This window comes from Anaerobacillus sp., assembly GCF_046314235.1.
Taxonomy (GTDB): Bacteria; Bacillota; Bacilli; order Bacillales; family Anaerobacillaceae; genus Anaerobacillus.
This window is the reverse complement of the sequence record NZ_JBKBWN010000008.1, coordinates 57,672-173,014: the sequence shown is the minus strand read 5'-3', so window position 1 is coordinate 173,014 and position 115,343 is coordinate 57,672. Positions and strand designations below refer to the sequence as shown.

The window sequence follows — 115,343 nt, the reverse complement described above, 5'->3', positions numbered from 1 at the left end:
TTATTTTCTCTCTCACACGTAATTTCCTGTTCAAATGTCGCTCCGTTTTCATAGCCAAAAGTAGTTCCATCATCTTCATATAATCGATAAGAAGCAGCGTTCTTTTCCCCAAGATATATGTGATAGGTTAGCTCAGTCTCTGGAATAGCTGTCGATTGTTTAACAGTGCCATGGGGTATGATCGATCCTTCTTTAATAAAAATTGGTAAAATGTCTAGTGGTGCTTCAACTAGATGATGCTTATTTCCAACTAGAACTTCTTCTGTCCAGTAATTAATCCAACGACCTTCTGGAAAATAAACAACACGGTGACTCGTCGTTGGTGTCATGATTGGAGCAACAAGCACATTATCGCCAATCATAAATTGATCAGAGAGATTAACTGTATTTTCATCAGTAGGATACTCTAAAACGAGTGGTCTCATGACCGGTACACCTGTTTGATTCGCTTCTCGGAATAACGTATATAAATGTGGCATCCAAACATAGCGCTGTTCAATATATTTCTTTGTTAATTTCTCAACATTTTCGCCAAAGGACCATGGTTCTTGACGAACGGTATTAATCGCACTATGATTTCGGAAATATGGAGTGAATGTTCCAAATTGAGTCCAACGAACTAGCAATTCTCCAGAACTATCATGTGCAAAACCACCGACGTCAGGTCCACAAAAAGCAACCCCTGACATTCCCAAATTCATACACATTGGCAATGCCAATTGCAAATGCTCCCAAAAGCTACGATTGTCCCCTGTCCAAACTGAAGCATATCTCTGTACACCAGCATAACCAGCTCGCGTTAGTAAGAATGTTCGCTTTCCATTTAACTGCTTTTTCATTCCTTCATAAGTTGCTTCACCCATTAAGAAACCATATACGTTATGAAGCTGCCGATGTGTTTTAGGGTCACCATCATTTTCGTGCATAACTTTTACATCCATCGTTTTTGTGTCATTAAAAATAGCTGGCTCATTCATATCGTTCCATATACCTTCAATTCCTAAATCGGTATAATATTTATGCTTTTCACCCCACCATTTTCGTGCTTTTGTACTTGTAAAGTCAGGGAAAGCGCTATTGCCAGGCCAAACGTCGCCAAAGTATATATTTCCTTCAACATATTTACAAAAGTGACTTTCACGAACACCTTCTTGATAAATATCGTATTCAGGATCCTCTTTTACCCCAGGATCGACAATGGGTACAATTTTCATTCCAACTTTTTTTAAGTCTTCAATTAAACCTTTCGGATCGGGAAAGCGGTCTCGATCAAATGTGAATACACGATAGCCATCCATATAATGAATATCCAAATAAATCGCATCAACTGGTATTTCCTTCTTTAGAAAATCATTTACTAACTGCCTAACTTCTTCATCTGTTTCATAACTATAGCGCGATTGATGGTAACCTAAAGCCCATTTAGGCGGAATTGGCATCGTTCCAGTCAATTGTGTGTATTGTCCTAACACATCTTTCATTGTAGGACCAGTAAACACATAATAATCCATTTGCCCACTTTCAGCTTTAAATGAGTACGTATTACTTTCTGACTTTAGATCAAAATGACTTTTCCCAGTATTATCAAAGAAAACACCATGAGCATGACCATCTCTTAGTGTGATAAAAAAAGGAATTGATTGATAAAGAGCGTCTGTCTCTGGATTATGTGGTGCATAAACGTCTGTATTCCACATTTCCATCTTTTCACCACGTTTATCAAGAAAACCCGTTTTTTCACCAAATCCATAGAAATGATCGTTGTCCTCCATCTTTTTAAAACAAATGACTTCACCATTCTCATTAAATGCCAACCCTTTATTAATTTCTTGAATAATTGTTTTACCACTGCTGTCAGTTACCGTGAGCCGAAATGGCGTTTTCATCACATTGACAATTAATTCTGTTGTTTTGATTTGAACGACATTCTCATTATCGCTAACTATCGGCGTGACTCTCAAACGTTCTTCGACCACTGCAAAACTTGTTGTTAAGGTCGGTTCATGTTTCGGATTCATTGTAACTCGAACGGTTCGATTGCTATGAAATAATATTCTTACATAGCCATTTTCAGTTTTAAAATTTACCATACCTTCATTAACTTTGTATGACGTTACTGCACCTATATCCTTAAGATTTTCACCTACTAGTTGCTTTTTCGTACCTGGATGTATCGCAAAGCTCGTATCTTGCATCCTTTTTCCTCCTAAAACAGTAAAGATATTTCTCCTAGTTTTTGATAAGAATAGAAAAAGATACGGATTAAGGAAAACTTGCAAGCCTCCTTAGCCGTACCTTTTAGTCCACGAATGGAATGATTATCCTTTTGTTGCACCAGAGGTTAAGCCAGAAACTAAATATCGTTGTAACGCTAAGAAAATAAGCGCAATTGGAATTGCAACTAGCATTGCTCCAGCGGCGAACCTTGTAAAGTTATTAGCGAATTGATCATTTACGAAATTGAACAATCCTAATGCAAGGGTAAATTTATCCGGACTTCTTAAGATAATTCTTGGAAGAATAAAGTCCATAAATGGTCCCATAAAATTAAAGAGCGCAACAACTGCTAAAATCGGTTTTGCTAGTGGTAGCATGATTTGGAAAAAGATCCTAAAATGCCCCGCTCCATCAATTTTTGCACTCTCATCAAGCTCCCTTGGGATCGTATCAAAATAACCTTTAACTAAGAAAGCATTCATTGGAATTGAACCACCTACGTAAATTAGGATTAAACCTAGTAGATTGTCAAGTAAACCAACAATATTTAGGATGATGTATAAAGCAACCATCGCCATTAAACCAGGGAACATTTGCAGTAATAAAAACGTGTATAAACCGTTTTTACGCCCTGTAAAGCGGTACCTTGAAAATGCATATGCAACAAGAGATACGAAAAACGTCGATGCAATTGATGTAGTAAAGGCAACAATAAGTGTATTCTTGTACCAAGTGACATAGTTACTTCTCGGATCAAAGAACAACCATTCATAATGCACAAACGACCAATTATCTGGGATCATCTTTGCTCCATAAAGGCTCGTTCCAGGGTTTAAAGAAAGACCAAACGCCCATAGCAGTGGATAAAATATAACCACAAACATTACCGCGATTATTGCGTATATCGCAGTTAATTCAACAATATTTTTTGTCTTTTTTGTCATAGCCATTAGTAATTACCCTCCTCTTTAAAGGACTTTGTTTTTCTGAATTGGAAGAAGGCAAATGTTGCAACAATTAAACCTAGGATAATTGAGATCGCAGCAGCCATATTAAAGTTGCTTGTCTCGAATGTTAATTTGTAAACCCAGGAAATTAAAATATCTGTTCCACCGGCGTTTTGACCACGTACTGCCGGTCCACCCTGATTGAATAAGTAGATAATATTAAAGTTATTAAAGTTACCAGCATACTGCATGATTAAAAGTGGTGCTGTAGCGAACATTAAGTGTGGAAACGTAATGTTGCTAAACTTCTGCCAACGGTTTGCGCCATCAATGTCAGCTGCTTCATACCAATCAGAAGAGATACTTTGTAGTACTCCAGTAAACAAAGCAAAGACGAATGGGAAACCTAACCAAGTTTGAATTGCGATTAGTGCAGTTTTCGTCCAGAACGGATCTGTTAACCAAGGAATAGCTGTACCAAACAATGGAATAATGATTTCTCTATTAATTGCTCCGAAATTATCATTAAACAAAGCTGTAAAAATAATAATGGTAACGAAAGCAGGTACTGCCCAAGGTAAAATTAAAACTGTACGAATAAGTCGTTTAAACTTTACTCGTGGATCGTTTACTAATACTGCTAAAAACATTGCTAAGCCAATTTGCAACGTTGTCGCAACGGCTGTCCAAATGACTGTCCATGAAAGAACAGTAAAGAACGTTTTACGCCAAAGATCCAATGTTACTAGAGCTTTAAAGTTATCAAAGCCAACCCAACTTAATAAGTTTTTAGGTGGTGCATTATATAAACTGTAGTTTGTAAAAGCAATAAACACCATGTAAAGTAATGGGAAAATTACGACGAAAATTAATAAGAAAAGACCTGGTGTAATAAGTAAATAAGGGAATGATCTATCCCAAGCATCACGGAACGCCTCTCTCATTGATGGGATCGTCCAACCTTCTTGTATTCTCTTTGCGTCCTTACGTGCATCAATGATGTTTCCAACATAGAACGTTAAAGCAAAGACAGTCAAAATAAGTGAAATAATACCCCGACTTAATAAAACCCTTGAGTCATCTATACGGGGAGTTTCCCCTAATGTAACCAATCCCCAATAACCGTGTGTTACAAAGTCATAAAAGGCAATTATGAAAGCAGCAAAGAGAATAAAAAGGATTGAACCTTTAATGTATCTTCGGTTATATAGCTGACCTATTCCAGGTACAATTGATAACAGGGTAGCTAAAGTCGGATTATGACTATTAGACTTTTTACTTGTTTGATTTTGCTGTGCGTTTTTTGACGACATGTCAGCTTCCTCCTGCTTGAATAAGTTGGGCGAAAAAGGTATCCCTTTCCCGCCCTTGATGATTATTAATTAGTTACCAGCAGTTAGTGCAATTTGTTCTTTAATTTGTTCTACTGCTTCTTCTAATACTTCAGCTACATTTTCACCAGCTGAAATGAATTGTAGTGCGTCGCCCATTGGAGTCCAAACTTGGGACATTTCTGCTACGTTTGGCATTGGCTCAGCAAATTCAGCTTGAGCTAAGATACCATTTCTTAATTCATCATCAATTGTTACGTCAGTACGTGCAGGGATTTCACCAGCAACGTTGAAGTAATGTTCGCCGTTAGTAGCGTTTGTGATAAACAATGCTAAATCAGTTGCCCAATATTTGTGGTCACTGTATTCAGATACGAACCAACCTTTAACTCCTGAGAAAGAGCTTAAGTTTTTGCCATCAATTTTTGGTAATGTAGTAACCTTTAATTTGTCACCTAAGTCAGCAACATAGTCAGGAATACTCCAAGGACCAGTAACAACAGCTCCTACTTTACCATCACGGAATAAACCATTCATTACGTCACCACTGATTCCTTGAGGAATTAAGCCATCAGTGAACCAAGATTGAATTAATTCTCCACCTTGAACTGCACCTGCATTACCTAAGCCGATATCTTCGATGTCATATCCACCTTCAGCATCACGACCAAATACGTAACCACCAGGACCAGCTAAGAATGGGTATGTGAAATAGAAGTTTGTTGCTTCCATTAAGAAACCATACTCATCTTTTGATGCATCTGTTAATTCTTTTGCAATTGCAAGAAGGTCATCCATTGTTTCTGGAGCTTCTGGAATTAAATCAGTGTTGTAAAATAATCCATAAGTTTCGATTACAGCAGGAATACCATATTGAGTTCCTTCAAAGCTAAGTGCTTGAACAGCTCCTTCTGGGTATCCAGCTAATTGCTCTTCAGTTACTTCTAACTCAGCTGCAAGACCTTGCAAGAAGATCGATCCCATTCTGTCATGTGGATGGAAGAATAAATCTGGACCAAGACCAGCAGGACCATCTAAAGAAAGAGCATCAACTTGATCTAACATAGAGAAAGGAGTGATATTAACTGTAATCCCTCTTTCTTCTTCATACTTAGCAGCAATGTCTTTGTATGCTTGTAATTGCATTTCTTCGTCATTTACCCACATTGTTAAGCTGTCAGGCTTAGCAGGCTCATCTGTTGCTGGTTCTTCTTCTGTTGCCGGTGTTTCTGCTGCTGGTGTTTCTGGAGCAGGCTCTTTAGTCTCTTCCTTACCACCACAAGCTGCTAATGCTAAAGTAAGCATTAACATTAAAACTAGCGTAAGTAATGTTGATTTTTTAAACATTTTCTTTTTCCCCCTTTAATTTTGTAAGGATTTTAAGTATGTGAAATGAACGGCTTACTAATTTGTCATTACTAAACGATCCACCTCCACAAAATTTGTAGCATAGCATTAATTTGTGACAAATTAATTTTCCTATACTCATTTTTTTGAGGTTTATCATTTAAAACTAGAGCATTAAGTATTTCTTTTTTGATGCTAAGACAATTATGTAAGGCGTTTCATTTTACATCAAACAATAAAGACAAACGGTTGCGCAATCTTTCAAAAAATTAATGCAAGCTAGTTAAACCCTATGAAATCGCTTGCATTGCTTATCTTTAATTTTATTATACTATGCCCATTTTAGATTACAAGCATTTTTTCTTAACTAAGTTAATTTTTTCTTTACTGTTGTCACCGATTTTTCAATAATGCGATCGTTAGCATTAAATCATTAGCAGTCGCTTGGAGTTTTTGAACTAAAACATCCATTTCATTTGTATTTACATCTTGTATCGAGATATCTTGCAAAATAGATTCAGTCTGACTAGATAATGTCGACGTCGTTTCTGCAAGCTCACAAATTGAGTGTGCTACTTCATTTATTCCACCAGAAATCCCTTCAATTGCACTTGTTATTTCAACATTTTGTTTATTCAAGTTTTGAGAGTCTGTTGAAATACCATTAAAGGTGATTGTAATAGAATTCGCCACTTTTTCGGCTTCAGAAAAGAGCTGGTGAAATGCTTGGAACTTTTGAGCAACATTACTAGTATCTTCCTGGATTAATTGAATGACATTTTTCGTTCTTTCCGAGAATTCATTTGTTTGGGTTGATAGCTTTCTAATTTCATTAGCAACTACAGCAAAACCTTTTCCTTTTTCTCCAGCACGAGCAGCTTCGATCGAGGCATTTAGTGCTAATAAATTTGTTTGACTTGTTATTTCATCAATGCCTGATAGAAAATTAGAAATATGGTCTAGCCTATCGACAACCGTATTCACAATTGGAATAAGGGCTTCCATTTCTTCAGATACTTCATTTACTGATTCGTTTAACTTAGAAACGATTTGCATGCCATCGTTTGCATCTTGATTCATTTTCCCCATGTTAGTTTGGATGATTTCTGCCGCTACAGTAATTTCATCCGAACTTGCGGAAACTTCTTCGGTTACAGATGAAATCGAATTTGTATGATCAACTTGTCCTGTGACCTGTGTATGAATATCGCTTATAAAATTTTTAATATTTGTTGATGCTGTTACATTGCTTTGGGAGTAGACCATTAATTCTTTTGTCGAATTCAATACTTGGTCTGCGATTTCAACGTTCTTTTCGATCGTGTTATGAATATTTGTACCTAATTCTACTAAACCTTGATCAATATATGAAAATTCATCTTGACGCTTCGTTTTACGGTGATATAAGTAATCGCCATTTTTATAGGCTTCAATTCTTTGAACAATCATGTTGACACCACTGCTGATATTTCTACCAAATAGGATTACTGATAAGATTGAAAATACAATTGTTATTAGAAGGCTAGTAAATAATGTCGCATTACTTTGATCTAAAGCTTGAAATAGTTGCTCCTCTGAAGCTAATTTTTCTTTATTAAAGTAAGGGATCATTCGCTCATTTACAATTTTAGTCGTTTGTTCATTTCTTGTGACGATTGGGGTTATTCTGTTTTTAATTCTCTCTATTTCCTCACCAACAAACATCTTCGAAAAGTATGTTTCGGCAATATCATTATAAGAAACGAGAGCTTCCTCTAACCTTATAAGATAATTATTTAACTCTTCATCTTCTTTAAAATATGGAGACATTTTTTCAAACTGTTCATTCGCTTCTAGTAATCTTTCATTAAGAATGTTCACATTCGCTTTCGAATAGCCCGTTGTTATTAATTGGTAATTGGTAATCGCAATTGAGCTCATTAAGTTAATATACAGATTATACTCTTCCTGGACGGAGTCAATTTTCTTTAACTCATTAAATTGTGTACTTACTTTAGCATTAAAAAAATAGATAAATCCACCAGAACCAACAATAACAAATGTTAAGAGAATGACTAATAAGAACAATTTATGTATTACTTTAAACGGACTTCGTCTTTGTTTCATTCTTTCTCCTCCTAAATATTACCTAGTGCAAACGCTTGCTTCCCCTCATTACTATTTTACTAGAAAAGAGTTGGAGTTCCAATATGTTTTTCGAAAAACATAAAAAAAGATCATATTTTGTCGTATATATTCCATTATTTACCTTTACGGTTTGTTGCTCTTCTATATTCAATTGGAGTTATCCCCTCTATCTTTTTGAAAAGCCTAGAAAAATACGTACGGTCGTGAATACCAACCTGTTTTGCAATCGATTCTAGTTTTTCATTTGTTGTAGAAAGAAGTTGCTTGGCTACCTGGAGTCGGTATGACGAAACATATTGCATGGGTGTTATGCCAATGGTCTTTTGCATGCAACGGGTAATATAGTCGGGATGAAAAAGTAGTTCTTTAGAAATATGATCCATTTTTAGGGTTTCTCGTTGATAATGTTGTTGAATGTAGGTAATCGCTTTTTTTGCCACCTGTTCAGCACTCGTAGGAATACTTATTGCATCCGATTGAAGTTGTAGGATCAAATCTTGAAAAATAATTTGCTCCTTCAAGCGAGCCAGGGGAGTATTAGTATCATTTAATGAAAGAAGTCTCCCTAATTCTTGGTATATAAATTCTTCGTTTGTAAATTTTCCGTGTTTTGGAATGTGCAACGTCTGTTTGGCTGGTTCTGTATAGGTTCGTTCTTGCTTTACAATCATTCCCCAGTAGATCTCATTGACTCTTTTCAATTCATAAGGTCTTTCAAGTGTAAAATGGAGCCAATAGTAATCAGTGTCTACCTCACATGGTTTAAAACTATAATGTTCTAGCCCTGGAGATAGAATTAAATAATTGCCTTTTTCGACATTGTAATTAAATCCACCTTCACACATAAAAATGGTTCCTGTTTTTACAATTAATAGATCAAAAACAGAAAACGTTCGTTTTATGTGCTTCCTTCCTGCTTTAAAACAATCCTCAGCGCCTGTTATATAAGTTGGAAACGGGGGTACGTCGAATGATATTGTATTCAAATTTTCCCACTCCTCAAAAGTCGTAAAAGTCCATTTTTTATCGTTATTATGTCTTTTAATACACTATAAAAACCTTTACAATTAGAATACTGTATATTTCGCTTTTGTCCAAATTTTTAATTATTTTTTTGTAAGGAGGAAGAACATTTTGAATAATTCAAAAGAAAAAAAAGCTGTTAAGTTAACACTCTTTGCGTTAACTTGGCCGATATTTATAGAGATCTTTTTGCACATGTTAATGGGGAACGCCGATACACTAATGCTTAGTCAATACGATGACAATGCGGTAGCCTCTGTAGGGGTTGCTAACCAACTTTTAAACCTCATTATTGTAATGTTCGGTTTTATTGCTACAGGTACTAGTATCTTAATCGCACAATATATTGGTGCAAAACAAAAACAAGAAGCAAATAAAATTTCGGTTGTATCGATCCTTGCTAATTTGTTCTTTGGTTTAGTGTTGAGCCTTGTTTTGTTTATATTCGCTCCAGCAATTTTAAATGCAATGAATCTACCCCCAGAATTAATGGAATCTTCTCTGCTATATTTGCGAATTGTTGGTGGCTTTGCGTTTATACAAGCATTAATTATGACAGTTGCCGCTATTGTTCGTAGCCACGGATTTACAAAAGATGCTATGTACGTAACGGTAGGTATGAATTTAATTAATGTTATTGGGAACTATTTCTTTATCTTTGGACCATTTGGGTTTCCGATCTTAGGCGTAACAGGGGTTGCTATTTCAACAACGGTGAGCCGTTTTATTGGATTAATTGCCATGTTTGCGATTTTACGATACCGCATTAAAGGCAACTTGCCTATCTCGTTTTTAAGAAAATTCCCAAAGCGAGAGATGAAAATGTTATTAAAAATAGGTATTCCATCTGCCGGAGAGCATTTATCGTATAACACCTCACAAGTGGCGATTACTTTCTTTATCGTCTCTATGGGAACTGTTGCATTAACAACAAAGGTCTATACGCAAAATTTAATGATGTTTATCTTGCTGTTCTCGATAGCTATCGGACAAGGAACACAAATTTTAATTGGTCAATACGTAGGTGCAGAAAAGTTGCACGAGGCTTATAAACGTTGTTTAAAAAGTTTAAAGATTGCCATTTTTGTTTCAATAGGTATGGCCCTTATTATTTATGTATTTAGTAAACCACTTCTTGGTATTTTTACTGATAATCCGGATATTATTACCCTTGGTAGTACTCTAATTTTATTAACGATCATTCTTGAACCAGGAAGGGCATTTAATCTTGTCGTGATTAATTCATTGCGTGCTGCGGGAGATGTTAAGTTCCCTGTTTATGTAGGGATTATGTCTATGTGGGGTATAGCTGTTACTTTATCTTATCTCCTTGGTGTTGTTTTTGGTTTAGGTTTAATTGGTGTTTGGATTGCCTTTATTGTTGATGAATGGCTTCGCGGTTTATTAATGCTTAAAAGATGGAAGTCAAAGAAATGGGAAACGATGTCCTTTGTAGATAATAAGACTGAGGCTTCATGATGCTGAATCGACTTCGATTCATGCATTGTTTTAAACCAACTTTATTCTAGGCTTAATACTAAATAGCAATTCCTTTATAAAGAGGCTGTTTTTAGAACAGCCTCTTTAAATGTCTAAACTAGGCGTTGTACTTTTAGTGATTTTTTTCCTTAAGCATAATAAAACCTAGTTAATTACCCCATTTTTAACCTAAATTGGATTCTATTTGCTATAATTAACTAGGACAAATTTTCACATAGAGGAGTTGGTCAAATGGCAATGCCTAAATATATCACTGATATTGATAAAATTAAGGGTATTCCAAAAGCTGAAAAAGAAAAGTTAAAAAAAATTACTGAAAAATATGTTTTTCGAGTTAATGACTATTATTTAAGTCTCATTGATTGGAATGATCCAAACGATCCAATTCGTAAACTTGTGATCCCAAACGAAGGGGAACTTGCCGAATACGGACGATGGGATGCGTCAGATGAGGATACAAACTATGTTGTTGCTGGATGTCAACATAAGTATGGAACAACTGCGTTACTAATTGTCTCTGAAGTTTGTGGGGCTTATTGTCGTTATTGTTTTAGAAAGCGGTTATTTCGAAATGATGTGAAAGAAGCAATGAGCGATGTCAATCCAGGTATCGAGTATATTTCCAAAACACCAGAGATTAATAATGTTTTACTTACAGGTGGAGATTCTTTAATTCTAGCCACAAAAAAGTTACAACAAATTATCGAACGACTACGCTCCATTGAACATGTTAAGATTATTCGTTTAGGCTCTAAGATGCCTGTTTTTAATCCAATGCGAATTTATGAAGATGAACATCTTCTTCAAGTCATTCGTCAATATTCTACACCTGAAAAACGAATTTACGTTATGGCCCACATTAATCATCCACGAGAAATTACTCCACAAGCAAGAAAAGGGTTCAAAGCTCTCCATGACGCTGGTGCAATTGTTGTAAATCAAACCCCTGTGTTAAAAGGAATAAATGACGATCCTAATGTTTTAGCTGAACTCCTAGATCGCTTAAGTTGGGCAGGTGTAACTCCTTATTACTTCTTTATAAATCGTCCTGTTGCAGGTAACAATGATTTCGTGTTAACACTAGAGGAAGCCTACAATATAGTTGAGAAGGCAAAAGCACGGACATCAGGTCTAGGCAAGCGTGTCCGCTTATCAATGAGTCATACGTCGGGTAAAATTGAAATACTAGCCATTGAAAATGGTAAAGCTTATTTAAAGTATCATCAATCTAGAGACAATCAATATGGCAAATTTATGATACTCGACTGTCCTAAACATGCCGCCTGGTTCGATGATCTTCCGGGTCATGAAGAACACTGGCAAAAACCAACTAAGCAATTGGAAACCGCCGTATCTGCTAATGAACTAATTATGGAAAAAGAACTCGAAAATGCCCTAGCAAATAACAAATAAAAAAATAAGATAGGACGCTTTTGAACAGCTCCTATCTTATTTTCTTTATTGCATTTTATTAATTTAGTTGATAAGTCTCTTCGGTTACTTCAATAACGTTTCTTTCACATTACTCAATTAGTACTTCGGATTCCAATTCATCTGTAACTCTTCTAAATCATCATCAAAATGCGCAAGACTTTGTTGCTGTCCCATATGCTGAGGCATCGTTCCTGATTGACCAATTCCCATATGTGGAGGTTCAATCATTCCAGGTTGACCACTCTCCATCTCTGGTTGCTGCATTCCCATATGTTGGGGCATCATTCCCGGTTGCTGCATTCCCATATGTTGGGGTAACATTCCCGGTTGCTGCATTCCCATATGCTGAGGCATCATTCCTGGTTGCTGCATTCCCATATGTTGGGGCATCATTCCCGGTTGCTGCATTCCCATATGTTGGGGCATCATTCCCGGTTGCTGCATTCCCATATGCTGAGGCATCATTCCTGGTTGCTGCATTCCCATATGTTGGGGCAACATTCCCGGTTGCTGCATTCCCATATGTTGGGGCATCATTCCTGGTTGCTGCATTCCCATATGTTGGGGCATCATTCCCGGTTGCTGCATTCCCATATGTTGAGGCATCATTCCTGGTTGCTGAATTCCCATATGCTGAGGCATCATTCCAGTCTGCCCAACTTCCATTTCCTCTGACAACATTCCTGAAGGTATTTTATTACTGTTACATCCGCAAGACATTCGTTTACCCCTTCCTCAATTTAGCCTAGGTACGTGTTTCATTGACACTATCAATCTTATGAATTGGGGGAATGTCCTGTGATAAAAACAAAGATTTTTTTAGGGTATTCGCACAAAATAGGCGTATCCCCAAATCTTTCTACTTTCTATTAAGTAGCACTCTCCATTTAATTTTCATATTATGCTATAGATTATTATGAAATGAGTGGTTACAATGGGGATGATTATTCCATACGATTTTACTTCTCGAGATGGAACTAGAATTTTACTACGTTCAGCAGAACCTAGAGATGTTAGAGCTGTTTTGCAACTAAGTTATGATGTCATAAAAGAAAATGACACACTTGTTACTTCAACTGAAGAGTTTTTCATTACTGAAGACCAACAACGAGATTTTATTCATCTATACAAAGCCGACCCGGGAAATGTAATGATTGTAGCTGAACATAATCGCAATATTATCGGCATCCTAACATTTCAACGAGGGGCTTTACTTAAATATGCACACCATGGCTCAGTTGGAATGATTGTAGACATTAATTGGCGCGGAAAAGGAATTGGGAAAGCATTGCTAGCAACTTTAATTCAGTGGGCAGACTACAACCCTATGCTTGAGAAGCTTTGCTTGGAAGTTTTGGCGTCAAATAAAAACGCAATTACGCTATATAAATCATTCGGGTTTATTGAAGAAGGACGGCAAATAAATCAGGTGAAAAGAAATGATGGAAGGTATGAAGATTTGATTATTATGGGGAAGTTTTTAAATTTTGAGGTTTAATGAAATCCCCCAAAAAAAACATAAAGTCGCTAGAATTCACTTCCCATCACTTTCAAACCCTAACGAATTTGACCAGCTTGTTCAACGAATTCTAGCGACATCTTCAAGAAATTTGGTTTAATGTCACCGGAGATTAAACCAACTATTCAACTATTACTGCAGTACCATAAGCAACAATTTCTGCAGCACCGTTCATGACACTTGATGTTTGTAGCCGTACAGCAACGATTGCATTGGCCCCCATATCCTCTGCATCCTTTACCATTCGGCTAACCGCTATTTTTCTTGCTTTATCCATCATATCAGAGTATTCTTTAATTTCGCCTCCAACAATGTTTTTCAACCCTGCTAAAAAATCACTTCCGATATGCTTTGCTTGAATCGTACTCCCCTTTACAAATCCTTTATAAGCTAAAGTACTCTTCCCTGGAACATTCTCAGTAGTTGCGATAATCATCGTCATCTTCCTCTCTTTTTTCCTTAATTCTTTCCATGATTACTATAACCATTAATAAAATAAAACATAAAACATTAAAAGCAATTAAATAGATAGCAGTTACAATGTTAATGAAAAAATAAATGAAGGCAAAAATTTGAAACAAGACCATTAACAATAATAAAAATGATTTTATTTGTTTCATAACAATACTCTCCTACAGATTGTCTTTACTTTATTAATTCAACCAATTTTTAGTAAATCCTTTTTTGTTAACACCTCCCAATCATGGATATGATGATATTAGACAAATAATTATTACTTTTATGTTAAAATACGATAGTGCTAAAATAAATGAATTGAGGGATTATTTTTGAAAATCGTACTAACAACATTAAACGCTAAATTTATTCATACTGCCCTTTCCCTTCGGCTCTTAAAGGCGTACACAGAGGCTGAATACGACGTAGAAATTAGAGAGTATACGATTAAAGATCCATCTCTTAATATCGTTACCGACCTTTATGATAAAAATGCTGATGTAATCGGCTTTAGTTGCTACATTTGGAACATCGAAAAAACGATTGAAATAATTAAAATGCTTAAAAAAGTAAAACCAGAACTAAAAATTGTTTTAGGTGGTCCTGAAGTTTCTTTCGATATCGCTCATTGGATGAAACAAGTCCCAGAAGTTGATTTTATTGTATTTAATGAAGGTGAAGAAACATTTAAACACTTGTTAGACGAGATTACTGGCTCACAGAAATATCATCTTGTGTTCGGAGCTAGCTATCGTAAAGATGAGGAGATCATCGTAAATCCACCAAGACCTAATATAAAACTAAATACGATTCCAACAGCGTATAGGTTTCAAGAAGATATCGATAATTTAAATAAAAGGATCGTTTATTTTGAAACAAGCCGTGGTTGCCCATTTAGCTGTTCGTTTTGTTTGTCATCTGTTGAAGTTGGTGTCCGTTATTTTGACATTGAGAGAGTGAAATCAGATTTACTTTTCTTAATCGAGAATGGTGCCAAATTAATTAAGTTTATAGACCGCACCTTTAATATTAGACGTAATTACGCTTTAGAAATTTTTCAATTTTTAATTGATAACCATCAAGGCTGTGTTTTCCAATTTGAGATTACCGCAGATATTATGCGCCCTGAAGTGTTAGAATTTCTTAACACTCATGCGCCTCCGGGTGTTTTTAGATTTGAAATCGGTGTTCAATCTACAAATGATGCTACAAATGAGCTTGTTAAACGCAAACAAAACTTTGAAAAACTTTCCCGAACAGTACGAATGATTAAAGAAGGCGGTAAAATCGATCAGCACCTTGACTTAATTGCGGGACTTCCAGAGGAAAATTATGAATCGTTTAAAAAGACGTTTAACGATGTATTTGAGATGCGTCCAGAAGAACTACAGTTAGGCTTTTTGAAAATGCTACGTGGTACAGGTCTACGTAGTCAAGCAGCTGAGTATGGCTATGTATATATGGACCAATCACCGTATGAAATCTTAAAAAATGACATCCTATCGTTCTCTGAGATCATTCGCATCAAACGTGTTGAAGATATTTTAGAAAAATATTGGAATGATCACCGCATGGACAATACCATTGAATTTTTAATCGAAACCGAATTTGAAACCGCTTTTGATTTTTTCCAACAGTTTGGTGATTTTTGGGACGAGCAAGGTTGGTCGAAGATCGGGCATCAGCTTGAAGATTTATTTCTTCGTCTCGAACAATTTTTACAAACTCGTTCAACTCCAAATCTCGATACGATCAAAGGGTTTATGATTTACGACTTTTTCCTAAATCATAAACATAAACCTCGAAAAACGTGGTGGGACTTTACGTTAACAAAAGAAAAGCAAACAAAGTTACTAGAATTTGTTGCAGAAAATGGGCAGTTGGTTTCAGGAGATTTTGATGAGTTGCAATTCACAGTTAAAGATTTATTTAAGCACACGATGGTTGAAGTAATTCCTTTTGATATCGAACATTACTTTGCTTCGAAAGAAATTAACCAACGACCTTCGTTACTTATCACATATTTCGACCCTAAGGAACTTCAGAGTCGGCCATTTATTCTTAAAGAAATTAGTCAGATTTTAGCTTAAAACACTTATTAAAAACAGATCAATTTCGGTCTGTTTTTTTCGTTTTTATGATAAAGTAGCACTAAGAGGTGAAAAATGGAAAAGTTAGCATACCTTTTTATTGTTGTTGGGGCTGCATTATGGGGGACAATAGGCATCTTCGTGCAAGGTTTATATGAATATGGTTTTTCTCCATTACAAGTCGTTGCAATTAGAGTTACATTTGCAGCGGTCATTTTATTAGTCATACTATTAATTAGAAATCCTACCGCATTAAAAATCAAAAGGGGCGATTATAAGTATTTTGTTGGGACTGGAATTTTTTCCATCGTTTTTTTTAATTGGTGCTTTTTTACTGCGATTCAAGAGACGTCTCTTTCTATCGCTGCTGTTTTATTGTATACTGGACCGGCTTATGTAACGATCTTTTCAAGAATTTTATTTAAAGAATTGCTTACCAAAAGAAAATTATTTGCACTAAGCTTAACTTTGGGTGGCTGTGTTCTCGTTATCGGGTTATTTCCTTTGGCTCAAACAAAAATTAGTCCTTTGGGGATTGCCGTCGGTTTGGGTTCGGGTCTTGGTTATGCTTTATATAGTATCTTTGGCAAATACGCACTAGCAAAATATAGTTCGGAAACCGTCACTACCTACACCTTTATTTTTGCTAGCGTAGCACTTTTACCAGTAACTGGCCTTTGGAAAGTTGAAGGTTTATTGACAGTCGTCCCATTCTGGAGCAATGGAATTGGTCTAGGATTTTTCCCAACTGTATTAGCATACTTACTTTACACAAAAGGATTAGAAAAAGTTGAAACAAGTAGGGCGTCTATAACGGCAACAATCGAACCGATTGTTGCTGCTTGTATCGGTGTTTTTATGTTTGGTGATTTGTTAACTATGTGGCAGTACATTGGTATATTTAGTATCTTAATTGCTTTACTATTCGTTCAGGAAAACTCCAATAAGATGAACAAGAACGAAAAAAGGTGTCAAGCTCTCTCGTGAACTTGCACCTTTTTTCTTCTTTTCTAAAGTAAGTTCACTCATCTTGCTTTTCACTTAATTCGCGGATATGTGTAATTCTTTCAACTATCGGCGGGTGAGTGTATCGAAATAGCTTTACAAGTTTAGGTGGGTTTACATCAGCTAAGCCTTCAACTGACAGCTTTTGGAAAGTTTTCACCGCAGCATCAGCATCATTAGTAAGTTGTAACGCATAACGGTCTGACTGATATTCATAAGCTCTTGAGACGCCATTGGTTATTGGGCTAACCGCAAAACTGAGCATAGATAAAATCAAAAAAATGATTGGCAATGCTGCTAGATCATCTCGCTTTAAACGTAATTGTCGACCGAAGTTATTTATTGTTAGTTGATAGAGCTTACTCGTGATAAATAACCCTACAAAAGACATCGCAATCGTTCCAAGCAGTAACTGCTTTAAATGCTTCAAATCATAATGCCCCATCTCATGAGCCATTACAAATAATACTTCGTCTTTACTTAACCGTTCAAGAGTCGTATCCCATAATACAATTCTTAAATTACTACCGATCCCTGTAACATAAGCATTAAGTGCATTCGTTTTCTCAGACATTTTCACTTCGTAGACATGCTCAGCAGGAATATTTGACTGTTGAGCTAATTGTAAAATCTCACGTTCTAAATCCTTATCTTGAATACGGTAAAAATCATTGTAAAGAGGATCAATAACTACAGGTTGGATAAACATTAAAAATAACGTAAATGGTATCGACAGAAACCATGTATATAGCCACCATCTCTTCGGACTATTAGAAACTAATAACATAATTACGTACACAACAATTGTTAACATAACCGCTTCAATCCAAAAACCAATTAAGTTATCCTTCATCCAACTATTAAAAGACTGAATATTAACTCCATACTGTTTACTTATAGAAAAAGAAAAATATCTTATTGGAAATACAATGATATAGCAGAATGTCGACATCAAAACAACATATAAAGCCGTCTGAAAAAAACGGTACTTACTTATTTGCTGTGACCACCGAGCAAAAAGTTGGCTAAACCCAAAACATAATATAAATATATAAATAATCCATTCAAGCGGCGCATAAATAAAATAAATGACATTTCCCCATTTTGAAAATTCCTTTGAAAGATTAAGTTGCTCCTCATTCATAAACGTTTTCGGATCAGCTTCTGTTCCTATATACTCAGGAGCCAGTTGTGTATCGGCAAAAAATAAATAAGACGATATAACTACCGCATAAAGCAAATAAATCATCAGCACACCAAAAAAAACTTTTTTCATCTCTTCCCCCCAACTAAACAACGCATGAAGCTCCTAGTAATGTAATTATAAACTTCAACGCTTTTTTATTATTTTAAACCGTTCCTATATAAGTTTAGATAGAAAAGATAAAATTAGAACCCAAATTTACTTTGTAGTGTAATAGATTAGGTCAGTCATCGCTTTTTCAACGACACCAATTAAATGCTCCATTTCCAACAGCGAGCTCGTTTGTTCTTGAATAATCGCAGTATTCGTCCCAACTTGCTCCTGAATTGTTCGGAAAACCCCCTGAATTTCGGTTAAAATGCCACTAACGTGGCTAATCGAGCTCTCACTCTGGGTAGCGAGTTTACTAATTTCCTTGGCTACGACAGCAAATCCGAGGCCTGCTTGTCCAGCTCTCGCAGCCTCGATCCCTGCATTTAATCCTAGTATCTTACTTTGACTACTGATTTGTTTAATTATATATATAACTTCTGCCATACTTTCTACCTTTTCAATTGAAGCCTCTGTTGTCGCTTGAGTTTTCGTCGTAGAACTTTCCACTTCCTTTGCACCTGTAGTAACTTCCTCTGTTTTTTCTAACATCTCTTTTAAATTACCATTAATAGATTCAATTGTAGTTGTCATGTAATCAAGCGTTTCTTTATTCTCTAAATAAAGAGAAATGGTTCTTCTCGTTAATCCAAGTATTGGACGAATAGCATCAGGATCTCCACCAACACCAAGATTTGCTAAACGAAGTCCTTTATAAATAACAGGTAGATTAATGCCAGGACGTGGCGCACGTTCCCCCATTTCCTCTTTTAGCTTTTCTGCTTCCTCTTTTGTTACAACGCCTTCATCAATATCGCCATCCATGACTTTCTTCCCTACTGAATGATAATCACCAATCCGTTCACGGTCATAAGCCGCGAAAATCGTACCTTCTTTATTGACGAAAATTAACCGATATCCTGTTTCCTCACTAACAATCTGGCAAATATGTTGGGCAAATTCATCTGTTAATAAATTATTCAAAATTAATCCTCCATTAAAACGGTAAATTTTTTTACTATTTTGAATATCCTTACCGAAGTTGTATTCTACATTACGAAACATAAAGCGTTTACATCTATTAGGAAAAAACACTTATCTGATCACCATACACCCTATTATTTTATCAACTCTTTCGAAATATTCTATGTGATTTGTCACATTTTTCTCACATATTTTTAATAAATAGAAAGACCCAATAATGAAACAACCTTAATAAATTGTTGAGTAGCCTTTGCAAGAGAAATACTCTAAACAAGATACCATTGGTAGACATTACCTGAGTCTTATTGTATGAATTATATAACCATCCCACCATCTACGTGGAGGACAGAACCGTTAATAAAACTTGCTTCGTCTGAAGCTAAAAAAAGATAGGCATTTGCAACATCCTCTGGCTTACCCAATCGTTGAAGAGGTATCATTTCTGCCATTTTTTTAGCGACTTTCTCTGGTAAGGAACTAAGCATCTTCGTTTCAATAACACCTGGTGCTACTGCATTTACAGTTATATTGTTTCTACCTAATTCTTTAGCCCAAGTTTTTGTCATCCCGATTACCCCGGCCTTTGTAGCTGCGTAATTTGTTTGACCAATATTCCCATATACCCCTGCAATCGAAGATGCATTAACAATTCTTCCACCGCCTTGTTCAATCATATGTGGTAATACAGCTTGTGTACAAAATAAGACTCCTGTCAAATTAACATCAACGACACTATACCAATCTTTTGTCGTCATTGCCCCTAGCATTTTATCATTTGTTGCACCTGCGTTATTAATTAAAATATCAACTTTCCCAAAAACATTGATTGCGGTATTAACCATGTCTTCAACACTTTGCCGCCTAGAGACTTCTACCTGCTGAAATAAAGCGTCACCACCTCTTGCCTCAACAATTGCAAGAGTTTCCTCCCCTGCAATATAATCTACATCTGCGATCATCACTTTTGCGCCCTCACTTATAAATCTAAGCACCGTTTCTCTACCAATGCCACTACCGCCCCCAGTAACAATCGCTACTTTCTCAGCTAATCTCATCAAAATCTCCCCTTTCATTATTGTTGATCAGCGTGATAGCCTTTCATCCACTCCACTTGTTTCGGCCCTTCAGCAATAATCGCGAATTCACTAAATTCAATTGTTTCTCCTTCAACTGTAACTGTTACGTTCGCATACCATTCACCAGCCATTGCCAAAGGCAGTTCAAGTTCGTATAATCCAATATCAACTCTTTTCATAGTTCCTTCAATAGGATGATTCATCATTTTCATATTTAAATATAAATATACTTTTTCAGCGTCTATAGCATCCCCCTTATTATTAACTAGTTTGACCGAATAAGTATTGAAGGATTCTGTAGACAATACTTGTCCTTCATTTAAAAATTTGACTTCTACATTTTTGGAATTTGAACTCGAGCTAGCACACCCAATTACTAACATAGCGATAATGAAAAATGTCATAAATAAGTTAAACTTTTTCACCAATGTATCCCCCTCGTTTTAGTATGATTGATTATGTATAATGATTATGCTATCGTTGTTAAGTCTTAACGGCAATAATATTTTATCATTTTAACCTACAGAGGTATAGGAGGTATGTATATGGTTAACAAAATATCTATCATTCTAATTTTATTCATTATTGGTGGCATTGGTTATACCCTCTATGGTTTTTTTGCTGTAAATGAAAATCCTGATATTATAACAGTTGAACGCTTTAATGATGAGGAGCCAATTTTACTAGATCAATACATTGGTAAAAAGAAGACAATTCTACAATTTGTAGCCGTACCTTGTGAATGCTGTAGTTTTTCAATGCCTTTTATTCAGCAGTTTGCTAGAGAACAAGATGAATACGAAGTGATTACGATCATTTTTTATGGAAAACGAAAAGAAATCCAAGATAAGTTTGAAAATGAGTACAAAGCGACCCATTTGTACGGCCTAGATTTAGACCGCAGTATTGCAAATCACTATGGAGCAAGCGTTTCTCCAACGTATGTTTTCTTTGATGAAGAAGGAAACAATTTAGGATCATACCCCTTCATTATTTTAGACGCAGAAGAACTTTTAAAGCGTTACGAAGATGCTTTCAATAAGTTCCACACTCGAGGAGAGTAACGATGGATTATATTCTCGCTTTTACTGCAGGGATTTTGTCGTTTACGTCAGCGTGTATTTTACCTTTAATTCCAAGTTATTTAGCGGTAATAACCGGACTTTCCATCACTGAGCTAAATGATAATCGCCATCATCGGACACGAATTCTTGTTCGAATTAGCATGTTTATTATTGGTTTAATTATTCCGTTAATTTTATTAGGAATGACCGCCTCAACGATTGGTTCCGTTGCAATTAGTTATTCACAAAATTTCTCAAGACTATTTGGATTTATCGTTATTTTGTTCGGACTCCATTTATTAGGGTTGTTAAAGGTGCAATTTTTAAATAAAGAACTTCGTTTAGACTTCTTATTTAAGAAGAAGAACAGCCTTTGGAGCGTTGCCTTAATGGGGTTAGCTTTTGGCTTTGGGTGGACACCATGTATCGGACCAATGCTTAGCTCGATCTTACTAATGGCAGCGGAATCAGATACAATGTGGAGAGGTGGTAGACTACTTTTCATCTACGGTTTAGGGTTAGGCCTACCATTTTTATTAATAGGTATTTTGAGTACGCTAGGTTTTCAATTCCTAAATTCTTTAAAAAAACATATGCGCATCATCTCGATCATCAGTGGTATTCTCTTAATTATCCTTGGTTTATTACTAATTACCGGCAATATGGCCTACATTACACCTACGTTCTAATATGAAAAGCAAAAACATCCTTATCGGAAGTCGCTGGTCTTCCCTTTCTCTTCGCTGTAAAATTCTAACGAATTTTGAGGCTCGTTCAAGGAAAGCCAGCGACATATTCTACAAAGCTGCATTAATGTCCTTATGTGTTATGTGAATTGGGTGATAATAGTATATTTAGTTAATACTCAAAAACAAGCAGCATCGCTTTGCCGATGCTGCTTGTTTGTCTACGTCTTATGAGCTCTTAAAAATTGGAAAATGTTTTTTATTATTTTTCTCGTATATTCTTAGACTAACAAACACCATTGGTGCAAAAAGTAAGCCCCATACACCAATGAAACCGTAACGAATGAAATCGAAAATGTTTTGCTCAGGAAAAACTCCCTTCAAGCCTACTTGGATAGCAAACATACCTACAATCCCAATCGTAAATGCAGCTACTTTTCTAATAAGGCTACTGCTAATTTTCATGTTCACTAATTTTCCTTCGAGTAAATAACCAATTCCTGCCCCTAATAAAATTCCCGAAAACTTAAAGCCTTCTTCTTCTGGGAATAAAAGTAATAAAATGATGGGTGTAAGAATGACTAAAATCCAGTGAATGCCACTGCCTAAGCTCGATAAATATCTATCGACAAAGAATGAAGCGATAATAATTGCTAAACCGATACTAATGCCAGCAATAATATCGGTGGGCCAATGTAGACCTGAATATAATCTTGAAATAGATATAAGTAAAATTAGGACAGCTGCACTACTAAAAATTAGAGGAGATCGACTTTTTATGGCAAGATAACCCCAGAGTGTCGTAGAACCTTGCGCATGACCGCTTGGAAAAGAGTCGAATGGATAATGACTACCTACTTTAGCAGATTCTACAAACAAATTATTCACTCCATCTGCACCTATTGGTCTTTCAACGGCAAATAAAATTTTCAAATATGAATTAACATACATCGATAAAATAAAAATATAAAATAGTCGAAATCCAGTTGTTTTAGAAAAACACCAATAAACAAGTGGCAAAATTAAGAAATAAAATTCTTCATCTCCTAAAAAGGTCAGTACTCGTGCGAATTCAGTTAAAATTGGATGTTGTAGTTGTGTAAACCATTGTAAAATTTCTAGCTGACTCATTAAACCCCCCCTAAAAATAGATATTTAATCAATTGAGTGAATTTCATCATTACCTTAATCGAGCTATATGAATTAAAAGTTGTTGCGCATGGTTTCTATGCACCTACATTTAGAACTTAATAGCGAAATTAATGAATTATGAAATTCATTAATTATATATTCATTATTTATAGCTTAAATCCTTTATTCACGTCATTAATCGACTTTAATTACATACTTTCACAAACTATCACACTTTTTTAAGCAGATTTGATGATATCGTGAATTGTGAGATAAAATACATTTTCAATGCCACTTTCATTGTATAATAAAAAATATAAAATATTGATAGAAGAGAGGATGGACTTGATGGATAAAATATTCAAATACAAACCTTTAATTTTAGCAACTTTTCTCCTTCTAGTTTTGGTAGGCTGTAACAGTGCTACAGAAGATGCTAATCCATATAATTTTCCTGATTATGTCTTGAATGCCACATATCCTGGAGCAATGGCGGCTTACGAGTATGCTGTTGATGCTGAGGATGGGATATTAGAACATATTCCGTGCTATTGCAACTGTTATGTTGACCCTTTTAATCACATGGACGTTAAAGATTGCTTTATCTCTAATACCGAAAGTACTGACGAGCTCATCGTTTATGATCCGCATGGCGCTGGCTGAGGCATTTGTATCGAAATTGCACTGGATGTGCAAAAACTACACGAACAAGGTTTATCGCTAGTAGAAATTAGAAATTATATTGACGAAGAATATTCAAAATACGCTGAACCAACACCAACTCCTCATCCTGCTAACCATTAAAAAGTAAGAGGCTGTCCCATAAGTGTCAGAGCACCTCGAAGTCATACTATAGATAGAAGTGTATGCTTGTACAAAATCTATTTATAGTAGGCGAGGTAACTGATACTTTGCTTTTGGATCAGCCTCTTTTGAATGAAAACCAAAAGTCGCTGTCTTCCTTTTCTCTTCGCTGTAAAATTCTAACGATTTAAGAGGCTGGTTCAAGGAAATCCAGCGACATTTAGTTAATACTCATCCAACTTTTTAATCTCTGTAGCTCTAAGTCTATAATTGGTTGTTGCCGTGGTGGTGAAAAATAATAGCCTTGAGCTAATGGAATTCCAATTGTTTTACAGTATTGTGCTTCCTCTAGTCGTTCAATTCCTTCAGCAAGGAGGGTTATATTATAATCATTCGCAATTTCAACAATGCTTTTAATCTTTTCTTGTTTGTCGTTACTATGGTCACAATGATCAATTAGTGAGCGATCAATCTTCGCGAAATTAGGTTGTAACTCCTTTAGCACCTCAACTGTCGCATACCCTGCCCCTAAATCATCTAAAGCTACTCTCATCCCGTGCTTTTTATATACAGCAAAGATATTTTTCAGGTGAGCAATATCACTAATTTGTTCTGTTTCGACAACTTCAAAAATTAAGTCATTAGGATCTACGTCGTGTTTTTCTACGGCAGCAAAGGTGCTCCTTAGACAATGATGCGGGTCATAGATTGATGACGGTAAGAAGTTTATAAATCTTTTCATACCCTTTGGTAGTAATTCGGAACTTGTCTTTATTGAAGATATTCTAGCCCTTCCATCAAGCAATGATTGCAAACCAGCCCTCTTAGAATATGAAAATAATTCTCCTGGATTGAAAGCAATAGAGTTCTTGTTCGGACGCAACAAAAATTCATAACCATAAATTGTTAAATCTTCTAAAGATACGACAGGTTGAAGAAAACTTGTGAAATCCTGTTCATTAATAATCTTAAAATACTCTTGATTACTCATTCGCTCTAGCAATTGGTCAAGTGGAATAAGCATAGTCACATTATCTTCTTTAAATGAAAAAGATTGAATTTGACAAAGCAACTTACTTTGTGTGTCGTGATTTAAACTTTTAGCTATTTCTTGCAAAATGGATAGCAGGTCCTCTACTGTTGAGTACTTAAACCGTACTTGAATTTCATTTCCATCATAGCTTTTCTTTAGATAAGCTAACCTAGCTTTAAAGGCATGTATAATTGGCTCAATAGATTGCACCACTATTATACCCTTATCAAAAATTTGATTAGCTTTTGAACAATTTGAACAATTCCCCATAACTCCAACTCCAACCTTATCCTAGTAGTTATTGATTAAACAAATCAGCGCTACCGTTTCTGTTATTTAATTCGTCATTATAAACCAATGATATCTATATATTAATATGTTGTCTATTAAAAAATGAGACGATACTATAAGTGTCTGCTTATAACTACTACTAACATAGATATACTAAGTATCCATATTAACTGGTTTTAATGGCAGACACTTTCAGGCGCGCCTCACTTCATACTAATATTAAATTCATTTAATAATTTTTGGGCAGCTATAGTGACTGTGATCATCCCTTTTTCGATATCTTGTTTATATTCCGGCAAGCTTTGACGGATTTTCGGGTGTTCGTAGAAATTCGTCAATAGTTGTGATTGAACAGTATCATGGAGCCAAAGAAATAATTGTTCCTTTCTTCTTTCATGAAAAAGATTACTGTTTTTCGTATGTTCAACATATTTCCCTACTACATTCCACATCTCATCGATTCCTTCTCCATTTAAGGCTGAACAAGTATACGCCTTTGTTTGCCAGCCTTTAGTTGCAGGTTGTAGGAAATGTAGAATTTGATTAAATTCTTCTTTTGTCGCTAATGCTTTTAGCTTATTATTACCATCAGCTTTATTTATGAAAATCACATCTGCAATTTCTAAAATTCCTTTTTTCATTCCTTGAAGCTCATCACCAGCACCTGTTAGCATTAAAACAAGGAATAGGTCGACCATCGATCGAACGGTTGTTTCACTTTGGCCGACACCGACTGTTTCAACGATAATGACATCATAGCCAGCTGCTTCGCAAACAAGCATAGTTTCCCTACTTTTTCTCGCTACTCCACCAAGGGTTCCGCCTGCAGGAGTCGGGCGAACGAAAGCATTTTTATGTCTACCTAACTTCTCCATCCTCGTTTTATCACCAAGAATACTACCTTTAGAAATTTGGCTACTGGGATCAACAGCAAGAACGGCTACTTTATGTCCTAATTCACATAAATAAGTACCGAAAGCTTCAATTAACGTACTTTTACCTACTCCAGGAACACCTGTAATGCCAATCCGTATCGAATTACCCGTGTACGGTAATAACTCCCCAATTACTTTTTGTGCTAAATGAAAGTGCTTTTGGGCATTACTTTCCACAAGAGTAATGGTTTGCGCTAAAACGGCTCTGTTGTTCTCTAAAACGCCTTTAACATAGTCTTCAACATCTAACTGCCTTTTTCGTCGAGGAGCATTCTTTTCTTTCGCCATATTCTTCTCCCCTTAGAACTGTATTTAAGTTTCCTTTAAAGCTACGATCCAACATTTTTATCTCTACATTAATTGTTCGCTTATTTTTTCTAACACCTCTAGAGCTGCAATTGGAATGACTGTTCCGGGACCGAAAATAGCAGCTGCCCCTTGATCATATAAGAATGGATAGTCTTGGGAAGGGATTACGCCACCGATGATCACAAGGATATCCTCACGGCCAAGTCTTTTTAGCTCGCTTACGATTTCAGGAAGGAGTGTTTTATGCCCAGCTGCAAGTGAACTCATCCCAATCACATGAACATCATTCTCGACAGCCTGAATGGCTGCTTCTTCAGGAGTTTGAAAAAGTGGACCAATATCAACATCAAATCCTAAATCAGCAAAAGCGGTTGCGATTACTTTTGCGCCGCGATCGTGACCATCTTGACCAAGTTTCGTAACCATAATCCGTGGCCGTCTACCTTCGCTTTCTGCAAATTCGTCTGCTTTTTTTCTAACTAAATTTATTTGTTCTTCTTCAGCAAATTCAGCCATATATACCCCACTAATCGAACGAATGACTGCCTTATGTCTTCCAACAACTTTTTCATAGGCGTCAGAGATTTCTCCAAGACTTGCTCTGGCTCGAGCCGCTTCAATGGCAAGAGCTAATAAGTTTCCTTCTCCTGATTCAGCCGCTGTCGTAATCGCTTGAAGTGTTTTAGTAACCCTCTTTTCATCACGGTTGTTTCTAAGTTCCTCAAGTCTTTTTATTTGTGCTTCTCTAACAGCAGTATTATCAATATCTAGTATTTCGATTGGATCTTCTTTCTCTAGCCGATATTTATTCACACCAATAATTGTTTCTTTTTTCGAATCGATATGAGCTTGCCTTCTGGCTGCCGCTTCTTCTATGCGCATTTTTGGTAGCCCTGTTTCAATCGCCAAAGCCATTCCACCAAGTTTTTCTACTTCTTGAATATGTCCCCATGCCTTTTCTGCTAATTCTTTTGTAAGTGTTTCTACGTAATATGAGCCACCCCAAGGGTCTAAAACATTACAAATTCCTGTCTCATCTTGTAAAAACAACTGCGTATTTCGAGCGATACGCGCCGAAAAGTCCGTCGGTAACGCTATTGCTTCATCTAGGGCATTGGTGTGTAACGATTGGGTGTGGCCTAAACTTGCAGCAAGTGCTTCAAGGCATGTTCTAGCCACATTATTATATGGGTCTTGCTCGGTTAAACTCCATCCTGAAGTTTGGGAATGGGTTCTTAACGCTAGTGATTTCTCATTTTTGGGATTAAATTGCTTCATTAGTTTTGCCCATAATAGTCTAGCCGCTCGCATTTTGGCAACTTCCATAAAATAATTCATACCTATGGCCCAAAAGAAAGATAATCTTGGTGCAAACGCATCTACATCAAGTCCTGCCTCAATTCCTGTACGCACATACTCAAGACCATCTGCCAATGTGTAGCCTAGTTCAATATCAGCGGTTGCCCCAGCTTCTTGCATATGATACCCAGAAATACTGATACTATTAAACTTAGGCATATGCTTTGATGTATATTCAAAAATGTCTGCAATTACTTTCATTGATGGCTTCGGAGGATAAATATACGTATTTCTTACCATATATTCTTTTAAAATATCATTTTGAATTGTTCCAGTAAGTTGGTCCTGGCTTACGCCCTGTTCTTCAGCGGCAACAATATAGAAAGCCATTATTGGTAAGACCGCACCATTCATTGTCATGGAAACGCTCATTTGCTCTAATGGTATACCGTCAAATAATATTTTCATATCTAAGATAGAATCAACGGCAACACCTGCTTTGCCGACATCGCCGACAACACGGGGATGATCAGAGTCATAGCCTCGATGTGTTGCTAAATCAAAGGCAATCGAAAGTCCTTTTTGTCCGGCAGCTAAATTGCGACGGTAAAAGGCATTGCTATCCTCTGCTGTCGAAAAACCGGCATATTGTCTAATTGTCCAAGGTCTTGACTTATACATAGCTGGATAAGGTCCACGTAAAAATGGCGGAATGCCTGAGACATAATCTAAATGTTCCATTCCTTCGATATCTTCATTTGAATAAAAAGGCTTCACAAAAATTTGCTCAAGGGTACGGTATGGTTGTTGTTCTGAAATAGTAGATTTTAATTTCTCTGTCTTCCATTCTTTCTTAAAATCTATCTTTGTAAAATCAGGATTATTCATCCCATTTCCCCCCTTCACCTTGTAGCTCATTTAGCAGTTGATAGCAATTGGTCCCGATGTGGATAAATCCATCTAAACCCGCTTCAATTAATTGCTTTTGAAGTTCTGCTTCTTGCTTTCCCGCAACAAATAAGCGAATGTCAGGTCGATCCCGCTTAACATTCGTGACAATTTCAAAGCTAAGTTCATGATATCTTTCATTTTTCCCACAAATGACAGCTATTGTTGCTCCTGAATGAATCGTTGCTTTAATTGCCTCTTCACTAGTCTCAAAGCCATTACTTTTAATGACTTGATAACCCCCAGTTTCAAAAAAGCTGGCAATAAAGTCAGAACGCTGTTTGTGGTGTGAGAGCGGACCAATACTTGTCAAAAAGACTTTCATTGGTTTCCCAGTTAGTTTTTTCTGATCATTTCTTTGACGTAACTTTTCAAACGCCTCGGTTGCCCGATATGTTTCTAGTTTTTCAACAGAAATCTCCTGACCGTTTCCTAATGAAGCAATGATCTCAGCTACGGTGGCACCTTCTGCAAAAGCAGAAACCATATCATTCATCATGTTCTGAGTGCTAATCGAAGTGACAACAGCCTGCTTTTGTTTCAAGCTTTGCATCCTCTGCTCAATCACATTCTTCAATGCATCATTAGGAGATTCTTTAAATGTTTCACGATTATTCGGATACATTGTCGCTCCAACAAAGCTCAATTTCCGTTTTTCGATATCCTCTTTTTTTTGCTTTGATACTTGTTTAACTAACTGTTGAGGAACACCTTTGATGATAGCTTCATAAATACCGCCTATTTCTTCAACTTCTTGAAATAATGTCCAGCTTTTCGTAGCAATTTCATTCGTCAAATGTTCAACATACCAAGAGCCACCAGCTGGATCAGCTGTAATTGTGATAAGAGCTTCCTCTTGGATAATCAATTGTATATTTCTAGCTGCCCTTCTCGAAAGATCACTAGGTAGCATATATGCTTCGTCAAAAGGACTAACATGTAAACTATCAATACCGCTAACTGCTGCTGTAAAAGCTTCTACTGTACCTCTTAACATATTAACATGTGGATCGTAGACTGTTTTCGTCCACTTGGATGTTCTAGCATGAATGGTAAGTTTTTGAGTTTCTGCTTTTCCACCAAAAGCCTCGATAATGTTCGACCATAACATTCTTGCACTTCGAACCTTTGCAAGCTCCATAAAAAGATTTGAACCTATAGAAATAGAAAAACTAATAGATGAACCGATTTGGTCAATCGTAAGTCCACGATTTTGTAACTCGCGAATATAATAAACACCTGTCGCTAGCATAAAGGCAAGTTCCTGAACTCCACTTGCTCCACTATTATGATATGGACTGCCATCGATAAAAATCGTTTTCAAATCGAGGCCTTCTTCTTCTTTCCACCTAATTATCTCTGCCATTTGGTCTAGATAACTATTGATACCACTTCGTAAAGTCCCTGCATTCAATAGCATTGCTAGTGGATCAATGCCAATACACCCTCGCAATCTAGTTATAGGAAACTTCTTCTTCTTGAAATAGGAAACTATTAATGCAAGTATTGCAACATTCGTTCCGCACTGCATCATGAAGGGATAATGATCTAGCTCGATATCTTTAAAGATTGTTTCAATATCTTCTAAAGTGTAAATAGAAGTCCCTAAGGTACAAACGTTACCGTTAGTGCCTACCTTTATATCTTCGTTTAAGACTAGATTTATCGCATTAACACCTTTTTGCAAATCATTTTTTAGCCACTCGTTTACCGTTTCAGGTAGAGGATGATTTATTTCTTGGGCGACTAACCAACTTTTTTGATTGGCTAATGGCTCTGTTCCTCTAACATATGGAAATTCACCGGGTAAAGAATGTACAAACGAGAGATTTGCGATATCCCGCTTTTGATACATCGGCTGTAGGGTAATATCTTCGTACGTTTTTGTTGTAAGGGTTGCGAAAGGAACTCCTTTTAAAGATTTTTCTACAGCTATTTTCCATTGCTCGTAAGAAGGGATAGGAAAGTCACAAATGTCTGAAAAAAAGTTTTCGTTACGTTCTTTCGGGCACATATAAGTCACCTACCTTTATAGTGGGATATTGCCATGTTTTTTCTTTGGTAACTGCTTCTTCTTGTTCCTTAACATTTCTAGAGAATTTATAAGGCATTTTCTTGTATCACGCGGGTCAATGACATCGTCAATCATTCCATTAGATGCCGCAACATATGGATTTGCAAATTTGTCCCGGTATTCTTGTATTTTCGCTTGCCTTGTAGCTTCTGGATTCGCACTTTCAGCAATTTCCTTTGCAAAAATGATATTTGCTGCTCCTTCGGGTCCCATTACGGCAACTTCCGCGTTTGGCCAAGCAAATACCAGATCGGCACCAATTGCTTTACTGTTTAACGCTACATATGCTCCACCAAACGCTTTCCTAATAATAACCGTAATTTTCGGTACAGTCGCTTCTGAATAGGCATACAAGATTTTAGCTCCATGGCGAATAATTCCTCCATGTTCTTGATTAATTCCAGGAATAAAACCGCTTACATCTTCAAACGTAATTAACGGAATGTTGAAGCAATCGCAAAACCGAATAAACCTAGAACACTTGTCTGAAGAATTAATATCAAGTCCGCCTGCCATAAATTTCGGTTGGTTGGCAACAATCCCTACTGTTTCACCACTTATTCTCGCAAAGCCAATGACGATGTTCTTCGCAAAGGCTGGCTGAACTTCCATGAAATCTTCATCATCGATAATCGCCATAATGACTTTTCTAACATCATAAACTTTTGTTCCATCTATAGGTACGATATCAATTAGTTCATCAACGCGTTCATCTCGATGCTTTTGGGTTTTTGGTAGTTTGACTGGTGCTCTTACTTCGTTATTTCGTGGTAAGAAACTAATAAGTCTTCTTACTTCGTCTAGCACTTCTTCTTCTGTTGGTGCCGTAAAATGAGCATTTCCACTCACAGTTAAATGAACTTTTGCTCCACCCAAGTCTTCTGTTTCAATGTCCGCCCCCGTAACACTTTTAATCACCTTAGGACCAGTAATAAACATTTGACTCGTTTTTTCTACCATGAAAACAAAGTCTGTAATTGCTGGAGAATAAACAGCCCCACCAGCACAAGGGCCCATAATAACTGAGATTTGTGGAATAACTCCTGAAAAAATTGAGTTCCGATAAAAGATGTGACCATAACCATCTAGTGAGAGAACGCCTTCTTGGATTCTCGCACCACCTGAATCATTTAAACCGATTATCGGGGCACCATTCTCAGCTGCTAAGTCCATAATTTTTGCGATTTTCGCTGCATGCATTTCTCCAAGAGCCCCACCAAACACTGTGAAATCTTGTGAGAAAATAAAAATGATCCTGCCGTCGACTTTACCATAGCCAGTTACAACTCCTTCACCTGGGGCATCGGAATTTCCTGAGCTTAGAGCTAGGCCTCTATTTTCAATAAAGGGATTCAGTTCAACGAATGTTCCTTCATCAACAAGAAGTTCGATTCTTTCCCGTGCTGTTTTTTTCCCCCGGTTGTGTTGCGCCTCAATTCTCGCGTCGCCACCACCATTCTTAACTTTCCAACGTCGTTCTTCCATTTCTTCAATTTTATCAAACATATCCATTATCTTCGTCAACCTCCTTTAAATATGTTGAGTTTTGAGATGATACGTTGCTAGGAAGCTTCCAATCTTAAACTCTTACAAGGAACAATGGTTGACCGTACTCAACTAATTGACCATTTTCTACTAATATTTCGACTATTTCACCGTTTACTTCTGCTTCAAGCTCATTCATTAATTTCATTGCTTCTACGATACAGACGATCGTGTCACTTTTTACTTGATCACCTTTTTTTACATACTCAGGTGCATCAGGTGATGGCGCAGCATAAAACGTACCAACCATAGGTGAAGTAATTTTATGCAAGTTTTCATCGACTGCGACGACTGATGGTCCAGGCTCCTCTGTTTTAACTTCTTGAGGTGCTGGGGGCGTTGGTACTGATGGTGCACTTTGTACTACTGGTGCTGGTGCTGCAGCTTCTACTGTTTCATTTACAACTACAGTTGCCCCCTTTTTTCGAATAACGACTTTTTGATTGTTTTCGCCTCTTACGATTAACTCATCAATATTTGAGCGGTCAACAGCACGGATTAATTCTCTTAAATCATTAATTTTAAACATCTTATTTCCTCCTATGGTTTGTTTATTTTAATAAATGCTGATATGTTTGTTTTGCATCATTCGTTAAAATTGAGTGAAGGACAAAGTCGGCATAAATACTAGCGATTTCAGAAATGGAGTACTTACCATCTGTTTTATACCATTTATAAGTCCAGTTGATCATTCCAAAAATTGCCATCGAAGTGATAGGTACAGGGAGTTCTTTTCGAAATTCACCTCTAGATATCCCTTCTTGAACTACTTTAAACATCATTTCCTTATAATGATCCCGTTTTTGCTTTATTTCATCAACGTACTCAGGAGCTAAATATAAACTTTCTTGGTAAAAAACCGTAACGTGAGGGCGATACATATCAAACATCATGACAAATGATTTGATGATTTCATTAAGACGTTCAGTCGGTGTTTGCCACTTTTCATAAGCTTCAGTCGCTTTATCAAGAACATACGTTATAAAGTAATCGTGGACATTGTATAAGAGTTCATCCTTAGATTTAAAGTAATGATAAAAAGTTCCTTTACTCGTGCCACTTATCTTTACGATCTTATCAACTGTTACTGCATGATAACCATTTTGTTCAAAAAGCTGGAGCGCAACTTCTGTTATCTTCTCTTTCGTAGGTTTCTCTGTCACAACAACGCCTCCATTCTTTTCGCTGCTTTCCTTAAATAATTTTGTTATTCTCTAAAAATTTCGTATTAAAGTTTCCATTTATAAAATCTTCATGTTCTAATAACGCTATATGGAATGGGATTGTCGTTTCAACTCCAGAGATTAAAAATTCATTTAATGCCCGTTTCATTCTAGCAATTGCTTCTTCACGCGTTTTGCCATGGACGATTAATTTTGCGATCATTGAATCATAAAATGGCGGAATTGCATAACCATGATATGCTGCACTATCAATTCTAACACCTAGTCCACCTGGCGGATGATATGCTTCAATTTTACCTGGAGATGGCATAAAATTTTTGGCTGGATTTTCAGCATTAATCCGACATTCAATAGACCAGCCATTGATGACAATTTCTTCTTGAGTGATAGAAAGTGGATAGCCGGCAGCGACCATTATTTGTTCTTTGATTAAATCAACACCAGTTACCATTTCTGTAACAGGGTGTTCTACTTGAATTCGCGTATTCATCTCCATAAAATAAAAATTCCGATGTTTGTCTAGTAAGAATTCAACTGTACCAGCACCCGTGTAATTGACGGCTCTTGCAGCCTTTAAAGCTGCATCCCCCATCTTTTGACGGAGATCTTCATCTAAAGCAGGAGAAGGCGCTTCTTCAATCAACTTTTGATGACGTCTTTGTATTGAGCAATCACGTTCACCTAAATGAATCACATTTCCTTGGGTATCACCTAACACTTGTATTTCAATGTGACGCGGTTCTTCTACGTATTTTTCTAAATAGACGCCTGCATTTCCAAACGCAGTTTCTGCTTCTTGTTGCGCCATTGATACAGCTTTTTGTAATTCAGCTTCTGTTTGAGCTACCCGCATTCCTTTGCCGCCACCACCGGCAGTCGCTTTTATAATGACAGGAAAGCCTATTTCGTGTGCTGTAATAAGTGCTTTTTCTACATTATCGATAATGCCATCTGTTCCAGGAACAATCGGAACGCCCGCTGCCTTCATTGTTTCTCTTGCAACAGCTTTCGCCCCCATTTTTTGAATGGCTTCTGGAGATGGGCCAATAAAGGTTATATTCGATGCTCCGCATAGCTCAGCAAATTCAGCATTTTCTGCTAAAAATCCATAACCTGGATGAATAGCATCGACTCCAGTAATTGTTGCTACACTTAGTAAATTGACTTGCTTTAAGTAGCTTTCTTTTGAAAGGTGCGGCCCAATACAATAGGCTTCATCCGCTAATTGGACGTGTAATGCTTCTTTGTCTGCTTGAGAATAAACGGCAACTGTCGAAATTCCTAATTCCTGACAAGCTCTAATAATTCTTACAGCTATTTCGCCCCGATTGGCGATCAAGACTTTTTTAAACATCCTTTCACCTCTTCTCATAAACTGGATTACATTTAAAGGGTAAGAGCCTCACATTTTCTAGCTGAACAAGCCGACCGACTAGTCAGTCTATTACCTATCTGAATTTTACGAAAATAACGAATTGTTGTCAATAGCTTCCAAAAAATAGATAAAAAAAAGAAGCTTTCCAAAGTGTATCAGTCACCTCTGCTATAGATCGTGTACAAAAGATACACTCCTATTTATGAGGTGAGCGGCAACTTTAGAAAAGCCTCTTTTCAGTTACTTCCCTGTTTCCTTAAAAGTCTTAATTCGGTCTGCAATTTCATCACGAACTCGTTGGAAAAATGCCCATTTTTCTTCATCTGTTCCTTCTGCTTTCGCAGGATCGTCAAAGCCCCAATGAACTCTATCTTTATTTGGAGGTGTAGCTGGACAAACATCATTTGCGTGACCGCAAAGAGTGACAACTAAATCAGCCTTTGCTAGTATTTCTGGATCAATTGTATCAGAAGTTTGCTTTCTAATATCAACGCCAACCTCATCCATTGCTTTAACTGCATTTGGGTTTACGCCATGTGCTTCAATTCCTGCAGAATAAACGTCCCACTCGTCTCCTAAATAATGATGCCCAAAGCCTTCAGCTATTTGGCTGCGACAAGAGTTTCCTGTACATAAGAAATAAATTGTTTTTTTAGACATATGAAGTAAAATCTCCTTTTGTTTAAATATTTTTTATCAATATCGACATTACTTTGCAAGTTTTGTTTCAGGAAACCAATGTCGGGTATTGTTAGCAATTTTGACTAAATACAGCATTAATGGTACTTCTACAAGAACGCCTACAACTGTTACTAATGTCGCTCCAGAATTTAATCCAAATAAAGCAATTGCTACTGCAACGGCTAATTCAAAGAAATTGCTTGTACCGATCATCGCAGCTGGAGCTGCAACACTGTGACTAAGACGCCATTTTTTTGCCCAATAATAAGCAATAACAAAAATGAATAACGTTTGAATAATCAGCGGAATCGCAATCAAACCGATGTGGAATGGATTATTTAAAATAACTTCCCCTTGGAACGAAAAGATGATGATCAAAGTAAGTAACAGGCCAACCATTGTAAACTTACCAGCCCGCTTTAAATAGACTTGTTCAAACCACTCTTTGCCTTTATTTTTAATTAGGATGATACGAGAAAAATAGCCGGCTGCTAAAGGAACAACAATGAATAAGACGACTGATAAAATAACGGTCTCATATGGGACAACTACGTCATTGATCCGCAGTAAAAACATTACAATTGGCCCATAGGCAAAAATTAAGATTAAATCATTTACTGATACTTGAATAAGTGTATAGCTTGCGTCTCCTCTAGTTAAGTAACTCCAGACAAAGACCATCGCTGTACAAGGTGCAGCACCTAATAAAACCGCACCAGCAATATATTCGGTGGCAAGACCACTATCAATAAACGGTGAAAAAATCACTTTAAAAAATAACCAAGCAAAGAAGAACATTGTAAAAGGTTTTATGATCCAGTTAACAACAAGTGTAATCACTAACCCTTTTGGTTTTTTCCCCGCATTAACAATACTTGTGAAATCAATCTGCGCCATCATCGGGTAGATCATCAACCATATTAGTATGGCAACTGGAATTGATACTTGAGCATATTCAAATTGGCTTAACGTTTCTGGGACTACAGGTAACCACTGACCAATGGCCAAACCTACTAAAATACAAAGTGCAACCCATACTGTTAAGTACCGTTCGAAAAAGCCAATTCCTTGCTTTTCCTTTTTTTCACTCATTACTCTCACTCTCCTTATTAATCACAACTAATTTTTTTCCCTAGTTTCTCTAATTGAACAATTTTTTCTTGTTGAGGTGGCAAATGTTTAATTAATGAGAGGATTGCCTCGTAATATTGAGATTCCTTATTTAACGAATAAAAAATCCATTGTCCTTTACGTGCTTCCGTTACAACACCTGCATCTTTTAATTTACGAACATGTTGACTAATCGAAGGTTGACTCATATTGAAAAGTTCAACAAACTCACAAACACAGCAGTCACTCTCTTTTAGTAAAAGGACCATTGTTAACCTTGTTTGATCTCCTAACAACTTAAGCAACGTTGCCATTTTATCAATTTTAATTTTTTCCATATGAAAACCTCCCTCGTTCTTTTATTATATAAGCATATACTTATATGTCAATGGATATTATGTTAAACTAGGGTAAAGGGTTTTTCTTTACTATAAAAGTTAACTTAATTCAAAAGTAGCTAATAATATAAACAAAACCGAAGTTAACTGAACAAACCTATTATAAAATTTAAGGAGAGATGAAATTGAGTAGAAAAATTGAAATTTTTGATCCAGCTTTGTGCTGCCCAACAGGTATTTGTGGTACAGATGTAGACCCAGAATTAACGAGAATTGCAAGGGATGTAGCAACACTACAAAATAAAGGTTATGACATTGTAAGACATAATTTAGCTCAAAACGCTGAACCATATGTATTAAATCGAGAAATGGGCATGTTGTTGGAAGCCGAAGGTGTAGATGCTCTTCCAGCTACTGCTGTTGATGGCAAAATTCTAAAGACACATAACTATCCAACAAAAACAGAATTAGCTTCATGGCTTAATATTGATGTAAGTGAGCTAGAAGCAAAAAAACCTAAATTATCAATTGATTTAAAAACGAATTAGTTTTAAGTAAAGGAACTGTTAGTAACTTACCCGATACATTTAACAATTACCCTTTGAATACTCCGAAAAGGTGGTTAGATATCATGGAAGTATTTCACCCTTCAAAATTAACGAATACGAGGCATCTCTTCTTTACAGGTAAAGGTGGCGTTGGCAAAACATCAATTGCCTGTGCTACTGCTGTTGCCTTAGCTGATGCCGGAAAAAAGGTTTTAATCGTTAGTACTGATCCCGCTTCAAATCTTGAAGATGTTTTTGGGGTTCAGCTCGCCAATCAACCAACAGCGATTAGTGCCGTTCCTAATCTATCTGCTTCTAACCTGGATCCAGAGCAAGCAGCGAGAGATTATCGCGAGAAAGTCATTGGTCCATATCGTGGCAAGCTTCCAAAAGCGGCGATTGATAATATGGAAGAACAGTTATCAGGTGCATGCACTGTAGAAATTGCCGCATTTGATGAATTTACAAATTTGCTTTCTAACAAAGAGTTAACAGCAGCTTTTGACCATATTATTTTTGACACTGCTCCTACAGGCCACACTTTAAGACTATTGCAATTACCAAGCGCTTGGTCCGCGTTTTTAGAGGAAAATACGACAGGGGCATCTTGCCTTGGTCCACTTTCAGGACTTGGAGCGAAAAAAGAACTTTACAGTCTCACTGTAGGCGCACTGGCTAATAGTGAGGAAACATCGTTAATCCTTGTCTCAAGGCCTGACTATTCATCTTTACTTGAAGCTGAGCGGGCTTCAGTCGAGTTAAGTGAGTTACAAATTAATAATCAAACACTTATCATCAATGGTCTATTCAAACCATTTTCTAAAAATGATTTAGTAGCCAATCAATTAGAAGCAAGACAACAAGAAGCATTAACAAAAATGTCTACCTACCTGAAATCTATTCAGAAGTTTGAACTTCCTCTTGTTCCTTTTAACTTGACAGGTATAGAGGCGTTAAGAACGTTCTTTATCGTTAAGCTCAAACATTCAATAACGTTAGCTGATCATTTAAGTGCGAAAAAAATCTCAGGGCTTGAAACGATGGTAACAGATTTGGCTAAAAAAAATAATGGTGTGGTCATGACTATGGGTAAGGGTGGCGTAGGAAAAACAACGATTGCAGCCGCTATCGCTGTAGGTCTTGCCGAACAAGGCCACAAAGTTCATTTAACAACGACAGACCCTGCTGCTCATTTAGACGTTGTTTTAAATAATGAGAGTTATGAAGACCGAATAACTGTTAGTCGCATTGATCCGAAAAAAGAAGTGGCGATTTACAAAGAAGAAGTTTTAAACAAAGTAAGAACAAGTCTTGATGAGGATAGTTTCGCATTTCTAAAAGAGGAGCTTAACTCGCCTTGCACAGAGGAAATTGCAGTATTTCGGGCTTTTGCCAATATTGTCGATAAAGCTGAAGATGCCTTTGTTGTTATTGATACCGCACCTACTGGTCACACTGTGTTGCTTTTAGATGCGGCAGAATCCTATCACTTGGAAGTAACAAAACGTTCAAATGGCGATATTCCTGACTCAGTCAGAAAATTATTACCAAGACTCCGTAACAAAGATCTAACAAATGTTGTATTAGTTACATTGCCAGAAGCTACTCCAGTATTTGAAGCTAGCCGTCTCCAAGAAGATTTAAGACGTGCTGAAATTGAACCACAGTGGTGGGTAATAAATCAAAGCTTCCAAAAAACAGAGACAGCTGATCCTATTCTTCAAGGTCGAGCGAATTCTGAAGAACAGTGGATAAAAAAAGTGGATGAGCTAGCACCCCAGTGTGTAGTCATACCTTGGCAGGCAAATGAAATAACTGGGATTAATGGATTAAGAAAGCTATTACTATAACCAAAATATAAACCAAAAACTTCCACCTAATTCTGTTGGTGGAAGTTTTTTATCGTACCATAAGTTATTCATCAATTTCCATCGTATACTCAAAGCCTTGGGCAGATACGTGGATACCGTCTTTATACTTGTGTAATATTTCATTGTACTGTTGGGCTAATGTTGTAAAAAGGTTTTTATCGCCAGTTTTTAACGCAGTATCAATTTCGGTTTGGAGTTTAGCCTTTTGAAATTGAAAAATCGATAACTCTAGAACAATTTGTGCAAATAAAGAGTCAATTATTTCTAGAGAAGGCTCTCTATGGTTATTCATTAACGTTAATTTCCTAAGCATCTTTTTGTTGATTGCGAACTTTTCCATATTAAAACCCCCTTTTATTAATTATACTAAGTTTTCAGTTTATTTACAACTTTCAGATTTTAACATCGGTTTATTTTATAATACCCTAATAGCAGAAACTTCAAACACTTAGAAGAATTATCTATGAATTTTCCCTGTAAAAATCATACTTCTTTTGCTTCGCTGTTAATGTTCCTTTATCTAAGGCTTGTTCAAAATTCAACTAAAACTTTTCCTTGATAAAAAGCATTAGCGCTATTACCTCAATGAAACATCGCTGGATTTCCTTTCACTTCGCTGTAAAACTCTATCGATTTTTAGAGGCTCGCTCAAGGAAATCCAGCGGCATTTTTTATTAGGCCACTTTTAATTTTTTATAAAATAGGGTTAGTTATGCTCAAAAACGTTTTTCAACAAAAATGAGGCTGGGACATAACAAAGTGTCAGACACTTTGTTATGTCCCAGCCTCTTATAGCTATATTTTCAGCGATTTGATAATTGTTTTTAACGCTTTATATTGAGTTTCATAAGACATACTTGGAATTTGTGGCCTTTCAACAGTCATCTCAGGTATTGCCGGAAAATGAATAAACCCAGCTAATGCCTGATGATGGTTTATTCGAAAATAATTCAAAACGCCATAAAGGGTATTGTTACAAATATACGTTCCTGCCGTATTCGATATTTGAGCTGGTATCCCCTCTGCTAACAAATCATTTACAATCTTTCTAAGCGGTAGCGTTGAAAACAACCCATCAGGACCATCTGTAATTATTCTTTCATCCACTGGCTTATCTCCTTGATTATCTCCTTTAAGTCCCTCACCCGCAGTATCTTTCACATTAATCCCGATTCGTTCAACAGTTACACTCGATCTGCCAAAAGCAAGTCCGCAACAGATCACAGCATCAGGATTAACTTCGTTGATCTTTGTTAACAGCGTTTCTACACACTGATCATAAACAACCGGTAATGTTGAGGCATAAATCTCAAAACCATCAACCCCCTCTTCTTGAAGGTTTTCAACTAGCATAGAAGTAGGGTTTACTTTCATACCACCAAATGGCTCAAAACCTGTTACTAGAATTTTCATTTCAACTCTCCTTAGAATATAGTTACACTTTATGGTCATTTAAAAACTCAATTAGACCTTTTTCCACCCCGACTAAATGTTCCATCATTAGTTCTTGGGCTAATTTTTCATTATTTTCGGCAATCGCACAGTAGATAGCTTCGTGTTCCTCAATGAGTTCCAGTGCTGTTTTTTTATTCGAAAACAACCATAGTTTCCGTGAATCATACATTGTTGCTCTAATTGTACTAGAAATACTGTTTAACATGTCGACAATATAATTATTATTGGATGCTTTGGCAATTGCCATATGAAATTTCCAATCTGCTTCTTCGCCTACCTCTTTATCGTCGATTCCTTGTTTCATTTCTTCTAGAAGATTCTTTAACTGTAGTAAATCTTCTTCAGTTCGTTTTGTAGCGGCTACCCTGACTGCACCAAGTTCTAAAATCCGTCTTATTTCAAAAATTTTTCTAATTTGATCAATATTAACTAACCCCTGTAAGTTTAAAGAAGGGAGTGTAAATTCATCAGCTTTTGTTACGAATGTACCTAACCCCTGTTTTATCTCAATAAGGCCAACAGCCTTTAATGCACTAAGTGCCTCTCTAACAGCTGCTTTTCCTACTGAAAATTGAGTTGCCAAGTTAGGGACTGAATCGAGTTGCTGTCCATGTTGTAATTCTCCTGATTGAATCATTTGTCGAAGCTTTTCAGCAATTTCTTCGGATAGTTTCTTTTTTTCTATTTTAATAAATTTCAATGCATAGTCCCCCATGGTATTGTCCAAAAACATTATAGTTTCTTTTTATTATAATTGAGAATTACACAAATTGAAAATTCCCATTTTATCCACATCCTTTTTAACTTCTCTATGCTATTTTTATAGTAATTAAACTTTGAACGGCATTGCTAGTATGTTAGGAGGCTATTTCATGGATGGTGAAAAATTGGAAAGAGCAACATTTCTTGGAGAATTAACTCAAGAAGAATGTGAATTTCTTTTAGCGCAAGGAACAGAAATTTCCGTAAAGAAAGGAACTCCTCTGTTTTTAGAAGGGGATTTAGATACTCATATTTACTTAATCAAAAGTGGTAAAGTGCGACTTAGTAAGACAAATGTAGAGGGGAAAATATTATTTTTTCAACTAAAACAGAAGGATGATTTCGTAGGTGAGCTAAGTTTATTCAATAACCTCAAAGCTAGTTGCAATGCCTATGTAATAAGCGATGCACGATTAATTCGCTATGAGCGTGTAGTTCTTGAGGACATCTGTCGCCAAAATGGGGCCTTTTCTCTTGCATTTATGCGTTGGTTTTCAAAGCACAGTAATTCTCTCCTTGCCCAATTTCGCGATCTAATTTTTTGTGGAAAGAAAGGTGCACTATTTTCAATTTTAATCCGTTTAAGCAATGCTCATGGCAAAAAGGTCGATGACGGTATCTTAATAGATAAAAAACTAACGAACCAAGAATTAGCACATTATGTAGGGGCTACAAGAGAAAGCATTAGTAGACTTCTTAAAAGTTTAATTAACGAAGGCATTATTTCAATTAACGCTAAATATATCACTGTTCATAACATTGAATTTTTACAAGCTCAACTTCGTTGTGACCATTGTCCTTATGAGGAGTGTACAATATAGCTTTATACATTGAACAGATTTCACCGCGGAATTTGTTCTTTTCTTTTTTCTAGCAAGGTTACAATGACGTTTGTCTCTTAGTATTTCCTTACTAACGAATTCATTAACCCGCCACTTAATTTTCTAACGAAAATTTGAAGTGGGGGGTCTGATCAAAAAATGATAAAGTGGCTGTCCTATATATATCAGAGCACCTCGAAGCCATACTACTATAGATAGAATCTGTACAAAATCTATTTATAGATGCGAGGTGACTAATACTTTGCATTTTGGACAGCCACTTTTGATTTTATTAACTTATAACTGTTTCAGGTTTAACCTGGTTGCGATCTTGATTTAATAGGTAGGTTTGCCCTATTCCAAATATTCCACCGACTACCCAATAAAGAGACAGCGCGGATGGAAAATTTAACGCAAAAATCAATATCATAATTGGCATAATATTGTTTAAAATTGCTAATTGGTTATTAGCAGTTGTTTGCGTTGCCGCGGATACTTTTAATTGAATATATGTCATCAGCGCAGCTAAAATTGGTAAAATGTAAAAAGGATCAGGTGCACCTAAATTAAACCATAAAAAAGAATGTCTAGCTATCTCCTCAGTACGACTGATTGCGTAGTAAAAGGCTAGTAAAATCGGCATTTGTATTAACACCGGCAAACACCCACTGCCAATACTACCAAGTGGGTTTACACCTTCTACTTGGTATAACTTCATCATTTCTTCTTGAAGTTTTTTTTGCGTTTTTTCATCTTTAGCTGAATATTTTACTTGTAGTTCGTTTAATTTCGGTTGCATATCACGTAATGCTTTCATCCCTTTTGATTGCTTAATCATTAACGGGAGTAGCATTAAGCGAATAAAAATGGTTACAGCGATGATTGAAAGTCCAAAATTATGACCAAATAAAACAGCAGTTTTTAATAACAACCATGAAAAAGGATAAACAAGATAGTGATTAAAAAAACCTGGACTCTCCGACGTTATTGGTGAAACCTCAACTCCACAACCTGTTAAAGCAAAAATAGAAACAACGATTACAAAGAATACTACAACTTTTTTACGTATAACTGATGTGAGCAAATGATGAATTCCCATTAAAAATGTCCTCCTCTAAATTAAAAAAATAGTTACTTTTTGAGAAGGAAGAAGGTTGATCTTCATCTAAGGAATTACTTCCTAGTTCTTTTGTCGGTATTTTCCGAAACGCAGTGTGAAGTCTTTCAGTAAAAAAACTAACAGGGATGTCTTCTTTGATTACGCTTGTGGCTGATTTGTCTTTTCTATTTTGAGATTTTATAGATGGCATTACATTACATCGGATGATATATGCCATTAACAATAACATTGAAAGTATTAATGAAAGCCAAATAAGTGAAAGATCAAAAGGGAATTCCACCAGTGCTCACCTCCTTAATTGATAAATTTTGATTTCTACTACATAGTGGTCTTCTTTTATTAATTTCACGACTTAAACCTAACGAAAGGTCGCTACGTAAAAGAATGATATCATAAATATACTGCAAATTCCTAATAAAAATAAACTCGTATTTATCCACGTTAGATTTTTTTCTGTTTTACCACTATAAACAGCAACAATCATGTATACAACAAGTGCAATCAACATTAGAAGTATAGCATCAATTATAGGGCCAAAAACACTTAATTCAATGTTCGCTTTTCGATAAATATCAATATTCAGGAAAAGAGCTGCAAGCCAAGCTAAAAACAAAAAAGTCGCAATATATACAGACACACGTTTCATGGTCAATCCTCCCTTTAATATATTGTTGTTTCGTCTATTTTTTCCAACAAATTCAGTTAAATACAATAAACATCTATGAATGTCGTTGGTAACAAAAAATTGATAGTTTGACAATTTTGAAAATAAGTCTTTCTTTTTCACAAGTTTGTCAGAAAAAACTAATCCAACGAACTTCACTTCATAATAAACTACTTATAAGAACACATTGGAGGGGTGTATATGCAAATTAAGCTTCTAGTAACATCTTGTATTAATAGTAAGCTTTTTGAAAAAAGAGTAGTTGAAGCGGTCGAAGCGAAGGGAATTTATGCAAGTATCGAAAAAATTGACTCCCTACCAGACATAATGAAATACGGCGTAGTTTATACCCCTGCACTTGTTGTCGATGGAAAAGTCGTTTCAAGTGGGAAGATTTTAAGTAAAGAAGAAATAGCACGATTAATCCATTAATTTTATAAGTACCGCTACCCGAAAAAGATGTTTTATCCAATAATTATAGGGAATACTACCATAAAATATCTATGTTTAGGGAGATGAGCTAATGGAAACTACAAATTTTAATTCGCGTGACATTCAATCCTCAACGTACGACGACATAACCCATTCACTTTATATTCGTTTTACTAATGGTAACTATTATGTTTATTATGATGTAATGCCCATTGATTATGTAGGCTTTCTTTCTACAGAGGATCGGAATAAATTTGTTCATGATCGACTTGACGTTAAATATGATAAGCGCAAGCTCCATTAAAAACATAATATTAAGATATGTACCTAACTTCGAACTATTGATAAATCAAAAACCACAATCGTACGGTGATTGAACGTCAATTTTTTGCAAATTATAGGTACATTTTTTTTCGTCCCAGTTTTTTAATGCTTCTCTTATTTGGAACTGGATAACTGCCAAGCAAAAGAAGTCGGCCGTTGTTTCATTCAGGGCTTAGAGCGGAAAATCTTAAATGTCTTGTAAACAAATTACAACATTCGTATTAGGGAAAACTGATCAATATTTCCAAATGAATAAAATTTACCTTTTTTAATAGAAATTAATTGATTATCCTTAGGTAATCAAACTATACTAAAAAGGAGAAAAACTCTAAACTATAGGGGGATTTACAAATGATTATAGGTATTCCTAAAGAGATAAAAAATAATGAAAACCGCGTAGCTATAACACCAGCAGGGGTTATTTCCTTTGTTAACACTGGTCATAGTGTTTTAATTGAAGCGAACGCCGGAATTGGAAGCGGTTTCACAGACGAAGCTTACATAGAAGCTGGGGCACAAATTCTAGAGAATGCTTCAGATGTTTGGGCAAAGTCGGAAATGATTATGAAGGTTAAAGAACCACTACCTTCTGAATATGACTATTTCCGTGAAGGACTAATATTATTTACATACTTACACTTAGCTGCTGAGCTTGAGTTAGCACGTGCATTAACAAGTAAAGGTGTTATCGCTATCGCTTATGAAACAGTTGAAATTAATCGTACATTGCCGTTGTTAACGCCGATGAGCGAAGTTGCTGGACGAATGGCTTCTCAGATAGGTGCACAATTTTTAGAAAAACCAAAGGGTGGTAAAGGAATTTTACTTGCAGGAGTCCCAGGAGTAAAACGCGGAAAAGTAACCGTAATTGGCGGTGGTGTCGTTGGCACGAATGCTGCTAAAATTGCGATTGGACTTGGTGCAGACGTAACAATCATTGATTTAAGCCCTGAACGATTACGATATCTTGACGATATTTTTGGAAATACAATTAATACATTAATGTCAAATCCATTAAATATCGCTGAAGCTGTTCGTGAATCTGATCTTGTTATTGGTGCGGTTCTTATTCCAGGTGCCAAAGCACCTAAGCTTGTTTCAGAAGATATGATTAAAGCTATGTCACCTGGCTCTGTAATTGTAGACGTAGCTATCGACCAAGGTGGAATTTTTGAAACAGTTGATCGTATTACTACTCATAGTGAACCTACCTATGAAAAACATGGCGTCGTTCATTATGCAGTTGCTAATATGCCTGGTGCTGTTCCTCGTACATCGACAATTGCGCTGACGAATGTAACAATTCCATACGCACTACAAATCGCTAATAAAGGTGTTTATACTGCAGTTTCGGAAAACAAAGCATTAGAGCTTGGCGTTAACGTAGCGAACGGTTCAATTACCTATGAAGTGGTAGCTAGAGATTTAGGCTATGATTACGTTCCTGTTCAAGAAGCACTTCACATTAGAATATAATTTGCCGATATTATTTATCAAAACAAAAGAAGACCTTTTAATGGGTCTTCTTTTATTTTGGTAGCAATGAGCTTTTTAACTTAACTTGTTTTGTCGACTAAACTTTGTAGTTGTCTTGTTAATCCATCTAACTCCTCAAATGAGTTCATAATTTCTTCAATACGATGATGTTGCTCTTTCACATGAGCTAAAATTTCTTCTGTTTGTGCGCTCGATTCCTGAGTGACAGAAGAAACCGCGGTGATTTCTTCACCGATTGCTACAGATACTTCTTCAAGCCTCGTTAACATCTTTTGTACATTTTCTGACTCTTTGGCGACCTCCGATGTATTTGCTAGAATTACTTCAAAATTATTTTTTGTCTTCTCAGTAGCTAAAATACTAGCTGAAACCGTTTGTTCCCCTGCGACTATTTGTTTTGTAACTTGTGAAGTTTTTTCTTGAATATCAGTTAAAATTTCGCTTATTTTAATTGTCGAAGATTGAGAACCCTCTGCTAATTTACGAACTTCCGCAGCGACAACAGCAAAACCTTTGCCGTGTTCTCCGGCTCTAGCAGCTTCAATCGCGGCATTTAACGCTAAAAGATTCGTTTGGTTCGATATCTCACTGATCGATGAAAGAATTGCTCCAATTTGGTTCGTTTGGTTATTTAACTCTTTCATAAGTTGACTGGCCGCAGTTATTACTTCGTTCACCTCTGACATATGTGAAGTGAGCTGGCTAACATGGTGATTACCTTCATTGGTAATATCTCTTGTTTTGTTTGAGAGATTGCCCATTTGTTTAGAAATACTAGAAACGTTTGTGACAACTTCGCTTGTGTTATTCACTGATTCATTTATTTCTACAATACTCACTGCTTGCGCTTCAACACCTTTTGTTACTTCAACGAAAGCTGTTGTAATATCATCAGAAGTTTTAGCGGAAGCGACGATATTCCCTTTTAATGTCTCACTAAAATTTGATATCACTTTAACTGAGCGGTTTACTTCTGTTAATAGTTGATCCACTCTCTGTTTACCTTGCTTCATCTCTTCATGCTGTTTGTCCATTTGTTTTTGCATCTTCTCACCAATACGAGCCTGAGTGATTAGAACACTTGTGATGATTATATACATGACGTTCATTGATAGAAAAGTTCTGCCATCAATACCGATGAACATTTTATCCCCAAAAGTCATAAAAAAGTAGTTTGAAAGAATTAATCCAGAAACAGCAGCTGCAGCAATAGAACGATAATTATGATAAAGAGTCATAAAAGCTACAGCTACATAGATCATAAAATAATTTGATAGTTTTGGAGAGGTCGAGACCATCACAAAAATAAGGACACTGAAACAAACTACGACTACATATTGAACATACTGGACTGATAGTTTCTTATACGTCATAAAAGTGATTATACCAACCGCTAGTATCCCGGCAATACTGTATGCAATAATACCATTTGTTGGCACTTTTGATAAGAAGTTACTAGCTAGGCCAAGAAGAAACGCAAACCATAATAATTTTGTCAGCAACTTATTGCGATCTTGTATTACTTTTAGATGTTCATCCATAGATTTCTGCTCCTTAAACTAAGAAATTTTAGTTAACTGTTGTATGTATTATTTTTCTAATTCCTTAATTTAAAGTTAACATAAAATTCAAAAATAAAACATATATTATTTACAAATATATGAAAAATTCAACAACTTTCTACAAGTTTCTCTCCGTTTCATCAAACCATGCCGCCGGTAAGTCGCTGGATTACCTCTCTCTTCGCTGTAAAACTCTAACGAATTTTAGAGGCTCGTTCAAGGAAATCCACCGACTTCTTTTATAAATTTGTTTTGCTATCTTGATAAATACTATATTTAGATAGTTTCCGTATTAGATTAAAAGCACTCTCCTAAACTTCTGACAACCTTTAACTGTTTATGTGTAAGTTGGTTTTCTAGTGGGTCAATATAAATACCGTTCATCCCCATTAATAATGCTGGGGCTATTTCATTAATGAAATTATCTCCAACAGAAACCACTTCTTTTGGATCTACTTCGTATTGTTCAACTAGATGCTTAAATAGTTCTTCTGTTTTAGAAGGCTTTTTAGCAGAAGTAATGATATGTTCAAAAACTCCGTCTAAGTTTAGTTCCTTAAGTAAACGTCCAACATCATCAATATCACTATTTGTCACAAGAACGATTTTTTTTGTTGCTTTTAATTTCAATAAGCCTTCTCTTACACCTTTAATTGGCTCCAATCGAAATTGCTCTGTAACCATATATTCCTTTGTCTCTACATAGCGATCATGACAATTTTGGACTCCGTAATGCTTTGCTGCTACAAACGGTAGCCACCACCCATCGCCAATTGCAATCATTTTTTCAAAGTCGAAAGACAAATGTTCACTATACACCTCTAAAGACTGCTCGTCGGGCCATACTTCACCATGCCATGTTTCTACTTTTACAACTTTTAAAGTAAATGGATCTAAAGTTAATACGGTATCACGTATAACATCATATGCCTTCCCTATTTTGATCGGGTGATTACCGCTTTTCATCATTTCGTAATCTCGAAGAAATGCTTGTTTATTTTCTATAGCTACATCTAATAGAAGACGTTTTGCATAATAATCAAAATGATCAGTTCCTTCGTATAAAGTTCCATCTAAGTCAAAAATAAACAACTTTCCTTCTTTAAACATGAGCTCCATTATGTATTGCACTTCCTTTCTATATGTACTAAATAGCTTAGTATATATTATCTTAGAAAACAAATGATTAGAGAGTGATCACTTATATTCTTACCCTGGATAAACAAGTATTGCCGCAAACGTCTTGCTCTAGTATCTTCATTGAAAAGTCGCTTGAGCTCTCTCTTCGCTAGAAAACTCTAATGAATTTTAGAGGCTCGTTCAAGGAAATCCAGCGATTTCTTTTAGAAAGCTGTTTAAAATCTTTTGGATAATAGTAAATTATTACTGCTCAAAAACTATTTCATGCAAAAAGAGGCTACAAATTTGTCAGCCTCTTTAGTCATTTATAAGTCATTTATATATATTGTTTAATTGTCATCATCTGTTGTTTATTGTTCTCGAAAAGCTTTTCATTGAGTTGTGCTTGATAGGCACGTTCAAAATCAGCCTTCGAAAATTGACGCTTTGAAATGGTAATTGTTATAAAGAAAAGATTAAACACCATACAAAGACCCCTCCCTTCCTTTAAACATAGTTAGGTTAAGCCTTTCACCTTTTTGTACCAAGCTAAAACCGGAAAACATATCATCATTGACATTAGAAAAACCTCCTTTTAAAAGTTAGTGTAAAAATTATAAAAACATTATTTGTTGATCAATATGCTTTGTTTTTACAGCATCTAAATGTGACTCTACTTGTTCAATCTGGTACGCTTTAGAAATTTCTTCATTTGAAAATTTCCGTTTTGAAATAGTTACTGTAAAAAAGAATAAATTTAATAACATATACTCACCTCCTCACAAAAATTAATAATATATGAATGATCAGTCGCAATTATGCTTAGTTTTTTTGACTGAATATTCCTGTTTTCTCCAACTTAGTTTATCCATAAATTTACCAGTGTAAAACAGCCGATAGGCCAGATTTCTTTCCGCCTTAAGGCTGATTGTTACAAATACACATGAAAAAGCCACAAGAGAAACCTCCTGTGGCAGTAAATGACAATAATCATCCTACTAAAAAGTCTAAATTTCTAGTCAATAATTGGTCGACTAAAAGAAGTTTACTCTTCGTAGTACACAAAGAAAGCCACAGGATTGTACGGTCCTGTGGCTTAAATATACTCAAAAATGGATAGTTAGAGACTATTTATGCTTCAGATACCGAACGAAAATTATTTAATTTATTAACCTTGATTACATAGCCTTGCATCATTTCGTTCAGCTCCTTTTCCATAAATTTATCTTACATAGGAAATTATATCCAATAACAGATTAATTGTAAACATAATTTTTACTTTTTAGGCATTATTTTCTCGTATTCGTTTTTGCCAGCCTTTGCTTGCTTTAATGAAGTCATATCCTTAATTACCTCTATCAATTGTGTCTCTGCTTCTTGATGATAGTCAATTGTTCGAAAGCCGTCTGCTCCACCTCTCATAAAATATAAGGAGAGCTGACTAACTTTTTGCTTATATTCTTTTTCAAACGCCATTTTATATAGATAAAGCTGCGGAGTATAGTAGCTTATTAGTTGCTCATAATTCTGACTTTTGTTCGTTTTTAAATCAATCAGATGATAAAGACCATCCTTTTTAACAATTTTATCAATCTCACCAATTACTTGAACTCCTTCTATTTCAACGCTAAACGGCCATTCATTTGCAACTGTTCTACCGAGATTCAACTTTTCTAATACACGGTAGTTATTTATGAGTTCTTCCAGTGCCTTTTCATAACGCCCTTTCTCAAGCTCATCTTCAACCATTGCTAATGCTTCTTCTTTCGCGTCATCATAATCATATCCGTAATCAAGTAGCTCACAGGCACGATGAACAGCGGTTCCTAGAGTTGCACCAGAAAGTTGCTCATCGGAACGACCAATCTCAAGCTTATTAGATTTTTCTTCAAGCCAGTGGTCTTCGACTTTCACTATATATTTGTAGTAGTAGTTCAAAGGATCATTAATAAATGCCATGATTTCCGATACAGAGAAACTCTCGCTTGTTAACTCCCTTTCGATGAGCATAGCTGGCTCATATGGAACTCCGGTGTCTTCCCATTTTTGAAATTCTGGAACCTGTGGGATTTCCTGAATGTATGTTTGAATATGACCATTCTTTTCAATTGCTTGTAGCAGCATATCATACCAAGAATGACTCGTAGTCTTTTCAAGAGTTGATAAAACTAAATAATCTTTTGCTCGCGTAACAGCAACATAAAAAAGTCGTTTTGCTTCTTCGATTGCTTGATCCTTCGATCTTGTTTTAATCGCTTTAAAGGATGGCGATGACTTTTCCGCTGGAGTTTTTAACTGGTCTATTTCTTTTTTGTATTGGACTGCTAGGCGAACATCTTTATCAAAACGAATCGTTCCTGAATCTCCTTTTGGTCCTTTTGCCAAGTCTGGTAAAAAGACAATCGGAAATTCCAATCCTTTTGAAGCATGAACTGTCATAATGTGAACCATATTCCCTTCAGCAAGCTCTACTTCTGCTTCTCCTTCTTTTTCCGACAAAACGGCTAGCTGTTTTACTTGTTTCAGTAACTCGTCTAAAGAAGAAGTTTGAAACTCAGCCAATACATCGATTAGCTTTTCTACATTTCTTATTAACTGAATGTTATTTCTCTGTAATAGAAGCATCGCCTTTAAACCAGAAGTCAAGAGAAGATCTTCTAGATAATCTTTCATAGCTACTTGAGGTGTGTAAGGAACCCAATTCTCATAAAACTGTTTTAGTTTGGTTAAGGAACGCTTTAGCTCTTCATTAATACTCTGATCATTGGCAAAAATTCCTTCATAAATGTAAGAAGCTAAACTCGTCTCTTCTTCTAAACATTCATCAATCGTTAAAAAACCTTCTACAGAAACACCAAATAACGGGCTTCTAAGGAGAGAGAGAATGTAAAGTGGTTCCCATGGTCGATTGATCCACTCAAGAAGAGTAAGCATGTCCCTTACCTCCTGTTTCTCATAAAAACCAATGCCACCATAAACGACATAGGGAACTCCTTTGTCCTTTAAAGCTTTCTCTAATTTCGCTAACTTTGTTCGAGCCTGAATAAGAATAGCAAAATCACGCCACTCTGGTGCACGCCACGTATCCTTGTCTGAGACGATTTTGGGCTTTTCCTCGATTAAGCCAAGCATTCGGTTTGTGATAACTTCGTATTCAGTGAAAAGGCCTTCTTTTTCTTCTTCCAAATCTTCTGTTTCTTCACCAACTGGAACGGTAATTAGTTCAACGCGACGCTTTCGTTCTTCTTCACCATTACGATGGCTGTTTATCGTTGTGTAGTTAATTTTATAAGAGCGGTCTGAGACGGTTTCTTCACCACCCATAATCTCCCCAAAAGCCTGATTGACGAATTCAATAATGCTGTCGCAAGTTCGATAGTTAGTGCTCATGTTAATAAAATCACTCTTAGAGTCTTGTTTAGAATACTCAACAAGCTCCTTCATTAAGCTAACATCCGCACCTCTAAAGCGATATATGGATTGCTTCCCATCACCTACAACGAATTGGAAAGCAGGTTGAATAAATCTTAACATATTCATTTGTAATTGATTTGTATCTTGAAACTCGTCGATCATCATATGCTTAAATTTTTGTCGACAAGCTACTTGGACAGCTTCGTTTTCTAACAAAGCAATTGCCCTTTGTTGTAAGTCTGAGAAGTCAAGGGCAGCCCGCTCACGCTTTCTAGTATCATATTTTTCATGGAAGACCGCAAGCATATGGGCAAAAAGCTTAATAATCTCTTTTATCTCTTCAATCTCTTCTTCCGTTGGCCCTTTAAAATTTTTCCACGTTTCTTTTAACGGTTTGAAAAATTGTTCATACAGCTCATATAAAGGGGGATTTTTCTCTTTCCAACTGCTAACAATCCTTTTAGGCATAGCCTCTACTAGTTCAATATATAATCCTTCTGGATTTTCAAATGATGAAGTGCCAACTGTCGCAAAGTGGTTAACGATACTTTTCTGAACTTTTTCCTCTTCATCGAACTCCATAACAAATGATTTGGCATTCTCATAAAATTGCTCTAGCACCGCTTTACGAGCTGATTCAATTGTTGCTAATTGTATAGCAATAATTTCCTCGCAATTAAAAAAGGATTCAAGCGAAGATACTGATGTAATGATTTCCTTCATTTGACTGTAAACGGCTTTGATCGCTTCTTTTAGCTGGTTACGAGTATAATAATTGTATAGTGGTCGCCAAACTTGATGATACTCAGGAGACTCATACATTACTTCAAAAATATCAATCTGAATTAACTTGGACTGAACATCATCAAGGACAGTAAAGTTTGGGGTTACATCTGCTTCGAAAGCATATTCATGTAATAGCTTGTGACAGAAACTATGAAACGTTGTAATTAGAGCACCATCTAATGCTTCTTTTTGTTCCTGCCAGAACTCACGAGCCTTTTGCTGCTCAGCTTGTGGATAAGCCTTTTCAACAGTTAGACGCTTTGCTTCGATCCGTCCCCTGATACGATCCTTCATTTCACGAGCGGCTTTTTCCGTAAATGTGATTGCGACAATTTCTTCAACTGCTGCACCAATAGGGGAACAAGAATTACCTAATCTTTCTTGGAGCTTTTGTTCACAAAGGTGAACGTAACGCTCTGTCAAAACACGAGTTTTTCCTGATCCAGCTCCAGCTGAAATGACAACTAACGGTTTTTCACTAAAGATCGCTGTTTCTTGCTCTGGATTAAACTTCATTTCCATTCCCCCTCACCTGCTTCAATTTGATCTTGAGTAACGCGACAAACAGGTTTGTATAAGCAACTACTAATACACTTTAAAGGTTTTACTGAAAAGTCATGACTACTCCCTTCCCAAAGCTCACTTAACCGTTTCTTTAACTCATATTTCGCTAAGAAAGTTTCAGATTCAAGGGTTTCTTCTTTTGTCGCTCTAAAATTAACAGAAAATGGACTGTTTTTCTCGAAGTGTTCTTCACGCCAAACACTATTTCCAGCTCGTTTCACTGGATCTCTTAAGGAGATATACGAAGCACCGTGGGCGGTTATTTTCCCAGGTAAACTTTCGAATGAACTTGATAAATCTATTTCGTAATGACCATTTGCTAAGCGATTTTCCATCGCTACTAAATATAAAGGGAGCTGAAGCTTTAAGCCTGGACGAACTTCTCTATCAAAATTTAGCGACGCTAGTCCTGACTTATAGTCATAGATAACAAAACCTTGTTCATCAATATCAATGCGGTCAATTTTCCCTGTTAACGTGATCGTCGTTTCGTCATTAATTAATAAATCAAGCTCAATAGCCTCTTCTAAGCGGAAGAGATGCATCGTTTGAAGCTGCTTATTTTCCCAGAAATGCTTCTTTTCAGCGAGCCACCATTTACGGAGCTTTTTCTGCCATTCTTCTTTTTCAATTGAAAGCTGTAACTTTGAAAAATCGAGATGCCTAGACTCGACAACGGTCCATTCTTCTTCAAAAATATCCATTAATGTTGTTTCAGCTATTTCCGACATATCCGCAGTGAAAGTAGAGAAAGGCTGTCCAACTAAGTTCATCTGTTTATAAAACTTTTCAATAATCGTATGGAGCATCGATCCTGTGTCACGAAAGTCAATCGTTGCTCGCTTTTCCAGCGGTTCTTTTATATTTAAAATTCGCTCTAGAGCAAATTTAAAAGGACACATCGCATAGCTTTCAAGCATTGTTACTGATAATTTATCTTTTCGTAATTTCTGCTTCCACTCGAGGGAAACTTTCTCGTTGCCCTCCTCTAATTGTGCTAGCTTAGTCACCATCGTCTCGAGCTCGATCGGCAGTTCAGATACTTGTTTGCCTATTCCAACGTGATAAGCCATCTTTTCGACACGATCTTCTTTTGTAAGGCTTTCTGCCTTTGCAAAACGAGCTGCTGAACTATACTTTCGTTCTTCAGTTTGACTTTTCCAAGGTTCTAAGAAGCCTGAAGGTAGCAGTGGATTATGCGGATCAACACCAACTACGTAAGAAAACGAAAGCGAATTCGATACTAGAAATAACTGTCGAAAGAAAGCATCATCTTTTTTTCGAAATAATTTACTAGATGGGGCTGCAAACGGAACTGGGAGCTTCCGTAAATCACTTTCTTGAAAATACCCACCTAACTTATGTCCCTTTGGAAAAGTCCCTTCATTCATACCTAAAATGTATAGATCTGTCCCTTTAAATAAAGCAATGTCACGGAATGTATATAGCTGAATTCCATGTTTAGGGGTACGTTCTACATAGATAGCGCCCTTTTCAAGCCCCTCGCTTAACCACTCGACAAAAATATGGTAGTGAACTTGTAACTCTTTAAGACCTTGACTAGCTAACATGTCCAGCTTTTTTGTTAGGTGATCAATGATATACTCTAGCACCTTCCATTCATTGCGAATTTGTTGTAGTTTTTTTGTGCTAGATTCAGAAAGAAGTTGCATTTTCCACGTTTTCGTAAGCCGGCTACTTTCTAGTAAATTCTTTACATCCTTTATGTAAGAATATAAGCTCGCTTTTTTAGGTATGGTTTTGCGAAAAGCAACGTATACATCAGTCTCTTCTTTCATTTCTTCGTCTAAAAATCCCGTTTCTACGTAGGCTTTCTTCTTGGTCATATAATCGAAGCTTGTAAAAAATTGCAGCCTTAACAAAGAATCAATAAGGTCAAGGCTGTCCCAACGACTCGTAAATCTACCATTATGCTTTAAGATTGATTGATGAATGAATTGAAAAAGGAGCGAAGTTTTTAGTTCCTTCTTTTGCGGCCGCTTAATTGGGATATTTTGCAGCTTAGCTAGCTTCACAAACTTCTCAAGATAACTTCTTTCATCAGCAAGTAACACTCCTACTTTTGAAAGTGGAACTACTTCACTTTTTTCAGCAATTTCCTGAAGTATTCCGTAAATTTCTTCCTCCATTGTTGTAGCTGAGCTTACTTTAATGTCAGGTTCAGTTTGTTTTATTGGAAACTCAGCTTCAATTATTTCAAAACCGATCGTGCGAAGCTGAGCTTTCGTCTCCTCAATAATTTCAGCACCTTCAATAAAAGGTAAATAAATCGTGATATCAACGCCTAATGAGACGAAATAGTTAATAACCATATATTGCAGGGTACTAAAGTCCAAATAGCCATCAATGACGATTCCACCAAGATTTATATTATCAAGATGTTCCAATGAGACCGCTTGATGTATGCGATTTTCCGGATCCAGCAAACGTTGTTTTTCGACCCACTCAGTTTCATATTCAATAAAGACATCACTCATCTGCTTGAATTGTGGTGGTAAGTCGTTAATCGTCAATCCGATTCGTTTTAGTTGCCCATACGTCTCTGCATATGCTTTGGCTTTATGGCGCAGTTCTTCGGGGGTTTCTAGAAACCGACTTTTATCTCTTGTTATTAGCTCTTGAAAAAACAGAGTTCGCTCACTTTCAGATACAGGAAAAAAATTAATATTCGCCTTCTTTAAAATTAAATCTGCTAAATCATCGAAGGTTTTAAAAGCGATACCAACCTTTTGCTTACGAGCTTCTTGAAGATATTTATTTGAAGGCAAAATGTAATAAATCGGATTACCAATGTTTTTCTGTTTTTCAAAACTTTCCGTAAGCCGCGCAACATTTGCCACTTCAGTAATTGGTGAGGTCCTAACAACTAGCATTGTCTCACTCCTTATTTATTTAAATAAGTAATATTATACCGGTAATTTCCAATTGATTAAAGACTTGTTAAATATAGAATATATGTTCTTATCCATTTTAGCATTATTTGTGGAATTATCTCAATATGAACTTAAGTCTAATGAAAAAAGCTGACCATATACTAAGTGTCGCTCACCTCATTGACTAAACTTAGATGATTAATAACATCTATGCTTTGACAACCACGAGTGAGCAGGCACTTATAGGTCAGCTGCTACGTTTATATTTTCTCTGGAACTGTTATTAAGCCACGTTTCACGTAACTTCTTATCAAATTTAATTGCTGATCCAAATAAATAATTGCCACAAAAGGTTCGTCAATTCTTGACTGGTAGCGGAGATCAAACCAATGGACTTCATAACCATCCTTGATTTTGACTATTTTTGCATGTAAATATGGTGAATATTGAAGTAAATGATGGACGAAATGATTTTGCTTAGCCGCTTTAATGATTTGGTTTTCGTCGCTTGTTTTTTCGATTCTCTTTAACCAGGTGATTGTATCTTTCTCATACTTTCCAAGCCTGTAGTTTTCTTCACAACTAGCAATAACCGTCCAGGAGTTCATTGAGAAAGTAGGGATTAGCGTGTATGTCTCGCCATCTTTACTGTTTTGTTTTAAAGCAAATAATATGTTTCTAGCTTTGAGTATTCGAAGAAGAACATAACAACTAATCAACAGATAAATAAAGGCAAATGTAAGAGCTTGCGGAAAACCAATGCCCCAGGCTATGAAACCAATAATATGGAGGATCATAATCGTAGGATCAAAAATTGGCAAGACATTTAGTGCAAGCCACTTTTTCGTAAACGGTCGTAATGCTTGTGTCCCATAGATATTACATATATCAACTATGACGTGTAAGAAAACAGCAACTAAGCTCCAAGTAAAAAACGTGAAGAAATAGGAACCACTATAAAACAGCGTCATGATTGTTGCGATAATAGTAGCAAGAAGCATGATGACTGGTAACGAATGGCTCAGCCCACGATGATGTTGAACATAAGTTTCATTTCCTTTTAATTTATACAAGCAATCAATGTCTGGTGCATTCGAACCTATAATCGTACATGCTAAAATTCCCATTGTTAGTTCAGGGTTGCCAGCAACCGTAGGATCAAAAAATGACAGCCCTGCTAACCCAATACCGATTGTAACATGTGTCGTTGTGTCCATTTTGCTATTCCTCCTATTATCCTTTTAACCTCTGATAGGTGAACCGCCTCTGTTCATAGTCTCCTAATATATCATTTGCAACGGTTCTCGTTGCATTTGGAAAGTGCAGGTTTGCTAAGGAACGCTTCATTTTATTTAACTTTGCTTCATCACGAACAAGTTGTTTTGTTTGCAAGGCTAATTGCTCAACTTTTTCATTCCAAACTGCGGCTCCTTCGTTATGGAAGAAGCGAGCATTTTCACTTTCTTGTCCTGGTGTCGCTTTAGGTAAAAGAATAGGGGTGTTAGTTGCCATTGCCTCTGATAAAATAATTCCGCCTGGTTTTGTAATGACGCAGTTAGCTACTTTGAGTAATTTAGCCATCTCAGTTACATACCCAAGAACTTTGACGTTTCGATTGTTCGAATATGTTTCCCGTAAATTTTTATATAAATCTTCGTTTTTACCGCAGACAATGATTAGTTGTAATAAAGGATCTCCCTCAAGTAAATGACATATTTCTTTCATTTCTTTTGAAACCCCATACGCGCCAGCAACAATTAGAACAGTCTTCAGTGAAGGCCGAAGCTGATACTTTTGATACACGTCTTGGATGTTCATTTGCTTTTCGAAGTCATTATGAATAGGCATACCTGATAAAATAATATTTCTATTGTGAATGCCTAATTGCTGTAAATCAGATTGTAGCTTCGCTGAGGCAACATAATATTTATCAATGCTAGGATGGACCCAAGAGTGATGCAAGCAATAATCCGTAATGACATTATAAGTTGGAATGGCCGAATTCGTTTTCTTTCGATGAAACGGTACCGCAAATGAAGGGAATGTATTAATGATCAAATCTGGTTGCTCTTCCTCAACAATCTTGCAAAGTTTAGAGTAGCCATATGAGAGAATATTAATGTTCTTTCGCTTTGAAATTTCCTTACTACTATAGTAAAAAAGTCGATAAATCTGTCTACCACTTTTTGTATAGCTTTTCAAATAGATCTTTTTTGTCCATTCATGGATTAATGGACTAGTTTCGTAAAATAGATCCTTCATTATTACTGTCGTATCACTGTGAGATATAAATTCCTCTTTTAGTGAATGAGCAACTTGAAGGTGACCATTCCCGTAATTGGCTGTTAAGATTAATATTTTTGGCCCGCTCATATTGCAAACTCTCCTTTTAAAAGTTACTTTAAGCAGTAATTTGCTTTCTTTTTTGTAATACATCTGAGAAACTACCAACTAGCTGTGTAAAAATTTTCTCCCATGATTGGGACAACGCAAATTGGCGGGCATTTCTTCCAAAATGTCTTCGTAAATGGAGATCTTCTAAAAGGATCGTGCTCTTTTCAACAAACTCCTGTACATTTTTCGATTCACATAAAAATCCGTTTTCCGTATCACAAATCAAGTGTTGAACTCCACCAGCTTTTGCTCCTATTACTGGTAGACCTGAACTTTGAGCTTCCAAAACGACATTTCCAAACGTCTCCGTTGAGGAAGGGAATAGAAAAATATCACTAGAAGCATATACCAAAGCAAGTTCTTCTCCTTCCATAAATCCTGCCCAAGTAATTTGTGGATCCGCTTTTTCTGATAGTTGTTTGAGAAGTGGCCCATCACCAACAATAAATAAATGGGTATCGCGTTTCGTTTTCTCAGGTAAACGATGAAATGTGTCTAGAACAACTTGAATATCTTTTTCAGGAGCAATTCGACCAACATAAAGTAGGATTTTTCTTTCTTTTATCTTAAATCTATCCCGAATTGTATTTGTGCGTTTGATTGGGGAGAAAAACGTATGATTGACCCCTCTTCCCCAAACATCAATATCATGATGAACGTCTTGACTGAGTAGCTTTTGTTTCGTACTTAAGGACGGAACAAAAACCCTGTCAAAAGAACGGTGAAACCAAGTCATGTATTTCCAGATCCAATTTTTGAGAAAAGTGAGGTGATAATACTGTAAGTAATCATCAAAATGAGTATGGTAGGAAGCTACCATCGGTATGTTGTGTTTTTTTCCATAATGGAGACCGTATAGACCTAGATTAAAAGGGGTTGCAACATGAATGAGGGTTGGCTTAAAATCTTCTAACGCTTGTTTAACTTCTAAGGGGTTTGGAAGGGCAATTCGGCATTCTGGATATAAAAGAAACGGAATACTCGTAAAACGTTTTACTTGCGGCACAGCTGGAACCGGAGAACTACTATCAGGGACAAATAACTTATATTCAATCCCATTTCGCTCTAAAAAATTGGTATACCTCTTTAACGTGCGGGCAACCCCATTGATCTCCGGGGTGTAAGTATCAGAAAAAATCGCAATACGCATCTCAACCACTCCCATTCATTCGTTGATCACTTCTTATTCTCAATTTAACAAAAGATTATGAAAACAGTGTTGAGCTCATATTAAGTTTTCTAAAAAAAACTCAACAAAACGATAACGTTAGCTTAACAATTTCAGATTATGATAAAAGAAGTGAGAGAGCGCTGCTTTGAGGTAAATACGTTAGGGGGAATTGTCATGAACCGCATTGTAACGTGGATAACAACGAGTGACACACATGTATTTCATTATGTTAACCAACAGTTAAGGTGTAAACTATTCGATTTTCTTCTGCCGAGAATGACCCACATGGGTGGGGCAACGTTTACGATTAGTAGTTTGTTACTAGTGATGATCATCGCTAATCCTATTGGTCGATCTTGGGCGACTCAGGCACTACTTTCTCTTGTCTTAAGCCATATCGTTGTTCATTTCATTAAGAAAGCCTATTGTAGGCAACGCCCTTACACAAAGTTAGCTAATGTCAACTTGTCATCAAATCCACTTAAGGATTATTCATTTCCATCTGGGCATACTACAGCTGCTTTCGCTATTGCCGTCGCATTTTCGCTACACTCTTTATTATTAGCGATGTTTCTTTTACCTGTTGCTATCCTTATAGGTATATCTCGTATGTATCTTGGTTTACATTATCCGACGGATTGTCTAATTGGGGCATTACTGGGGACTATTAGTTCAATTATTGTAGTTTACGTTACTAATATTTAATTTTTTGAAAGACGTAAAAGAAACCAAAGCATTGGGTCACTTCGATGCTTTGGTTTTCTTTTATGTCTATGAACTATTTTTCTTAGTTATTATCCAAACAGCTACGTTTTTTAGCCGAACTAATTGATTTACTAGCTAAATTTAATCCATTTTTCCCAAAACACCATCTTCAATATCCAAGTTGATTTTTTGAGTTAAGGGTACAACTGATGGCCTTCCTATTGAATGGTACTCAACGTTGGCACGCTCAGCTTCAGGAAGAGAGTAGCAATTTCTTCCATCAAATATCATTGGGTTACTCATTAATGCTTTATATTGGTGTAAATTAAAATTCTTAATTTCTTCCCACTCCGTTAAAATTAGAACTGCATCAGCATCAGTTAAAGCAGTGCTAATACTTTTCGTATAAACGATTTCACCAGGCAAATATTTCTTTGCCTCGCAAATTGCGACTGGGTCATAAGCAATCACAGTTGCACCACTACTAATTAACTCTCTAATGACAACAAGTGAGGCTGCCTCTCTTATGTCGTCAGTCTTAGGCTTAAAGCTAAGGCCTAATACAGCAATATTTTTATGAATAAGAGAAGGTATCCGTTTCTTTAGTTTTTCTACTAAAATAAGTTGTTGTTTATTATTTACTTCAATAACCGATTTTAATAATTGGAACTGATGTTGAAGATTGCCAGCTAGTTGAACTAGGGCATTCGTATCTTTAGGAAAACATGAACCTCCATAGCCAATTCCCGCTTGTAAAAATTGATTTCCTATCCGCTTATCAAGTCCCATCCCGTAAGAAACTGCTTCTACGTTCGCACCAGTTTTTTCACACAAATTAGCAATCTCATTTATAAAACTGATTTTAGTAGCTAAAAAAGCATTTGAAGCATACTTAATCATTTCTGCACTACGAATATCAGTTTTATAGATTGGAATGCCAAATGGTTTATATATGTTTGCAACCATCGTAGCAACTTCATCACTTTCAGCCCCAATCACGATGCGATCACCATGGAATGTATCAAACAATGCAGAACCTTCACGAAGAAACTCAGGATTAGAAACGATTTCAAAAGGAATTTTTGAGTGCTGCTTAATAATCGTTTTTATTTCTTCATTTGTTCCAACTGGAACAGTACTTTTCGTGACGATAATTTGTAACCTCTTCATAAACTTAGCAATATCAATAGCTACTTGTTTTATATCATTCAAATTTGCAGTGCCATCTGCATTTTGAGGGGTACCAACTGCAATATACACCACTTCTGCATCTTCGTATGCATATATAGGATTTGTTGTAAAAAAAAGTTTTTTATTAATGATATTTTTATTTAAAAGTTCTTCTAAGCCGGGTTCGAAGATAGGGCATTGACCATTCTTTAACATTTTAATCTTTGATTCATTTACATCGATACATATAACATCGTGACCAATCTCGGCTAATGCTACTCCCGTTATTAAACCGACATACCCTGTTCCTACTACTGTAATCTTCATCTAAAAACCTCCAACTTTATTAATATAAGATGGGCTACCTCCCGAAAAATTAGTTCCTATCTATCACTAATTTTACCAAGAGAATATTAAGCCAGAGTAAAGATTACCTAAAGATCAATTATACATTTTTGTGTAAGTTAAAATTTGCTCAAATACTTCATTTGGGCGTTCTTCGGTTATTAAGTGTCCAGTTTTCTTGTATGTGACAAGTTGGGAGTTTGATAAATCGCTTACTAACTTCTTTCCCACATAGACTGGTACAACTGTATCCTCTTTCCCCCAAATTAGTAAGGTAGGTAAATTAATCATTTTTAGTTGTTCACTCGTTAGATCACCTTCACGGTATCTTAATAAACTAATTAGTGAGGTATAGAAAGCTTTTTCTTGTAGGGGCTTACCAAATTCTTCGATATGTTTATCTGTAATTAACGATTTATCATAAAAAACATTTTGTAAATAAGCCTCTACTTCTTTCTTCTTAACAAATCGTTCAACGAAATATTGAAAGAAAGGTAAATACGAACAACAGACCAACGCTCTTTTCGCTTTTTTCAAGTAACCGGAACTGCATAATAGAATTAATTTACTTACTTTCTCTGGAATTGCTTTTGCCGTATACAGTGCTATTTGTCCTCCCATTGAATGTCCAACGATAAAGACACGATCAAGGTTGAAATGATCGATACACTCCGCTATTAACTGGGCGTAGTTTTTAAAGGAATATTGAAAAGAAGTTGATTTTTCACTTCGCCCAAACCCTGGTAAATCAATGGCGATAACCGAAAAATGCTTTTCTAATAGTGGGTAGAGGCGGTTAAACGTGTATGAAGACGACGCAAACCCGTGGATTAAGAATAGTGGTGGTTTTTCACTTAACGAGTATTTACAATATATATTCACATTCGCAACCTCGATCAATTCTTCAAAGTAAGGCACAATATTCAACTCCACATCTTAAAATATAGATGTATTATTTACTATTGGGAGTTTTTACATGTGACATTTACAAAAAATTTAAGCTTACTCACGCAAAAAAGCTTGGCGCCGACATGGCAACCTAGCTCTTTTGTCCACTCCAGATGGACTTTTAAGAAAAAATGTCCATTTAGGGTGCCAGGCACCTAAAATGCTGTACCTACATGGTAAGTATTTGCTGTTCTCTCATCATATAGCCAATGCTTCGCACCGTTTTAATATAAGTGGGTTTACTTCGGCATGGTTCAATTTTTTCTCTAATTCTACTAATAAATACATCGATGACACGTGGCTCAACTAATAGTCTGTCATCACCAACTACCGACAAGAGCTCTTCTCTGGAAATCGGTGTACCTTTCTTTTTACTTAAATAGAGAAGCACTTCAAACTCTTTCATTGTCAATTCTACACGTACATCTTTGACATACACTGTGTAGTTGGACGGCATTATTGTAATATCTCCATTGATAATCAGATCGTCTTTATTTTCAACAAAACTAGTTTTATCCGAATTCCGTTTTGGCCAAACGATATGTTGCCTTCTAAGTATTGATTTTACCCTGGCAACCAATTCTTTTGGTCGAATTGGCTTGCGAATAAAATCATCAGCACCTAATTCTAGACCTAGCACTAAATCAAATTCCTCGTCTTCTGCTGACAAGAGAATTAATGGCGTCCAGTTCTCATCCTTCATTCGTAATGTTCGACAAAAATCAAAAGCAAGATATCTTGTACAGTCTAAGTCTAAGAGGATTACGGTTGGTTCTTCTGCCTTAATCAATTGTAGACCTTCCTCAGTATCATTCGCGTGAAAGAGTTGGAATCCAGCTACACGAAAGCAATCATTGATGTGCGAGGTGATAAATGGGTCGGAATTAATAATGAGTACTTTTTGGGTCATTTTATTCCTCCAACAACGAGCTCTTTAGTAGAAAAGAAGAGAAGCTATAGTATGCATCTCCTCTTCGTTCGTGGGCATTAGTTCAGGTCAAAATACTGTCCATTTACTTCATAAATAATTAGCTCTGCAATATTTGTTGCATAGTCAGCAATTCTCTCAATGTACCGTGAGATAAATGCAAGTTGCGTCACTTGCTCAATTTCCAATTGCTCTGAAATAACAATGTTAAATATTTTCTTAACGAACTGAGCATACATTTCATCAACTTCATCATCCAAAGTGGCAATTTGCTGTGCTTCAAGCACATTTGCGTTTTCATAGGCAATTAAAGCCTTTGATAGCATCTCACTAGCCTTGTTTGCCATTTGTAACAAAAGAGCCGTGTCAATTTTCGTTACTGTCATTGGAATTCTTTTAGCTGCCTTCGTGATATCAACAGCTAAATCACCTACCCGTTCAAGATCACTTGATACTTTAAAAGCAACAATGATTTTACGTAAGTCTGATGCGACTGGTTGTTGTCTAGCGATCAGTAATGTTGCTTTTTCATTGATGGCAATTTCTTGTTGATTGACCTTCACATCATTTTCCTTAATCGTTGCAAACTTTTCAGAATCATTGTTAATAAAAGCATCCATTGATTGGTTAAAGGCATCATTCACTTCATTACCTAATTGGACAATACTTCCTTTTAAACTTGTTAATCCCGAATGAAATGTCTCTCTCGTCTGCATATTCACTTCTCCTTATTAACCGAATCTACCAGTAATATAGTCTTCTGTTCGCTTATCTTTTGGATTCGAAAAAATTCGATCTGTATTATCATATTCAATGACTTCTCCATTAAGGAAAAATGCAGTCTTATCAGAAATTCTTGCAGCTTGTTGCATATTATGAGTAACGATAATGATTGAATATTGCTGCTTTAATTCTTCCATCAACTCTTCTACCTTTAGAGTTGACTTTGGATCTAATGCACTTGTCGGCTCATCCATTAAAATCACTTGTGGTTCGACCGCCAAACAACGAGCAATACATAATCGTTGTTGTTGTCCACCTGAAAGACTATACGCATTTTCATGGAGTCTATCTTTTACTTCATCCCAAAGCGCGGCACCACGTAAACTTTTTTCTACCACTTGATCTAGGATCTTTTTATTTTTTATGCCGTGAATTCTAGGTCCATAAACAATATTTTCATAAATTGATTTTGGAAAAGGGTTTGGCTTTTGAAAGACCATTCCAACCTTGGTTCTTAGTTCTTCAACATGAAACTTCGGATCAAAAATATCTCTTCCTTGATAAATAATGCTCCCAGACGTCTTTACCCCTTGAACCATTTCAACCATACGGTTCAACGTTTTAATGAATGTTGATTTCCCGCAACCTGATGGGCCAATAATCGCCGTTACATCATTTTCATAGAAATCTAGTTGGATTTGCTTTAATGCTTGTTCTTTCCCATACCATAAGTTTAATTGATTTACTTCATAAACTTTCTTTTTATCTAAGTTCACAATAATGTCTTCACTATTTTTTTCAAATAATTTTGGTTGAACTGCAACAGTCATACAACATCCCCCTTTAAATTTAATAACGCTTCTGAAATTTATTTCTTATTAAAACGGCAATTGAATTCATAAGTAATAACATCGCTAACAAGACAATAATTCCTGCTGCTGCAACAAATTGGAACTCTTCCTGCGGTCGTCCTGTCCAGTTAAAAATTTGGATTGGCATAACTGTAAACTGACTCAATAAGTTTTCAGGTACGAAAGCAATGTACGTTAATGCACCTATCATTATTAAAGGTGCCGTCTCACCAATTGCTCTTGAAAGAGCTAGAATATTTCCAGTCAAAATTCCAGGTATTGCAACAGGTAAGACAACACGACGGATCGTTTGCCATTTCGTTGCCCCCATACCAAACGATGCTTCCTTCAATTCTTTTGGAACTGCACGTATCGCTTCTTGAGAGGCGACGACGATAATTGGTAAAATTAATAATGCCATCGTTAAGCCACCTGCTAAAACACTGCGATCTAATCCTAATCCACGTACAAATAATGTTAAACCTAACAAACCAAATACAATTGAAGGAACACCTGCTAAGTTGGAAATATTCATTTGAATAATCTTTGTAAATAGATTTTTACTTGCATACTCTTCTAGATATAGAGCTGTTCCTACACCTAATGTAAACGCGATTGGTGCCGTTACTCCCATCATCCAAATCGTTCCGTAAATCGCTGCTTTAATTCCCGCATCACTTGGACGCCTTGAAGCATAGCTCGTCAAGAAATCCCAATTGATGTAACCAATTCCTTGAGAAAAAATTCGATATAGAAGGATTGCTAAAACTAGTAATCCAGTAAGTGTTGCTAGTAAAAATAAAACGGTGAAAATTTTATTCTTAAGTAAACGAGTAGGAATATTAGTGACCATTTGATTTTGCTTAATAACTTCCATCTTTTAATATTCCTCCCTAAATTTTCGTGAGATAAAGAAAGCTAGTATATTCATAACAAGTGTAAAGACAAAAAGCGTCATCCCTACTGCATAAATACTATAGTAGACAGTTGAGCCATACGTTGCGTCTCCTAAACTTACTTGAACAATATAAGCTGTCATTGTTTGGATTGCACTTGTTACATCAATGGCTGTTGTTGGATTTGCTCCACCTGCTACAGTTACAATCATCGTTTCACCGATCGCTCTTGACATCGCAAGGACAAACGATGCAATAACTCCTGACAGAGCTGCTGGTAAAACAACTTTAATTGCTACCTCTAACTTGGTAGCTCCTAATGCATATGCACCCTGCCTAATTGAATTAGGTACAGAACTCATCGCATCTTCAGAAAGTGAGGCAATCATTGGAATAATCATAATTCCTACCACAATCCCTGGACTTAAAGCATTATAAATTGATAAATCTGGTACAAATTGACGTAGTAATGGGGTTACAAATGTTAAAGCAAAAAAACCATAAACAATCGTTGGGACACCTGCTAAAACTTCTAAGACTGGTTTAATGACTCTTCGCATTTTATCTGAGGCATACTCACTTAAATAAATAGCTGCCCCTAAACCTATTGGAATTGCTACTGTTATCGCGATCGCTGTCACTAACAATGTACCAGTGACTAACGGTAAAATTCCAAAGTTTGGACTAGAATGCATTGGATGCCATTGCTTACTTGAAATAAACTCGATAAATGAAACGGTATTAAAGAATGTAAATGTTTCAAATAATAACGTAAAAACAATTCCTAATGTAGTTAATATAGAAATAATTGCACAAACAAGTAAAAATCTTGGAACTGCATTCTCTGTAAATTTTAACAAAGACCTTTTTGAATGATTTTCAGCAATCAGTTCACTTACTGATTTATTGTCTCTATTCATTTCCATCCCCCTTATTGCGTAAAACATGGTGGTAGGGGTGACTTATTGTCCACCCCTGACCTTTTCTATTTAATCAAAAACTATTTTGCACTATTAATGATTTCAGCGTTTTTGTCATAATCTGCTTGCTGCAAGTTAATATAGCCAACTTCAAGTGCTAATTCACCTACATGTGTATTTAAGAACGTTAAGTAGTCTAAAACTTCAGGACGTTTTAACGACTCTTTATTAACATACATGTACATTGGTCTTGAAAGTGGAGCGTATGTGCCATCATTAATTGTTGCTTCTGTTGGTACGATTGGACCATTTCCATTATCAATTGGTACTACTTTTAATTTATCTTGGTTTTCATAGTAGTAAGCATAACCAAAGTAACCAATTCCACCTTGACCACCTGCAACACCCATTACTAGAACATTATCGTCTTCTGAAAGTTGAGCATCTTTACGAATGTCTTCTTTGTTAAGAATTACTTCGTTCCAGTAGTCGTACGTTCCAGAGTCATGTCCAGGGCTAAAGAATTCAATTTTAATTTCTGGCCATTCTGGTCTAATATCTTTCCAAGTGACAACCTCAGTACCGTCTACCCACATTTTTGTTAATTCTTCAACTGTTAAGTAATCTACAAAGTCATTATCTTTACTTACAACTACTGATAAGCCATCAAATGCTAGTTTTAGCTCGATATATTCAACGCCATTATCTGCAGCTAGTGCAGCTTCCTCGTCTTTAATTGGTCGAGATGCATTACTGAAATCTGTTTCACCAATAACGAAACGTTTAAAACCACCACCTGTTCCTGAAACACCTACAGGAGCTTTTACATCTGGTTGTATTTTGTTATATTCTTCTGAAACAGCTTCAAGGATTGGGAAAACTGTTGAAGATCCATCAATTGCAATTGTTCCAGAAAGCTTTTCTTCTTTTACCTCAGTTTTTGTTTCAGTTTTCGTTTCCGTTTGCGGTGCTGGCTGGGTGATTTCTTTAGAAGTTTCTTCACCGTTACCACAAGCCGTAACTACTGTTAATACTGCTGCAACTGATAATGCTAACATTGAACGTTTGAATTTCTTCATTTGGTAATTTCCTCCCGATTTTCACTTTAATTTTTTTTGTGTGATAAAGATTAAGTCTCTTAAACTACTATCTCCTCCACAAGTTCTAATTTACTCCTCTTTCTTGAAGCTGGAATGAACGTGGTGTAAAGAAATTGTAAATAGTTTTCGTTGATTGTAAACGTAAAAGTTGTAAATGGCGTCAACTCTACATTTTTAGACTATAAAAATTAACATTTAACTCTTTTTTCAATTACTTTTTATACTTTAAATCGATTTGTCATTTGTGATAATGAAATCGCTAATTCTTTTAATTTTTGACTAACTTCGTGGGTGTTTTTCATTTGTTGATTTTGCTCTTTGGAAGTTGCTAACATTTCTTCAGAGTTAGCAAGTGTTTCCTGAGAAACAGAAACAAAGCTTTCAGCTACGGTTTCCATTTTCGGTAGGATAATTGTAAGATCTTCTAGTCTACCAGTCATGGAAGTTATTTTTTGATTTACAGCTTCAATCTCTTCCATTAACTGATTGAAGGAAAGTTGTGAGTGGCTCGCGATTGAAATATGGGTTTGAAAGTTTCCATACATAAGAGAAAATTGATTTGATGCCTTAGCCGATATTTCTTCCATTCTCTGAATGGTGTTATTTATTTCCTCAGTGGCACCTGAAGACTGTTCAGCTAATTTCCGAACCTCTCCAGCGACGACCGCAAATCCTCGTCCTGCTTCACCTGCCCTTGCAGCTTCTATTGTGGCATTCAAAGCTAATAACTTGGTTTGGTCGGCAATACTCCTAATCAAGTTAACAACATTAGAGATAGACAACGAATGATCCTTCACACTAGTGATAGTCTGAGTCATTGAATGAAATTCAGTTTCGAATTTTTTTGTCGTTTGGATCATTTCACTTACACTTTGTTCCCCTTTAACAGCGGACCGGTTCATATCAGTTGCGCTAGTCGAAATATGCTTCATATTTTCTAAGACATCTTCAATTTGCGTCTTCATATCTTGGAACGTATGAATACTTTCTTCTGAAGTATAAGCGGTTTGTTCGGCACCATTTTTCACAATAGAAATAGCCTCAACTAAACTTTCGTTAGATATAAGGGCATGGTCTGTAGATTTATTTAAATCAAACCCGGTATTCGATAATTCTTTTGTCGTGTCGTTAATTTCTGAGATCATTTTTTTCATTTGTTCCATCATTTGATTAAAACTCTTAACGAGAGATACTACTTCGGGAACAGTAGATTCAATTTCAAAATCTTTGGTCATATCACCTGTTCTTACTTGCCGCATTACATTCCTTAATGCAATTAGTGGCTGCGTAATCGATCTTAGTAGGAAAATAACCAACAAAATCGAAATAATAGCGCTAAAAATAATCGCAAACAGTGTAAACTCCGCTAAGTCTTGGATTGGTCCAAGATAATCTTTTGTTGGAACGACTAAAACAAAAGTCCCTTTCAATTCTTGAACTTGCTTAAATGCTAACGTATAGCTAGTATCATTTATTTTCTTATGTAAGATACCGTTATCTTTCATTAAGATTTCTCCAATAACTTCAGGACTAAATAAAATTGAAGAATTTCTACTGATAGGAAAAGGGTTAATTTTGTCCGCTTTAATTAAAAAGAAGTCAGGGTCTAATCCGTCTTGAATAAGTTCTGCTGCTTGATTTGGAATAACTCTTTTTTCAAAACGCTTAATAAAACCCTCCTCATCCCCAATGTAAGCATACATGAGGTTTGCGGCTATCTCGTCGGTAACATTCACTTCTCTCATAAGACGATTTTCAATAGTTTGAATAGTAATATCTTTTGATTTTGAATAAGTTACAAAGCCGACGATACTTAACGATCCGACTAACAACGTTAAAAAAACGATTAGTAACCTTGTTTGTAAGGTTAGCTTATGTATGCCGTTACCGCGATTTAATATTCTTTCTGTGTTTGGCTTTCTTGATTTAGTTGGTCTTGATAAGAAATTCATTTTGATTTTGTCTGCTTCGATTTCCTCTACACGATTCTTTTGACTGATTTCTTTTAGTTTTACTAGTTGTTGCTTCACAAAAACCCTCCTATTTAACCCTAAAATAACTTCCTTCATAAAGGAAAGTATGACAGAGGATTATTAAGCTGGTGTAAAGTTTATGTAAAACTATGCAGTATTTTGTCGATTTTTACCTAGAATGAAAATTTTTCACCTTTTTTTGCTAAGCACACTTCGCCCCCAAAAATTGATTTTGCCTCTTCGACTAACTGACTGTTATCACCAAAGTGAGGCAAATGGGTAAGAATGAGTTTTTTTACAGAAGCATCTTGGGCAATCGTTGCGGCTTCAATACTATTCATATGGCCATAAGGCTTACCATCTTGCCCACCATAAAAACTCGCCTCACATAATAGGATGTCTGCATTTTTTGCAAAGTTAGCAAATTCTTCTTTGTAGCTACTATCAGCCGTATACACTAGCGACTTCCCTTCTACTTCAAAGCGCATCGCATAACACGAGGCTTTATGGTCTGTTTCCATATAGGTAACTCTAAATGGTCCTATTGACGACTGATGCTCTTCGTTATAAATAAAGGATAAGACATGGGGTGGTTTTGCCAGCTTTTGAAATTCAGATTGATCAAAGGAATGTCCATACATATTTAGTGGCTTATCTGTTTTTTTTAGATCAAAGTCAATGAGACGACTGTATTGGAGTGGTCCAATATCAGAAATATGATCATGGTGATAATGAGAAATAATGACCGCATCTAGTTCTGCAAGCGAACAGTAATGCTGTAACTGCGAGAGTGCACCACTACCGCAATCAATCAATAGTTTATACCCATCATGCTCTAATAAATAACAAGACGTTGCTTCCCCGGCTTCTGGATAAGCACCCCAATGGCCGATAATTGTTAATTTCATAATAACCTCCTTAAACTGTATTTTATTGGCGAGACATTAACGTTCAACATTTGGTGAATTTTGTACTGTATTTTTCATTTGCGGAACTTTTTAAAAAGCCAACTTTAGAGCAGTTATACTTCATTTACTCTAAACTTTCATCAATTCATATATTATAACCCTGATCACAAAAAAAAGTCCTAACCACGATGGTTAGAACTTTCTTAGAGCTATTAAGCTTCTTGTGCTACTGGGTAAACACTTACTTGCTTTCTGTCACGACCAACGCGCTCAAACTTAACCACGCCGTCAACTTTAGCGAATAAAGTGTCGTCTCCACCTCTACCTACGTTTACACCTGGGTAAATACGTGTACCGCGTTGACGAACTAAAATAGATCCGCCAGTTACAGTTTGACCGTCAGCACGCTTTGTACCAAGACGCTTCGAGATTGAGTCACGACCGTTCTTTGTACTACCTACCCCTTTTTTCGATGCGAAAAATTGAAGGTTCATTTTTAACATGAGAATTCACCTCCTAGGTTTCCCTAATTTTAATATGTTTTCCGTATTGCTCAGCTATAGACGTGAGCGAGACAACCATTGCTTCTAAGAGAAGCTGTACTTTCTCATAAGTTAGCTCTTCCAAACCGGTTGGAACAGTGCAGCGGAGAAAGCCACCATCGTTGTCTAAATCAATCTCTAACTGAACGTTACATAATGTATCAATTGCATTTACAGTTCCAAATGAAACAGCTGAAGCTCCCGCACAAACAATATCTTGTCCATATGGTCCGCTATCTGCGTGACCTCGCATTTCAAAGGAATTAATTTTATCGTCATGATTTCGTGAAATTTCTACCGTAATCATGCCAATGCCTTACGCGTTGATTTTTTCGATAACAACTTTAGTGTAAGGTTGACGATGACCTTGCTTACGACGGTAGTTTTTCTTTGCTTTGTACTTGTATACTAACATTTTCTTAGCGCGACCTACTTTTTCTACTTTCGCAGTAACAGTTGCTCCTTCTACGAATGGAGCTCCTACCTTTACAGCGTCGCCACCAACTAATAATACATTGTCAAAGCTAACCGTTTCACCAACTTCAGCATCTAATTTCTCAATGTAGATCTCTTGACCTTCTTGAACTTTAATTTGCTTACCACCAGTTTCAATAATTGCGTACATTTACGTGCACCTCCTTATTATACTCAGACTCGCCATTACGGGGTGTTTTGCCTAAGCAAACTCTTTAAAACCCTTAATGAGCGGTTATAGCTCTTTGGAGGTTATCCAAATAACTAACAAAAAACATCTTACCATATTTACTGATGATTAGTCAATGCTGTTTTAGTGAGACTTACATTCGTTGTGAAACTTCTTCGATACTTCCAATAAAACGAATTACGAAGTCATTAGGGACTAGTCCTGAATTAGGCTTCACAAAAATTCGATAATGAAGTTCCTTTTCCAGACGTTTTTGATTTTTGTCTTTTTGCCCTTTTATAATTGGTGCTACATTTGGTGGAACTTCAACGAGGATCGCCTCACTATCCATTCCTTTGTATTCCCATAACGCCCGTTCAACTTTGTGAGCGAGGGCTTCATCAGAAAGTACTTTTCCTTTTCCAAGGCATGTAGGGCAAGAAGTTGACACACTATCTTGGAGATTTTGGCGAGCTTTTTTTCGAGTCATTTCTAACAGCCCTAGCCCAGTAAATCCTAAAACATTTGTTTTCGTACGATCATTTTTTAATTCGGTCGCAAATGCGTTTAAAACGATTTGCTTATCTCTATCATGCTTCATGTCAATAAAGTCAATGATAATGATACCGCCTATGTCTCGCAAACGCAGTTGTCTAGCGATCTCTTTAGCTGCTTCGATATTTGTTTTAACAATTGTATCTTGTAAATCTAATTTACCAGTAAATTTCCCTGTATTAACATCAAATACTGTTAACGCTTCTGTTTGATCAATAACTAAATAGGCTCCGCTCTTTAACCAAACTTGGCGACGCATCGCCTTTTCAAACTCCACTTCAACATTATAGTGCGAAAAAATACCTTCTTTATGCTGATAAAAATGAAGCTTTTCTAACAGTTCAGGAAATGGAGTAAACAACTCTTTTAACAGCAAATAGTCTTTCATTGTATCAATAACAATTGTGTCTACCTCTTCAAAATTCATGTCGCGGACAACCTTTTCTAATATCGAATTGTCTTCATGAATAAGTGCTGGAGGCTTTAAGGTTTTTCCTTCTTTCCAGACGTCCTCCCAAAGTTTCCGTAAGAAAAATAAATCTTGTGCTACTTTTTCTTTCGTTAAGCCTTCAGTGGCCGTTCGGATAATCATTCCTTCTTCACCTTGGCAAAGCTCGCTTCCGATTTTCCTCCATTCTTCACGTACTTCTTCTTTTTGCATCCGTTTTGAGACACCTACATAACCAGCATTAGGCATGTAAACGATGTATTTACCAGGAAATGAGACCACCTCAGTGAGTCTCGGACCTTTTTTACCAAAGCCTTCTTTCGTCACTTGGACTAAAATCTCTTGTCCAACCGTAACAAATTGAGAGATCGATCGTTCTGTTTTTCCTTCTTCAGCTTCTGATATTTTTTGATAACTGACAAGTTCATCTCGGTACAAAAATCCATTTTTCTCAAGGCCAATATCAACGAAAGCTGCTTGCATTCCAGGTAGGACATTTACAACTTTTCCTTTGTAAACATTGCCAACAATCTTGTTGACATCATGTCTATCGATTAATAGTTCAACTACTTTTTTATTTTCTAAAATAGCAAGACGCTGTTCATTTGTTAACATATTAAAGATGAATGTTTTCATGTATATCCCTTCTTAACTTAACCATTAGTATGAGTTTGAAAAAACCAGCCACTACTGATAGGGCTGGTTTATAGACTTCGTTATTAAATTATACCATTTTTACTATTAAAGAAAAAGTTCATCGAAGTGTCAGCTGACTTATTGGCTCATTTGCCTTCTTTTCTTCAAAAAAGGCTTTCAAAACTACTTTTTCGTAGATCATCTTTTTTGGAGCCATTGATCGATCTTTAATAACAACTTTATGTTTTACTCCTCTTTTGAACGTCTTTAGCACCTCTTGAACCGTTTGCTTTGCAGCAACGAGAACTGGTACTGTCGCTACAAAAGGCTCTTCAGTTTTATAGTACCGCTCCATTAAAAAGCGCATGTAAGCATAGCTTCGTTGCTTCCAATCAAAGTAATGGGTGAAAAGTAAGAATAATAGCACAATCCATAAATTTAAATGAAACGGAAAAAGATAGATACTTACTACTGCAAAAGAACACAATAAAAACAGTGATGTTTTCAATGTTGTTTCAAGACTTTGTTGAAATGGTAGTTTGGTGGAAATAAATAAATATAAAAGCTTACCACCATCTAATGGCCAAATCGGTAATAGGTTAAAAAGTAAAATCATCATATTATGAGATAGAAACATTTGATGATCGTTGACTGTCCAAAATTCGAAGGGAAGGAAAAGGTAAGATAAAGCAATTAACCAGATATGTTGAATTGGGCCAGAAATAATGACAATAAACTCTTCTTTTAAAGGTCGATTGCCATACTCTTCAACTTCTGCTACGCCACCAAAGGGCAAAAGCTCAATTTTACGAATTCGCCACTTAAAAAAATGGGCCGCAACACTATGACCCATTTCATGAATAAAGATAATACTAAAGACCATAATTACTTCTTTAAAATAACCTGTTAAAATACCAATACCAATAACAAACCAAAATAAAGGATTTATTTTTATTTTTTTTAATAAATGTAGGAAATTAATCAAAGGAGATCACTTCAAGTGGGTTAATAAATGTTTGACCTTCTTTTAACGCAAAATAATAAAATCCTTTTTCATTTTGTGAAGAAGCTGTCCCAATTTTACTTCCCACCTCGATGTGGTCATAAAGGTTAACTTCAACCTGGTCAAGCATCGCATACCAAGACTCGCCACCATTATAGTGGGCAATAATCACTGTTTTTCCTAAAGTTTCTTCTTCAGCAACAAAACGTACCATTCCACCTCTAGCTGCTGTTACGTAAGAACTTGATGCCGTTTCAATGATGACACCTTTGCCATCTTGATCAAAGCTCTTCATTACCCTTCCAGCTGCCGGAACAGCATAGGCAACATTTAACTCTTCGTTCTCAATATTTTCTAAAGCTACATCTCTCGTTGTCGGCAGCAATGCAAGTGGCTTTCCAAATTGATCTTCGTACCAACTAGCAACGGTAGCAAATTGAAATTCTTGTTCAAAGGAATTTTTCACGAATTGTCTCGCACCTTCAAGTTGTGGTACTTGAGTTTTAAATAAAATACCGATAACTAGAAATAAACAAATGGAAGCGAAAATTTGCAGAAACAGAATATCTTTTCTAAAAAATTTTTCATTTGGTTCCCCTACACCACGCGCTTCATTAGGATAATAATAATAATCTGAATCTTCCCTAGCTTCACTATGGGTTGGATAATATTGTGGTTGTGACCGTTCTTTCCGTCCAATTTCGCTTGTAATCTTTCTTCTCCTCGCTTGAATTTTACGACGTATTTCGTCAACCCTGTTTGACATCTATAGTCATCCCCTTTTTAGTGTAGAGTTGTGTAGTTATTCAAAGATGTCTTGGTAGATTGTAAAAACGATGTAAGCTAGCATCACGATCTTTTTAACAATCCTAAATCTACATATATAATTAATAGATATGACTTGTCCGTCATGGATATGCTTACTAGTTTATCGTTTTAAAACTGCAATCGGTCCAAAGATATTAATTCCTAAAACACAAAAAAGTTAGCAAGAACTTCCCGCTAACTTTCTTCAATATAATCTAGTAAACAAATAAACAAAAATTAAGCCCTAATTCCGAAAAACTTCTTTACCTTTGTAAACATTCCCTTGTTGTCTGCCAAAGACATTAACGGAACAGACTCTCCTAATATTCGCCTAGCAATATTACGGTAAGCAATAGAAGCTCGACTTGTAGGTTGGAATGCTACTGGTTCTCCTTTATTCGATGCCTTAATGACATCATCATCATCAGCAACAATCCCAATGAGTTCAATCGCTAAAATTGAAACAATTTCATCAACATCAAGCATATCACCATTTTTCATCATATGATTGCGAATTCTGTTAACGATTAGTTTTGGTGCTTCAATATTTTCTTGCTCAAGAAGACCGATAATTCGATCGGCATCACGAACTGCTGAAGTTTCAGGTGTCGTTACAACAATCGCTTTATCTGCTCCAGCAACTGCATTTTTAAACCCTTGTTCAATACCGGCTGGGCAATCAATAATGACGTAATCATAGTCTTCTTTTAATTCCTTTACAATGACTTTCATCTGCTCTGGATTTACAGCTTCTTTATCTTTTGTTTGAGCTGCAGGTAAAAGCATTAGACATTCAAAACGCTTGTCCTTTATAAGAGCTTGATGTAGTCTACAACGCTCTTCTACTACATCGACAATGTCATAGATAATACGGTTTTCTAACCCCATGACAACATCAAGGTTTCGAAGGCCAATATCAGTATCTACTAAACAAACTCTCTTGCCTGAAAGCGCAAGGGCAGTACCAATATTTGCAGATGTAGTCGTCTTTCCAACTCCGCCTTTACCAGAAGTAATTACAATAGCCTCTCCCATGCGAAACTCCCCTTTCTAATTAGGTTTTGACTAATGAGATTTTGTCTTGAGTGTGACGTAGCACAAACCATAACTTAAAACTCATCAATCAAAACGATTAAACATTTGTTATATGTGGACGTATTTTCCCCATATGTTGAATTTGTTCGATTGCAATTTGATTATCTTCACCTACATACGCACATTCCATTTCGTGTCTTTCACTGTCTTTCGTATCTGGTGAGCGACTTACAATTTCGGCGATTCTTAGTTGTGAAGGTTCCATCTTTGCAGCTGAAATAATCGCTTCCTTATTCCCCTCGCTGCCAGCATGGGCAATTCCACGTAATACACCCATTATGTAGATATTCCCTGTGGCAATAACTGTTCCACCAGGATTTACATCACCTAAAAGGAAGAGATTTCCCTGCACTTCTAATACTTGGCCAGAGCGGACAGCTTTCATAACCGTAGCTGTTTGAGCTTCTTTCTGTAATTGTTCTGCTTGTTGCTTAGTGATCACATTAGATTCTATTTGATTAATAACAAGCTTTCGCTGTTCACTAATAATCGTTATTAACTGGTTCTTATGTTCATCTGACAAAAATCGATTTCCAACCGAAACTTTTACATGGACAGCTGGTCCTTCAGAAATTTGTGGATAATTTGAGGAAAGCTTTTCTTCAAGCTCACTAACTAATTCAGAAAACGAACATTCGTCGTCTAAAAATAAAATTAGGCCTTCTTTGGTTCCTCTTATCGTTACATAGTTTGTTTTTAGCATGGTCCAAAGTTCACCTCAACTTTCTTTTATTCAACGTTGCCATCTAAAATCCTTTTTTCTTTTTTGGATTTTTTCTTCAATATCGTCTTTATTTTGTAAAAAGACTAATAACTTTCGTAAAGGCTGCACAACTATGATCAAAAACACGCCATTTACGATTAGACTAGGCAATAGTCGCTCATAAAAGAAACGGTCATGAGGGAGATTGGTAATCCCAATGATTGAGAAGATCCCAAAAACTAAATAATCTAAAAGAAGAGTTCCAAAAAGGGCAGTAATAATTAGCAAAAGTGAATTTTTTTGAAAAATCTTATATGAAAAACCTAGTAAATATGTAATTAGGGCCATACTAAAAATATACACACCTAACAAGTGAGTGTAAATCACGTCTTGAAAAACGCCAAGAATGAGAGCATAAACGGTTCCTGTAGCTCTACCCAAATAAATAGCTACCATAATGACAACAACAAATGCAAAGCGTGGGATTACTAGGTAATCCAAATCAAAACGCTCAGGAGCCACAACTTGCATAATTGTTCCCTCAATAATGTATAGAAAAAAAATAATAAAAGGAAGGAGAAAACGTTGCATAATTAACCTTCCTCCTCTTCTTCTAAAACGCTTAGATCAAATGTTGGTGCGGTTCGTTTAATAATCATGACATAGTCAAGATTGTTAAAGCTTGCCGAAGGTTCAACATACGCATTTTTCGTTAAGCCGTATTCATCTGCCTCGACACGAACTACTTTCCCAATTAAAAGTCCCGTTGGAAAGACGCCACCTAAACCAGAAGTCACAATCGTTTGTCCTTCTTCAATTTGCGCATCAGCTTCGACTTTCTTAAGCATTAATGCACCACTTTGTTCGTCAAAGCCTTCGATAAATCCAAAAACTTCGACATCCTCGGCATCTACCATCGCAGAAATCCGATTCGTACGGTCACCATCACGTAAGAGTTGCACTGTCGCTGTAAATTGGGAAACATGCATGACTTTTCCTACCAAACCTTTAGAAGTAATCACGGCCATATCACGTTCGATTCCATCTTGTTGTCCCTTATTAATCCCGATATATTCATTCCAGCGGTCTGGAGAACGGTGAATGACTAGGGCTGGTGTTAAGTTGTAATCATACAAACTTTCTTTAATATCTAGAGCATCTTTTAAATTTTCGTTTTGACGGCGTAGTACATTTACCTCAACGGCAATTTGAACATATTGATCCAAATGTGCTTTTAAGACACGGTTTTCTTCGTATACATTTCTTAACTCATTTACATTCTCAAAGAAACCCGCTACATAAAGAGCGGGTTGTTTAAACACTTGTTGGACCCAACCTACAGAGTCTTTCATAAACTGTTCAGACCATGTTAGGCTTCGTCGATCACTCATGGAATAGCCAATTAATGCCACCAACAGAATAATACTAACGAGAAGCACTATTAGTCTCTTATTTGAAAAAAAATGTGGCATTGAACAACACCTACTTACTTACGATTTGAACGAACGGTAATCCCTGCCTTTGAACGGAATAAGTGAAGGTTTTCTAATGCCCTTCCTGTTCCTAAGGCGACACAATCTAATGGATTTTCTGCTACTAGTACAGGCATATGAGTTTGATCGCTTAGGACGCGGTCCAGATTACGTAATAATCCTCCACCACCAGTTAGAACAATCCCACGATCCATAATATCAGCAGCAAGTTCAGGTGGAGACTTCTCCAACGTATTTTTCACGGCTTCGATAATGGTGTCGACTGTATCTTCGAGAGCCTCAGCGATTTCACGAGCGGTAATTGAAATTGTCTTTGGTAACCCAGTGACTAAATCACGTCCGCGAATATCCATATCGTCAATTCCCTCAGGAACACCTGCAGAACCAATTTCAAACTTAACGGCTTCTGCTGTTCGCTCCCCGATCATTAAATTATACATTTTCTTAATATATTGGATGATCGCATCGTCCATTTCATCACCAGCGACACGGATCGACTGACTTGTAACAATTCCTCCAAGTGAGATAATTGCCACCTCCGTCGTTCCACCACCAATATCAACAACCATACTACCAGTTGGTTCCCAAACTGGTAAATCAGCACCAATCGCTGCTGCAAAAGGCTCTTCGATCGTATAAGCCTCTCTTGCTCCAGCTTGCTTTGTTGCATCTTCAACCGCTCTTTTTTCTACAGCTGTAATTCCTGAAGGAACACAAACCATTACGTTTGGTTTACGTGTAAAAATAGAACGATTTCGTTGAGCCTGTCTTATAAAATGTTTCATCATTGTCGCTGTTGTATCAAAATCGGCAATAACCCCATCTTTCATCGGGCGAACTGCGACAATATTCCCCGGTGTACGACCGATCATGTTTTTCGCATCGTTACCGACTGCCTCAATTGTCCCTGTATCTGTTCTAATTGCTACTACCGAAGGTTCACGAACGATAATTCCTTTACCCTTCACATAGACAAGCGTATTTGCTGTACCTAAATCAATTCCTAAATCTTTCGAAAAACCACCAAACATCTATGTATCTCCCTTCAATGGAAAGCGTAAACGCTAATAATGTATTTTCTAGTTGTTTTTAATGAAAATCCATAACCTTTATTATACTGAAAAAAACTTAAAAAGGATAGTGATTTAATTTAGAATGATAAAAAGTTTGCTACGAAGCCTGTTTTAAACAGCTTCGCAGCCTTCTTTTTTTTCAAGTTAAAATGGCTTTTCGTTCTAACTAAATATACCCTTTTTCCTTTAAACTCGTAAATTTTTGATCGCCAATGATAATGTGATCTAATAATTCGATACCAATAACTTTGCCGCTCTCGACAAGCCGTTTTGTTACTTCAATGTCTTCTCGGCTAGGGGCTGGATCGCCACTTGGATGATTATGAAGACAAATAATTGATGCTGCTGAATGACGAAATGCTTCTTTATAGATTTCCCTTGGATGAACGATTGAAGCATTTAAGCTTCCGATGAAAATTGTCTTTTTATGGATGACATGATTTTTCGTATTTAAGTATAATGCTACGAAATGTTCTTGAGTTAAAAACCTCATCTCCTCCATCATAAAACGTGAGACATCCTCAGGGGAGCGAACGATGAAACGATCTTCATTTTGAAGTTTATGCACCCGACTCCCTAGTTCAAGCGCAGCTAGAAGCTGTACTGCCTTTGTATCACCAATTCCCTTGATATTTTTTAATTCATTTACAGTAGAATCTTTTAAAAGTCTAAGTCCGTGAAAATGATGCAATATCCTGTGTGACAACTGTAATACCGACTCTTGCCTTGTACCTGTCCCTAAAATAATTGCAATTAGCTCTTGGTTCGATAAAACTTGAGCTCCTTCTTTTAAGAGGCGCTCTCTAGGCCTTTCACCCGAAGGTACGTCACGAATCATTAATGGTTTTGCTTCCATCATTACTCCTCCTTTTATTTTGGGAGAAGCAACGAGGTGATGCTACTCCCGGTTACGAAATAACATGTTGAAAGTTTTTTAACTCTCTCACGGTCCTCGCTAACGGTAAGCCAACAACGTTGAAATAATCACCACTAATTTTTTTGACAAATAACGCCCCTAATCCTTGAATCCCATATGAGCCCGCTTTATCAAAAGGCTCACCACTTGTAATATAGTCTTTCATTTCTTTTGGAGTTAGCTCCCAAAAGGTAACGACAGTTCTTTCATGAAATACGACTGTTTTTTCTTTTGAAATTAGGGCAACTCCAGTGTAAACGTCATGATGTTTGCCAGATAGTTGTTTTAACATCTGAAATGCATCTTCTTCGTTTATAGGCTTCCCTAAAATCGTTCCATTTATAGAAACAATTGTATCTGCACCAATAATAATTGACTCGTTATGGTGCATATAGACATCGTGGGCTTTTTTATAGGCTAGTTGTTCTACTACTTCAGACGGGGAGAGGGTTTCGGTAATCGTTTCATCAACAGTACTTGTGGATATTGAAAATTGAAGCTGCGCTTGTTCTAGCAGTTGTTTGCGGCGAGGTGAGCCAGAGGCTAAAATGAGTTTTTTCACGTAGAATTCTCCTTTGTTAAAAATTATCGTTTCTTTTAATGGAGTGAATCTCATAATTACCTTAATCGAACTATGCCAATCTAAACGTAGTTGCGAATGGTTCTACGCAACTACATTTAGAACTTAATAGCGTAAATAATGGTTTATGAAATTCATTAAAGTAAGAAAAAAGAAAAGAAATTTTCTACAAAGGCTACTCTTAGAATAGCAAAATTCGCATAAAAATTTCAATTCTTTTTTCAAATTTTTACATATTAATAATTAATTACCAAATAACAGATTTGCCCCCGCAATACCTGGTGCTGTCATTTCATTTGCATCCAAAATGACGTTCAATTCTTCTTCAGACAAAATTCCCTTTTCAATACAAATCTCTCGAACTGGGCGGTTTGTTTGAATAGCTTCCTTGGCAATACGGGCAGCTACTTCATAACCTACATGAGGATTAATCGCTGTAATGATTCCGACACTGTGCTCAACCATCTCACGGCATCTTTCAATATTTGCTGTAATGCCTTCAATACAAAACTCTCTGAAAACTTTCATGCCATTTTGGAGAATTGATAGTGATTGTAGTAAATTAAACACTAAGACTGGTTCCATTACATTTAGCTCTAATTGGCCTGCTTCAGATGCAAGCGAAATCGTATGATCATTCCCAATCACTTGGAAAGAGATTTGATTAATTACTTCGGCCATAACTGGGTTTACTTTTCCAGGCATAATAGACGATCCAGCCTGACGTGGTGGTAAATTAATTTCGTTAATTCCAGTCCGTGGGCCTGAACTCATTAATCTCAAATCGTTCGCCATCTTCGATAAATTAATCGCCAGTATTTTTAGAGCGCTTGATAGCTCTGTATAAGCATCAGTATTTTGGGTTGCGTCTACTAAATCTTCCGCATTCTTAAATGGCATACCTGTATGCTCCGCAAGATACTTCGCAACTAATGCAATATATTCTGGTACAGCATTTAGCCCCGTCCCAACCGCGGTTGCGCCCATATTTATTTCATATAAATGATCAACAGAATTTTTAATACGATGTAAATCACGAGACAGGACTCGTTTGTATGCACCGAATTCTTGGCCTAAACGGATTGGTACGGCATCTTGAAGATGAGTTCGCCCCATTTTGATTACTTGGTCAAACTCTTTCTCTTTTCCTTGCATGGAGATGATTAATTGTTCAAGTGAACTCGTAAGTCCCCTCGCTAAATGTAAACAGGCAATATGAATCGCTGTTGGAAACGCATCGTTAGTTGATTGTGCCATGTTGACATGGGTGTTAGGACTGACCATCATGTAGTCACCCTTTTTACCACCGAGAATTTCAATCGCTCGGTTTGCAATGACTTCATTGGCATTCATGTTAAATGAAGTTCCAGCTCCCCCTTGAATAGAATCAACAACAAATTGATCAAGTAAGTTCCCGGCAATGATTTCATCACTTGCTTTTACAATAGCTTCAGCAATTTTTTTATTTAAGACACCAACATCACTATTGGCCATTGCAGCAGCTTTCTTCACATAGGCAAACGCCCTTATTAGTTCATGGTGCGGTCGTATCCCAGTAATCGGAAAATTTTCGATTGCCCTCGCTGTTTGAATTCCGTAATAAGCCTCTTGAGGTATTTCTTTTTCTCCCATTAAGTCTCGTTCAATTCGAACATTTGACATAATATGTAGACCTCCATCTCTCTTTGTAAAACTTAGCTGGTCGCCGAACAACTTTTATAAAATATTCACTTTAGTAGTATGTTCATCATTATCAGTTATAAATGGAAAAAATTAAAATGTCAAAGCAAAAAAAATGTTCCTTCGACATTTGCTATAAAGTAATTGCGGCACCATTATTATTTACATTATAATACAAATTACCAAATTTTTTCGGTATTTATTGCAAAAAAATGAGACTTTCCCAAAACAAAGTGTCAAACACCGCTAGGCGCCGAATATAGACATATTGATAAATCTGTACGTCTATATTTACTAGGATCCACGATCCACGTGATGTCAGACACTTTTGGGACAGTCTCAATTAAATGTTTTTGATAGTTCCTCGTACTCAATTAAACCGTTTAGTAAATACTGCTGAACTTGCCAAAGGATATTTTCATCTTTCGCTTCGGAATAGCTTTGCATTTTTTGATAGGCGTTTGTCAAAGCACTTTGAAATGCAAGCGATCTTTCACTTTGTATATCATTATCGCTAAACGGTGCTTCGATTGAAACTAGCTTCTCATAGATCGTAGCTAGTTCATTCATATTCTCTTCGTTTACCAATGTTCCACTTGCTGCAAGCCCATTGATTGATAAAAGGGTTAACTTCTCAAAGAGACTCACTCCCGTTTCTAAGAAAATACCTTGTTCGTCTGTTTCAACAGTTCCATTTGGCGTTACTGCATACGGCTTTACGTATACCTCTTGTCCATTTGCTTTATATTCCTCTGCAACAACATTTGCCTGTTCACGATCTAAGCCTAGACCAATAAATAAAAAGACTGGCTCTGTTGACTTTGTTAATGCCGATGCAAAACCTTTATTTTGAAGCTCTTCGGCAACCTCCTGCCCCTTAGCAACTAACGAAAAAGCCCCACCTTGCACTACTTCAACACCGAGAATTGGAACTTGTCCTGGCGCTAAAGCAACAGGTTGCTCTACCCTGCTAGGTGTTTGTACTGGAAAATTAGCTGTTGCAGTTTCGAGTTTCTCTCCCGTAAAAATCGTCAACATCATGAACCCAAAACTAACACCAACAATAATGGCAGACATGACAATTCCTATCAGCCCTAATGGTAGTGACCTAAAATCAAAACGTTTCTTTTTACGGTTATTTGGTGGCAGTTTAGGAGATTTATCACTTTTCCCATCATCCCAATAGGGCGCTAGTAGCTTCTCTTTATCTTTACGGCGCTCACCTAAATCAACGACCTTTTTTGAGGGATCCTCGGAGGATGATTCAGGAAGGATCCACTCAAACTCTCTTGCTCGGTCTTCTTTTTCCTGAGTCGCCGCTATTTCTTCATTTAGTAGTTCTTCATACTCACGCTTGTCCTTCACTAGCTCGTCATACAATTTCTCTTTCCCGTTGAGCACGATTGAAATTCGCCGGTCGTTCTTCTTCGTATTGTCCATAATGCCAGCTCCTCTCTATTCTTCAATTTACTATAGTCTATTAATTTTATTTAATAGATAGAACTAGAAAGAAATTATTTTTTTATGCAAAAAAAACAAGACGTTTGACGGCCTTGTTTGAGATTTGATAGATTACAAACTCACTTACTGTAGAAAAGTGTTCCATCTCTTTTCACATCGAATGAGAGCTTTTCTAGCGTATTTAGCCGCTCTTCAAATTTTGTTGGAGATATTAGAGCTACCTGATTCCCGGTTATCTCCAATGGTGTATAGTTCATCACGATCTCATCTTCTTGGATGATTAACGTTAATAAACAAGACTCAGCTGTTATACCACTTACATAATCAGGAAAGAGGAAATTACCTAAAGAGTAAGCGATCGGCTTACCTTTATAGTAATCTAGTCCTTGGATGACATGAGGATGAGCACCGATGACACCATCTGCGCCAGCATCAATCATCGCGCGTGCATCGTTGAGTTGATAGGGTTCCGGTGTTTGTTGTCGTTCCAACCCCCAATGCATAAATACAAACAAATAATCAACAGATTTTCTAGTCTCTTCGATGATTTGTACCATTCTATCAACTTGGTAGCCACTTGCAATGCCTGGTTTCGTTGGTGTCGCATACCAAGTTTCCGATGGTAGGACTCTAGAAAACCCTAAAATCGCAATTTTTTTGCCTTTTATTTCGATGATTTGTTCAGCGTAAGCCTCATCACTATTTCTTCCAGCGCCAACGTAGGCTAGGCCGACCTCGTCTAAATAATCAATTGTATCTAGTAAGCCCTTTTCGCCATAATCCATCGTATGATTATTTGCTAGTGAAACCATATTAAAGCCTGCTTGTTTTAGTGCTACTAATGACTCTGGGCCCGTTCGAAAATTAAACTGCTTATCATATGGTATGTCTTTTTTTGTTACGGCTGTTTCAAGATTGACAACGGCATAGTCAGCTTTTTCTAGTTCTTTTTGAATTTGTAAAAAGGGATAGTTAATATCAAAATTTTTCATCGCCTTTTCAATAGAGCCTTCCATCATTACATCACCAGCAAAGGCCATTGTTATTGGCTCCTTCAATCGAAAAAAAACAGATGTGTCAGAGTCAAGCGATCTACTTCTCTTACTTAATGCTGAGTGTTCTTTTGAATATCGTGTTGCATTTGTCTCAACTACTTCAGGACTATTATTTCTAGCTTGCATATCTAACAAATATAATCCAGCAGCATAAAAGCTTACTAGAAACAAAGTAGAACAAATAACTAAAATCATTGAAAAAATTGTGTGTTTTATCATGATGTGACCTCGATTAATAAATAGTTATATCTATTTTATATGAAGAGATCCATTTGAAAATGATCACTATTTACTACACGAGGTAACTATTTCTATTTGTGAAGCATAGTTCGGATATGACTTAAAAAGTACAAAGAACCAGTTACAACAAAAACATCATCTTCCCTCAGCTTTTTTGAAAGAAAGTGGTACGCTTCTAAGCAATCCTCTATTACTTTGCCATTAGCAAGGGGATAGGCTTGATGAACTTCATTGGCATCCATCGCTCGCTCGTATGGAAAGCTCGTTAAAATAATCTCGTTCGCTATATTTCTTAGTGGTTGTAGCATCTCCTTAATGTTCTTATCTTTCATCGCACAAAAAAGGATATGAATGTTTCGATTTGGATAGGTGGTTTCTAACGTAGTAGCTAATGCCTCCATTCCTTCTTGGTTATGACCGCCGTCAAAAATAATCGTTGGCTGTTGTTGCACAACTTCAATTCGATTTGCAATTTTAGCCTTTGCGATTCCGCTACGGATTGCTTCTTCTGTAATTGAAAAGTCAGACAAACAATGAATGGCCATGATTGCCAATGAAGCATTTTCTTGTTGGTGTTTTCCGAGCATCCCTACTCTTAAATTCGCATATTCGCAATTCTGCCAAAGAAAACTAAACAGCTCTCCGCTGTGCTTACATGTAAAGTCAGAACCTAATTGATAAAGTTGCGATGACCATTGTTTGGATCGTTCGTTCATAACAGCGATTGCCTCTCTTTGCTTACAGCCTGAGACGACGGGAACGGATCTTTTAATAATGCCTGCTTTTTCTGTGGCAATCTCTCCGATCGTATCCCCTAATAAATCCATATGGTCATGACCAATATTGGTAATAATTGAAACGAGTGGCGTAATGACATTTGTGGAGTCAAGCCTTCCTCCTAGTCCAGTCTCAATAAGTACAATATCTGGCTTTTTGATTGTAGCAAAGTATTGAAAGGCAACTGCAGTTAATAATTCAAATTCTGTTGGAGCGCCAAAGCTTGTCCGACTTACTTTTTCGATCACTGGTTTCAATTGTTCAATAATTGTCACAAAGTCTTCATCAGAAATTTCTTCACCATTAACTCTAACTTTATCATTAATTTTGGCAATGGCAGGTGATGTATATGTACCGACGTTATAGCCAGCTTCTCTAAAAATGGAAGCGATGTAAGTCAAAGTCGAGCCCTTCCCATTTGTTCCAGCTAAATGTATGGCTGGAATGTGCTGCTCGGGATTATCTAGTTCTGCCAAGATTAATTCCATTCTCTCTAAACCTAAGCAAATACCAAATTTGCTAGCTGAAACGACAATATCACATGCTTCTTCATACGAGATCATAAATTGAACGAACCCCTTTACTCATTAAGTTACTATAAACCAATATCCATTAAGCTATGGTTCCATATCCGTTTTGCATTTGCAATTAATGTTTGTGTACCGATAATAACGATAATGTCGACGGCATGCTCTTTTTTCGCTATTTCAACAGCTTCAACTAATAGATCTGTTTCAAGCGAGTTCTGTAAGAATGTTTGAGCATAAATTGCAGCGTCGCTTGGAAATTTCAAATGGGAGATATCCGGTTTCGTTACAATGATTTTACTTGAAAACTCACTTAAAACTTTTATTACTCCTTTGTAGTCCTTATTTGCTGGAATACCAACAATTGAAACGATTTTCTTTCCTGGAATACTAGCAAGCAGTTCTTGTACATATTTTGCAGATCTCTCATTGATGGCTCCATCGACAATCACTGTCGGGTTGCGCGAGACGATCTCACATCTTCCTGGCCACCGTATTGTTTGAAAACAATTCTTTAAGATTATTGGACTGATTGGTGCATTTATTATATCTTCACAAACTTTAATCGCTGTTGCGCCATTAATGGCGTTAAAACCACCTAAAAGTGGTAATGCGATTTGCTGATAACGTTCCTTTGAAGTCTTCACATCAAAGATTGTACCTGCTGCATGAAGTGAAATATTCTCGGAATAAAAATCTCTGCCATAATAGGATACATTCTCTACGAACTTTTTACGAAGTTCTGCTTCGATTTTTGCGAGGATATCAGCTTGCTGACTTATGTAAACAAATTTAGTTTGAGCTTTAACGATTCCCAGTTTATGAGTAATAATATGCTCTATAGTTGGACCAAGATTAGGAAGATGCTCTTCCATAATTGGGGTAATAACTGCCCATTCATTACTCAAGATATTCGTATCATCAAATTCCCCACCACGGCCACATTCAATTACGTTAATGTCCGTTTGATTTTCTTTAAAGTAAAGAGCCGCAATGGCTAAGGATAGCCCAATCGGTCCCTGATATTCATCTAGAGCCAGTTTCATTTCAATCATCTCAAAAGGTTTTTCTAGTTTTTTACTTAATCTTATAAAATCATCATCAGAAATTGCTTTACCATTTATTCTAATTCTCTCATTAAAATTTACTAAGTGAGGCGAAGTAAATAATCCCACTTTGAAACCGAGATGACCTAGTAACGATGAAATAAACCTAGAAATTGATCCCTTCCCCTTGCTTCCAGTTACTAATACAAATCTTTGTCCTAAATCAGGAGAGTCTAAAAGGTCAAATAACTGCCTCGTCAGTTTGATCTTCTTTACTTTAGAATCATCTGTTTCTTGGATGTTACCAATCGCTCTTAAATATGATTTATAAATTAACGCTTCTGCTTCGATCATTGTATATAACATTTCAGTCTTCTCCGATTCAATTTTAAACTTGGATTGTTAGATGATTTGTAAATGACAACTACTTTAAAGATAACTATCATTAAATTTTAGCACACAGATACATTTTTTAAAAATAATGAAAGAAGTTAAATTGGGCAAATCTTTATAAAATAAAGTCCGCGCAGAACTAGCTTAGCAAAGTATAATGTCCTTACTTGATTTGGTTGAATTTGAACATACTAGCGTTATAAGGGGTGTGAGGAAAATGAAAAGAATCTCACTATTAATTTTTGTCCTGCTTTTAACTATAGGGTTCAGCAATAAACAAACTTTGGCTGAGAATGAAACACCAGCCTACGCAAAATGGGGCAATATAGCTGTAACTCAAACAATTAAAAGATATCCAGAAGCAAAGGTTATCGACTACCTCCATATTGGTAGAGAAGAAAAAGGTGCCGGAGTTGCTGTTGAGAAATTTAAACTTTGGCTCCGGCAGGGTGAAAAAGAATTTGGTGTGTTCGTAAATGTTGAGTTTGAAATAGATACAAACCAATTCAAAGCAATTTCTTTTAAAGAAACAGATCGATAAAAAAGAAAACGAGGCTAACTCATCAGTATGCTATTCACCTCAAGTTATGACTCTATACTTTTCGTATAGCACTTGAGGCGATTGAAACACTGCTTTTGAGCCAACCTCGTTTTCTTTGTTTAATTTTTACAACCGATTGTTATTAAAGCGTAATTACGCTTTTAATTCTTCTATTCTTGATAGAACTGTGGCACGTTTCTCCAAATAATCTTGTTCTTTTGCTTTTTCTTCCTCAATTACAGCTGCAGGTGCTTTTGCAACAAAGCCTTGATTGCTTAGTTTCTTTTGAACCCGTTCTACTTCGCCATCAAGTCGTTTTACTTCCTTTTCTAAGCGAGCGATCTCTGCGTCAATGTCTAATAAGCCTGCTAGAGGCAAGTAAAGATCTACACCAGTAAGGATTGAAGACATTGACTTCTCTGGCGCTTGAAGATCTGTACCTATTTTCAGTTCTTCTGGATTACAGAATTTTTCTAAATAGCTACGCCCTTCTTCAAGATTGCTCAAGATAGCATTGTCTTTTGCTTTAATTATAAGCTCAATTTTTTTACTCATTGGAACATTTAATTCTGCTCGCGTATTACGAACTGAACGAATAATTTCTTTTAGCAAATTCATTTTCTTCGTTGCTTCTGGGAAGTTTAGCGATTCATCTCTCACTGGCCAAGGAGCAACCGTAATTGACTCTCCTTCGTGCGGTAGATGTTGCCAAATTTCTTCCGTAATAAATGGCATAAACGGATGTAACAGCTTCATCGTTTGATCAAGAACGTGCGCTAAGATTGATCGCGTCATTTTCTTAGCATCCTCGTCTTCACCGTATAACGGTAATTTTGCCATTTCAATATACCAATCACAGAAATCATCCCAGATAAAGTTGTAAAGAAGTCGTCCTACTTCACCAAACTCATAGTCATCAATTAAGCGAGTAACATCATCAATTGTCTCTTGAAGTCGAGTTAAAATCCATTGGTCAGCAATTGATTTTTCCCCTGAAAGATCAATTTCATCATGAGTTAAGCCTTCCATATTCATTAAAGCAAAGCGTGATGCGTTCCAAATCTTATTCCCGAAATTCCATGTTGATTCGACCTTTTCCCAATAGAAACGGAGATCATTTCCCGGGGAACTTCCTGTTGAGAGGAAGAAACGTAGCGCATCTGCACCATATTTGTCGATTACATCCATCGGATCAACGCCATTTCCGAGTGACTTACTCATTTTACGGCCTTCAGAGTCACGAACTAAGCCATGAATTAGTACGTCTTTAAATGGACGTTCACCTGTAAATTCTAAGCCTTGGAAAATCATTCGAGCAACCCAGAAATAGATGATGTCATATCCGGTTACAAGAACATCCGTTGAGTAATAACGTTTGAAGTCTTTTGAATTTTCATCTGGCCAGCCCATTGTTGAAAACGGCCATAATGCTGAAGAAAACCACGTATCTAGCACGTCTTCATCTTGTGTCCAGTTTTCAAGATCTTTTGGAGCATCATGACCTACGTAAATTTCACCTGTTTCATTATGGTACCAAGCAGGGATACGGTGGCCCCACCATAATTGACGGGAAATACACCAGTCGCGAATGTTTTCGATCCAATGTAAGTACGTCTTTTCAAAGCGTTCAGGGACAAAGTTAACCTTGTCTTCTTTTTGTTGCAATTTAATTGCTTCTTCTGCAAGAGGACCCATTTTAACAAACCATTGCGTTGAAAGATAAGGTTCAACAACTGCACCACTACGCTCGGAATGACCAACCGAGTGCATATGCTCTTCAATTTTGAACAAAATCCCTTCGTCTTGTAAATCTTTAACGATTTGCTTTCGGCATTCAAAACGGTCCATACCTTGATACTTTCCAGCATTTTCGTTCATTTTCCCTGACTCATCCATCACGAGAACACGTTCAAGATTATGTCTGTTTCCAATCTCAAAGTCGTTAGGGTCATGCGCCGGGGTAATTTTTACTGCACCTGAACCAAATTCCATATCAACATAGTCATCTGCAACGATTTCAATTTCACGACCAACGATTGGTAACTTTACTTTCTTACCAATTAAGTGTTTATATCGATCATCTTCGGGATGAACGGCAACCGCTGTATCGCCTAGCATCGTCTCAGGACGAGTTGTAGCAACTTCAATATGCCCACTTCCGTCTACGAGCGGATACTTCATATGATAAAAGCCACCTTGAACATCTTTGTAAATTACTTCAATGTCCGATAGGGCTGTTTTCGTTTGTGGATCCCAGTTAATAATGTACTCACCGCGGTAAATAAGACCTTTTTCGTATAACTTTACGAATACTTCACGAACCGCTTTAGAAAGTCCTTCATCAAGTGTGAAACGCTCACGAGAGTAATCTAGGGAAAGGCCAAGCTTTGACCACTGATTACGAATAAAGTCAGCATACTCACTCTTCCATTCCCAAGATTTTTCTAAAAACTTTTCACGGCCTAAGTCATAACGACTTACACCTTCTTCACGAAGCTTTCCTTCTACTTTTGCTTGCGTTGCAATTCCAGCATGGTCCATTCCAGGTAACCATAACGCATCATAGCCTTGCATTCTCTTTGTACGAATTAAAATATCTTGTAATGTCGTATCCCATGCATGACCAAGATGCAACTTCCCTGTAACATTTGGTGGTGGAATAACAATTGTATAAGGCTTCTTGTCCTCCTCACCCTTTGCTTCAAAAAACTTTCCATCAAGCCAGTACGAATACCATTTCTCTTCTGTACTTTTCGGATCATACTTTGTTGGCATTGATATCTCTTGATTAGCCATCTTATTTCCTCCCTTTAATACGAAAAACATAGAGCACCAACGGAATAGTCGGAACTATACACCTTTCAACATTGTTTTATAAAAAACAAAAAACTCCCTCCATCCTCAAAGGACGAAGAGAGTATATTCGCGGTACCACCTTTGTTTGCCATCGCCAAAAGAAACTTCGTCGAAGACACACTTCATTCATGTAACGGTTATAAACCGGCCTATTCTACTAAGAAAAGCATAAGTGACCTAGGAAAAAGTGTAGTGCTTTTTCCCTTCTAAGCCCCGACAAGCAAATGTTCTGACAATTAAAAAGTGCGTTCTTTACTTTTTATATTGGCAGGTTATTTGACCTCGAGGGGCTAGGCACTGTAGCTAGACATTACGAAAAGCATAAGTGACCTAGGAAAAAGTGTAGTACTTTTTCCCTGCATAGCTTTCCTTTCAAATAAGCAGCTCCTGGGCGACCTTCCATCCTTATCTCCAAAAAAATCTCTCAGCAATTGTTTAATGTCCAGAACTTCATTATGGACATTAAAGCAATGATTTTTCTCTCTAATGGCGTTACAGATGTACTCTTCCCATTCAAAGCATTATTTTATTTAAAATTGTGTATTAACAGTGTACATGGTTTAGTAAAAATTCGTCAATAGTTACGATGAGAAATTTTACTAAAAGTATCGCCTATTTCTAAAATATCATACACTTAATATCTAAATTTTCTCCAACCTTATATCTTTTACCTTTTTGTAAATTTACCGTTCTTAATTTCAAGTAAACCACTTCCCTCTTTGGCAAGGGTTTTATTGTGGGTTACCATGACAATTGTTGTCCCCTGTTTGTTGATTTCGCGAAATAATTGAATGAGATCTTTAGCCGTTGCTTCGTCTAGAGCAGATGTTGGCTCATCAGCAAATAATATCGCAGGCCTTTTTAATAGAGCCCTAGCAACTGCAACACGACGTTGTTCACCACCACTTAATTGATATGGTTGATGGTAAACATACTCCTCTTTAATTCCTACATCACTTAATAACGTCCTTGCTCTTTCTTCAAGATTTTTTCGTTGCTCTCCCCTTAATAATAGGGGAAGCATGACGTTATCAATTACAGGGAGAGCTGGTGTCAAACTTGCAAATTGAAAAATGAAACCACAAAGTTCATAGCGTAAATTTGTTCTGTCTTTATCTTTTAAAAGAGAAGTTCTTTTTCCGTTTAAATGAATTTCGCCGTTTGTTTGTTTATCTAAAAGACTTGCTAATGCTAAGAATGTTGATTTTCCACTTCCAGATGGACCAATGACCGATACAAACTCGCCTCTGTTGATTTCAAGATTGATATTTTCTAAGGCTACAATTGACCTCGTTCTAGTCAACCGATATTCTTTTGTTACATTTTCAAATCGAATCATCAGCTGTCACCTTCTCTTATAACTTCGTAAGGTTCTCTCGAAAAAAACGAGTAAACTGGAAAAATCGCCGCTAAAATTGTACAAAATGTAATTGTCAATATCGTTGTAATGCTTATGACCAATGTTGTTTGAAAGTTCGGAAATACAAGTGGCAACTGGAAAATCATATATAAAAGTGTTTGACGGTCATACAAGATGCTTAAAGAAGTAACTACTCCGACAAAGCTTCCAATAAATGAAACAATCGCAGCTTCAGATAACAAAAGCTGATAAATTTGGCGTTTAAGGACACCTAGAGCAAACAAAATCCCAATTTCCTTTTGACGTTCCTGGATTAATGCTGTAAAAAGCGTCGCCACTTGGAGAAGTGTTAATAGTAGAGCAACTCCTACCATTACGTAGCTTAATAGCTTCAAAGGAAGTACCTGTTGTTTAAGCTGGTCTTTTAACCCTTTCCCTAAAACAACATCGACATCTTCTACTTCTATTTCTATTTGTTGCTTCACAAAAACTTCTGTATGAGGCGTTGTATTGATATAGATGGCTGAGATCGCTGTAGGAGATATATGCTGTAATGACCTATTCATCAAAATTAGCTTTCGTGCAGTATCCAATCTCATAAAAATTGTTTCATCAGCTCCTGTACCAGTTGGAAACAAGGCATTTTTCACAAAAAACGGTTGGTGGAATAACATAACTTTTTCTTTTATATATTCATCATCATAATGGTATAAAAAGCGATCGCCACCAGCATGGACACCAATGACAATCTCATCCTCTTCTAATTGTTGAGATCCTGGCATAAACGATTTCAATGTGAAGTCACTGCTTGGATCAAAGGCAACGACAGGGAAATCGCCCATCGTCCCACAACATGAAGTCGAAATCGTTTCAAGAAATAGCTGCCCAGTCCATTCTGTAATATCATCAATCTCTGAAAGCTTTCTTGTTACATCTTTCTCATCGAAGTACAGTTTACTTACAGCGCCAGAAAGAGCATTTTCGCCTGCATTAGCGCCCAAACCTTTAGGAACGACAATAATGTCTGCGCCAAGACGACCTACGATAGCAATGACGCTTGCATTCATTGAATGTATGAAAAAAAAGCTAGTAAAAAGCAAAAAAGCAGCAACTGCTGTACTGCCACCAAGTAAAAATGCTCGAAGTCGTTTTTCTTTTATAATTTTCCATGCAAATTGAATGGCTATCCGCAAAGTTGGCACCTCTACTATTGATCATTTTCTTTACTTAGCACGACACGAACGATAAACCAAACAAGCCAGAGGCATACAATTCCCCACATAATTTCATATATAACAAAGATTTGATTCATGCCAAGGTCACTTCCTTCTTTTTCCTTATGATGCACGAATCTTAGAAACTTATTCACAGGGCTATTTAACCGTGCATATGATGATTATAGGAAAAGTGTAGTAAAGGAGGTCTTTTTGTGTTTAAAAAAGGTAAATATCGACTTCCCCTTTGGTTACGAAGAGTACGTGATGTTGGCTATCAATTTTTAATCCCATTAACAATGTTTCAGCTTTTACGAACGATTTTATTTCCTACAACGATAGATGTTGTACTTTTAGCTGTCCTAGTTATCCTCTATCTTTCTTACGTTGTAGGCTTGTTTTAGAAGTACAACCAGTATTCCAATTAAAAGTCGGGTTTTCACGAAAAAAAGCAGCAACCTATTCTAAAGGTTGACTGCTTTCATTTTTGAACAATGTTTTGTATATAAAATGATTGACTCGAGTCATTGTAATAATTCGTTTTTCTAATAGTTGGACGTATTGTAGTTCCGTAATACTTCCATTTCTTTTTTTATATAGATCAAGGCAATGAAAAATTGGTTCAGGATAAATTAAGTAGCTTGCAAATAGTTTTTTCTCTTCTGCTTCTAGGATTAAAAATTGTTGGTACAAATCTAACCACTCTGCGCCCTGATCTTCACTCCACAAAGTATATTGAAATGATTTCCGAAATGAGATTGCTAAGTCTCGCACCGGTGTATCTAAGACTGCTTTTTCAAAATTAAATAAATAGCCATACCCGTTTGGATGATAATAAATATGAGTGCGATCTAACTTTCCGTGACAAAGGACAGCACGAAAGCTCTTCTTTTCAAGGCACTCATCATGCCAATCTTTTAAATAATTTTTAGCAGTAGTAGTCATTACATCTAGTCTACTATAGTGAGTAAGGTATGTTAGTTCAAATGGAGACATATATGTTTTTTGCTCTGCCTCCTCAGCAAAGTGCTCCATTTCAAGACGACGTTTTTCCCAGCGATTAATTAAATCTTGATAGGAGCTTTTGATCGTTTCTTCGGAAAACTCCTGGTGTTTTACGGTTAAGCCATGAAGCTTTCCTAACTGTTTAAACAAGATTTTCTCTTTATTCTCTTCAGGAATTTGTGCGTCCTCCAAAAACCATGGTTGTAAATAATATGTTTTATCTCCATGAGTTATTGTTAAATCACCATACTTTGTAGGAAGTAAAGGAACAAACTGTTTATAGTTAAGTTTATCTAGTCTGTTCATAACATGTGAAAACCAATGGGCTTGGTCTCTTGTCATTGATGATTCTTTTAAGGCAAACGTTCCACGTTGTGTCACGATTTTTTTAACTTTGCCGAATTGCTCAATTTTCTCTGGATATAGATCATATTGAAATAATATATGCCCAATAGAGTTCCGGGGGGCATTATTCGTTATCATCTTGCCACCACCTTTTCCCCGTCTTCCTCAATCCACCTACTTAGCAATATGACTAGCTTCCTTGTTGTTTCCCAACTATTGAAGAACTCATCCATGATAACAGAAGTCTCTTTTTCTTGATTTTCAAACTGTGAAACTGTCCGCTGCAGTTCGTTTGGTGTCACTAATTCTGCTAAAAGGCTCACACCTTCATCTGTTTTTAATGGAAAATAGTCATTAATAGAAGCCAACACCTTACGTGTAGATATCTCACCGTTTTTGTTATACCAATCCTCTAAGAAGTTACGGATTGGCTCATAGCCTTGTATAGGTTGATCTGCACCACAAACCCAAAATAAGTTATGAAACACTTCTCTTGCATTTGTTAGTTTGATTTCTGGAGATAGGATAGGGCTTCGCTTCGTTTGCATACGTTCTCTCAATTGGAGCACTTTTCGGCAACGTCTACTTGCCTCAAAATAACTCCTCTCTAAAACGAGCTTTGCCATCGGATCTAGGGCTTTTAGCTGATCAAGGGTTTGTTTCACTGCCTTCAATGGAATGTCTTGCTTTTTTTTAAACCGCTGACACTCGTCACTTTGTTTGAGTCCATAAGTTAATGACGTTCCAAGAAGTTTGCCCCATTCATTTTCTTTTCCGGTGGCAGGAAATATTTCCTCAACCTCATCGTGAATGGTGGCCCAGCCCTTATCACATATAAAAAATGGCTCTCCATCCTTTGTTCGAATCATCCGGTCTAACAAAATGCCTGACTGTTTACTTATTTCATCACGCCATTTAACATGCCACTGCAGTAGTTGCTTATCTTTCCAAATTCTAATACGCTTTTTCCCATTTTCACTTTGAAATGTTTGATCAACTTCAATCCACTTTAGATCTGATAGCCCATACTCGATCTTCATTCGACGTAACATATCCATTTTATTGCACCCTATCCTAGTTAACTTTATTGTGTTACCGGAATATATAAAATCTGCCCTTCTTCTACATTTGCATCATTTAAACGATTTACCCTAATAAGGGTACTTTGATTAATTTCATAGCGAGCGGCTATTGTTTCTAACGTTTCATTTTCACGAATGATGCAAAGCTTTAGCTTTTTAAACTGTTCGCCATCTCCCTTTGTAAGCATCTTTGTTAAGTACAAAGCATTTTCTTCCCTTGGTGTTGTAACTTCCTCAACTTGCTGCTCGTGGGACTCAATAGCTTCTACTTCATCTTCTAGTTCTTGAACTTCTTGTTGTTGAGTTGCTTGTTTCACTTCTTGTCTTCTTTCTTTAGTGAAACTTTTCGCCAAACTAAAACCTTCTTCCTTAGCTTGAGGTTGCTCATTAGCTTCAGCGACTGGTTCAGTTTTTGGAGGGTTCTTCACAACTCCAAAAGCAACTGCAGGTGATTTAATTTCTTTGGTAACTTCCTCAGAAAGTTCTGCCTCTACTTCAACTGCTTCGGTTCGTGATTCCTCTTCTAACAATTCATAAGCCTCTACCTCATCACCTTCTGAGAAGACCTCTTCTTCTACCGTTACCTCTTCAACTGCTTCTTCTTCATCAACTCGTGCAACTACCTCTTCTGTAGGGAATTGAACGACTGTTTCCTCTTCTTGATGTTCCTCGATTAATTCAGTTATGCTCTCTTCTTCAACCAGTTCAGGAATTTCATCATTCAGAGGAATATCCGCTCGTGATGTTACTTCTTTTTCGACTTGTTCTTCGTTGTAGGCTTCAAAATGAAATGTACGATCGACTTCCTGTGTTGCTACTTCCTCTATCACTTCTTTACTTGATTTCCCTGCTGACATTCCAGTAATCGAAACATCCGCTGTTAATTGAATACAACCACGCTCAGGTAAATCGTAATCGAAAGAATCAACAATGACATATATATCATCCAAACTTCTAATTCGTTCTTGTGGAATTGTCACATCGATTGGAAAGTGATGTCTAATCTCACCTGTCCCATCTTCATGTAACGTTACTTCTTCTATTGATCGATACGCTACTTGAGAGGCTAGTGATTCATGTTCGCCTTCCGGTGTAATCTTACCACTTGAACGATATTCCCCAGTCAATCTTAAACCGCCACGAATTAAGACGTATTCCCCATGCTCTTGTACTGTAATTTCTGGATCCAATGATAGAGAAACTATTTCGTCTACTTCCTGACCTTTATTGAGCCACACTGATTCTTCAATGGAAAATGATAGCTTTGATGAACGATCTTGTGTCAATTAACTCTCCTCCTCTATTATAATTTGAGTTACCTCCGCATACTAAAGGAACACGTCCCGTTAAACGGACTTATACCAATACGTTAAAGATTTATGATGAGAATACGGAAAATATGAATCTTTTTAATTAATTTCATTTGAAAATCTATGTACAAACTCTTTCAAAATAAGATGATATGAGTCGTAATAACTAATTTCTTTGTTATTTTTTAATACACCCATCTCTAGGAGCCCTTTTATTTGAACGGGCTATTTACGTATAGTTATTGTTGAACTGATTTTTCCTCCAACGGTTTTAAAATAAACAAAAAACGAAAAAGCTTTTAAGAGAAAATAATTATGTATGATAAAAAGGGCTGTTCCAAAAGTCAGTTATCGTAACTTATGGAACAGCCCTATTATTTTATATACTAGATTTGCTGGTAAATTGAGAACATTGGTAGCATGGCTGCAAGAACAATCGTTCCAACTATAATACCTAATACAGCAATCATTAACGGTTCGATAATCGAACTTAAACGACTAGCCATTTGCTCTACTTCATCTTCGTAAAAATCTGCAACCTTTTCAAGCATCGTATCTATTTGTCCAGTTTCTTCACCGACTTTAATCATATGTGTGACCATTTTTGGGAAAAGCCAGCTTTTAGCTAATGGATCAGATAAACTTTCACCGCTTCGTAATGATTCTTTTGATTCATTTAGAACTTTTGCTACGACTTCATTATTCGCAATTTCTGCGCTCATCGTTAATGTTTGCAAGACTGGGACAGAGCTTTTAAATAATGATGCCATCGTCCTCGTAATGCGAGCAATCATTTGCTTTTGTATAAGCGGACCGAATACGGGCATTTTTAACGTAGCATAATCCAGCATGTATCTTCCTTTAGGATTTTGCCTAAAAGCCATAAATACTAGGACAAATAAAATAACAAATAAAATAGCGATATACCATTTTTCGATTAAAAAATCAGAGATAGCCATAACAACTTTTGTAGGAACGGGAATTTCTCCTCCCATTGAAAGTAAGTTGTTTAATAGACTTGGTAACACTTGCGTTAATAAAATGACAACAACAATAACTGCCACTATAGAGACCGCAATGGGATACATCATCGCTGATTTTACTTTTTCTTTCACTTTATGACCTTTTTCATAGAAAGCCGCCATGCGATCTAAAACGCCTTCTAAATCCCCGCTCGTTTCTCCTGCTTTTACCATGTTTACAAATACTTTATCAAATATTTTCGGGTATTTCATACAAGCTTCTGAAAAAGGAATACCTGAACGTAAATCTTCGTAAATAGCATCAAGGGCCTTTTGAAATGGCTTTGAAGAAACTTGATCACTTAGTAGCCGAACAGAATCTAAAATGGGCGTTCCAGCCTTAATTAAGGTCGCTAGTTGGCGGCAAAAAATGACGAAATCTTTATTTTTTACTGGTGATCCAATTGTAATATTTAAATCAGCATTTAAGACGCTGTCTTTTTGTTCTTTCAGCTCAGAAATATAGAGGCCTTTTCCTTTCAACTCGGTAGTCGCTACTTCTTTAGATGGGGCATTTAGCTTTCCTTTCACTTGCTTTCCAGTTTTTGCATCAATTGCTTTGTAAAGAAAGAGCATCTATTTCTCTCCCTTTCATTAAAATTTTACTCATTTTTGTCCCAGTTTGGTACAAACTCATCAGCGTCTGGGCGACTGACATGTCCTTGTCTTACTAAATCTTGTACAGCCATGTTCATCGTTTGCATGCCAATAGCCTTTGATGTCTCTAGCACCGTAATGATTTGGTGAACTTTGTCCGACCGAATTAAGTTAGCTGTTGCTGGAGTGTTCACAAGAATTTCCATGGCAGCGACACGACCACGCTCCCCAGCTAGCGGCAATAACCGTTGCGAGATAACCCCAGCTAACGTGGATGATAATTGAGTGCGAATTTGCTGCTGTTGATCAGCAGGAAATACGTCAATGATCCGGTCGATCGTTTGAGCAGCGCTCGTTGTATGAAGTGTTGCCAATACTAAGTGACCGGTTTCAGCGGCCGTAATTGCCGTAGAAATTGTTTCAACATCACGCATTTCACCCACTAGAATAATATCTGGGTCTTGCCGAAGAGCAGCACGTAGACCAATAGCAAATGATTGACTGTCTTGCCCAATCTCTCGTTGATTAACAATACTTCGTTTATGATGGTGCAAATACTCAATTGGATCTTCAAGTGTCAGAATGTGCTTACTCATATTTTGATTAATATAATCAATAATTGCCGCTAAGGTTGTGGATTTCCCACTACCTGTAGGGCCTGTAACAAGTAATAATCCCTGTGTTTGTTTTGCAAAGTATTTACACACCTCTGGTAATTTTAAATCTTCGAAGGTTGGTATCTTACTATTTATGATACGACAGACAAGACCAACTGAATTTTTCTGTTTAAAGATATTAACACGAAATCGACAAATAGTTTCTAACTCAAAACAGAAATCAAGCTCTCCTTGTTTTTCAAAAGCTTCATATTGTTCTATAGTTGTAATTTCTTTTGCCAACACCTCTGTCTTAGTTGGTGTTAATTTTTCATTGCCTATCTTTTTTAACTTTCCGTTAATACGAACAATAGGTGTACTATCGATCGTAATGTGTAAGTCAGACGCCCCGTTTTGAAATGCAAAGTTGAGTAACTGTGTCATGTTCATACCAATAATAACCACCTTTATTCCATCGTTACGCGGTACACTTCTTCAAGTGTGGTTTTTCCTTCAGCAACCTTAATAAGACCATCTTCAAACATAGACTTAAAACCTTTTTCTTTTACGTATTTTAAAAATTGTGATGTTGGTAGTTTTTGAGTGACCATTTCTCGTAAATGATCGTCAGCAAGCACTGTTTCGTGAAGAGCCATTCGGCCACGATAGCCTGTACTGTTACAAGCGGCACAGCCTTCTCCTTTGACTATTCGTTTGACGCTTATCCCACGAGATGAAAAAATTTCTTCTTCCTCAGAAGTTAATTGGTGGGGTACGGCGCATGATGGACAAACTCGGCGAACGAGCCGCTGACCTACAACACCTAGAATTGCCGAAGATACTAAAAACGGCTCTATTCCCATATCAATGAGGCGACTAATGGCGCTAACGGCATTGTTTGTATGAAGAGTACTTAATACAATGTGTCCAGTTAAGGCAGCCCTTAGAGCAATTTCAGCTGTTTCCGTATCACGAATTTCTCCGACCATGACGATATCAGGGTCTTGTCGTAAGATGGAACGAAGCCCTGCAGCAAATGTCATACCAATATTAGCGTTTACTTGAACTTGGTTAATCCCTCTCACTTGATATTCAACAGGATCCTCAACAGTGATGATATTCACAGAAGCTTGATTCATTTCTTGTAATGCCGTATAAAGTGTCGTTGATTTTCCGCTTCCAGTTGGTCCAGTAACTAAAATAATTCCGTAGGCACTCGTAATCATTTTACGAATATTCCCTTCATTTTCAGGTGAAAATTCTAGATGTTCTAACCCTAATGACACACTGCCTGTATCTAATAAGCGCATGACGATTTTTTCCCCATAAATAGTAGGCAGGCAGGATACACGAAGGTCAATTTTTCGTAAATCAACATCAATCTTAAAGCGCCCGTCTTGTGGTAAGCGTTTCTCAGCAATGTTTAAACTTGCCATAATTTTAATCCTTGAAACTAAAATGTTTTGCATCGTTTTCGGGACGGTTTTCTCGGTACGTAAAACGCCGTCGACGCGAAAGCGAATATGGGTTTCAAATTCATGTGGGTCAATATGAACATCACTTGCTCCAATTTGGACTGCTTGCTGCAGCAATTGATCAACCATTCTAGCAACTGGAGAATCATCTGATTGCTGTGCTTCAAGAAAAGCTTGATCATCCTCATTCGTTGGAATATCCTTCAGCATTTGATCAATCGATTTTTGCATCCCGTAATAACGATTTAGAGCCAATTGTAATTCTTGCTTTTTTGCAATGACAGGTTGGATTTCAAAACCTGTACTTAAACGAAGGTCATCTAACGCAAAATAATCAAGGGGATCAGCCATGGCAACAATAAGACGATTTCCTTCTTTACGAATTGGAATTAGTAAATAACGACGTGCCATTTCTTCACTAATAATACTAAATAAATTTGGTTCAATTTTTTGCTTATATAAATTCACCTGGGGTATCCCAAGCTGAAATTCTAGTACTTCTATAATTTGCTGTTCGTTGACAAGCTTCATAGCAGCTAGCTGATCACCAAGGCGGTTCCGAGTCTTTTTTTGTTCTGCAAGGGCCGTCATGAGCTGTGCTTCAGATATGATGCCTGCTTCTACTAACAAATCTCCTAATCGTTTTCGTTGCTTTTGAACCATTAGCCAGCGCTCCTTTTTCATATTCCTTACTTTGTACTTGTAACCTTTTCATGTCCATTTAATAGCAATACAAAATCTAGCATTAGTCCTTCTATATCCCAAAGAACAGCAGTGTCTTTCGTAGATTCAAAATATATTAATAAATTTTCCACTTCGACTAAAATTTGTGTCGTTTCTTCTATTGTGTTTGCACGAGTAGAAGATGCTGTTAAAAGAACTTGATTTGCTTTTGTTTCGTATGCTCTAATTCTTTCTGAAATATCTGCTAGCGTTTCTGTCGTTAGTTGATAGTTCAAGTCATTGATTGCAGTAACTGCTTCTACGACCGCACTTGCTTCTGGAATTAATGGCTCTTCAGCACGATAAGGCATCGTTTTGACAAACGATGGAAAGCCTTGACTTGACAGTAGCTTCGCTTTTCCATAAGCAATCTTTTCATTTCCAGCTATTGCTGTAAAAATTAAACTTAGCGAATTTCCACGAATTCGAGGGAAAAATCCATTAGCAATTAAATTTTCAATCGCCCTGTTTAAATAATAGTCTGATGTATAGGCCCCTGTTTGAACGATGTAAAAGACACTATCCCCATCCATTATTGGCTCATCGGGAAATGTTTTTTGATAAAACTCAAAGCTTAAATATCCAAAATTAGGAATTACCCGATCTCTAGTAGTACTACCTTTATCATAATCGCCACCACTGTTTTGACCACCATTCCACTTTCCACTGTCGTGGCCGACGGTGGTTTCATTGCCAATAAGAGTTTTATTTTCAGCAGATTCTGTAGATGGAATATAACGTTTAATTTTACTTGGGTCAAACTCGTAATCTAGCTGAAAACTTCGATCATCGGTGATGAATTCGGCGAAATCTTCAAAGAAAAATACTCGAAATGTTATTGAGCCTGTAAGGCGAGTTTCTTCTTCCTCATTTTCTTCGGAATAATTATAACTTTGCACATGAACAACACGCTCAAGTTTTTCCAGCTCACTAACAAATGAATGAACCGCAGCTGCTTCACCATTGATCGAAACGTCGATTTCGACGTATGAGACGGATATATCTTTGATAGGTAAAATCTTGTCTGTAAAAATTTGGTGCACTGCCTCAGGTAAGATTGTTACCCAATTATCTGTTACTGTTTGCTGCTCTGTGGAATTAACTTCGGAAGCAGAATTAGTAATTATAAATCCTAGACTTTCGATAACCGCACCTGTTTCCAACTCTGTTCTCTCTAAGTCGGCGATTATCTGCTCAACATTTGGCCGAATTGGAATACTAGATAATAACTTCTTTTGCTCATCTGGAGTTAAAATATTGACCTCTAATTCATGTAACCACGTTTGTAACACATCAATTTCTTTGTTGACTGTTGACAACTCAAATTGTTTATTCTTTACATCAACTGAAACGGGACGAATCATATACATATAGAAAGCAACGAGAATTAAAAAGAGAATGAAAAATAAATAGGTTAGTAGTTTACCGTTCCCCCTTACCCAATCGTTCATCGTGGATCACCTACTAACGTTTTAAGCTTAATTTCAAATTGAGAAGTATAGCTAATTTCTTCACTATCACTATTAATTGAATGAACTACGGCAGTATTGACAAATTTAGCTTGTAGAAGTCGATTAAGATAAATCGCTGCATCGCCTTTTGAAGCAAATGTCACTGTAACATTTAGCTCACCATTGTTTGAATATGAATAGTTATCGACGTTGGCATCTTCTGGTAAGATACGATAAACGTTTGTTTTTAAATCGACCGTATCTTTATATATCGAATTTAGTAACATTTCTGCATTTTTGTACTTTTCAACGAAATTATATTCGGTAATTCCTGTAGTTTTCGATGCGACATCGGTTTGTAGAACATCGCGATAGCCGTAACTTTCACTAATATTTTGTTCGAGTTCGGCGGCTTCACCTTTCAAATTGAAATATGAATAGGTTAAAAAGCTAGCAGCAGCAACAAAAGCAACTAACCCTGTTACTACTGGGACTAGCATTAAGGAAGAGTTCTTTTCTTTTTCTATATGCGAATTTGGAAGTAAGTTAATACTAATTCTCAACGTAATCGCCCCATTCTAATGAAACAATCTCACATTTCATCATTACTTTTTCCACTTTTTATCTATCTTCTCGTTTTCGCGCATTGCAAGACCAATCGCTACACTGCACATATCTAATAACTGATGCTGCATAAACCCTGGCGCAACAACGGAGCTATAATCAATCCGACAAACTTCTGAATTCATCCGTTCCAAAAGCGCTGTGAAAGCACGGTTGGCGTTTTCTCCAGTGACAATCACTCTACGAAATTCACTATCTCGTTCCCCTAATGAATAACGGTAAAAGTTTTGGGCTCGTTCAATTTCGTTGATCAAGTCATTAATATAGGCCTCTTCATCGAATTGAGCTTGATGATCAGAAACCTCTTTTATATCTGTTGCCGCTACTTCTGTGTTGTCAATTTCAATTTCACTTAAGGTAAGGGTGTCATCGTTATCGAAAAAAGCAAGTTCACCAGATTCAGCTTCCAATACAAGGGTTTGCTCATTAACTACAGGAGCTGGCATTCTCATATATTGATTACGATTAATAGGCATCGTTCTCGTAAAAATAATTAGTTCATCTTTAAAAATATGCAAATCGATCGATTCCTCTGAGACATCGACAATCAATTCCGTACCAGTAAGCCAGCTTGGATTGGCATAGTTAACAAGACGCTGCAGAGCAAGCCCACGAATTTCTGCTGAGCGTGGTTTAAAACCTGCCGATTGAGATGCCTTTGCCAAATCTTCAGCTAACAACTTCGAAGTTGCAAAAAATAAAATTTCACTTCTAGAGCCTTTCATTTCTTCCTGGGCTGCACCAGCTAAGTCATCTAGATTTAAGTCTTCATCCCCGAGATTTAATGTTTTTTGGGGATGGATTGAACCAATCTTTACAAAATCATAGGCAGGGTCATCAAAAGGAAGATGGATACTATCACCGATTTGGAAGTGTAGCAAACGGGAAAGCTCAAGCTCTCCCAAGTCAGGTAACGTATTAAGTTTACGGACGATCGTAAACTGTGTTGGAATCGCAATATGAACAAGCTTTGAAGCTCCTTTATCAGATAAAAAACTACGTAGCTTTGAAGATACTTCAACACTGTCATGTAAACGTCCACCATCAAGTAAATGGCTATTCAAATTATTAATAGCAACATGAGTAATCACCGGTAAATTTTTTTCCATTTTAATAGTAGCAAATGTGATTTTCTGATCACGAAAATCTAAGCCTGAAAAGCTTTTTGGTAGGAACATGTGGTCACCTCGTTAAATTTAAAAGCTACTTTCTAATTGTTTCCATATTTGTTATATTTATATTTGGATCTAATCCCCAGTTAAAATCATCATAATTAATAGGTGGTAACATATAAGGTGGTGATGGAGTATATTCACCAGCACTACCATCATCTTTAAAGCCACCTTTTTCGTCGACAAGTACACTAGCAGCATTTCCACCAAGCTCAAATTTCCCAGTGATAATTCCGCCGCCTAAATAATATGTGCATTGTCCACCAATTTTGATTTCATTAGCAATTAATACCCCACTAATCGTTACACTTCCTCCACCACATCCTGTGATATTAACTTTATTAGCATAAGTAAGGTATCCTTCTTGTATAGCTATACTTACTGCGTTTCCACTTGCATTTATTTCATTATAGTATCTGATTTTTTCCACATCTGGAACAGGTACGCCATTCCAGTTCGTTAAAGCTTTTGTCGTATCTAATCCATAATAATTAATAAAACTTTGCAATGTGGAATTTGTAGGCTTAGTTATATTATTCCATGCTATTTGATTATGATGGACATTTTTTGAGTCAATAAAGATTATCCTATCACCACTATTACCAGGAAATTTCGGCGTTTGTGGTGGCCCCACTTGTCCTGGTGGTGGGGGGGGGACATCTCTCATTTCATCTTTATCCTCTTCGGTTACTGACAATTCTAGTTCTCGAATAAATTTTTGAGAACTAGTAAACTGTGATGTTAGTTTAAAAGTATATTGATTTTGACCTTCCAAGATAGAATTTGGTCCAATGACATCTGTTAAATCTACTTGAACAGACTGACCGTCAATAACATAGCTTCCTGTTAACGGTTGCCCCATAGCTAAATAATAATAAGGTCCACGTTTAATAATCGGTACTTCATTTCCATTTTCATCTAGCGCTGGATAAGGCTCGTTCACACCGTCGTTATTCAAAAGAATACCATCTACAACCTCAAACTCTCGCAATTGATGTAACATCATATCAATAGCGGCTTCTAATCGATAAAATTCCTGCTGATCTGCTAATGCGATAACATTGTTCTTCTTACCATAAAAAGTTGAATTAATCATAGTTGCGCCTACAATTGCAACAAAGACTATTAGAAATAATATTAATAATAGAGCGGCACCCTTTTCATTTCTAATTATGTTCCCTCGGTTCACTCACTATCACCCACCCTATAACGTGAATTTGCGTTATTATACAAGGTTGTATTTAATTCAAACTCTCTGTTCTGATTTTTAAGCCTTAAAGATAGATGATATTTCACAGGATTTTCGATAGGCTCTGGTGTTATAGTAAATTGATCAACGTGACTTGATAGAGCATTTTCTGTGTCACTCAAGTAAACCTTGTTTTCTGAACTTTCATATCGAAAAAAAATCTCACTAGCTTTCCCCAATGTCCAATTTCCTGATACAAACGTAAATACGGCACCATCGCGAATTTTCTCACTCATGAATTGTGAAATAAACCTTGCTTCATGTTGAAGCTGATTCTCGACTATGGTTTCCTTATGGACCTTTATGGTATTATTCAACAATAGAAATATCGGTGTGGAAATGATTGTCAATATTGTAATTGTGACAAGCAATTCGAGTAAAGTAATTCCACGTTGGTTTTCCATCATTGCCTTTTCACCACCGATACTAATACCACTTCTTGATTGATAGGTTCATTAACTTCAACAAATACTTTAATTTCATAGAAATCATCTAATATGGTAGTTGGATTCGCATTGTCCAAATTGCTAAATTCAATCCGATACATTGTTTCAGCATTTGTTAAGATCGGTACAGAAATATTTGTGTAATTAATTTCAGAACAGCCTGAATTCGTACATTTACCGTAAAGCGAAACGCCTGCTAAACCATTTGGAAACGACATTATTCTTGCTTCTTCTATTATTTCTTGAGCATAGTAGAGACTTTTACTCTCTGTCCCTTGTATAACCGTGTTCGTAAAAGATCCTGTCATCATTGTAACGATTGGAATAACAACGATCCCAAGTAAGGCGACAGCTACTAATAACTCAATTAATGTAACTCCCTTTTGATTTTTCATGTTTTCACACCCTTACCAAAATAAGTTCACATACCAATTCCATATTTCTCTCCCCCATAAATAGGCGGCAAATGTTCCGATAAAAATAAAAGGGCCGAAAGCAATCGGTTCCTTCCGTTTGGCAATACCAAAAATAATTAGCGTAATTCCAACAATTGTACCAACAAAGGACGCAAGGACGAGACTCATGATCGTCATCCACGGACCAAGAGCGACACCGATCGCAGCGTAAAGCTTAATATCTCCACCGCCCATGCCTCCTTTACTGACAATTGCAATTAACAATAGTAATGAAAAACCTACTACTCCACCAATTAAATAAAACCAAAACGGCTCACTGCCGACGAACAAACGGGCAATCAGCAAGATTACTAAAGCTGGAAGAGTAATTACATCTAGGATTAATTTTTCGCGAATGTCTGTTAAAACCGCTAATACTAGTAAAATCGTTAAAATAAGTGCCGGAACTAATTCTAGCGTTAGACCAACCCATTTATACGTAATAAAAATAGAAGTAGCCGTCAACAACTCACCAAATGGGTAAAGCGGGGAAATTTTTGTTTTACAGTAGCGACATTTTCCACCTAAAAATACATAGCTGAAAACTGGGATAAGATCAAAGACCGCTAATTTATGCTTGCAATTTGGACAATGAGAAGGTGGGAAAGCGACCGATTTATTTTTAAGGAGTCGAATGGCAACTACATTGAAAAAACTGCCTAATAGTAAGCCAACCAGTAAAACATAAAAATCAATTAATAACAAAGTTGATCTCTCCTTTCTCAAAATCAAGCATTTTCGGTTTTAAAAAAGCTGCCGCTATCAAGCGTAGCGACAGCTTAAAAAAAATATTACTTACACCCAGCAGGCGCCGATATAACTCCGGAAGCATAGTCCCAACCATTAATAGTTCCTGTTCCAGTTGCTGGTGTACAACCAGTAAAAGCTTTAATAGTCGGTATTTCTTTGACATAAGGACCAGTAGCAGGAGACCCTGTTGCTTTAGTTAGTTGATCATTTAGAGTAGTGGCATTCGTAGGATATGTGCTCTTATCTATATAGAACCTGTTAATTGCGTCTTGGAGTATTTGCTCATTTTGTGCGTTTGTATTTCTATGTGCATTATCCTGATTCCCCATCAGCATAGGCACAGCTATCGCCGCAATAATCCCCAAAATAACTATAACCACTAATAACTCGATAAGCGTTAGACCGCGTTGGTCTTTTCTAAGACGTTTGAGAATAGCTTTAAACATTTTTAAAATCTCTCCCTTTTTTGTTTTAATTTTTATGTCAAGAGTATGGTTTACTCTTAAAACCAGCGTTTAATTCGGTGTAACAGATAAAAAAACCTCTACAAAGCTTATAGGACATAAGTTTGTAAAGGCGGGTTGCACCACTAGCTCCAAGTGACTTAGGTGCCCAAATAACAGTCACTTTTCATTGCATCCTTTATTTAATAGATTGATAATTTTGATTTATGTTAGCTTATAAATTTATTATAGCAGTTTACTTTCATAATAAAAAGTGAAATATAGTAAAATCCGATCATAATTTCTACATATTTTCTCAAATTATTACATAAACACTTTTATTTTTACATTATTTGTAAAATTAATATAGGTATAACGACCTAAAAAAAACACTTTTCTCACTTTCCTAAAAAGGTAAAATCCAATAGATTGTCATACACGATTCGACTTCTCATTGCATGATTACCCATTATTCATCTCTAGCAAAACACATCGTTAGCTTCATGCTAGCTCCTCAAGTGCATAAAGCTCTGTTATAAAGGTGCAGACACATCGGAAATATATATCTTGAACAAACAAAAAAACTGACCTAAAATCACCTTATCTCAATCTAGATCCAATGAACTTATAGGATATCGATTTGAGGGATAAGACGACTTTTAGGTCAGATGTTTAATCATTATTTAATTAGCCTTGCAAATGCCTTATCTGCAGCGGCAATTGTTTTTTCAATATCTTCGTCAGTATGTTGCGTTGATAGGAACATACCTTCAAATTGAGATGGTGGGATCGAAACCCCTTCTTCCAACATGTAGCGGAAGTAGTCTGCAAAACGATCTAAGTCAGATGTTTTTGCTTTTTCATAGTTCGTCACTTCTTCATTAGTGAAGAAGAAACCGATCATTGAACCAGCTTGACTCGTTTGATGTGGAATGCCGTGCTTTTTAGCGGCATTTGATAATCCTTCTGCTAACTTTTTACCGAGGCGGTTAAATTCCGCATAATGCTCTTCTGTTAGCTGCGACAACGTTTCATAGCCTGCTGTCATTGCTAATGGATTACCTGATAATGTTCCAGCTTGATAAATAGGTCCGCTTGGGGCAATCATTTCCATAATTTCACGTTTACCGCCATAGGCGCCAACTGGTAAACCACCGCCAATAACTTTACCTAAGCAAGTTAAGTCAGGGGTAACTCCAAGGACACCTTGTGCACAATGGTAACCAACTCTAAATCCTGTCATTACTTCATCAAATATTAACAATGTACCATTTTTCTCAGTGATTTCACGAACGCTTTCTAAAAAGCCTGGTTGCGGAAGTACAACTCCCATATTTCCTGCTACAGGTTCAAGAATTACCGCTGCAATATCGTCGCCATATTGTTCGAAGGCATAACGGAGGCTTTCTAAGTCGTTATAAGGTACCGTCAGTGTGTTTAAGGCAACAGCTTCTGGTACTCCAGGACTATCTGGTAAACCTAGTGTAGCGACTCCAGAACCCGCTTTAATAAGGAGGGAATCACCATGTCCATGGTAGCAGCCTTCAAATTTCAATATTTTATTTCGGTTTGTATAGCCACGCGCTAAACGTAACGCACTCATCGTCGCCTCTGTACCAGAGTTAACCATCCTGACAACTTCTACAGAAGGAACACGTTCAATGACAAGCTCCGCCATTTTCGTCTCTAGTTCGCTTGGGGCACCAAAGCTAGTCCCTAATTCAGCCGCGCTCTTCAGCGCTTCAATAACTTGATCATCAGCATGGCCTAGTACAAGCGGTCCCCACGAGAGTACGTAATCTATATATTCATTACCATCAATATCATAGATCTTCGAACCCTTCCCACGCTCCATAAAAACTGGATCCATTTTTACTGATTTAAAGGCACGAACTGGACTGTTTACTCCGCCTGGCATTACTTCCTTTGCTTTCGCAAAAGCAGCACTCGAATTATTAAATGATCTCATTTTAATCCCCCTATTTTTAGTTAGTTATCAATTTGTACATGTCTAACCAAAAAACTTCACAATCAATGACAGTTACTCACTTAACCATTTTGCAACATCTTTTGCAAAATATGTAATGATTAAATCAGCTCCCGCTCGTTTCATACTAATTAGCTTTTCCATAACAACCGCTTTTTCATCAATCCATCCGTTTAAACTAGCAGCTTTAATCATCGAGTATTCGCCACTCACATTATACGCAACAACGGGATAAGAAAAATGATCTTTTACTTCACGAATAATATCTAAGTAGGAAAGTGCTGGTTTAACGATTAAAAAGTCGGCGCCTTCTAAAACATCACTCTCTGCTTCGCGCAGGGCTTCTAGACGGTTTGCAGGATCCATTTGGTATGTTTTACGGTCGCCAAATGATGGTGCACTATGAGCCGCATCACGGAACGGTCCGTAAAATGCTGAAGAATATTTAACAGCATAAGACATAATCGGGATATGTGCGAAACCTGCTTCATCTAATCCATGGCGAATCGCTGCAACAAAACCGTCCATCATGTTTGATGGAGCGATAACATCTGCTCCCGCTTTAGCTTGGGAAACAGCTGTTTTTGCTAAAAGATCAAGAGTCGGATCATTTAAGACAATGCCTTCCTCGATGACGCCACAGTGACCATGGTTCGTAAATTGACAAAGACAAGTGTCTGCAATCACAACTAGATCTTTATTTACTTGTTTGATCTTTTTAATCGCTTGTTGAACAATACCGTGCTCACAATAAGCAGATGTTCCAACTTCATCTTTCTCTTTTGGCACTCCAAATACGATCACTGAGACAATACCTAACTCTGTAATCGTATTAATTTCTTCTTCTAAAAGATCAAAGGAGATTTGATATACTCCTGGCATAGATGCTACTTCATTTTTTTTATTCATTTCGCCTTCAATCACAAAAATCGGGTATATTAAATCCTCTTTTCTTATGACAGTTTCTCTAACCATTGAGCGGAGACTAGCAGTTTGTCGTAGACGGCGATGTCTTTTAAATTCTAACATTTTTTATCCTCCTTTAGGTTCTCCATCACACTATTTAGCATGCCTTGGATTGTATATTCTTTCGGCTCGACATGAACAGGTAGATCATGTTTAATCATTGTTTTTGAAGTAATCGGTCCAATTGAAGCAAAAACAATTTGACCAATATGATCTCGCCAATTTGTTCCTTCAAGCAGCTTGACAAAATTATCGACAGTTGATGAACTTGTAAAGGTAACGACATCAATTTCTTGATGCAAAATCGCTTGAAATAATTGATTTTTTGAACTGGCTTCAATCATATTTTCATATACATCTAATTCATTCACATAAATATTATTCTCTCTTAAGCTTTCTGGTATAACCGTTCTTGCTAAATTACCACGCGGAAATAAGACACGTTCTCCTGTGTGAAGGACACTAAGTAGACTTTCTAATAAACTTTCAGCTACAAATAACTTAGGGATAAGGTCCGCCTGTAAACCATAATCAGTTAGAATATCCTCTGTCTTTTTACCGACAACGGCAATTTTGCATGGGATCTTAGTTGTTCCGGTAAGTTTCTCAAAATCCTTTAAAAAGAAATCAATCCCGTTTTTGCTCGTAAAAACAAGCCAATCATATGTATGTATAGAAGTTATAGCGTTGTGGATTGCACTTTTATCTTCTACTTCTTTGCAAGAAATGAGTGGCATCTCAACCGGAATTCCGCCATTTGCCTCTATTTGTGACGAGAGAGCAGAGGCTTGCGCCTTTGCCCTCGTCACTAATATTCTTTTTCCTTGAAGATCCATTATTTATCTAAGTCTGCTCTAACAGCATCAAGAATTTCTTTTGCACCTTTATCAAGGAGTTTCACAGCTAACTCTTCTCCTAAACTTTTTGCATCAGTACCTACCATCGTTTCATGTAAAATCGTTTTTCCATCTGGTGAGCCAACAAGACCTACTAAAACGATCTCACCTTCTTCATTTAATTCTGCAAATCCTGCAATTGGCACTTGGCAACCACCTTCAATTTTATGAAGGAAAGCACGTTCAGCCGTAACGCAACGCTCTGTTACTGCATCGGTGAATTTACCAAGAAGTTCTCTTAATTCAGCATCATCAGTACGACATTCAATCCCTAATGCTCCTTGGCCTACAGCCGGTACACATAACTCAGAAGAAATATACTCAGTAACAACGTCTGCACTCCATCCCATTCGCTGAAGTCCTGCTGCCGCTAAAATAATCGCATCATACTCACCATCTTTGCACTTTTTCAGACGAGAGTCGATATTTCCGCGGATCCACTTAATTTCTAGATCCGGACGTTTTGCTAGAAGTTGCGCTGAACGACGTAAACTACTCGTTCCAACAACAGTCCCAGGCTCAAGATCCATTAAGCCTTTTCCACTATTAGAAATTAGGGCGTCACGTGGGTCAACACGTTTTGGAACACAGCCAATCGTTAAACCTTCTTGAAGAACTGCTGGCATATCTTTCATACTATGAACTGCCATATCTATTTCATTATTAAGCATTGCCTGCTCAATTTCTTTCACAAATAATCCTTTACCACCAACTTTAGATAATGTAACATCTAAAATTTGGTCCCCTTTAGTAACAATCTTCTTTACCTCAAATTCAAATGGACCGCCAAGCTTTTTAAGTTGGTCAATCACCCAGTTCGTTTGCGTTAAAGCAAGCTGACTTTTTCTAGAACCTACAGTAATTTTTCGCATCATAAACCCCCATTTTAATGTTTTAAACCTTATTTAATACCATAAGTGAAACTTTGAAAGTGCCCCTGATAAAAAGTAATTGATTAAGATTAGTAAAAACCCAGCAATATTTAACAAAACTAGCGAATAGCCACGAACCTTCTGAACAACTCTCTTATATAAATAATAACCATAAACAATTAATACTAATATCGATGTAATAACTTTTGCA

At 36.7% G+C, this 115,343-nt stretch carries 107 protein-coding genes, 1 riboswitch and 1 other annotated feature (2 of these 109 cut by a window edge); of the genes, 17 read left to right on the top strand and 90 right to left on the bottom strand.

All coding sequences use genetic code 11. The annotated features are described in order from the left end of the window. The 6 genes from ACK4M9_RS13180 to ACK4M9_RS13155 all read right to left on the bottom strand — a co-directional run. Window positions 1-2,195, bottom strand: partial view of a glycoside hydrolase family 31 protein gene (locus ACK4M9_RS13180; protein ID WP_409851274.1) — the 5' portion only. 184 nt of this gene lie to the left of the window's left edge; the window shows 2,195 of its 2,379 coding nt (coding positions 1-2,195); its start codon is at window positions 2,193-2,195; its stop codon lies beyond the left edge, outside the window. A 123-nt stretch (window positions 2,196-2,318) separates the two neighbouring features. Then, window positions 2,319-3,161, bottom strand: coding sequence for a sugar ABC transporter permease (locus tag ACK4M9_RS13175; protein ID WP_409851463.1), 843 nt, complete (start codon window positions 3,159-3,161; stop codon window positions 2,319-2,321). Window positions 3,162-3,166: 5 nt separating this feature from the next. Continuing rightward, a complete protein-coding gene (locus ACK4M9_RS13170; RefSeq protein ID WP_409851272.1) occupies window positions 3,167-4,477 on the bottom strand; it encodes a sugar ABC transporter permease in 1,311 nt (436 codons plus the stop codon). A gap of 69 nt (window positions 4,478-4,546) precedes the next feature. After that, the gene (locus ACK4M9_RS13165; protein ID WP_409851270.1) at window positions 4,547-5,842 is read right to left on the bottom strand and encodes an extracellular solute-binding protein; all 1,296 of its coding nucleotides are present in this window, start codon (window positions 5,840-5,842) and stop codon (window positions 4,547-4,549) included. Between the two features lie 393 nt (window positions 5,843-6,235). Beyond that, entirely contained in the window at window positions 6,236-7,948 is a 1,713-nt protein-coding gene (locus tag ACK4M9_RS13160) for a methyl-accepting chemotaxis protein (RefSeq protein WP_409851268.1), read from the bottom strand. A 134-nt stretch (window positions 7,949-8,082) separates the two neighbouring features. Continuing rightward, entirely contained in the window at window positions 8,083-8,955 is an 873-nt protein-coding gene (locus ACK4M9_RS13155; RefSeq protein ID WP_409851265.1) for a helix-turn-helix domain-containing protein, read from the bottom strand. A gap of 148 nt (window positions 8,956-9,103) precedes the next feature. Here ACK4M9_RS13155 and ACK4M9_RS13150 point away from each other — a divergent pair, with 148 nt between their 5' ends. Continuing rightward, window positions 9,104-10,471 (top strand): MATE family efflux transporter, encoded by a 1,368-nt coding sequence (locus ACK4M9_RS13150; RefSeq protein ID WP_409851263.1) that lies wholly within the window; start codon window positions 9,104-9,106, stop codon window positions 10,469-10,471. A gap of 252 nt (window positions 10,472-10,723) precedes the next feature. Further along, window positions 10,724-11,905 (top strand): KamA family radical SAM protein, encoded by a 1,182-nt coding sequence (locus tag ACK4M9_RS13145; protein WP_409851260.1) that lies wholly within the window; start codon window positions 10,724-10,726, stop codon window positions 11,903-11,905. 117 nt (window positions 11,906-12,022) lie between these two features. On the opposite strand, the gene ACK4M9_RS13140 is transcribed toward ACK4M9_RS13145, so the two are convergent. After that, entirely contained in the window at window positions 12,023-12,646 is a 624-nt protein-coding gene (locus tag ACK4M9_RS13140; RefSeq protein WP_409851258.1) for a polyadenylate binding domain-containing protein, read from the bottom strand. Window positions 12,647-12,860: 214 nt separating this feature from the next. Between ACK4M9_RS13140 and ACK4M9_RS13135 the strand changes: the two genes are divergently transcribed. Further along, window positions 12,861-13,424: a GNAT family N-acetyltransferase gene (locus ACK4M9_RS13135; RefSeq protein WP_409851255.1), complete on the top strand. Its 564-nt coding sequence runs from the start codon at window positions 12,861-12,863 to the stop codon at window positions 13,422-13,424. Window positions 13,425-13,566: 142 nt separating this feature from the next. On the opposite strand, the gene ACK4M9_RS13130 is transcribed toward ACK4M9_RS13135, so the two are convergent. Further along, complete coding sequence (locus ACK4M9_RS13130; RefSeq protein WP_409851253.1) at window positions 13,567-13,881, bottom strand: YbjQ family protein; 315 nt, start codon at window positions 13,879-13,881, stop codon at window positions 13,567-13,569. Continuing rightward, complete coding sequence (locus ACK4M9_RS13125; RefSeq protein ID WP_409851251.1) at window positions 13,862-14,065, bottom strand: hypothetical protein; 204 nt, start codon at window positions 14,063-14,065, stop codon at window positions 13,862-13,864. The genes ACK4M9_RS13130 and ACK4M9_RS13125 overlap by 20 nt, the downstream gene beginning before the upstream one ends. A gap of 168 nt (window positions 14,066-14,233) precedes the next feature. Between ACK4M9_RS13125 and ACK4M9_RS13120 the strand changes: the two genes are divergently transcribed. Next, the gene (locus ACK4M9_RS13120) at window positions 14,234-15,991 is read left to right on the top strand and encodes a B12-binding domain-containing radical SAM protein (protein ID WP_409851248.1); all 1,758 of its coding nucleotides are present in this window, start codon (window positions 14,234-14,236) and stop codon (window positions 15,989-15,991) included. Between the two features lie 75 nt (window positions 15,992-16,066). After that, on the top strand, window positions 16,067-16,978 hold the full coding sequence (locus ACK4M9_RS13115; RefSeq protein ID WP_409851245.1) for a DMT family transporter: 912 nt from the start codon (window positions 16,067-16,069) through the stop codon (window positions 16,976-16,978). A gap of 34 nt (window positions 16,979-17,012) precedes the next feature. Here ACK4M9_RS13115 and ACK4M9_RS13110 read toward each other — a convergent pair whose 3' ends face one another. The 4 genes from ACK4M9_RS13110 to ACK4M9_RS13095 form a co-directional block, all read right to left on the bottom strand. Further along, window positions 17,013-18,272 carry a M48 family metallopeptidase gene (locus ACK4M9_RS13110; protein ID WP_409851242.1) on the bottom strand — a complete coding sequence of 420 codons (1,260 nt, stop codon included), beginning with the start codon at window positions 18,270-18,272 and terminating at the stop codon, window positions 17,013-17,015. 126 nt (window positions 18,273-18,398) lie between these two features. Beyond that, the gene (locus ACK4M9_RS13105) at window positions 18,399-19,274 is read right to left on the bottom strand and encodes a sugar diacid recognition domain-containing protein (RefSeq protein ID WP_409851240.1); all 876 of its coding nucleotides are present in this window, start codon (window positions 19,272-19,274) and stop codon (window positions 18,399-18,401) included. 314 nt (window positions 19,275-19,588) lie between these two features. Beyond that, window positions 19,589-20,329, bottom strand: a complete 741-nt coding sequence (locus ACK4M9_RS13100) for a beta-ketoacyl-ACP reductase (RefSeq protein WP_409851237.1) — start codon at window positions 20,327-20,329, stop codon at window positions 19,589-19,591. A gap of 17 nt (window positions 20,330-20,346) precedes the next feature. Beyond that, the gene (locus ACK4M9_RS13095) at window positions 20,347-20,775 is read right to left on the bottom strand and encodes a hypothetical protein (RefSeq protein ID WP_409851234.1); all 429 of its coding nucleotides are present in this window, start codon (window positions 20,773-20,775) and stop codon (window positions 20,347-20,349) included. A gap of 120 nt (window positions 20,776-20,895) precedes the next feature. Between ACK4M9_RS13095 and ACK4M9_RS13090 the strand changes: the two genes are divergently transcribed. Together ACK4M9_RS13090 and ACK4M9_RS13085 are read left to right on the top strand one after the other, a co-directional pair. Continuing rightward, on the top strand, window positions 20,896-21,414 hold the full coding sequence (locus ACK4M9_RS13090; RefSeq protein ID WP_409851232.1) for a TlpA family protein disulfide reductase: 519 nt from the start codon (window positions 20,896-20,898) through the stop codon (window positions 21,412-21,414). Between the two features lie 2 nt (window positions 21,415-21,416). Continuing rightward, complete coding sequence (locus ACK4M9_RS13085) at window positions 21,417-22,103, top strand: cytochrome c biogenesis CcdA family protein (protein WP_409851229.1); 687 nt, start codon at window positions 21,417-21,419, stop codon at window positions 22,101-22,103. 225 nt (window positions 22,104-22,328) lie between these two features. On the opposite strand, the gene ACK4M9_RS13080 is transcribed toward ACK4M9_RS13085, so the two are convergent. Further along, window positions 22,329-23,231, bottom strand: a complete 903-nt coding sequence (locus ACK4M9_RS13080) for a phosphatase PAP2 family protein (protein ID WP_409851227.1) — start codon at window positions 23,229-23,231, stop codon at window positions 22,329-22,331. 348 nt (window positions 23,232-23,579) lie between these two features. On the opposite strand from ACK4M9_RS13080, the gene ACK4M9_RS13075 reads away from it, so the two are divergent. Next, entirely contained in the window at window positions 23,580-24,035 is a 456-nt protein-coding gene (locus ACK4M9_RS13075; RefSeq protein WP_409851224.1) for a PCYCGC motif-containing (lipo)protein, read from the top strand. A 220-nt stretch (window positions 24,036-24,255) separates the two neighbouring features. Here ACK4M9_RS13075 and ACK4M9_RS13070 read toward each other — a convergent pair whose 3' ends face one another. The 11 genes from ACK4M9_RS13070 to ACK4M9_RS13020 all read right to left on the bottom strand — a co-directional run bounded on the left by ACK4M9_RS13070 (window position 24,256) and on the right by ACK4M9_RS13020 (window position 37,157). After that, window positions 24,256-25,338: an EAL domain-containing protein gene (locus ACK4M9_RS13070; protein WP_409851221.1), complete on the bottom strand. Its 1,083-nt coding sequence runs from the start codon at window positions 25,336-25,338 to the stop codon at window positions 24,256-24,258. Between the two features lie 224 nt (window positions 25,339-25,562). Next, entirely contained in the window at window positions 25,563-26,582 is a 1,020-nt protein-coding gene (gene meaB / locus ACK4M9_RS13065; RefSeq protein WP_409851218.1) for a methylmalonyl Co-A mutase-associated GTPase MeaB, read from the bottom strand. A 63-nt stretch (window positions 26,583-26,645) separates the two neighbouring features. After that, entirely contained in the window at window positions 26,646-28,790 is a 2,145-nt protein-coding gene (gene scpA / locus ACK4M9_RS13060; protein WP_409851216.1) for a methylmalonyl-CoA mutase, read from the bottom strand. Beyond that, window positions 28,783-30,864, bottom strand: a complete 2,082-nt coding sequence (locus ACK4M9_RS13055) for a methylmalonyl-CoA mutase family protein (protein ID WP_409851214.1) — start codon at window positions 30,862-30,864, stop codon at window positions 28,783-28,785. The genes scpA and ACK4M9_RS13055 overlap by 8 nt, the downstream gene beginning before the upstream one ends. Before the next feature lie 15 nt (window positions 30,865-30,879). Further along, window positions 30,880-32,436: an acyl-CoA carboxylase subunit beta gene (locus tag ACK4M9_RS13050; protein WP_409851211.1), complete on the bottom strand. Its 1,557-nt coding sequence runs from the start codon at window positions 32,434-32,436 to the stop codon at window positions 30,880-30,882. A gap of 67 nt (window positions 32,437-32,503) precedes the next feature. Continuing rightward, window positions 32,504-32,998, bottom strand: a complete 495-nt coding sequence (accB, locus tag ACK4M9_RS13045; RefSeq protein WP_409851208.1) for an acetyl-CoA carboxylase biotin carboxyl carrier protein — start codon at window positions 32,996-32,998, stop codon at window positions 32,504-32,506. Window positions 32,999-33,020: 22 nt separating this feature from the next. Beyond that, complete coding sequence (locus ACK4M9_RS13040; protein ID WP_409851206.1) at window positions 33,021-33,632, bottom strand: TetR/AcrR family transcriptional regulator; 612 nt, start codon at window positions 33,630-33,632, stop codon at window positions 33,021-33,023. A gap of 31 nt (window positions 33,633-33,663) precedes the next feature. After that, window positions 33,664-35,007, bottom strand: a complete 1,344-nt coding sequence (gene accC, locus ACK4M9_RS13035; protein ID WP_409851202.1) for an acetyl-CoA carboxylase biotin carboxylase subunit — start codon at window positions 35,005-35,007, stop codon at window positions 33,664-33,666. A 261-nt stretch (window positions 35,008-35,268) separates the two neighbouring features. After that, complete coding sequence (gene arsC / locus ACK4M9_RS13030; protein ID WP_409851199.1) at window positions 35,269-35,688, bottom strand: arsenate reductase (thioredoxin); 420 nt, start codon at window positions 35,686-35,688, stop codon at window positions 35,269-35,271. A 48-nt stretch (window positions 35,689-35,736) separates the two neighbouring features. Next, window positions 35,737-36,801 (bottom strand): ACR3 family arsenite efflux transporter, encoded by a 1,065-nt coding sequence (gene arsB, locus ACK4M9_RS13025; protein WP_409851196.1) that lies wholly within the window; start codon window positions 36,799-36,801, stop codon window positions 35,737-35,739. 17 nt (window positions 36,802-36,818) lie between these two features. Continuing rightward, window positions 36,819-37,157 carry an ArsR/SmtB family transcription factor gene (locus ACK4M9_RS13020; RefSeq protein WP_409851193.1) on the bottom strand — a complete coding sequence of 113 codons (339 nt, stop codon included), beginning with the start codon at window positions 37,155-37,157 and terminating at the stop codon, window positions 36,819-36,821. A gap of 185 nt (window positions 37,158-37,342) precedes the next feature. On the opposite strand from ACK4M9_RS13020, the gene arsD reads away from it, so the two are divergent. Beyond that, window positions 37,343-37,705, top strand: a complete 363-nt coding sequence (arsD, locus tag ACK4M9_RS13015) for an arsenite efflux transporter metallochaperone ArsD (RefSeq protein ID WP_409851190.1) — start codon at window positions 37,343-37,345, stop codon at window positions 37,703-37,705. Between the two features lie 80 nt (window positions 37,706-37,785). After that, window positions 37,786-39,555: an arsenical pump-driving ATPase gene (gene arsA / locus ACK4M9_RS13010; RefSeq protein ID WP_409851460.1), complete on the top strand. Its 1,770-nt coding sequence runs from the start codon at window positions 37,786-37,788 to the stop codon at window positions 39,553-39,555. Between the two features lie 64 nt (window positions 39,556-39,619). Here arsA and ACK4M9_RS13005 read toward each other — a convergent pair whose 3' ends face one another. The 3 genes from ACK4M9_RS13005 to ACK4M9_RS12995 form a co-directional block, all read right to left on the bottom strand. Next, window positions 39,620-39,916, bottom strand: a complete 297-nt coding sequence (locus ACK4M9_RS13005; protein WP_409851188.1) for an IDEAL domain-containing protein — start codon at window positions 39,914-39,916, stop codon at window positions 39,620-39,622. Window positions 39,917-40,371: 455 nt separating this feature from the next. After that, window positions 40,372-40,989: a pyroglutamyl-peptidase I gene (locus ACK4M9_RS13000; protein WP_409851186.1), complete on the bottom strand. Its 618-nt coding sequence runs from the start codon at window positions 40,987-40,989 to the stop codon at window positions 40,372-40,374. 22 nt (window positions 40,990-41,011) lie between these two features. Then, on the bottom strand, window positions 41,012-41,731 hold the full coding sequence (locus ACK4M9_RS12995; RefSeq protein ID WP_409851184.1) for a FadR/GntR family transcriptional regulator: 720 nt from the start codon (window positions 41,729-41,731) through the stop codon (window positions 41,012-41,014). Between the two features lie 172 nt (window positions 41,732-41,903). Between ACK4M9_RS12995 and ACK4M9_RS12990 the strand changes: the two genes are divergently transcribed. Next, a complete protein-coding gene (locus tag ACK4M9_RS12990; RefSeq protein ID WP_409851181.1) occupies window positions 41,904-42,614 on the top strand; it encodes a Crp/Fnr family transcriptional regulator in 711 nt (236 codons plus the stop codon). A 292-nt stretch (window positions 42,615-42,906) separates the two neighbouring features. Here ACK4M9_RS12990 and yidC read toward each other — a convergent pair whose 3' ends face one another. The 3 genes from yidC to ACK4M9_RS12975 form a co-directional block, all read right to left on the bottom strand. Continuing rightward, window positions 42,907-43,713, bottom strand: coding sequence for a membrane protein insertase YidC (gene yidC / locus ACK4M9_RS12985; protein WP_409851179.1), 807 nt, complete (start codon window positions 43,711-43,713; stop codon window positions 42,907-42,909). Then, a complete protein-coding gene (locus ACK4M9_RS12980) occupies window positions 43,676-44,014 on the bottom strand; it encodes a hypothetical protein (RefSeq protein ID WP_409851176.1) in 339 nt (112 codons plus the stop codon). Before ACK4M9_RS12980 ends, yidC begins: the two co-directional genes overlap by 38 nt. 78 nt (window positions 44,015-44,092) lie before the next feature. Next, window positions 44,093-44,380 (bottom strand): hypothetical protein, encoded by a 288-nt coding sequence (locus ACK4M9_RS12975; protein WP_409851173.1) that lies wholly within the window; start codon window positions 44,378-44,380, stop codon window positions 44,093-44,095. A 219-nt stretch (window positions 44,381-44,599) separates the two neighbouring features. Here ACK4M9_RS12975 and ACK4M9_RS12970 point away from each other — a divergent pair, with 219 nt between their 5' ends. The 3 genes from ACK4M9_RS12970 (at window position 44,600) to ald (ending at window position 46,630) form a co-directional block, all read left to right on the top strand. Further along, window positions 44,600-44,830, top strand: a complete 231-nt coding sequence (locus ACK4M9_RS12970) for a thioredoxin family protein (RefSeq protein ID WP_409851170.1) — start codon at window positions 44,600-44,602, stop codon at window positions 44,828-44,830. 91 nt (window positions 44,831-44,921) lie between these two features. Further along, window positions 44,922-45,134, top strand: coding sequence for a KTSC domain-containing protein (locus ACK4M9_RS12965; RefSeq protein ID WP_409851167.1), 213 nt, complete (start codon window positions 44,922-44,924; stop codon window positions 45,132-45,134). Between the two features lie 371 nt (window positions 45,135-45,505). Next, window positions 45,506-46,630, top strand: a complete 1,125-nt coding sequence (ald, locus tag ACK4M9_RS12960; RefSeq protein WP_409851165.1) for an alanine dehydrogenase — start codon at window positions 45,506-45,508, stop codon at window positions 46,628-46,630. Window positions 46,631-46,710: 80 nt separating this feature from the next. Here ald and ACK4M9_RS12955 read toward each other — a convergent pair whose 3' ends face one another. The 9 genes from ACK4M9_RS12955 to ACK4M9_RS12915 all read right to left on the bottom strand — a co-directional run bounded on the left by ACK4M9_RS12955 (window position 46,711) and on the right by ACK4M9_RS12915 (window position 60,534). Continuing rightward, entirely contained in the window at window positions 46,711-48,192 is a 1,482-nt protein-coding gene (locus tag ACK4M9_RS12955) for a methyl-accepting chemotaxis protein (RefSeq protein WP_409851163.1), read from the bottom strand. A 318-nt stretch (window positions 48,193-48,510) separates the two neighbouring features. Then, window positions 48,511-49,323, bottom strand: a complete 813-nt coding sequence (locus tag ACK4M9_RS12950) for an HAD family hydrolase (protein ID WP_409851160.1) — start codon at window positions 49,321-49,323, stop codon at window positions 48,511-48,513. A gap of 346 nt (window positions 49,324-49,669) precedes the next feature. Beyond that, window positions 49,670-49,819, bottom strand: coding sequence for a YrzI family small protein (locus ACK4M9_RS12945; RefSeq protein WP_409851157.1), 150 nt, complete (start codon window positions 49,817-49,819; stop codon window positions 49,670-49,672). 127 nt (window positions 49,820-49,946) lie between these two features. Continuing rightward, complete coding sequence (locus tag ACK4M9_RS12940) at window positions 49,947-50,099, bottom strand: YrzI family small protein (RefSeq protein WP_409851154.1); 153 nt, start codon at window positions 50,097-50,099, stop codon at window positions 49,947-49,949. A gap of 508 nt (window positions 50,100-50,607) precedes the next feature. Next, window positions 50,608-54,048, bottom strand: a complete 3,441-nt coding sequence (locus ACK4M9_RS12935; protein ID WP_409851151.1) for a UvrD-helicase domain-containing protein — start codon at window positions 54,046-54,048, stop codon at window positions 50,608-50,610. Next, window positions 54,045-56,990: a PD-(D/E)XK nuclease family protein gene (locus ACK4M9_RS12930; RefSeq protein ID WP_409851148.1), complete on the bottom strand. Its 2,946-nt coding sequence runs from the start codon at window positions 56,988-56,990 to the stop codon at window positions 54,045-54,047. Before ACK4M9_RS12930 ends, ACK4M9_RS12935 begins: the two co-directional genes overlap by 4 nt. A 260-nt stretch (window positions 56,991-57,250) precedes the next feature. Next, a complete protein-coding gene (locus ACK4M9_RS12925) occupies window positions 57,251-58,207 on the bottom strand; it encodes a metal-dependent hydrolase (RefSeq protein WP_409851146.1) in 957 nt (318 codons plus the stop codon). Between the two features lie 16 nt (window positions 58,208-58,223). Continuing rightward, a complete protein-coding gene (locus ACK4M9_RS12920; RefSeq protein WP_409851144.1) occupies window positions 58,224-59,363 on the bottom strand; it encodes an MGDG synthase family glycosyltransferase in 1,140 nt (379 codons plus the stop codon). Window positions 59,364-59,391: 28 nt separating this feature from the next. After that, window positions 59,392-60,534: a glycosyltransferase family 4 protein gene (locus tag ACK4M9_RS12915; protein WP_409851141.1), complete on the bottom strand. Its 1,143-nt coding sequence runs from the start codon at window positions 60,532-60,534 to the stop codon at window positions 59,392-59,394. Window positions 60,535-60,729: 195 nt separating this feature from the next. On the opposite strand from ACK4M9_RS12915, the gene ACK4M9_RS12910 reads away from it, so the two are divergent. Then, window positions 60,730-61,260 carry a phosphatase PAP2 family protein gene (locus tag ACK4M9_RS12910; protein WP_409851138.1) on the top strand — a complete coding sequence of 177 codons (531 nt, stop codon included), beginning with the start codon at window positions 60,730-60,732 and terminating at the stop codon, window positions 61,258-61,260. Between the two features lie 141 nt (window positions 61,261-61,401). Here the strand turns inward: ACK4M9_RS12910 and ACK4M9_RS12905 are convergent, their stop codons facing one another. The 28 genes from ACK4M9_RS12905 to ACK4M9_RS12770 form a co-directional block, all read right to left on the bottom strand. Further along, window positions 61,402-62,757, bottom strand: coding sequence for a UDP-glucose dehydrogenase family protein (locus ACK4M9_RS12905; RefSeq protein WP_409851136.1), 1,356 nt, complete (start codon window positions 62,755-62,757; stop codon window positions 61,402-61,404). A 114-nt stretch (window positions 62,758-62,871) separates the two neighbouring features. Beyond that, window positions 62,872-63,693 carry an alpha/beta fold hydrolase gene (locus ACK4M9_RS12900; protein WP_409851134.1) on the bottom strand — a complete coding sequence of 274 codons (822 nt, stop codon included), beginning with the start codon at window positions 63,691-63,693 and terminating at the stop codon, window positions 62,872-62,874. Between the two features lie 199 nt (window positions 63,694-63,892). Continuing rightward, window positions 63,893-64,633 carry a response regulator transcription factor gene (locus tag ACK4M9_RS12895; protein ID WP_409851132.1) on the bottom strand — a complete coding sequence of 247 codons (741 nt, stop codon included), beginning with the start codon at window positions 64,631-64,633 and terminating at the stop codon, window positions 63,893-63,895. 77 nt (window positions 64,634-64,710) lie between these two features. Beyond that, the gene (phoU, locus tag ACK4M9_RS12890; protein WP_409851129.1) at window positions 64,711-65,367 is read right to left on the bottom strand and encodes a phosphate signaling complex protein PhoU; all 657 of its coding nucleotides are present in this window, start codon (window positions 65,365-65,367) and stop codon (window positions 64,711-64,713) included. Between the two features lie 15 nt (window positions 65,368-65,382). Then, a complete protein-coding gene (gene pstB, locus ACK4M9_RS12885) occupies window positions 65,383-66,204 on the bottom strand; it encodes a phosphate ABC transporter ATP-binding protein PstB (RefSeq protein ID WP_409851127.1) in 822 nt (273 codons plus the stop codon). Window positions 66,205-66,223: 19 nt separating this feature from the next. Continuing rightward, window positions 66,224-67,102, bottom strand: a complete 879-nt coding sequence (pstA, locus tag ACK4M9_RS12880) for a phosphate ABC transporter permease PstA (RefSeq protein ID WP_409851124.1) — start codon at window positions 67,100-67,102, stop codon at window positions 66,224-66,226. A gap of 3 nt (window positions 67,103-67,105) precedes the next feature. Further along, window positions 67,106-68,047, bottom strand: coding sequence for a phosphate ABC transporter permease subunit PstC (gene pstC / locus ACK4M9_RS12875; protein ID WP_409851122.1), 942 nt, complete (start codon window positions 68,045-68,047; stop codon window positions 67,106-67,108). A 74-nt stretch (window positions 68,048-68,121) separates the two neighbouring features. Continuing rightward, window positions 68,122-69,120: a PstS family phosphate ABC transporter substrate-binding protein gene (locus ACK4M9_RS12870; RefSeq protein WP_409851120.1), complete on the bottom strand. Its 999-nt coding sequence runs from the start codon at window positions 69,118-69,120 to the stop codon at window positions 68,122-68,124. Between the two features lie 239 nt (window positions 69,121-69,359). Continuing rightward, window positions 69,360-71,171 (bottom strand): methyl-accepting chemotaxis protein, encoded by a 1,812-nt coding sequence (locus ACK4M9_RS12865; RefSeq protein ID WP_409851117.1) that lies wholly within the window; start codon window positions 71,169-71,171, stop codon window positions 69,360-69,362. A gap of 116 nt (window positions 71,172-71,287) precedes the next feature. Then, window positions 71,288-72,022: an MBL fold metallo-hydrolase gene (locus tag ACK4M9_RS12860; protein ID WP_409851114.1), complete on the bottom strand. Its 735-nt coding sequence runs from the start codon at window positions 72,020-72,022 to the stop codon at window positions 71,288-71,290. A 212-nt stretch (window positions 72,023-72,234) separates the two neighbouring features. Next, window positions 72,235-72,525, bottom strand: coding sequence for a 50S ribosomal protein L27 (gene rpmA / locus ACK4M9_RS12855; protein ID WP_071311126.1), 291 nt, complete (start codon window positions 72,523-72,525; stop codon window positions 72,235-72,237). Between the two features lie 13 nt (window positions 72,526-72,538). Next, window positions 72,539-72,871 (bottom strand): ribosomal-processing cysteine protease Prp, encoded by a 333-nt coding sequence (locus ACK4M9_RS12850; protein WP_409851111.1) that lies wholly within the window; start codon window positions 72,869-72,871, stop codon window positions 72,539-72,541. A 9-nt stretch (window positions 72,872-72,880) separates the two neighbouring features. Further along, the gene (gene rplU / locus ACK4M9_RS12845; protein WP_409851109.1) at window positions 72,881-73,189 is read right to left on the bottom strand and encodes a 50S ribosomal protein L21; all 309 of its coding nucleotides are present in this window, start codon (window positions 73,187-73,189) and stop codon (window positions 72,881-72,883) included. 15 nt (window positions 73,190-73,204) lie between these two features. Beyond that, window positions 73,205-73,285 (bottom strand) — a sequence feature (ribosomal protein L21 leader region). 76 nt (window positions 73,286-73,361) lie between these two features. Continuing rightward, a complete protein-coding gene (locus tag ACK4M9_RS12840; protein ID WP_409851106.1) occupies window positions 73,362-74,846 on the bottom strand; it encodes an Rne/Rng family ribonuclease in 1,485 nt (494 codons plus the stop codon). A 118-nt stretch (window positions 74,847-74,964) separates the two neighbouring features. After that, a complete protein-coding gene (locus tag ACK4M9_RS12835; RefSeq protein WP_409851103.1) occupies window positions 74,965-75,831 on the bottom strand; it encodes a M50 family metallopeptidase in 867 nt (288 codons plus the stop codon). Next, window positions 75,824-76,615 carry a peptidoglycan DD-metalloendopeptidase family protein gene (locus ACK4M9_RS12830; protein WP_409851100.1) on the bottom strand — a complete coding sequence of 264 codons (792 nt, stop codon included), beginning with the start codon at window positions 76,613-76,615 and terminating at the stop codon, window positions 75,824-75,826. The genes ACK4M9_RS12835 and ACK4M9_RS12830 overlap by 8 nt, the downstream gene beginning before the upstream one ends. Window positions 76,616-76,893: 278 nt before the next feature. Then, window positions 76,894-77,691 carry a septum site-determining protein MinD gene (gene minD, locus ACK4M9_RS12825; protein WP_409851099.1) on the bottom strand — a complete coding sequence of 266 codons (798 nt, stop codon included), beginning with the start codon at window positions 77,689-77,691 and terminating at the stop codon, window positions 76,894-76,896. Between the two features lie 97 nt (window positions 77,692-77,788). After that, window positions 77,789-78,454: a septum site-determining protein MinC gene (gene minC, locus ACK4M9_RS12820; protein WP_409851096.1), complete on the bottom strand. Its 666-nt coding sequence runs from the start codon at window positions 78,452-78,454 to the stop codon at window positions 77,789-77,791. A gap of 30 nt (window positions 78,455-78,484) precedes the next feature. Beyond that, the gene (mreD, locus tag ACK4M9_RS12815) at window positions 78,485-79,045 is read right to left on the bottom strand and encodes a rod shape-determining protein MreD (RefSeq protein WP_409851094.1); all 561 of its coding nucleotides are present in this window, start codon (window positions 79,043-79,045) and stop codon (window positions 78,485-78,487) included. Window positions 79,046-79,047: 2 nt separating this feature from the next. Continuing rightward, complete coding sequence (gene mreC, locus ACK4M9_RS12810) at window positions 79,048-79,926, bottom strand: rod shape-determining protein MreC (protein ID WP_409851091.1); 879 nt, start codon at window positions 79,924-79,926, stop codon at window positions 79,048-79,050. A 14-nt stretch (window positions 79,927-79,940) separates the two neighbouring features. Further along, entirely contained in the window at window positions 79,941-80,978 is a 1,038-nt protein-coding gene (locus tag ACK4M9_RS12805; protein WP_409851088.1) for a rod shape-determining protein, read from the bottom strand. Window positions 80,979-81,186: 208 nt separating this feature from the next. Further along, on the bottom strand, window positions 81,187-81,876 hold the full coding sequence (gene radC, locus ACK4M9_RS12800; RefSeq protein ID WP_409851458.1) for a RadC family protein: 690 nt from the start codon (window positions 81,874-81,876) through the stop codon (window positions 81,187-81,189). A gap of 52 nt (window positions 81,877-81,928) precedes the next feature. Then, complete coding sequence (locus ACK4M9_RS12795) at window positions 81,929-82,498, bottom strand: Maf family protein (RefSeq protein WP_409851086.1); 570 nt, start codon at window positions 82,496-82,498, stop codon at window positions 81,929-81,931. Between the two features lie 261 nt (window positions 82,499-82,759). After that, the gene (gene aspA / locus ACK4M9_RS12790) at window positions 82,760-84,178 is read right to left on the bottom strand and encodes an aspartate ammonia-lyase (RefSeq protein WP_409851083.1); all 1,419 of its coding nucleotides are present in this window, start codon (window positions 84,176-84,178) and stop codon (window positions 82,760-82,762) included. A 357-nt stretch (window positions 84,179-84,535) separates the two neighbouring features. Next, window positions 84,536-85,636 carry a hypothetical protein gene (locus tag ACK4M9_RS12785; RefSeq protein ID WP_409851081.1) on the bottom strand — a complete coding sequence of 367 codons (1,101 nt, stop codon included), beginning with the start codon at window positions 85,634-85,636 and terminating at the stop codon, window positions 84,536-84,538. A 140-nt stretch (window positions 85,637-85,776) separates the two neighbouring features. After that, on the bottom strand, window positions 85,777-86,931 hold the full coding sequence (locus ACK4M9_RS12780; protein WP_409851078.1) for a CapA family protein: 1,155 nt from the start codon (window positions 86,929-86,931) through the stop codon (window positions 85,777-85,779). A gap of 92 nt (window positions 86,932-87,023) precedes the next feature. Then, the gene (locus ACK4M9_RS12775; RefSeq protein WP_409851075.1) at window positions 87,024-88,292 is read right to left on the bottom strand and encodes a bifunctional folylpolyglutamate synthase/dihydrofolate synthase; all 1,269 of its coding nucleotides are present in this window, start codon (window positions 88,290-88,292) and stop codon (window positions 87,024-87,026) included. A 32-nt stretch (window positions 88,293-88,324) separates the two neighbouring features. Continuing rightward, window positions 88,325-89,668: a bifunctional folylpolyglutamate synthase/dihydrofolate synthase gene (locus ACK4M9_RS12770; RefSeq protein WP_409851072.1), complete on the bottom strand. Its 1,344-nt coding sequence runs from the start codon at window positions 89,666-89,668 to the stop codon at window positions 88,325-88,327. Window positions 89,669-89,912: 244 nt separating this feature from the next. Here ACK4M9_RS12770 and ACK4M9_RS12765 point away from each other — a divergent pair, with 244 nt between their 5' ends. Next, window positions 89,913-90,236 (top strand): DUF3889 domain-containing protein, encoded by a 324-nt coding sequence (locus tag ACK4M9_RS12765; RefSeq protein ID WP_409851069.1) that lies wholly within the window; start codon window positions 89,913-89,915, stop codon window positions 90,234-90,236. 153 nt (window positions 90,237-90,389) lie between these two features. On the opposite strand, the gene ACK4M9_RS12760 is transcribed toward ACK4M9_RS12765, so the two are convergent. The 3 genes from ACK4M9_RS12760 to ACK4M9_RS12750 all read right to left on the bottom strand — a co-directional run bounded on the left by ACK4M9_RS12760 (window position 90,390) and on the right by ACK4M9_RS12750 (window position 95,645). Continuing rightward, the gene (locus ACK4M9_RS12760; protein WP_409851067.1) at window positions 90,390-93,032 is read right to left on the bottom strand and encodes a valine--tRNA ligase; all 2,643 of its coding nucleotides are present in this window, start codon (window positions 93,030-93,032) and stop codon (window positions 90,390-90,392) included. Window positions 93,033-93,759: 727 nt separating this feature from the next. Continuing rightward, on the bottom strand, window positions 93,760-94,431 hold the full coding sequence (locus tag ACK4M9_RS12755; RefSeq protein WP_409851065.1) for an ABC transporter ATP-binding protein: 672 nt from the start codon (window positions 94,429-94,431) through the stop codon (window positions 93,760-93,762). Then, window positions 94,431-95,645: an ABC transporter permease gene (locus ACK4M9_RS12750; RefSeq protein WP_409851063.1), complete on the bottom strand. Its 1,215-nt coding sequence runs from the start codon at window positions 95,643-95,645 to the stop codon at window positions 94,431-94,433. Before ACK4M9_RS12750 ends, ACK4M9_RS12755 begins: the two co-directional genes overlap by 1 nt. Window positions 95,646-95,881: 236 nt before the next feature. Here ACK4M9_RS12750 and ACK4M9_RS12745 point away from each other — a divergent pair, with 236 nt between their 5' ends. Continuing rightward, on the top strand, window positions 95,882-96,070 hold the full coding sequence (locus ACK4M9_RS12745) for a hypothetical protein (RefSeq protein WP_409851060.1): 189 nt from the start codon (window positions 95,882-95,884) through the stop codon (window positions 96,068-96,070). A gap of 55 nt (window positions 96,071-96,125) precedes the next feature. Here ACK4M9_RS12745 and ysxE read toward each other — a convergent pair whose 3' ends face one another. The 19 genes from ysxE to ACK4M9_RS12650 form a co-directional block, all read right to left on the bottom strand. Further along, window positions 96,126-97,154, bottom strand: coding sequence for a spore coat protein YsxE (ysxE, locus tag ACK4M9_RS12740; RefSeq protein WP_409851058.1), 1,029 nt, complete (start codon window positions 97,152-97,154; stop codon window positions 96,126-96,128). Continuing rightward, window positions 97,151-98,074, bottom strand: coding sequence for a hypothetical protein (locus tag ACK4M9_RS12735; RefSeq protein WP_409851055.1), 924 nt, complete (start codon window positions 98,072-98,074; stop codon window positions 97,151-97,153). The genes ysxE and ACK4M9_RS12735 overlap by 4 nt, the downstream gene beginning before the upstream one ends. Window positions 98,075-98,100: 26 nt before the next feature. After that, window positions 98,101-99,384: a stage VI sporulation protein D gene (gene spoVID, locus ACK4M9_RS12730; RefSeq protein WP_409851053.1), complete on the bottom strand. Its 1,284-nt coding sequence runs from the start codon at window positions 99,382-99,384 to the stop codon at window positions 98,101-98,103. 410 nt (window positions 99,385-99,794) lie between these two features. Beyond that, window positions 99,795-101,006 carry a type II secretion system F family protein gene (locus ACK4M9_RS12725; protein ID WP_409851050.1) on the bottom strand — a complete coding sequence of 404 codons (1,212 nt, stop codon included), beginning with the start codon at window positions 101,004-101,006 and terminating at the stop codon, window positions 99,795-99,797. 26 nt (window positions 101,007-101,032) lie between these two features. Then, the gene (locus ACK4M9_RS12720) at window positions 101,033-102,073 is read right to left on the bottom strand and encodes a type IV pilus twitching motility protein PilT (RefSeq protein WP_409851048.1); all 1,041 of its coding nucleotides are present in this window, start codon (window positions 102,071-102,073) and stop codon (window positions 101,033-101,035) included. A 17-nt stretch (window positions 102,074-102,090) separates the two neighbouring features. Beyond that, window positions 102,091-103,761, bottom strand: a complete 1,671-nt coding sequence (locus ACK4M9_RS12715; protein ID WP_409851046.1) for a GspE/PulE family protein — start codon at window positions 103,759-103,761, stop codon at window positions 102,091-102,093. Window positions 103,762-103,787: 26 nt separating this feature from the next. Then, complete coding sequence (locus ACK4M9_RS12710) at window positions 103,788-105,272, bottom strand: hypothetical protein (RefSeq protein ID WP_409851044.1); 1,485 nt, start codon at window positions 105,270-105,272, stop codon at window positions 103,788-103,790. Next, the gene (locus ACK4M9_RS12705) at window positions 105,269-105,835 is read right to left on the bottom strand and encodes a hypothetical protein (protein ID WP_409851041.1); all 567 of its coding nucleotides are present in this window, start codon (window positions 105,833-105,835) and stop codon (window positions 105,269-105,271) included. The genes ACK4M9_RS12710 and ACK4M9_RS12705 overlap by 4 nt, the downstream gene beginning before the upstream one ends. A gap of 42 nt (window positions 105,836-105,877) precedes the next feature. Continuing rightward, entirely contained in the window at window positions 105,878-107,074 is a 1,197-nt protein-coding gene (gene pilM, locus ACK4M9_RS12700) for a type IV pilus biogenesis protein PilM (protein ID WP_409851039.1), read from the bottom strand. 25 nt (window positions 107,075-107,099) lie between these two features. Further along, window positions 107,100-108,257 carry a hypothetical protein gene (locus ACK4M9_RS12695; RefSeq protein ID WP_409851037.1) on the bottom strand — a complete coding sequence of 386 codons (1,158 nt, stop codon included), beginning with the start codon at window positions 108,255-108,257 and terminating at the stop codon, window positions 107,100-107,102. Then, window positions 108,254-108,724, bottom strand: coding sequence for a prepilin-type N-terminal cleavage/methylation domain-containing protein (locus ACK4M9_RS12690; RefSeq protein ID WP_409851035.1), 471 nt, complete (start codon window positions 108,722-108,724; stop codon window positions 108,254-108,256). Before ACK4M9_RS12690 ends, ACK4M9_RS12695 begins: the two co-directional genes overlap by 4 nt. Beyond that, the gene (locus tag ACK4M9_RS12685; protein ID WP_409851032.1) at window positions 108,721-109,158 is read right to left on the bottom strand and encodes a prepilin-type N-terminal cleavage/methylation domain-containing protein; all 438 of its coding nucleotides are present in this window, start codon (window positions 109,156-109,158) and stop codon (window positions 108,721-108,723) included. The genes ACK4M9_RS12690 and ACK4M9_RS12685 overlap by 4 nt, the downstream gene beginning before the upstream one ends. Window positions 109,159-109,170: 12 nt before the next feature. Continuing rightward, window positions 109,171-109,923, bottom strand: coding sequence for a prepilin peptidase (locus ACK4M9_RS12680; RefSeq protein ID WP_409851030.1), 753 nt, complete (start codon window positions 109,921-109,923; stop codon window positions 109,171-109,173). A gap of 86 nt (window positions 109,924-110,009) precedes the next feature. Continuing rightward, entirely contained in the window at window positions 110,010-110,414 is a 405-nt protein-coding gene (locus tag ACK4M9_RS12675) for a type II secretion system protein (RefSeq protein ID WP_409851027.1), read from the bottom strand. A gap of 120 nt (window positions 110,415-110,534) precedes the next feature. Then, window positions 110,535-110,618: riboswitch (cyclic di-GMP riboswitch) on the bottom strand. 472 nt (window positions 110,619-111,090) lie between these two features. Continuing rightward, window positions 111,091-112,380: a glutamate-1-semialdehyde 2,1-aminomutase gene (gene hemL, locus ACK4M9_RS12670; protein WP_409851025.1), complete on the bottom strand. Its 1,290-nt coding sequence runs from the start codon at window positions 112,378-112,380 to the stop codon at window positions 111,091-111,093. Between the two features lie 72 nt (window positions 112,381-112,452). Continuing rightward, on the bottom strand, window positions 112,453-113,427 hold the full coding sequence (gene hemB, locus ACK4M9_RS12665; RefSeq protein ID WP_409851023.1) for a porphobilinogen synthase: 975 nt from the start codon (window positions 113,425-113,427) through the stop codon (window positions 112,453-112,455). Next, on the bottom strand, window positions 113,421-114,173 hold the full coding sequence (locus tag ACK4M9_RS12660) for a uroporphyrinogen-III synthase (RefSeq protein ID WP_409851021.1): 753 nt from the start codon (window positions 114,171-114,173) through the stop codon (window positions 113,421-113,423). The genes hemB and ACK4M9_RS12660 overlap by 7 nt, the downstream gene beginning before the upstream one ends. 26 nt (window positions 114,174-114,199) lie before the next feature. Further along, window positions 114,200-115,132 carry a hydroxymethylbilane synthase gene (gene hemC, locus ACK4M9_RS12655; RefSeq protein WP_409851456.1) on the bottom strand — a complete coding sequence of 311 codons (933 nt, stop codon included), beginning with the start codon at window positions 115,130-115,132 and terminating at the stop codon, window positions 114,200-114,202. 33 nt (window positions 115,133-115,165) lie between these two features. Further along, window positions 115,166-115,343, bottom strand: partial view of a cytochrome C assembly family protein gene (locus ACK4M9_RS12650; protein WP_409851018.1) — the final stretch only. Its footprint extends 641 nt past the window's final position; only the last 178 of its 819 coding nucleotides appear in the window; its start codon lies off the right edge, out of view; its stop codon occupies window positions 115,166-115,168.

Excerpts from the sequence above, each read along its gene's own strand:
- ACK4M9_RS12990 (WP_409851181.1), top strand. The coding sequence starts at position 41,904 with ATGGATGGTGAAAAATTGGAAAGAGCAACATTTCTTGGAGAATTAACT.
- yidC (WP_409851179.1), bottom strand. The coding sequence starts at position 43,713 with ATGGGAATTCATCATTTGCTCACATCAGTTATACGTAAAAAAGTTGTA.
- ACK4M9_RS12735 (WP_409851055.1), bottom strand. The coding sequence starts at position 98,074 with ATGGATATGTTACGTCGAATGAAGATCGAGTATGGGCTATCAGATCTA.
- arsC (WP_409851199.1), bottom strand. The coding sequence starts at position 35,688 with ATGTCTAAAAAAACAATTTATTTCTTATGTACAGGAAACTCTTGTCGC.
- ACK4M9_RS13110 (WP_409851242.1), bottom strand. The coding sequence starts at position 18,272 with ATGAAAAAAGTTTTTTTTGGTGTGCTGATGATTTATTTGCTTTATGCG.
- ACK4M9_RS13050 (WP_409851211.1), bottom strand. The coding sequence starts at position 32,436 with ATGGATATGTTTGATAAAATTGAAGAAATGGAAGAACGACGTTGGAAA.
- ACK4M9_RS13080 (WP_409851227.1), bottom strand. The coding sequence starts at position 23,231 with ATGAGTCAGCTAGAAATTTTACAATGGTTTACACAACTACAACATCCA.
- ACK4M9_RS13085 (WP_409851229.1), top strand. The coding sequence starts at position 21,417 with ATGGATTATATTCTCGCTTTTACTGCAGGGATTTTGTCGTTTACGTCA.
- mreC (WP_409851091.1), bottom strand. The coding sequence starts at position 79,926 with ATGCCACATTTTTTTTCAAATAAGAGACTAATAGTGCTTCTCGTTAGT.
- ACK4M9_RS13175 (WP_409851463.1), bottom strand. The coding sequence starts at position 3,161 with ATGACAAAAAAGACAAAAAATATTGTTGAATTAACTGCGATATACGCA.
- ACK4M9_RS12685 (WP_409851032.1), bottom strand. The coding sequence starts at position 109,158 with ATGAAAAATCAAAAGGGAGTTACATTAATTGAGTTATTAGTAGCTGTC.
- ACK4M9_RS12920 (WP_409851144.1), bottom strand. The coding sequence starts at position 59,363 with ATGAGCGGGCCAAAAATATTAATCTTAACAGCCAATTACGGGAATGGT.
- ACK4M9_RS12905 (WP_409851136.1), bottom strand. The coding sequence starts at position 62,757 with ATGAAGATTACAGTAGTAGGAACAGGGTATGTCGGTTTAATAACGGGA.
- rpmA (WP_071311126.1), bottom strand. The coding sequence starts at position 72,525 with ATGTTAAAAATGAACCTTCAATTTTTCGCATCGAAAAAAGGGGTAGGT.
- ACK4M9_RS12935 (WP_409851151.1), bottom strand. The coding sequence starts at position 54,048 with ATGAAGTTTAATCCAGAGCAAGAAACAGCGATCTTTAGTGAAAAACCG.
- ACK4M9_RS13140 (WP_409851258.1), bottom strand. The coding sequence starts at position 12,646 with ATGTCTTGCGGATGTAACAGTAATAAAATACCTTCAGGAATGTTGTCA.
- rplU (WP_409851109.1), bottom strand. The coding sequence starts at position 73,189 with ATGTACGCAATTATTGAAACTGGTGGTAAGCAAATTAAAGTTCAAGAA.
- ACK4M9_RS12955 (WP_409851163.1), bottom strand. The coding sequence starts at position 48,192 with ATGGATGAACATCTAAAAGTAATACAAGATCGCAATAAGTTGCTGACA.
- aspA (WP_409851083.1), bottom strand. The coding sequence starts at position 84,178 with ATGTCAAATGTTCGAATTGAACGAGACTTAATGGGAGAAAAAGAAATA.
- ACK4M9_RS12975 (WP_409851173.1), bottom strand. The coding sequence starts at position 44,380 with ATGAAACGTGTGTCTGTATATATTGCGACTTTTTTGTTTTTAGCTTGG.
- ACK4M9_RS12940 (WP_409851154.1), bottom strand. The coding sequence starts at position 50,099 with ATGTTATTAAATTTATTCTTTTTTACAGTAACTATTTCAAAACGGAAA.
- ACK4M9_RS13170 (WP_409851272.1), bottom strand. The coding sequence starts at position 4,477 with ATGTCGTCAAAAAACGCACAGCAAAATCAAACAAGTAAAAAGTCTAAT.
- pstC (WP_409851122.1), bottom strand. The coding sequence starts at position 68,047 with ATGGAAATGAATAGAGACAATAAATCAGTAAGTGAACTGATTGCTGAA.
- ACK4M9_RS12805 (WP_409851088.1), bottom strand. The coding sequence starts at position 80,978 with ATGTTTGGTGGTTTTTCGAAAGATTTAGGAATTGATTTAGGTACAGCA.
- ACK4M9_RS12690 (WP_409851035.1), bottom strand. The coding sequence starts at position 108,724 with ATGATGGAAAACCAACGTGGAATTACTTTACTCGAATTGCTTGTCACA.
- ACK4M9_RS13100 (WP_409851237.1), bottom strand. The coding sequence starts at position 20,329 with ATGAGATTAGCTGAGAAAGTAGCGATTGTTACTGGGGGCGGTAGTGGC.
- ACK4M9_RS12675 (WP_409851027.1), bottom strand. The coding sequence starts at position 110,414 with ATGTTTAAAGCTATTCTCAAACGTCTTAGAAAAGACCAACGCGGTCTA.
- mreD (WP_409851094.1), bottom strand. The coding sequence starts at position 79,045 with ATGCAACGTTTTCTCCTTCCTTTTATTATTTTTTTTCTATACATTATT.
- ald (WP_409851165.1), top strand. The coding sequence starts at position 45,506 with ATGATTATAGGTATTCCTAAAGAGATAAAAAATAATGAAAACCGCGTA.
- ACK4M9_RS12925 (WP_409851146.1), bottom strand. The coding sequence starts at position 58,207 with ATGGACACAACGACACATGTTACAATCGGTATTGGGTTAGCAGGGCTG.
- hemC (WP_409851456.1), bottom strand. The coding sequence starts at position 115,132 with ATGCGAAAAATTACTGTAGGTTCTAGAAAAAGTCAGCTTGCTTTAACG.
- ACK4M9_RS12780 (WP_409851078.1), bottom strand. The coding sequence starts at position 86,931 with ATGATAAAACACACAATTTTTTCAATGATTTTAGTTATTTGTTCTACT.
- ACK4M9_RS12840 (WP_409851106.1), bottom strand. The coding sequence starts at position 74,846 with ATGAAAACATTCATCTTTAATATGTTAACAAATGAACAGCGTCTTGCT.
- hemL (WP_409851025.1), bottom strand. The coding sequence starts at position 112,380 with ATGAGATCATTTAATAATTCGAGTGCTGCTTTTGCGAAAGCAAAGGAA.
- minC (WP_409851096.1), bottom strand. The coding sequence starts at position 78,454 with ATGCTAAAAACAAACTATGTAACGATAAGAGGAACCAAAGAAGGCCTA.
- ACK4M9_RS12970 (WP_409851170.1), top strand. The coding sequence starts at position 44,600 with ATGCAAATTAAGCTTCTAGTAACATCTTGTATTAATAGTAAGCTTTTT.
- ACK4M9_RS12830 (WP_409851100.1), bottom strand. The coding sequence starts at position 76,615 with ATGTCAAACAGGGTTGACGAAATACGTCGTAAAATTCAAGCGAGGAGA.
- ACK4M9_RS13090 (WP_409851232.1), top strand. The coding sequence starts at position 20,896 with ATGGTTAACAAAATATCTATCATTCTAATTTTATTCATTATTGGTGGC.
- ACK4M9_RS12760 (WP_409851067.1), bottom strand. The coding sequence starts at position 93,032 with ATGGCTAATCAAGAGATATCAATGCCAACAAAGTATGATCCGAAAAGT.
- ACK4M9_RS13160 (WP_409851268.1), bottom strand. The coding sequence starts at position 7,948 with ATGAAACAAAGACGAAGTCCGTTTAAAGTAATACATAAATTGTTCTTA.
- ACK4M9_RS13020 (WP_409851193.1), bottom strand. The coding sequence starts at position 37,157 with ATGGAAAAAATTAAAATTGATAAAATGGCAACGTTGCTTAAGTTGTTA.
- pstB (WP_409851127.1), bottom strand. The coding sequence starts at position 66,204 with ATGACTGTTGCAGTTCAACCAAAATTATTTGAAAAAAATAGTGAAGAC.
- ACK4M9_RS12710 (WP_409851044.1), bottom strand. The coding sequence starts at position 105,272 with ATGAACGATTGGGTAAGGGGGAACGGTAAACTACTAACCTATTTATTT.
- accC (WP_409851202.1), bottom strand. The coding sequence starts at position 35,007 with ATGTTTAAAAAAGTCTTGATCGCCAATCGGGGCGAAATAGCTGTAAGA.
- ACK4M9_RS12765 (WP_409851069.1), top strand. The coding sequence starts at position 89,913 with ATGAAAAGAATCTCACTATTAATTTTTGTCCTGCTTTTAACTATAGGG.
- ACK4M9_RS12715 (WP_409851046.1), bottom strand. The coding sequence starts at position 103,761 with ATGGTTCAAAAGCAACGAAAACGATTAGGAGATTTGTTAGTAGAAGCA.
- ACK4M9_RS13070 (WP_409851221.1), bottom strand. The coding sequence starts at position 25,338 with ATGGGGAATTGTTCAAATTGTTCAAAAGCTAATCAAATTTTTGATAAG.
- ACK4M9_RS12770 (WP_409851072.1), bottom strand. The coding sequence starts at position 89,668 with ATGTTATATACAATGATCGAAGCAGAAGCGTTAATTTATAAATCATAT.
- ACK4M9_RS12860 (WP_409851114.1), bottom strand. The coding sequence starts at position 72,022 with ATGAAATTAACAATTATCGGCCATTGGGGTGCTTATCCAGAAGCCGGG.
- meaB (WP_409851218.1), bottom strand. The coding sequence starts at position 26,582 with ATGGCGAAAGAAAAGAATGCTCCTCGACGAAAAAGGCAGTTAGATGTT.
- ACK4M9_RS13055 (WP_409851214.1), bottom strand. The coding sequence starts at position 30,864 with ATGTGCCCGAAAGAACGTAACGAAAACTTTTTTTCAGACATTTGTGAC.
- pilM (WP_409851039.1), bottom strand. The coding sequence starts at position 107,074 with ATGTTCCTACCAAAAAGCTTTTCAGGCTTAGATTTTCGTGATCAGAAA.
- ACK4M9_RS13165 (WP_409851270.1), bottom strand. The coding sequence starts at position 5,842 with ATGTTTAAAAAATCAACATTACTTACGCTAGTTTTAATGTTAATGCTT.
- ACK4M9_RS12915 (WP_409851141.1), bottom strand. The coding sequence starts at position 60,534 with ATGCGTATTGCGATTTTTTCTGATACTTACACCCCGGAGATCAATGGG.
- ACK4M9_RS13005 (WP_409851188.1), bottom strand. The coding sequence starts at position 39,916 with ATGGAAAAGTTCGCAATCAACAAAAAGATGCTTAGGAAATTAACGTTA.
- ACK4M9_RS12910 (WP_409851138.1), top strand. The coding sequence starts at position 60,730 with ATGAACCGCATTGTAACGTGGATAACAACGAGTGACACACATGTATTT.
- ACK4M9_RS12850 (WP_409851111.1), bottom strand. The coding sequence starts at position 72,871 with ATGATTACGGTAGAAATTTCACGAAATCATGACGATAAAATTAATTCC.
- minD (WP_409851099.1), bottom strand. The coding sequence starts at position 77,691 with ATGGGAGAGGCTATTGTAATTACTTCTGGTAAAGGCGGAGTTGGAAAG.
- pstA (WP_409851124.1), bottom strand. The coding sequence starts at position 67,102 with ATGGAAGTTATTAAGCAAAATCAAATGGTCACTAATATTCCTACTCGT.
- radC (WP_409851458.1), bottom strand. The coding sequence starts at position 81,876 with ATGGAAGCAAAACCATTAATGATTCGTGACGTACCTTCGGGTGAAAGG.
- ACK4M9_RS12785 (WP_409851081.1), bottom strand. The coding sequence starts at position 85,636 with ATGGACAATACGAAGAAGAACGACCGGCGAATTTCAATCGTGCTCAAC.
- arsB (WP_409851196.1), bottom strand. The coding sequence starts at position 36,801 with ATGAGTGAAAAAAAGGAAAAGCAAGGAATTGGCTTTTTCGAACGGTAC.
- ACK4M9_RS12895 (WP_409851132.1), bottom strand. The coding sequence starts at position 64,633 with ATGACCCAAAAAGTACTCATTATTAATTCCGACCCATTTATCACCTCG.
- accB (WP_409851208.1), bottom strand. The coding sequence starts at position 32,998 with ATGTTTAAAATTAATGATTTAAGAGAATTAATCCGTGCTGTTGACCGC.
- ACK4M9_RS13115 (WP_409851245.1), top strand. The coding sequence starts at position 16,067 with ATGGAAAAGTTAGCATACCTTTTTATTGTTGTTGGGGCTGCATTATGG.
- ACK4M9_RS12755 (WP_409851065.1), bottom strand. The coding sequence starts at position 94,431 with ATGATTCGATTTGAAAATGTAACAAAAGAATATCGGTTGACTAGAACG.
- ACK4M9_RS13145 (WP_409851260.1), top strand. The coding sequence starts at position 10,724 with ATGGCAATGCCTAAATATATCACTGATATTGATAAAATTAAGGGTATT.
- ACK4M9_RS12725 (WP_409851050.1), bottom strand. The coding sequence starts at position 101,006 with ATGCTCTTTCTTTACAAAGCAATTGATGCAAAAACTGGAAAGCAAGTG.
- ACK4M9_RS12950 (WP_409851160.1), bottom strand. The coding sequence starts at position 49,323 with ATGTTTAAAGAAGGAAAGTTGTTTATTTTTGACTTAGATGGAACTTTA.
- ACK4M9_RS12720 (WP_409851048.1), bottom strand. The coding sequence starts at position 102,073 with ATGAACATGACACAGTTACTCAACTTTGCATTTCAAAACGGGGCGTCT.
- phoU (WP_409851129.1), bottom strand. The coding sequence starts at position 65,367 with ATGCAGACGAGAGAGACATTTCATTCGGGATTAACAAGTTTAAAAGGA.
- ACK4M9_RS12965 (WP_409851167.1), top strand. The coding sequence starts at position 44,922 with ATGGAAACTACAAATTTTAATTCGCGTGACATTCAATCCTCAACGTAC.
- ysxE (WP_409851058.1), bottom strand. The coding sequence starts at position 97,154 with ATGATAACGAATAATGCCCCCCGGAACTCTATTGGGCATATATTATTT.
- ACK4M9_RS13000 (WP_409851186.1), bottom strand. The coding sequence starts at position 40,989 with ATGAAAATTCTAGTAACAGGTTTTGAGCCATTTGGTGGTATGAAAGTA.
- ACK4M9_RS13135 (WP_409851255.1), top strand. The coding sequence starts at position 12,861 with ATGGGGATGATTATTCCATACGATTTTACTTCTCGAGATGGAACTAGA.
- ACK4M9_RS12775 (WP_409851075.1), bottom strand. The coding sequence starts at position 88,292 with ATGATCTCGTATGAAGAAGCATGTGATATTGTCGTTTCAGCTAGCAAA.
- ACK4M9_RS13125 (WP_409851251.1), bottom strand. The coding sequence starts at position 14,065 with ATGAAACAAATAAAATCATTTTTATTATTGTTAATGGTCTTGTTTCAA.
- ACK4M9_RS12870 (WP_409851120.1), bottom strand. The coding sequence starts at position 69,120 with ATGAAGAAATTCAAACGTTCAATGTTAGCATTATCAGTTGCAGCAGTA.
- scpA (WP_409851216.1), bottom strand. The coding sequence starts at position 28,790 with ATGAATAATCCTGATTTTACAAAGATAGATTTTAAGAAAGAATGGAAG.
- ACK4M9_RS13130 (WP_409851253.1), bottom strand. The coding sequence starts at position 13,881 with ATGATTATCGCAACTACTGAGAATGTTCCAGGGAAGAGTACTTTAGCT.
- ACK4M9_RS12930 (WP_409851148.1), bottom strand. The coding sequence starts at position 56,990 with ATGCTAGTTGTTAGGACCTCACCAATTACTGAAGTGGCAAATGTTGCG.
- ACK4M9_RS12945 (WP_409851157.1), bottom strand. The coding sequence starts at position 49,819 with ATGGTGTTTAATCTTTTCTTTATAACAATTACCATTTCAAAGCGTCAA.
- hemB (WP_409851023.1), bottom strand. The coding sequence starts at position 113,427 with ATGTTAGAATTTAAAAGACATCGCCGTCTACGACAAACTGCTAGTCTC.